This window comes from Labilibaculum manganireducens, assembly GCF_002843385.1.
In the GTDB taxonomy this organism is placed as follows: Bacteria; Bacteroidota; Bacteroidia; order Bacteroidales; family Marinifilaceae; genus Labilibaculum; species Labilibaculum manganireducens.
Genome location: NZ_MVDE01000005.1, coordinates 1 through 115,343 on the forward strand (window position 1 = coordinate 1; position 115,343 = coordinate 115,343).

Genomic DNA, 115,343 nt, shown 5'->3' on the forward strand with positions numbered 1-115,343 from the left:
TTTGTTGTTTTGGACAACAGGTTATGAGATCTCTCGGGATAAGATAACGTACTTTCGTCACGTCCTACTTGATTTACTCTTAGTGGTTACGGTTGACTTTTGGGTTTTCCCAATCCATAGCTCGGTTACCCACACTAATAAGCCTTATATCAAGTTTCTGTTCGTTAGAACGATGACTTTGCTGATGGCTTCCTTCAGATTTGGGGTCGCCCCCAACACCCTTGCCAATTGCTAGTTCTTCCTGTCAACTCGGCGAACTCAAGAACGTTTCATCTTGATAGCACGTTACCATGCCCGACATACTAAAAAAGGGACACGCCGTAACGTATCCCCCAATATGATGATGTAGTGTATTAAATTTTAGCGTTTACCATGGCCACAATCTCGTTTTCGAGAGCAATGGCTTTATCAACAATTGCCTGTCCTTTAGCGATGATATCGGCAGCCCAGGCTTTGTCCTGCAAATCGGCCGCGTTAATTTTCACATTCATGAAAGCACCCAATACACCCGAACGGGCAGCCAATGCACCAACACCTGCATCGGTTACCGAATTAGGATTTCCGATTTCGGCCATAGCTTTGGCAACATCCATCGATCCCAAACACAATTCCATAGTTTGAAAAGGAACCATGGTGGCAAATTTGGTGGCCTCTTCCATAGCTTCGGCGCGAGCAGTTTTCTCTGCATCGGTTCCCTTTGGCAAGCGAATGGCATCCATAATTTTGTTGAAGGCATTGGTATCCTCATCCACCAAATGAACCAGTTTGCTGTGGTAGGATTTTCCTTGCTCGGCCCAATCGGAAAATTCTTCCCAACGATCGTCCCATCCTGGCTTGTGAGCCGACAGGTTGGCAACCATTGAACCCAAAGCAGCACCCATAGCACCCATGTAGGCAGAAATTGATCCTCCACCCGGAGCCATCGATTCTGAAGCTGTTTCGTCAACAAACTGAGTCAGATTCAGGTCAACCAGTTTCTTCTGATCTTTATCTTCTAGAATGTATTCGATAATTTTTTTGTCGGCATCGAAAGGGTACAACTCATCCAAACCTAACGATTTAACAGCAATTTTAATGATTTCGCGATCGGCAATACCGGTTGAACGTTCCTGTATGCGAAGGTAATGCTTACCAGCATCTAACATTGCTTTTAGAGGCACAACACCTACCAACTCCGATCCGGTAACACGGATACCACGATCCTGAGCTTTGGCGCAAACCTCGTCGAAAGCCTTGTGAATTGAGGTTACTGTAAGGTCGGTCATGTTCATGGAAATTTGGGCAACGCCAAATTCTTCAATAAACCATCCGATGGCTTTAGTTGCTTTCAAAGTACCCGGAATCATTACTGGCTCCCCCTTTTCATCAGTCACTATTTTGCCCGTTGCCGGATTTCCTTCTCGAAGAGTACGTCCGCGCTCACGAACATCGAATGCGATGGCATTGGCACGACGGGTTGATGTTGTATTTAAGTTGAAGTTGTAAGCAATTAGGAAATTACGTGCTCCAACAGCAGTCACCCCACTTTTTGCAACAGCAGGTGTGAATTCAGCAGGTCCAAAATCTGGTTTCCACTGCTCGGTACCAATTCTGTCTTTAACGGCTTCGTACTCGCCGGCACGACAAACCGCCAAATTTCTACGCTCGGGTGTTTGCGCTGCATTTTCGTAGCAATAAACAGGAACGCCTGCCTCTTCGCCAATTCGTTTCGCCAATTTGTGTGCGTAGGCTACAGTTTCCTCCATAGTAATGTTGGCAACTGGTACCAACGGACAAACATCGGTAGCACCAAAACGTGGATGAGCACCAGAATGCTTACTCATGTCGATTAGTTCTGCTGCTTTTTTTACTGCGCGAAAGGCTGCTTCGCAAACCTCATCGGGCGTACCCACCATAGTAACTACAGTACGGTTGGTTGCTTTTCCTGGATCAACGTCGATTAAACGTACGCCTTCTACAGATTCAATTTCGTTGGTAATCTGTTTAATAATGTTCATGTCGTTCCCTTCAGAAAAATTAGGAACACATTCAATTAGTTTTTTCATTGTTGTGATTGATATTAGACATGAGATGTGAGAAACGAGAAAACTCAATTCTTACCCAATAAGTTCTTTACTCATAACTCTCTGTCTGGTTGTTACTGTTAGTTGTTTTTATAATTTACGAACGATACACCCCTCTGTCCTTCGGACATCTCCTCTGCAAAGGGGAGAACTTTAAAATGCCACTTATTAATTCTTTACTTCCGCCTAATCAAAGAATCTTTCCTTGCCAGTGAAAGTGCCGACAGGCAAAAGGGTGAATTATTTTCAAACTAAACACCTAATTCTATTAAGTATTTATTTGTATTTTATTTAACCACAAAGAGCACAAAGTAATTCATAAAGGGCTCAAAGTTTTCATTCTATTGTTCAGCTCCTGTAAATTTGCAACTCAACTCTCTTCACCTCATCCCCTTCTCCTAAAGGAGAAGAGAAGCTCCTCTTCATATTTTACATTAGAGACGATTTGTTGCTCTTTTCCCTCTCCAGAAGGAGAGGCTTAGGGTGAGGTATTTATTTTTATTTAAATCTGTTATATGAAATTGAGAGTATTTTTCTCCTATCTCAAATCTAATATTTTACTTCTATCCTTACAACACTTTCCCACGTAAAATCACTACGTCAATCAGGTTGCTTCCGTAGGCATAGGGCATGTACTCTACCGAAGGTATTTCTTTGGTGATGTACACATTGGCTATTTTCCCTTTGGCGATACTTCCCAATTCATCCTCAACGCCCATTGCGTAAGCCGAATTAAGGGTAGTTGCATTAATTGCTTCCTGTGGCAGCATTTTATAATTGATACAAGCCAGCGACATAATAAATTTCATATTTCCCGATGGCGACGATCCCGGATTAAAATCGGATGCCAAAGCAATTGGCAATCCGGCATCCATCATTTTACGAACAGGAGAACACACCATGTTTAGGAAGAAAGCAGCTCCTGGCAATACCGTTGGCATGGTTTCCGATCCTTTTAAAGCTTCAATTTCGGCATCGCCAACAAACTCCAAATGATCAACCGAAAGTGCATTGTACTTCACGCCTACCTGAATTCCGCCTGAATAATCCAGCTCATTGGCATGAATTTTAGCCCGCATGCCGTGTTTCATTCCTGCATTTAAAATTCGGTCGGTATCCTCAACAGTAAAGAATCCCTTGTCGCAAAACACATCAATATAATCTGCTAAATCTTCAGCAGCAACCATGGGTATCATTTCATTGATCACCATATCAACATATTCTCCTTGTCTGCCTATGTATTCAGCAGGCACAGCATGTGCTCCCAAAAAGCTGGATTTGATCGTAAGCGGTGTTGATTTTTTTAAACGCTTAATCACACGAAGCATTTTCAATTCATCGGCAACCGTTAAGCCATAACCACTTTTAATTTCGACAGCTCCGGTTCCCAAACTAATAATTTCGTGAATGCGCTCCATAGCCGATTCGAACAACTCCTCTTCCGTTGCTTCGTGCATCAGTTTGGCTGAATTCAATATTCCACCGCCCCGCTTGGCAATCTCTTCATACGATAAACCTTTAATTTTATCGGAATATTCAATTTCGCGACTTCCGGCATACACCAAATGAGTATGCGAATCGCAGAAACTAGGGAAAACCATTCTTCCCGTAGCGTCATACTCCTCAATGCAATCAAAACCTTCCTTATCATCAAAGTCAGGAATGTCTTCCATCTTACCAAAATCAGTAATTTTATCGCCTTCAATCAGCAAGTAGGCATCATCAATGCAATTCAAATTGGCCATATCGGTTCCGGCAACCCATTTACGAGCTTCCGTATCAACCTGAACTAATGTCTTTATATTACTTATTAACAACTTCATGTTATAGATATTTGATATTAGATGTGAGACATGAGAAAATCCCATTCTCTATATTTTCTTTACTCAATATTTCTTTCCGGGCGTTTCCCTCCTTGAGTCGGGTCAGGCTTTCCACTTCTACCCCTCGTTCTTCCCCGCAAAATCCAACGCAATCCGGGGTATCCGTTTCAATCCTTAACGCATTGTATCACTGATCAGTTCCTTAAGTTTTATCAATTACTTTTCTCGATCTAAAAAGCTGGGATATCACAATGCAAATATTAGGGAAAAAAGAGCAAATTGCAAACCTTTTCGGTATGCTTTTAAAATAAATTCAAAGCTTCCATTCTCTTCATATTTTTCTAAATTTACGCCTTGTTATTTAGTACAACTAATAAATACGATATCAATACTTGATAATTCGTAATTAATAATTCATAATTAATTTAAGCATGTTTAAAAAGATACCGCATACTTACGTTATTGTATTCGCCATAGTCGTTCTATCAGCCATTCTCACCTGGCTGATTCCGGGGGGCGAATTCGAACGAACCACTGTTAATGTAAATGGAACCAACCGCGAGGTTATCGTGCAGGATTCCTATCAGCAAATTGAAAGTCAGGGACAGTCGTGGGAAGTATTCTCTTCATTCTTTAAAGGTTTTGTTGATAAAGCCGACATTATCATGTTCATTCTGGTAATTGGCGGCGCATTCTGGATCATGAATGCGAGTAAGTCAATCGATATTGGAATTTACTCCTTTCTCGAATTCACCAAGAAACTGGAGAAGAATAAACTGATCCGAAGAATTGGAGTCAACAACATTATTCTTACGCTAATCATGCTCATATTTAGCATTTTCGGCGCCACCTTCGGCATGAGTGAGGAAACCATAGCATTCACGATTATATTTGTACCCATGGCCATTAAAATGGGATACGATTCAATTGTTGGTGTAGCCATCTGCTTTGTTGCAGCCGGACTTGGTTTTGCCGGAGCACTTTTAAATCCATTCACCATTGGTATAGCACAAGGCTTATCGAATCTTCCTCTTTTCTCAGGTATTGAGTACCGCCTTTTCTGTTGGGTGGTGATTAATGTAATTGGTTTTGCTTTTATCTTACGATATGCGGCCAAAGTTCGCAAAAACCCTGCAAAATCTTTGGTTTACACCGATGATGAATACTGGAGAAAGCATCACGATACCGATATGGAGGCAATTGAATATTACACGCCTAAATCTGCATGGCTGACCTATATCGTTCTGTTGATTTCCATGATTGGATTTTCCTGCTACTATCCTGTCAGCACACTAAAAATCGGAAATTCCGAAAGTACTTTTATGGTACTGCCAATTATCACAGCTCTTTTTGCCATTTCAGGAATAATGTCTTTGCGTAAATCGGTTCATTTCTATATTCTTAACCTACTTCTGTTCACAATTATCTTCCTGATTGTCGGCGTAATGGGCTATGGTTGGTACATCATGGAAATTGCCACCCTTTTCTTTGCCATGGGAATCTTCTCAGGAATTGCTTTCAATAACACAGCCAACGAAATTACCCACCTTTTTTTGGACGGTGCCCGTGATATTCTTTCTGCTGCTATGATTGTAGGATTGGCAGGCGGCATCCTTATTGTTCTGGAAGAAGGTCACATCATCGATTCCATTCTTTACTACATCTCTCAATCGATGAATGATTTTGGAAAAATGGCTTCGGTAAGCATGATGTACTTAATTCAAAACATCATCAACATCATCATTCCATCCGGTTCGGCAAAAGCAGCTCTTACCATGCCAATGATGTCGCAGTTCTCCGATTTAATTGGTGTATCGCGTCAGGCAACCGTAATGGCTTTTCAATTTGGTGACGGTTTCACCAATATGATTACACCAACCTCCGGCGTTCTTATCGGTGTATTGGGTGTTGCCAAAATTCCTTACGACAAATGGGTAAAATGGATCGGCGGTTTTATGGCTATCCTGATTTTATTGGGATTATTATTATTAATCCCGACCGTTACTATGGAGCTGAATGGATTTTAATCAAAGAATAAGCTCCGAAAAAGAACTCCACAACAACACTCTATTTCAGAATTAAACTAATAATCATCATAAAGGGACTCTTTCGAGTCCCTTTTTATTCTATTCAACCAATGAATTAATAACCTTCATTCTGAGTAAGTTTATCGTTAACATCAATTTCCCTCTTAGGGATAGGCATAACCAAAGTTGGATCATCATAAGCCAGTGTTCCTACAGATTCTTTCCAACGTTTTACATCATGAAGCCTAAATCCTTCGTATGCCAATTCAAGTTTTCTCTCTTTACGAATTGCAGCTTGAGTAAGCGCCCCTAACGGATCTAAACCTGCTCTTTCACGAATTTTATTTATGTCATCCAATGGAGTTGCACCTAAAACAGTTGCGGCCTCAAAGTTACCTTCTGCTCTTGTCAAATACATTTCGGCGAGTCTAACAAACGTTAAATTGGTTTTAAAATCCAACCATTTTGCACAAAAAGTACCACCTCTTGAATTGGAGCCAAACCCTAAGTAATAAATACTTTTCACATCACCAATTTTAGAACCATTCCCCAAATCAACCTGCACTTCTCCTCTTAAATCACCTGGCTCATACTTGTCCATCTGAACATTGGTAATTTGAAAGTCTGATCGCCCGGTAGCATCCGTACTGGCATAAAAAGTGGCCATACCTGCATTACTCTCTCCTATATTATCATCATTATTTTGTTGAAAGGTAAAAACATCTTCTATACCATTTGATTCGTTATTGTATGCCTTAAAGGGTACTTCTGCCAAATCAAATCCACTATTAATAATTACAAAATTAGCCTCAATTGCTGCCTCCTCGTACATTCCCTTTTGCAAATAGATTCTTGACAAAATAGCCGCTGCAGCATACTTATTAGCATAAAAACTATCTTCTCCCAACAAACTTTTAGCCAAGGTAAGATCAGTAATTGCTTGATCGTACACTTCATCAACAGTTGCCCGCTCAGGATATTCCACTTTACTAACGTCAAAATTAGAATGCAACACTAATGGGACTCCTGGCTGATTGTTTGCTTGCCCGGCAACATAAGGTTTCGCATAAAACCGAACCATGTCAAAATACAATAAGCCTCGTAAGAACATTGCCTGACCACTTATTTCATCCTGATCACTTTCAGCAAGTACATCTTTGTAATCAAGAACAATATTCGTTCTGTTTATAGCATCATATGCCAGATTCCATGCATCATCTGCCCAAGAAAAGTTATCTACTAAATCCTTATTAATTAAATCGCGAGGTTGAGAAAATGTGCCTCTAAAGTCAAACTCACCATTATCAGCTAACAATTCGCTAAAATGAAACATATTTTGACCATATGCATCTCTCACAATTGGATATGTTCCCACAAGAGTGAGTTCAATGTTCTCAGCATTTGTCAAAACCTTATTCGTATCAATCGATTGTTGCGGATCCAAGTCCAAAAAACTATCACATCCAGTAAAAATAAGAATGGATAAAACGATTAGTAATGATTTTATAAATTTCATATGCTTTATATTTTTTTGGTTAGAAGCTTAAATTAACTCCAAACATATATGTTTTCGCCTGTGGAGTAGAATAATAATCAATACCTTGCTGAATATTAGTTGACAACTGAGTACGATTATTTCCGGGAGCACTTACTTCAGGATCCCAACCTTTAAAATTAGTATGTGTCCATAAGTTCTGCCCAGTGAAGTAAATTCGTACTTTGTTAACATTCATCTTCTGAGTCAACCTCTTAGGTAAGGTATATCCAAAAGTCACATCTTTTAAACGAATATAAGACCCATCAGAAATCCACCTTGAAGAAGTTCGAGTTCCATTACTGTCTCCAAATCTTGCCTGAGGAATATCGGTGATATCACCTGGTTGCTGCCAACGTTTCAACTGATCGCGTGTTTGATTATCTACCCAGTCTCCGTTCGCAGACATAAAACGACCGGCATCATTATAGATATCATTTCCATATACAAACTGGAAGAAAATTCTGGCATCAAAACCTTCATACGAAAAAGTATTATCCAAACCTCCAAAAAAATCAGGATTTGGATCTCCAACAATTATATCTTTAGCAAGACTATAATCATTGGTAGTTTCATCACTTCCGTCCTCAATAAAATATAGAGCATCTCCATTATCAGGATCTACTCCCGCATACTTTTTCATATAAAATACACCAATGGGTTCCCCTACCATTACCCTATTCACATTTCGTTGAATAGGATCAATCAATTTTGTCACTTCATTTTTATTAAATGAAATATTAAAGCTGGTACTCCAGGTAAAATCACCAATCAAATTATTTGTATTTAAAGTGATCTCGACCCCTTTATTTTCCAACTCTCCAACATTCTCGGCAATGCTGGAATAACCCGATGTATATGGTAATAGTCTATCCAACAATAAATCAGTAGTTTTCTTATAATAGTAATCAAACTCCCCATTTATTCGATTATCAAAAAAGCCAAAATCAATTCCAATGTCAGTTTGAGCTGTTTTCTCCCATTGTAGTTTTGCATTAGCCAGTTGTGTTGGTTCAATAGCCGAATTACCTGCATACCGTGTTCCGCTAAATAATCCTCGTGATGGAAAATTTCCTATTTCAGAATTTCCTGTTATTCCATATGATCCACGGACTTTTAGAAAACTAACAAGAGGGTTATCCAATAAAAAATCTTCCTTGGAAATAATCCAACCAAGCGAACCTGCATAAAATCCACCATACCGATTATCATCCCCAAACTTACTTGAACCATCAACACGATAACTTAATGTTGCCAGATACTTATCCATAAATTTATAATTCATTCTGGAAAAATAAGAGAGATAAGAAAACTCTGTTCTATCACTATAAAAATCATCATTTTCAGCCGCAGAAGCAATGGTTTGGAATTCATCAGAAGGGAACCCCTTACCACCCACTCTACTTACAAATCTCTCCGCTTTTTGAATGGACATACCTAAAACAGCTTCCAAAGAATGATTTTCATTAAAAACCTTGCTGTAGGTAAAATAATTGTCAAATGAATAATTTAGCATATTTACATTTCGCAGATACGATTTACCTGCAGGTTGCCCATCGTCAGTTTTCCTACTCCAATACTGATCTTCCCGTTGAGTAAGGTTATCAACACCAAATACGGATTTAAAGGATAACTCAGGAAGAATATCACAGGTCACATATGCATTAGCAAAGGTTCTGTACACTAATGTTTCGTACGAGTTGTATCTGGAAGCCAATAAACCATTAAAATAGAATGTACCGGCAAAAGGCTCCCCAGAATCATCAAAAGCTGGAAAATAGGGTGCTTGTGCTATCAATTGGGTAGGTGTTGAAAATGCATTATCATGAGAAACACGATCCAAAACACTTCTTACTAAATTGAATTTTATTCCAAAATCGACTTTATCACTAATCTGATGATCCAAATTTAATCGAGCACTAATCCTCTTAAAATCATTATCAATTAAAATCCCTTGCTGATCAGAATATGACAATCCCGAATAGAATCGCGTTTTTTCATTTCCACCTGAGGCACTAATGTTATAATTTGATGAAACGGCTGTTCTAAACATCTCATCTTGCCAATCAGTATCTGCAGTTTCCTCAATCGAAGTAAAACCTCCCCAATCAAGAATAGATTCTTCCCCATTCATTCCGTCAGACAAAGCCCAACCAGAGTTCTCCATACCTTCACCTAGTAATTCGACATATTCCTGAGTGTTCAGCATGTCAAGCCTATTTGTCTCTTTGGCAATAGAAACCGAGTAGTTGACATTGATGACCGTTTTTTTATTTTTCCCGCCAGATTTTGTGGTAATAATCACTACCCCATTCGATGCTCTCGAACCATATATTGAAGCTGCAGATGCATCTTTAAGTATCTGAATAGAAGCAATATCATCAAAATTCAAATCCGAAATCGGATTGGTTGGCTGATTTCCTGTTCCTCCTTGATCCTGAGAAGTTACAACCACCCCATCAATAACATACAATGGTTGATTACTTGCACTTAATGAAGAAGCTCCCCGAACACGAATGTTTATTCCCTCACCAAGTTTTCCTGTACTCTGTTGAATAAAAACGCCTGAAGTTTTTCCTTGCATAGATGTCTCAAAAGAAGGTGAAGGAACTTTTTGTAATCCTTCCACATTCACTTTAGAAATAGCACCAGTCATTTCAGATTTTATCTGCTTTCCATACCCAACAACAACAACCTCATCCATTCCTATTGCTTCCGCTTCCATAGAAACATTAATTACAGATTGGTTGCCAACCGTTATTTCAAGTGGTGTCATCCCTACAAAACTGAACAACAAAATATCAGAAGATTGAACACTCAAGACATATTTTCCATCAATATCGGTACTCGTTCCAGAGGAAGTGCCTTTAATCACTACCGAAACTCCTGGCATCCCTATGCCATCATCAGCACTGGTTACAGTACCCGTAATTTGCTTTGTTTGTGCATTAACAATTTGAAAAGTTAATATGAAAACACAAACTAATAAAATCATTTTTTTCATAAAATAAATTTTAAATTAGAAATTAAATTGTGATCATAATTGATTCAAGACAAATACTATCATGCCTTTTTAGAAACATACATCTACCCAACAAATCAACTCTTAAACAATAATGCCTGGCTTTGTTTTTAATAGAAGAAAGGATTAACATCCTCCTACAACAAACTAATTGCCGAAAAATTAATAATGGTAAATAGCAAAATCACCCTTTGAACAAGGGATGGTTCTCTTTAATGGGGAAAATCGAGAATTAAAAACCTGAATACTAAGCTGATTAAAAATAAGCACTCAATTAAAACAAATTTTATATCTCAAGAGGATTAGCCATTGGGCTAGCGGGGCAAATTTTCCTGGTTATTTTAAAAGGTCAGGATCCTTAAGAAGAAAACAGAACAAATAAATACTTTCATAATTTAAGGTTTTAGGTTAGTAGGGCTATTTAAATATGAAAATTGACATCCTGAAAATCAGTTGCAAATTCAAAAATTAGATTCATCTCCATCCACTTTATTAAAATCATCAAACTACCACACTTACAAATGATTACAAAACCACTTACTCATTCAAGTTAAGACTTTTTTTTTTAATAATCCAAACAAAAAAATGGAACCCAGAAAAAGATTCCATTTTACATTGTAATTTAAACGCATTTACTCCCCCTCAGAAATTGCTTCAACCGGACATACTTCAGCACAGGCTCCGCAATCAATACAAGTATCCGGATCTATCACATAAATATCTCCTTCCGAAATTGCATCTACCGGACATTCATTTATACAAGAACCACAAGCAGTACAGTCATCTGAAATAATATAAGCCATAATTTTATTATTTAAATTAAAAGTTATTTAATCAACTCAATCTGATTTAATTAAATTTACCACTTGCCATCTCTTAAAACAAGATGTAAACATCTCAATATGTTATTTAGATACATTCCAAATAATTCACTATATTTATTCCACAATACATCAATCAAAAAAAAACAATCTATATATGGAATTTGAATTTAACAGCGTTGCAATCGCATTTGGAATGACCCTGTTTGCTGGTCTTGCTACGGGAATAGGCAGTGCAATTGCCTTTTTTGCCAAACGTACAAACACAAAATTCTTGGCACTTTCCTTAGGGTTTTCTGCCGGCGTAATGATTTACGTATCACTTGTAGAAATATTTCAAAAAGCAAAAGATGCATTAATCCTTGATCATGGTGAAGTTACCGGTACTTGGTATACTGTTATTTCATTTTTTGGAGGAATTTTATTTATTGCAATTATCGACAAAATGATACCCTCCTTCGAGAATCCTCATGAGGTGAAAAAGATAGAAGATCTTGAAGGTGAAAAACCTGTGGACAAGAAATTAATGAGAATGGGAATGTTTTCTGCGCTTGCAATTGGAATTCACAATTTCCCGGAAGGATTAGCAACATTTGCTGCCGCATTAGCAGACCCTACGATTGCAATACCAATTGCTGTTGCGATAGCGATACACAATATTCCAGAAGGAATAGCAGTGTCGGTACCTATCTATTATGCTACCGGCAGTAGAAAAAAAGCATTCTTTTACTCTTTCCTTTCCGGATTAGCAGAACCTGTTGGCGCACTAATCGGATTTGTTTTAATCTATTCGTTTTTAGGCTTAAACAATACTGTTTTTGGAGTATTATTCGGTGGAGTTGCTGGGATTATGGTTTTCATTTCGTTAGACGAGCTATTACCAACAGCTGAAGAATATGGAGAACACCATATTGCAGTTTACGGCTTAATTGCCGGCATGGCGGTTATGGCATTAAGCTTACTTCTATTCCTATAATAATATATTTAAAGCCTCAACTTGAGGCTTTCTCATTTTTCTTTTCTTCCTTCTCAAAATACTTACAATACTCTTTAATTCCGCACGCCTTACACCTTGGTTTTCTTGCTACACATACATACCTTCCGTGTAATATTAACCAGTGATGAGCTGTTGCAATATATTCCTCTGGAATAAACTTCACCAATTGTTTTTCTGTTTCCAAAGGAGTTTTAGAATTTGTTGTTAAACCAATTCTTTCTGAAACCCTAAAAACATGTGTATCTACAGCCATAGCCGGCTTATCGTAAACTACCGAAGCAATCACATTTGCCGTTTTTCTGCCAACCCCTGGTAACTTCTGCAGTTCCTTAATATCATCGGGAACAATTTCTTTATAATCAGCCACCAGCATTTTCGCCATCCCCAGCAAATGTTTCGCTTTGTTATTTGGATAAGAGCAAGAACGTATTAAATTGAAAACATCATCTTGAGTTGCGTGAGATAATTCAAAAGCAGTAGGATACTTTTCAAATAAAAAAGGAGTCATCATATTAACTCTTTTATCGGTACATTGAGCCGACAAAATAACAGCAACTAATAATTCATATGGATTTGAATAATGCAACTCTGTTTCTGCAACAGGCATATTTTCTTTAAACCATGATATTATATTCTCAAATCTTTCTTTCTTTCGCATAGCTAATTTATCCTTTCTGATTAATATTCGATCTCTAAATCCATCCTGTCTATTTTCAAGTTAAGAGTATCAAATATAATGCTCATCTTTATTTCGATCATACGAATTTAATAAAGTCAAAGAATTAAAATCCATTTGTTAATGCAAATTCTGAGATTACACAAAATTTAATGAATCTTCCTGCGAAACAAAAGAACAATAAATGAATTCAAATCACCCACCATTACAAGGCCGAACAATACCTTTCCTATGTCCAAAAAGCACTTCAAATACACAAACATTAAAAAAACTTACATTAATGTGAAATAATTCACATTCCAACAGTTATAATTAGTTTTACATATAACTATTTTATTGTAAATTCATGCCAACTGAAACTATAACAAGGTATTAGACTGATACTCTTGATATTTTTACTGTTTCAATAAAACTACAAAACCATTATTAAAAACTTTTAACAATTTACTTATGAAAAAGAATTTAATTAGAATTACCTTACTCTCTGTATTCGCATTGAGCTTCCTGTTTTTAACACCTTCCTGTACTAGCAACGACGATTCGATTGCAAATCAAGAGCAAATCCAGGATGAAAATATCATCATAAACTCGGGTTATTTGCCACTTCCAATTGAGCAATACAATAAAATTCCCAGTGCTAAACAAATCAGCACAACTAAATCATACCCACTTTCAGTAAATCTTTCCTGTCCTCCAATTCTTAATCAAGGCGGAGAAGGATCCTGCGTTTCCTGGGGAGTTGGATACGCTGGAAGAAGTATTAGCTGGCAAGCTTTATATGGTGGTTCATACAACTATAGCGTGAATATTTTCAGCCCCGAATACATTTACAATCAAATTAAAGTTACCGACTGTGCCAGTGGCTCCTACGTAACTGATGGTTTAGATTTGGTTGTAGACCAAGGAGTTTGTGTTTGGAATGATATGCCGTACACTGATATTTCCTGCGATGTATATCCGGACAATTACCAAGTATTGCAAGCTGCAAATTACAAAGCAGCAAGCTATAACACCGTGCCAAAAACAGTCGATGCATTTAAAGATCAACTTGCGGCGGGCAAACCAATTGTTGTTGGCGGACCTGTTTATCGTCAGTTTTACTATTTGGGCTATGATCAGATCCAAACCAAAACAGTTAGAAATTACGGCGGACATTGTTATTGTGTTGTGGGTTACGACGACAGTAAAGGTGCCTTTCTTGTAATGAACTCCTGGGGAACAAACTGGGGAACCAATGGATTTGGATGGGTTTCCTACAGCATCATGACCAAAGTATGGTCGGAAGCTTATGTATTAAACGAATTATAAAAATTGAAATTGTAGTCATTGAAACAAAGTCAGTTATATCCTGCTATTTATATAATAGCAGGATTTTTTTTTGCCCAATTAAGTTCTCTCTAAGAGTATAATACCAATCTATTTTGAAATTAAATTGGTATAATTCGCTCCCTCCTGCACAAGTTAATGCTAATTCAAGAACAGATTAGTAATGTATCAGTACTTATTCGTAAATTTGAGCTTCAAAAATTTAAGAACAGATTACATGATATCATATTTACAGGTTGAAAACCTTACCAAAAGTTACGGAGAACTTACACTATTTGAAAACATTAGTTTTGGCGTTGGACAAGGACAAAAAATTGCATTAATTGCAAAAAATGGTACCGGAAAAACTACACTTTTAAATATTATCTCGGGACTAGACAGTCAGGATAGTGGAGATATCAGCTTTCGCAGTGATTTAAAAATAGCATATCTGGAACAAAACCCCGACCTCAACAACAGCAATACAATTCTTAATGAAGTCTTTAACTCCACAGATCCTGTTCTTTCAGTAATTCGTGACTACGAAAGGATAATCAATGAAAATGATCAGGAAGCAATGACAGATATCATTGAAAAAATGGATCAATTCAAGGCCTGGGATTACGAAAACAAGGTGAAGCAAATCTTGTCCAAGCTAAAAATCGCCAATTTCGATCAAATTATTGGCGAACTTTCCGGGGGACAGAAAAAACGGGTTGGATTGGCTAAAGTTTTAATCACTGATGCTGATTTCTTGATTCTTGATGAGCCTACCAACCACTTGGATCTGGAAATGATAGAATGGCTTGAAGAATATCTTAACAAATCGAAAGGCACATTATTGATGGTTACTCACGACAGATATTTTCTGGATCGGGTTTGTAATGAAATCATCGAAATAGAGTCCAATACCATATTCACCTACAAAGGCAATTATTCATACTATTTAGAAAAGAGAGCTGAGAGAATTGAAAATTTAAATGCTGAAGTTGGTAAGGCTCAAAAACTAATGAAAACTGAGCAGGAATGGATACGAAGAATGCCACAAGCCCGAGGAACAAAAGCCAAGTACAGAGTTGATGCCTTTGAGGATATCAAGAAAAAAGCAAGCTCTGGATTTAAAGAAACAAAAATGGATTTAGATATTAAATCCGCAAGATTGGGAAATAAAATTCTGGAATTGGATCGTCTGTATAAAAGTTATGGTGATTTAAAAATACTGGAAAATTTCAGCTATAAATTTCAAAGGGGAGAAAAAATAGGAATTGTAGGTAAAAATGGCACGGGAAAATCAACCTTCTTAAACATGATTACCCGGAATATTGAAGCCGATTCAGGTTCAATTGAAATTGGAGAAACTGTAGTTTACGGCTACTACAAGCAAGATGGCATTACAATTAATGAGAATGAAAGAATCATTGACGTAATTAAAGAAATTGCAGAATCTATTGATTTAGGCAATGGAAAAGTGATGTCGGCCTCTCAATTTCTGGAATACTTTCTTTTTCCAACTAAAACTCAGTACAATCAGGTTGCTAAATTAAGCGGCGGTGAAAAACGACGATTGTATTTGATGACAGTCTTGATGAAAAACCCGAATTTCTTAATCCTGGATGAGCCAACCAATGATCTGGACATTATGACTTTGAATGTTCTGGAAGATTATCTGCTTAGTTTTTCTGGATGTCTGATCATTGTATCTCACGACAGATACTTTATGGATAAAGTTGTGGATCAATTATTTGTATTTGAAGGCAATGGAATTATCAGAAATTTCCCGGGAAATTACACCATTTACCGTGATTCTTTAGATCAGCAGGAAAAGGAAATCAAAAAAACAGAAAAATTATCAACACCCAAAAAGGAAAAACCAAAATCGGAACTAACAAAAAAATTATCTTTTAATGAAAAAAGAGAGTTTGAGCAACTGGAAATAGATATTGAAACGTTAACATCAGAAAAAGAAGAAATAGAAATTGCTATGAGTTCAGGCAGCCTGTCGAACGATGAATTGATGGAAAAAGCAAGTCGTATTGAAAAAGTTATTGAATTAATTGACGAAAAAGAATTCCGATGGCTGGAATTGAGCGAACGCGCTTAAATTCTCAGAACTACATAAAATCAGCAGAGCTCTACAGCTCTAACAAGAAACTTAATGAAAGATTTTACCACAGGAAATGTTACCAAACTAATACTGAATTTCACTTTACCGATGTTGTTGGGAAATGTATTCCAACAACTCTATAACATTGTGGATAGTATTATTGTTGGGAAGGTTTTGGGCAAAGAAGCTTTGGCATCCGTTGGAGCATCATTTCCAATTATTTTCACTCTAATTGCTTTACTTATTGGAATCGGATCCGGGTTTTCCATTGTAATTTCTCAATTTTACGGTGCAAAAGACATCAATAAAGTAAAAAGAGCAATTGATACCATGTACCTGTTTTTATTCGGTGCCGGCATTTTAGTTTCGGTACTCGGTATCTATTTTAGTAAAGATCTTTTTCTTTTACTGCAATTACCGGTAGAACTAATACCTCAGGCAACAAGCTATTTGAATGTATACATGGCCGGAATGATCATGTTTTTTGGTTTTAGCGGAACAAGTTCGATTCTTAGGGGATTGGGAGATTCCAAAACACCCCTTTATTTTTTAATACTGGCTTCTATCTTCAATATCATATTCGATTTGTTATTTGTAATGGTTTTTAAATGGGGAATTGCAGGAGCTGCATGGGCAACAGTATTGGCTCAAAGCGGTGCATTTATTTCCGGTATTATTTATTTAAACCGAAATCATAACATCATTAAATTTTCACTTTTCAAATTGGTTTTTGATAAGGAAATATTCATTACAAGTTTAAAGATTGGAATTCCATCTGGGATTCAGCATACTTTTGTTGCTCTTGGAATGATGGCCTTACTTGGAATTGTAAATACGTTTGGAACCGATGTAATTGCCGCCTATACAGCAGCGGGAAGAATTGACTCCCTGGCCATGATGCCGGCAATGAATTTTTCACAGGCGGTAGCTGCATTTGTGGGTCAGAATTTAGGAGCCAATAAAATTGACCGGGTTCGGCAAGGATTTAAGGTTACATTCATCATGTCGAATGTATTCTGCCTGATGATGACGGCTATAATAATCCTATTTGGCAGTCACTTAATGAAACTATTCACCACAGATGCTAACGTAATTTCTATTGGTGAAAAGTACCTGATTATAGTGAGCTCATTCTATCTTCTGTTCTCAACAATGTTCACAACCAATGGAGTTTTAAGAGGTGCCGGCGACACATTAATACCAATGTTTATCACGCTCTTTTCCCTATGGCTTATTCGTATTCCCTGCGCCTATTTTCTTTCATCACACATTGGGGAAACCGGAATTTGGTGGTCAATACCTATTGGCTGGTCAATGGGAACAATATTCTCATATCTTTACTACCGCACTGGCCGATGGAAAAAAAAATCAATTGTATCACATCAGGAATACTCATAAACAGAATCTTATCTGCGAATAATTAAATAGAATTAATAATTAATCAACTTCAAGCTTCTAAAGGATTTGATTGGTAAATCCACTTCAAACTCTTACCTTTGCCGAAATAAATAACCCATATATGTTAATATCGATGACAGGCTTTGGTAAAGCCATTCTTGAACTGGAAAACAAAAAGGTTTCAATCGAAATCAAATCCCTAAACAGTAAACAACTAGATATCAATACCCGAATACCAAACCTTTACAAAGAAAAGGATTTGGTGATAAGGAATGAGATTAAAAATAAGCTGGAACGAGGAAAAGTAGAACTTTCCATTTTCATTGAAAGTGTTGGTACTGACAAAGAAACAAAAATCAACAAACCTATTGTTGAAGCGTACTACAAGCAATTAAATGAGCTGGCTCAGGATCTTGGAATCGCTATAGACAAAGAGCCTATTTTGCAAACCATAGTGAAGTTGCCGGATGCTCTTAAAGTAGAATATCAAGAGCTTGACGAAGAAGAATGGAACCTGATTTTTGAAGGATTTAAAACTGCCCTTGCAGGAATTATGGATTTCCGTAATCAAGAAGGAAATGCACTTCAGGAAGATATTTTTGCCAGAATAGAAAATATCGAGAATCTTTTGGCTCAAGTTCCTCAATATGAAAATGACCGAATTGAAACGGTCCGTACCCGAATTAATGATAATCTTAAAGATTTTGTTGAAAAACAGAATGTAGATAAAAACCGTTTCGAACAGGAAATTATCTACTATCTTGAAAAATTAGATATTACAGAAGAAAAAGTTCGTCTGGCTAACCATTGCAAATATTTTATAGAAACATCGAATGCAGGCAACTCTGAGGGCAAAAAACTAGGTTTTATTGCTCAGGAAATTGGTCGTGAAATCAACACACTGGGTTCAAAAGCCAATGATTCCAACATCCAAAAAATTGTAATTGATATGAAGGATGAATTGGAGAAAATAAAGGAACAACTTTTAAACGTCTTGTAATTATTACAATAAATCATATTTTAGCGTAGGGTTAGTCACTCTGCGCTTTTTTATAATACTAATCTCTCTAATGCAATATCAAATGTCTGGTAAATTATTTATATTTTCCGCTCCAAGTGGATCTGGAAAAACAACAATAGTTCAACATCTGTTAAAACAGAATTTCAAGTTGGAATTCTCTATATCGGCCACCAGCAGAGCCAAAAGAGCCAATGAAATAGACGGTAAAGACTATCACTTTTTATCTGTTGAAGAATTCAAAACAAGAATCGAAAACGATGAATTTCTTGAATGGGAAGAAGTTTATGAAGGTTGCTTTTACGGAACTCTTAAAAGTGAGGTTGACAAGATTAGAAAAAAAGGTAAAAACGTAATATTTGATGTTGATGTTGTGGGCGGAACAAATATCAAGAAATTTTACAAACAGGAAGCATTGGCTATTTTTATTCAGCCTCCGTCAATCACCGAATTGGAGAATAGATTGCGAAACAGAAATACTGATTCGGATGAAGTAATTGCCAAACGAGTTGAAAAGTTTAAATTTGAATTAGCTTTCTCCGATCAGTTTGATAAAATAATTGTTAACGATAAACTGGAAGATGCTTTCGCTGAAGCTGAAACAGCTTTGCACGATTTTCTTAGTAAATAAGCGTATTACACAAAAAAGGATGAAGATAGGATTGTTTTTCGGATCATTTAATCCAATACATATTGGACATCTTGCTATTGCTAATTACATGGCAGAATACACCGATATGGAACAGATTTGGTTTGTGGTTAGTCCTCACAATCCCTTTAAAAGCAAAAACAGTCTTTTAGCCGATTACCATCGTCTTGAATTGGTAAATAGAGCCATTGAACGATACCCCAATTTAAGAGCCTCAAATATTGAATTCGGGATGCCTCAGCCTTCTTTTACCATCGACACTCTTACTTATTTAAAAGAAAAGAATCCGTCTCATCAATTTTGCCTGATTATTGGTTCTGATAATTTGAAAAACTTCACAAAATGGAAAAATCATGAGTTGATTCTAAAAAATCATGATTTATTTATTTATCCTCGTCCCAATTTCAAGAGTGAAGACGTTACTTTAAAAGGCAACATTCACACTGTAGATGCCCCCTTAATAGAAATCTCTTCAAGCTTCATCCGTAAAGCTGTAAAAGAGAAAAAAGAAGTTCCTTATTTTATGCCCGAGAAGGCATACAATTACATGAAGGAGATGCATTTTTACGAAAAATTATAAAAGAAAAAAGGCTGGTCCCCACCAGCCTTTTATCTAACCCAAAATGATTTCCAATACGAAGTTTTAACCCTAAAACCATATACTATTCATAAGGAAATTCCGATACGATCATCATGCCTAACCACTACACTCCCGAATCGGAGTGCAAAGGTAAACATTAATTTAAAATTACAAAGATATTTCAAATTAAAGTTTCAGTTATTTTCATGTATCTAAATTTGTTTTTTATTGCCAAATAGCCTGTCCCGAACTTGTTTCGGGAGAACTCGCAACTTAGTCATCCCCGTATGTGAGAAAAGTCTTCTCATGGCTCGTTTCATCACATTTTATAAAAAGAAAACAATGACTCCAAACACCTTCTTCATCAACCGGTATTTCAACCAAAACAAAGCTTTTTATATCTTGAAGAAGGGCTTCAGCAACAAGATATAAATGATCAGCCGTAGGCATCTAAGCAACTATAAACAAGAAAATTAACTCCCCCATTTACAATTATGAAATAAAAAAGGAGAATCCCGTATGGAATTCTCCTTTTACTATCCCTTATGTTAGTATTGTTGTGTTATTTTTTAAAGGGTGTGAACAGTCTCAACCGAATCACTACCTTTTTGAATTGCTTCAATATTTAAAGGTATTAATTTATGATGACGCTCCGGCAAAGACTTCTCCAAACCTTTTTTCACATTTTCCAATAATACGATTGGCTTCACTTTTAGAAAGCCTCCCATAATAATCATATTAAAAGTTTGAGGATTTCCTAATTCAGCAGCAAGAGCAGCTCCGGGAATTCTATAGATATTAATATCCTTTCTTTCCGGATGGTGCGTAATACCATTTGGATCATATAATAAAGTACCACCCGGTTTCACCTCATTCACAAACTTATCCATAGATTGCTGGTTAAGAATGATTGCAGTATCAAACTTTTTCAAAACTGGTGAACTAATTCTATCGTCGCTTAAGATTACAGTTACATTTGCAGTTCCTCCACGCATTTCCGGTCCGTAAGAAGGCATCCAAGACACTTCCTGATTTTGCATGATTCCGGAATAAGCAAGAATTTTACCCATTGAAAGTACACCTTGACCACCAAATCCTGCAATTATTATTTCTTCTGTCATTTTTTTACAGTTTAATTGATTAAAAAGGATTTTTACTCATCTTTTAATGTACCCAACGGATAGTAAGGAAACATATTTTCTTTCATCCACTCGTTAGATTTAACTGGTGAAAGTTTCCATCCGGAACTACAGGTACCAACAATTTCGATAAAAGATAATCCCTTGTTTTCCCGCGTATTTTCAAAAGCTTTCTGAGCTGCTTTCTTTAATTTTCTTACTGCTCCAGGAGTTTCTGCTGATTGTCGGGTCACAAAGCGTGTACCTGGCAACATGGCAATCATTTCAGTAATTTTCATTGGAAATCCTGTAACTTTACAATCACGTCCGTAAGGAGTAGTGGCAGTAACCTGACCTTCCAATGTAGTTGGAGCCATTTGACCACCAGTCATACCATAAATCGCATTATTCACGAAAAATACGACAATATTTTCACCTCGGTTACAAGCGTGAATAATCTCAGCACAACCAATGGATGCTAAATCACCGTCACCTTGGTAAGTAAAAACATATTTTTCCGGCATCAAACGGGAAGTTGCTGTTGCCAATGCAGGAGCACGGCCATGAGCGGCTTGCTGCCAATCGATATCAATATAGTTGTAGGCTAAAACAGAACATCCAACAGGCGAAACACCAATTGTTTTATCCTGAATCCCCATCTCGTCAATAACCTCTGCAATTACTTTATGAATTACTCCGTGAGTACATCCAGGACAGTAGTGCATTTCATTATCCAAAAGAACACTGGTTTTATTATAAACCAGATTCTCTTTGCTAATTATTTTGTTGATTTCAGTCGTTGCTGTCATAACTTATTTTCCTAAAATTTTTTGTTCCAATGCTTCAACTACTTCCTCTGGTGTAGGAATGATTCCACCATAACGTCCAAAATGCTCAACAGGCACTTTACCGTTAACGGCAAGACGAACATCCTCAACCATTTGGCCTGCGCTCATCTCAACGGATAAAATTCCTTTCACATCCTTCAACATTTCCTGAATCGCTTTGGTAGGGTATGGGAAGAGGGTAATCGGACGTAACAATCCAACCTTAATTCCTTTTTCGCGAGCTTGCTCTACTGCTTTTTGGCAGATACGGGCACTAGATCCATAAGCAACAAAAAGATATTCTGCATCATCACATGCAATCTTTTCGAATCTCACTTCATTCTCTTCCATTGCGCGATATTTCGCCTGCAATTTATGATTGAATATTTCCTGTTTAGCAGAATCCAAGTCAAGAGAAGTAGAGATATTCCGTTCGCGATCGGCAGGTTTACCAACAGTAGCCCATGATCCTGAAATTTCTTTTATTTCCTCAGCAGTCCATCGTGGTTTGAAATCTGACAATTCAACTTTTTCCATCATCTGACCAATAACACCATCAGATAAAATCATTGCCGGATTTAAATATTTAAAGGCCAATTTAAATGAAAGATCTACAAAATCGTTCATTTCCTGCACAGATGCGGGAGCTAATACAATTAATTTATAATCACCATGACCTCCACCTTTAACAGCCTGAAAATAATCTGACTGAGCCGGCTGAATAGTTCCTAAACCTGGTCCGCCCCGAACGATATTAACAATCAAAGCAGGCAATTCGGCACCTGCTAAATAGGTAATCCCTTCTGCTTTTAAACTAATACCAGGACTTGATGAAGAAGTCATTACTTTTTTTCCGCATGAAGCTCCACCATAAACCATATTGATGGCTGCAACTTCACTTTCAGCTTGTAGAACCACCATCCCAGTTTCTTCCTGAGGTCTGCGGATCATTAGGGTTTCCATTATCTCGGATTGAGGAGTAATCGGGTAACCAAAATACCCATCACATCCACAGCGAATGGCTGCTTCAGCAATAACCTCATTTCCTTTCATTAAACGAACGTCTCCCATTACAAATATTTTTATAAATTTTTCAGATTTAGAATAAGGTAGCTTAGTCTAGCTTGCTTTTACTCTGTAAACGGTAATTACAGTGTCCGGACAAACTAAACCACAACTTGAACAACCAATGCATGCATCAGCATTGGCCATATGTGCATAATGATAACCTTTGCCATTCACGTCGCGCGCAAGTTCAATAACCTTTGTAGGGCAGGCTACAACACATAAGCCACAACCCTTACATTTTTCGGTATCAACAACAATAGCGCCTTTGAATTTTGCCATAGCGTATTTAGAATTAAGAATTATATTTTATTTTACCTGATAAAGGTAACAAATCAAAAGCACTTTTCACCATTCTGCTTTCGATTCATTAGAATTTTGAGAAATTTACAATCAGTCTAAATAAATATCACAACTTAAAGTAACAATTCATTTGTATTATCCAATTGTAGCTTACAAATTGAAACCTGACATAAGTAACGTTATTGTTATCAAGATCAATTCTCTTACATATAAATATACATCAAAAAAAAAGTTTCATGAATACAAATCCATGAAACTTTAAGTGCTGTTATTTTGAAGTTTTAATCTGTACTTCGCACAAATTACTATCTGTCAAACAAATATATTCTCTTTATCATCATCATTAGCACCAATTTGTTAAGCCAATACCTGATGATGCTTATAAAACTCTTTTAAACGAGACTCCAATACCTTAAACTGTTTTCGGGAAACTTGCGAAACACAAGCCCTAAGTCCTTCTTTTAAACTACCGGTTTCATTCAAACAAATTGCTGAAATGCCATAATACAATAGTTTCTTATTTAAATCGGGCCCGGTTAAACCCGGATAAGTAACGGTAAAATAAAATCCATCAGCCAAAGGCAAATCAATATCTCCCTCATACACCAACTCAAAGCCATTTTCTAAAAATAACTTTTTCATGATTTTGGCTCTCTCTCCATACTCCTTAACCTCTTCAATAAAATTGAATTTGCCCTCGTTAGTCGCTTTTAGCATTGCTCGTAAGGCATATTGTGCAGAATGAGAAGTTCCTGATGATAAAGTATAGATAATTCTATAAATAAGAGTATAACCAAATTCATCAGCTCCAAAGCGTGGTTTTAAATTTTCGAAACGCGTGTGAAATAATTTATTTGAAATGCACAGCAATCCAATACGCTGACCGGCATAACTAAATGCTTTTGAACTGGAAATCATCAACACATAATTGTCGGTATAGTTAGCAACACTTGGCTGATAAGGAGCAACACCAGGCTGACTAAGGTCGGTTCGGAAATCCATAGCGAAGTAGGCCAAATCTTCCATAACAATTGTGTCATATTTGTTTGCCAACTCTCCTATTATTTTCAACTCATCCTCATTAAAACAAATCCATGCAGGATTGTTTGGGTTTGAATAGATAATACCCGCGATATTTCCTTTTACCAAAAACTCTTCCAGTTTTGCTTTCAACTTATCTCCCCGATAATTAAATACATCGAAAGATTCATATTTCTGATTCATTACCTCCAGCTGAGTTTTTTGAACCGGAAATCCTGGATCAATAAATAATATAGTGTCTTTTTTAGCATCACAATTACCTATGGCCATAAATGCAGCATAGCCCCCCTGCATTGAACCTACTGTCGGAATAATACCTTCAGGTGCAATGTCAACATTCATGAAATTCTTCACAAATTTTGATGCTTCCTCTTTTAATACTCTTACTCCTTCCAACATAGGGTAAGCAGAAGCAACGCCATCTTCCAAAGCTTGTTTTTCTGCTTCGATTCCAACTTTTGCCGGCTTAAGTCCCGGAACTCCCATCTCCATACGAATGAACTTCTCGCCACTTTCTTCTTCAATCATATTAACAACACGAACCACATCACGAATTGTGGCATCCTCCATTTTATGAATCTCACACAAAGCAAGTTTTTGATCAACAATTTGAGAGTTTATTGGGGTTTTCATCATTTTTGGTTTAAGTATTTTATTAAAAATTGGTGTAATTTTTGACCATTGCAATTTTACGAAAATTCATTACAATTTAAAACTTATAGTCCTAATATAATTACAATACACACAAAGTAATCGTTGTCGAAATGTCGAATCGTCACGGCTAATACAAAAAAAAGGCTGATCGGTAAACCGTCAGCCTAAGTATTTAAATTCCTCTAATTATTCAAATTCAGGAAGAATTAATTTCACCCAATTCTCTACTCTTTCTTCGGTTAAATCATCTTCAAAATCTTCATCCAAAGGTAAACCAACAAATTTGCCCTCTCTAAAAGCTCTTGAATCACCAAATTCATATCCCTCATCGCTTACCTGTCCTATAATTTCAGCTCCAGTTAATTTGATACTGTCAGCCAAATCGCCCATTGAATCGACGAAAAAATCTGCATAGGCAATGTGATCACCTAAACCAAAAAGAGCCACTTTTTTTCCTTTTAAATTCAGATCATTCAATTTAGGAAAGAAAATATCCCAATCATTTCCTGAATTATCCGAAGACCAAGTGTGTTTACCTAGAGTCGAAATCCCCATAATAATATTAGAATACTGAGTTACATCTTTAGCCTCACAATCCTTAACCTTATGAACAACAATTCTATCAGAACCTATTTTTTCAGCAAGCAGTTTAGCTACTCTTTCTACATTTCCACCTTCCGGGCCATAAAACAATCCAATTTTACTCATAGGATACAGTGTTTAGTGATATCAATTTTGTTTGTGTGTTTAACGTTCCTACAAAGTTAAAATTATTTGGAACTTTTCAAACTTGCAATGGCAAGTAAAACCCCTAAAACAATCCCCAGTAAGGCCGCAAACAAAACCTGAAAATCGGGAGGTAATAAAAAGGTAATTGTATGGGCAGGAATCCAGAAAAAAGGAATGGTTTTTTTAAAGACAAAATTCCACTGAACATCCCAATTAAGATTGATGAAAATTTTTGAAATCTGAATTGGTCTCATAAATCCTGATAATGTACCTCCATTATCAAGAATATGCGTATCGGTAATTTTATGAAGTGTCATCATAACCGGTGCATAGATTAAATTAAGACAAGCAGAAGTCGCAAATGCCACCAATAATTTCACCAGAGAAAAATCGCCTTTCATTGCATCAACAGCTCCTTCAACACCCAAATAGGATAAAAAAACTGGCGTTCCTGCTGCAAAAATCACAAAAGCTAATTTAATGGTCAACCCTAAAAATCCCCAAACTATTGCTCGTGGCAATATTCCAAATCCGGCTTGATAATAATTCCCTGTTCTTAGTCGAAGTCCTATAAGTTCACCTAATGTTGCCAAAACTGCAAATTTCACAAAACTGGTCATCATTCCATGCGCCTTATTAAAGTCGATATAGAAATCAAAAACGCTTTGAGAAATAAAAAACGGCAAAAACAAAAGAATGAAGCCAAAGGCAAAAATAATATCCTGTCTTTTCATGTATCGTTTTATTCTAAACGAATAGCATGAGAAATTCTCATGCTATCCATATTATTTATCTGTTTGTTCTGAGTATTTACTCCATCCTTTGAAAAAACCTTCCTTCACTCCATTCCATTTCACAGCAATTCCTAATAACAGGATTATCACAAAACTGATCATCAACTTCTCATTTAAACTTAGATCTTTCAACTTTCTCATCACAAAATTATAAGTTTTTATTCCGAATAAATCCGGGATTATTTTTCAATTCGAATACGTGCATCAACCGCAACTACGGCCTCTTTATTTCCTAAAAGAGGGTTTAAATCCATTTCGAAAATCTCAGGAGCAACTTTCATTAAAGCTGCTACCCTTGTAATTGCATCAGCAAATTCATCTTCATTAACGGGTTCCTGTCCTCTTACTCCTTTAATGATTCCGTAAGATTTTAATCCTTGAATCATATCATGAGCTTCTTGTTTGGCAATTGGTGCCAATGAAGCTTTCACATCCTTTAAAACTTCGATAAAGATACCTCCTAAACCACACAACACCATGTGTCCGAATTTTTCTTCACGTTTTGCTCCGATAAACACTTCAGTACCCTTTAGCATCTGTGCCAGCATAACGGCATAAGTATCTTTAATCTGCATCATTCTTCTGAATTCGGAACGAACAGTTTTCTCGTCTTTTACATTCAAAGTTACTCCACCAACATCCGATTTATGAACGGGGCCAACAACCTTCATCACTAAAGGGAAACCAATTTCTTTTGCCATGGCTGCAATTTCATCTTCAGTATCGGCAACACCTTCTTTGGCTCTGTTAATTCCTGCAGCATCCAATAAATTATGCAACTGTTCGGGACTCAAATAACCATTTTCAGCTTCATCAATAATCCTACGAATAGCAAGCTTATCAATTTCCGGCATTTCAATTTCTTCTGCCTGAGGTTTTGGCGTATTATAAACCTTAGCCAATGCATCACCAAATACCACCTCATCTGGGAAATTAATTCGTCCTTTAGCAAGAAAATGCTCAATTTCATCTTTTACATTAACTATCGAAGGTAGAATTGGATAGATTGGTTTTTTACACTGCTTCATTTTCCCGTGCAAAAGATCGTAAACATCATACACTGGAAATAACCCAGGACTGCCAAATATTACGGCCATTGCATCAACATTATCAAAGTCGTTTTCACAAGCATCAATAATATCTCCTAATTGCTGCGCGGTTCCTGTTGCCAGGAAATCGATAGGATTAGCCACCGATGATCCAGCATATAATTTTTCAAGCAAAGCATCTGCTTTTGCCCCATCGATATGAGGAACATCCAATCCATTGTTCGAAAGTGAATCTGTTAACATCACTGCTGGTCCTCCTGCGTGCGTTATTACAGCAATATTTTTCCCTTTTAACTCAGGGTGCATGAAAATTGAGGCAACCGTTGCCAACTCATCTCTCCCTTTGCAACGAACAATACCTGCTTTTTTAAACAAAGCATTAACCGCAACATCCGGACTGGCCAATGCACCGGTATGCGAAGAAGCTGCACGACTTCCAGCCTCCGAGCTACCCGATTTGATTGCTGCAATTTTACAGCCTTTACGGATTAAAGAAGAAGCATGCTTTAAAAGCATAGCAGGCTTATCGATGTTCTCGATATATAATAATTTAACCTTACTGCTTGTTTCAGGATTGAAATTCTCATCCATGTATTTAAGAATCTCTTCAACACCCATTTGTGCTGAGTTTCCTACAGAATATACACTTGAGAAAGACAATCCTTTTGGAACGCCGGATTCCATAATAAACACTGCGGTTGCTCCCGAACCTGAAATAAAGTCACATCCTTTGGAATCTAAACTTGGAATAGGCGTTGTAAAAACACCATTATAATTAGAATTTAATACGCCAACACAGTTTGGACCAATTAACGATCCGCCCACAGAATTAACGATTTCCACAATCTCTTTTTCTAGTTCCTCACCTTCTTCATTTTCTTCACTAAATCCGGCAGAAAGAATAATAAAAGCTCTCGTATTTTTTTCTTCAGCAAGAAATTTAATGGTTGAAGGACAAAATTTAGCAGCAATAGCTATAATTGCTAAATCAGCCTGTGGCAAATCTTTCAGATCTTTGTATGACACAACTCCCTGAACCTCGTTCATTTTAGGATTTGAAACATAAAGATCACCTTTAAAATTACCATCAATTAAATTTTTTAAGACCTTACCTCCTGGTTTTTGTACATCATCGGAACCTCCAACAACTACAATACTTTTAGGGTTAAGTAACTGTTCGTTTATCATTTTTTGTTGTTTAGTGTTTTGCTATTTTGCGACAAATATAATAATATTCTATTCCCAAAAGAGCGATTTACCCAACAAACTGTAAGCAAAAACAAACGTTAACGTAAAAAACTGACAATTCGCAAATTTGAGATAAGCATTTTTTTATCAATGCATTACAAAACAATTAAATTCGGAGTTTACAATGCAAATATCCATTTTATATCATAGGGTACAAAAAGCTAAAATTTTATCTGTAATTTTACTTCCGAATTAAAAGCAACTAATTCCAAATGACTAAAAGTATTGAGCAGATCTTACTGCAAGATCAATTCACCAAAGACGATATTATTCGATTATTACAGTCGAAAGATGAAGATGAAAAAGCATTATTTGTGAAATCATCAGATACAAAACTAAAATATGTTGGAAGAAATGTGCACTTCCGTGGATTGGTTGAATTCTCAAATATCTGTAAAAAAGATTGCCTTTATTGTGGAATTCGTGCGAGCAACAGCGCCGTAAACAGATACGATATTGCAGATGAAGAAATACTGAAAGCAGCAAAATTTGCTTACAAAAACAAATATGGTTCTTTAGTATTGCAATCGGGTGAAAGATCGGATCAAAAATTTATTGATCGGATTGAGAACTTATTAAAAGAGATTAAAAAAATAAGTAATGATGAACTCGGAATTACCATTTCGTTAGGAGAACAAACTAAAGAAACTTATCAAAAATGGTTTGATGCTGGTGCTCACCGTTATTTATTGCGTATTGAATCGAGCAATAAAGAGCTCTACAATAAAATCCATCCTAACAACGAAGAACATTCGCACGAAACAAGGTTGAAATGTCTAAAATATCTTCAGGAAATTGGCTATCAAACCGGAACCGGAGTGATGATTGGAATTCCTTTTCAGACTTACGATGATTTAGCCAACGATCTGCTTTTTATGCAAAAGTTTGATATCGACATGGTTGGCATGGGACCATTTATTGAACACGATCAAACTCCAATGTATCAGTACAAAGATCAATTAATGAGCCTGAATGATCGATTCAGACTTACACTAAAAATGATTGCCGTACTTAGAATCATGATGAAGGATATTAATATCGCCTCTGCTACAGCCCTGCAGGCTATTGATCCATTGGGAAGAGAAAAAGCACTGCGAATTGGAGCCAATATTATTATGCCCAATATTACACCAACCTCCGAAAGAGCAAATTATTTGCTATACCAAAACAAGCCTTGCATTGATGAAGGGGCAGATGATTGCACCAACTGTATGGAGGCCAGAATTAACATGGCCGATGGAGTAATTGGCTACGGAGAATGGGGAGATTCTCAACACTATCAAAAACGTAAAAACGAATAAAAGCGACGCAAGTCGCTTTTTTTTGCTCAAGAAACAACAACAACTTACATACTCTGTTCCCGATTTTAAGCCTTTACTACCTCAAAAAAAAATTGTATCTTAATTAAGTTTCACCATATCGAAAATAAGGATACATGAGGTACTCAATTACAATTTTAATTTCCTTTTTTCTGACTTTGATTCCTAATAATCCTAGTCAAGCTCAACAATATAGCTTTAAGAATTATTCTCTTGAAGAAGGTCTGCCTCAATCTGAGGTATTCAGTTTAATTCAGGATAAAAAAGGAAACCTATGGATGGGAACCAACGGAGGAGGAATATCCCGGTTTAATGGCAAAGAATTTTTCTCCTACAACAAAACTCATGGTCTTGCCGACAACAATATCAGATCATTACTGCAAGACACAAAAGACAATTTATGGATAGGAACCAGTATTGGCATTTCCAGTTTTAATGGTGTCTCGTTCCGTAACTACGATCAAAAAGACAGTCTTCCAAACGCAATCTACTTTCAAATACTTGAAGACAACAAAGGCAGAATATGGGCTCTTGGAGCCGATCAGAACAACAGGTTTTTAATGCAATACAACAATGGGCATTTCTCTGATTTTGGAAACAAGTACCCGGAATTAAAGAAAAACAATCAGGTTTTATCCATTTTCATGGATAATGAAAAAACTTTATTCATCACCACCAGAAATGGGCTTTACACTTACATAGATGGAAAACTTTCCAGATCTGACTATAACAATCTGCCTGAATTCAATGGTCAATTTATAGTTCCCGTACTTCAGGATGCGAACAATCAAATTTGGTTTCGAAATTTCATTCCCGGATATGGCAATAAAATTTATAGAATTATAAATGAAAAACCCGTACAAATTAAATTACTGGATGAAATACCTCCCCTAAACATTGGAAATATGATGCTAGATTCGAATCAAATATTATGGGTGAGTGTTGGCGGAACCGGTGTTGTTTTGGTTGATGGAGAGAATGTGAAAATAATAGATGGCAGTCGGGGCTTAATTAATCCATTTATCAATACTATCGTTGAAGATAATTCAGGAAATATTTGGCTTACAACCAATGGAAATGGTCTGGTAAAATATGGCGATAACAAATTTCTTTCACTCAGCTTTGTTAATGATATTGGAGGAAATATTGTCAGAGCAATTTTTCAAGATTCTAAAAAAGATTACTGGTTTGGCATTGCCGGCAAAGGAGTTGTTCAATTCAAAAAAAATTACAAAAAAACCTTTACCCCGCAAGACAATCCCGGTCTGCTAAATATTAGGGATTTTTATGAACTTCCCAACGGAAAATTACTAATGGCAGGCTTCAATGGCATATTTGAGTTTAATGATTCTTCATTTAAAGAGGTTTCAGAACGCTATGGTCTTCCGATTGGTACCGGAGTAATTGACATTTTAAGTGTTGATGATGAATTATGGTTTACAACACAAGGAATGGGTGTTATTCACATCGATAAAAATAAAAAGAGAACTCAGATTTCGAATCAGAGTCATGGATTAAAGGTCGATTTCATCACCAGTGTTTATGTAGATTCCAAAAAACGGGCCTGGTTTTGCCATTTTCAGGGCTTATCGATGTATGATGGAGAAAAAATAGTCAATTTTGATGAAACCAATGGCCTGAATTACAAATGGGTGATGCAGGTAACAGAAGATTCTTTGGGACGAATTTGGGCTGCCACATTTAGTGGTGGCATCAATATTTGGGACGGTACAAAATGGAGCTACCTTACTTCTGACGAAGGTCTAAGCTCTAACATAGTTTACTCAATTCTTACTGATAAAGAGGGATCTGTTTGGGCTGGTGTCCAAAATGGTGTCGATAAAATAAAATACACTACATCAGGAGAAATATCTTCAATAAGAAACTACAATAAATTTGATGGATTTATTGGTATTGAAAATAACGGAGGCTGCAATTACATCGATTCAAATAAAAATCTATGGTTTGGAACCATTAACGGAGCAATGATGTTTAATCCGAGTAAAGATCACATCAACCCAACTCCTCCTACCATTCAACTTACTGATATTAAACTGTTTTTCAAGCAAGTGAATTGGATGGACGAAAAATACGGTAAATACCTGTCTGGTGTAAATCCATGGTTCTCTCTACCTCAGGATTTAAAACTTACTCACGATATGAACCATCTTAGTTTTAATTTTGAAGCTCTCAGTTACAAAGCTCCTGAAAAAGTAAAATACCAATGGAAATTGGAAGGTTTGGATCAGCAATGGTCACCAATCAGCTCAAAAAATGAAGCCGTCTACTCTCGAATTCCTCCGGGAGATTACTCTTTTAAAATTAAGGCATCAAACAGTGATGGAGTATGGACTCCCAAAGCCTACGAATACAAATTCTCAATAAGTCCGCCATGGTGGAATACCTGGTGGGCAAGAAGTATTGCTCTGCTAATTATTGGATTGTCCTTTTATCTGATTGTTAGAGTCAGAATTCAAAACATTCAGCAAAAAAAGAGAGAGCTTGAAAAATTGGTTACAGAAAAAACAAAAGAGATCAGCCTTCAAAATTCAGAAATAGAATCAAAAAATAAAGTTTTACAAAAACAGAAAGATGAAATTCTGAAACAAACACAACAGCTTCAAAAATCCTACATGAATCTGATTCATTTGAACGACATAGGAAAAGCTGTTACCTCAAGTTTATCCGTAGAAAAAATAATCGACACTGTTTACGAATCGGTAAATGAATTAATGGATGCTTCAATTTTTGGCATTGGCATTTATCAAAAAGAAAATAATTGTCTTATTTTCCCTAGAATTAAAGAAGCAGGTAAAGATCTTGATTCAATTGAATTTGCTCTTGAAGATGATACCCGTCTGGCTGTTTATTGCTTTAAAAATGACAAAGAATTATTTATATCTGATCTTGAAAAGGAATACCAAAAATACATTACTAAAATTATACCTATCGAAAAAACCGGCACTCCTCAATCAGTTATTTATTTGCCTTTAAAAATAAAAAACAAAATTACAGGTGTTATTACAGTTCAAAGTTTCGCTAAAAAAGCATTCCAGGAATATCATCTTTCCTTATTACAAAATATTGCAGTCTATGCGAGCATCGCAATTGAGAATGCTCAATCGTATCGAAACATTGAAATTCAAAGCCGAAGATTGCAGAAAGCCAACAAGGAGGTTAAAATCAAAAAAGAGGAAATTGAACAAAAAAACAATGAACTAACAGAACTAAATAATGAGAAGAATCACTTGATTGGAATCATAGCTCATGACTTAAAAAATCCTTTAACATCGACCATTTCTATTACAGAATATTTAAAATCGCAGATGGAAGAAAGCAATCATCCGGAAAATTTAGAGAATGTCAATTTTATGCTAAAAGCCCTTCAACGCATGAATAGTATGATTACTAAAATACTTGATATTGGTATGATTGAATCGAAAAATATCAATTTACAATTGGAAAAAACTAATCTTAAAAAATTAATAGAAGCTGTAAATTTCAACTTTAAAGATCATCTTAAAAGAAAACAGTTAACGCTAAAGCTTGATGTTTATGATGCCTATGCCATGGTAGACCAAAACTACATGACTCAGGTTTATGAAAACTTAATTTCGAATGCGATTAAATTTTCTCCCTCTAATAAAAATATAAATATTCGAATTTGGGAAGAGGGACAAATGGTAAGATCGGTTATTAGCGATGAAGGACCGGGGATTCCAATAGAAGATCAGAAAAAACTATTTGGAAAATTCCAGATTTTAAGTGCAAAACCAACTGCAGGAGAGAAATCAACTGGCCTGGGATTATCCATTGTGAAAAAATATATTGAAGCTATGAAAGGAAAAGTTTGGTGTGAAAGTGAGACTGGCAAGGGTGCTCATTTCTATATTGATCTGGAGAAAGCGAATTAAAAAAAAAGTCCGGCATTACCGAACTTTTTTTTTAAAATCGTCACGACTCAAACATCATATGCTGAATTTCAACTCCTTCAATCATATAAATTTCTTTTTCGAATCGTTCCATTTCTTTTTCTGATCCAATCACCTGAATCAACAGCAACCCTTGAGGATGACTCTTTCGATGTTCCACATCGAATAAACCCAAGCGGGTTTTAATAGAATCTGCGTATTGAACAAGAATTTTCTGTACGCAACCATCTTCTTTTTCCTTGTCGCGGATAAGTATACCAAATATCCAAATAGCTGATGTTTCCATAAGAGCAAATTTAGAGTTATCAGACGGACTAGTAGCAAGTTACAAAAAACCTCTCATCTCGAAAAATCAAAATTCACTTTACATTGCTAATAGTAAAGATCACGCTCTCCCTGCTTTACCATCTCCAGGCGTTTGTGTAAATCCTCGGTTTTCTGGAAACCTTTCAATTCATTAATCTTCACTTCGATTAAATCATATCCCTTCTTTTTCATTTCTGGTGTGGCGTAATCCTCCAAATACTCAGCTAAAGTTAGAATCGCATTTTGAGAACAAAACCGTTTTATAAAGCCTGGAACAGAAAACTCCATAAAATGCTCACCCGTTCTACCTTTCCGGTAACAGGCCGTACAGAATGAAGGCAAATACTTTTTCTCCAGAAGCTCATCAATCACTTCCGATAAACTACGGGGATCTCCAATTTCGAATTGTTCCTGTTCTAATTTTTGCTCTTTAGCATTATCTTCGGAATATCCTCCTAATTGAATATTAGTGCCCGCATCAATCTGAGAAACCCCCAATTTAATTACCTCTTCCCGGATTTCCTTTGACTCTCTGGCCGTTAGAATCATTCCAGTATAAGGAACTGCCAATCTAAGAATCGCAACCAGCCTAATAAAATCCTTATCGCTGACTTCAAATTCCGGATCAATATTAGAATCGGAAGCTGCTTTAATTCGTGGGAAAGAGATCGTGTGTGGTCCAACATTATAACAAGCCTCGAAATGATTCACATGACGAAGCAAACCCAACACTTCATATTTCCAATCATACAAGCCAAACAATGCACCAATACCAACATCATCAATTAATGCCTCCTGTGCTCTGTCAAGACCGGTTAAGCGCCACTCAAAATCTCTCTTTTTACCACTTAAGTGATATTTAGCATATGCCTCCCTGTGGTAGGTTTCCTGAAAAATCTGATAGGTTCCAATCCCTGATTCCTTAACTATTTTAAACCCTTCAATATCAAGAGGAGCCGCATTGATGTTTACTCTCCGGATTTCACCATTACCCGATTTCACATCATAAACTGTTTTAACTGAATCAGCAATAAAATCAGCATCGTACATTGGGTGTTCACCATAAACCAAAATCAGTCTTTTTTGACCAGAATCTTCTAAGGCCTTTACTTCCGATTTAATTTGCTCGTGGGCAAGTGTTGTTCTTTTTTGTTTGATGTTTGAGGCTCTAAAACCACAGTACGTACAATTATTTACACACTTATTCCCAATATACAACGGAGCAAAAATAACGATACGGTCACCATATACCTTTTCTTTAAGCTCTCTTGCTCCGGCTTTAATTTCTTCAATTAATTTTTCATCTTCAACCTTTAATAAAACCGCAGTCTCCTGCAAGCTTAATCGATTTTTATCCAATGACTTTCGAATAATCCGACGAACATTTTCTTCGGTTGGCTGGGCTTCTTCCAAAATCTCCCAAATTTCAGATTCATCAATAAAAGGTTTCATCCTTTCATCTTTAATCCGATACTCCTGAGGTTTGTAGATCATTTTCATGTTTTGCGCTGTGTTGTCACGAAAAACGGATAGTATATACGACCCTGTATTTTCATGTATTTTGTTAGTTTCCAGATCAAAATTAAACATTATTATTCTGATTCAATAATAATTTAGAGTTTAAGATTTATTCTATTCCTTTTCTCAATTCATAAAAAAACCCAAGGTCGTTAATACCTTGGGTCATTATAGAATAACACTAAATATTCTTATTGATACTTACGCTTTAAGAACCAAGTTTCAAACAAACTCATTTCAATCGTAACCCTACCATAATCTTCTCTTACGTTATTATTATCTGCTGTTCCCATTTGTCCAAACTCAAAAGAAAGGTTAATTGCCCCTTTATTTTGTGCCATCGGAATTCCAAGCCCAAAACTCACCCCTTTTGATTTAATACGATTAATATCATTCACAATATATCCTGTATCATAAAATGCCCCAAACCTGTATGTAAGTTTCTTCAAAAATTTGGTAGCATAACCATCATTAGCTATATAATTCATTCCTACACTATATCGGTTTCGATCAGCTAATGCACTTGATTTTTCAAATATCTTTGTTTCACTCCATTTTTCGTGCAAATAATCGGCACCAAGCCACAATTGCTTATTTTTTGTAAATCCCAGACCAAAACCATAAGTCATCGGAACATCAAAAGAACCTTTATTAAGGACATCATTGTCAATTACATTTCCAGAACTAGAGTTTGAAACGTTCTCTTTCTTCTTTGCTGCAACCTGAATTTTTGGTTGAAACTTTGCTCCAATAGTAATTTCCCAATCCTTATTAAATGCATCCTGATACTGCATACCAATATTACCATATACGCCCTTTGATATCAATTTCTCTACAGTAATATTATAAGTACTACCAAGCGTAATTGTTTCATTCGCCGAATTATTTCCAAATAAGTATATTGCATTTACTCCTAAGGATAATTTATTGGTTAATGCAATACCGTTACTTATAATAAATTGATTTAAACCTCCAGAACCAGAAAGTATTCTTTGATAATAATCAGAACTGCCATTTACCTTTTCAAGTGATGAAATATTATATCCCATGCTAGTGTAAGGAACCAATGATACTGCTGATGCAATCTTAGGTGAAATTCTAAACCCCAAAGAAACATGGCTTAGATTATTATCATAAAGCACATCCGAATTTCCACTTTGATTTAAATTAGATACTTTTGAGGAAACACCAACATTAAAAATGAACTTCAAACTATCAATAGCAGTAAGTGCCGCTGGGTTGTCAACTGATAAATAACTGCGATTTCTAAATGACAGACTGGTTCCGCCAAATCCAGAAGCCTGACCAAAACCAACCTGATTCAATTCTCCAAGACCATAATAAGAATATGGGGATGAGGTATTATTTTGAGCAAAACAAACATGAACTCCACTAACTAACACCAATAATATAGATAAATATAAGTTTTTCATACTGACACTAAATAGTTTGTTATTTTTGCACTGCATAAGTTGTTTTTAATTTAATTTTAAAACGTGAATTAGGATCATTATTAATCACCATTCTATTAACAAATCCATTATCAAACTGACTTGTCAACTTAATCATGAGTCCTTCATCATCTTCCATCCCATTAGCTAATACGTTCCCAACATAATTTGTTAGATCAAAAGACAAGGGAGTATCTTCCGGATTTTCATAATTCACATAGTAAATAGATGTCAATTGACTATTTCTTGAATTCAGAATTGCAGTAACTAATCTATTCTTTCTATCAGTTTCATAAACTTCGAAATTCAATCCATTTAAAGGATACAACTCTTTTTGATCCGTTCCCTCCAAGGGATATAAAAGTAATTCTGCATTCAGCAACGAAACAGCATCACCTTGCTGACCTAACAATTCTAAATATGGAATTTTCAACTTGGTATATATCCCTGTTCCCCCTTGAATAAAGGATAAATTATTTGTTTGTTCTGAAGGTATATCAATCTCACTCTCAACCAAACCACTTAGGCCTGTACCAAGTTGGTTCGTATTTGCTCTATCTGCCTTGTAATTTGTAAAAGATAAAGTTTTACTTATCGTAAAATCCCGATGTCTCTCAACACCTCCTCCGGTACTACTTCCAACAACCCGATAATACAATCGAATATTCATACTATCCGTCTGGAAATTTAAAACTGAAGCATTATCATCTTCCCCGGGAACCAAAGCAATACCCTCAAACCTTTTTTCCCATTTTGTTGCATCCGAAGTAAATCCATCCGATTTAATTGCTTCTCCAAGAATCTCATAACCAATCTCATCATTCAATCGAATTCTAAAATCATGATAATTTGCTGAACCAACTTCTATTTTCCGCTTAGGACGAGCCTTAAATGTTCGTGTTCCCAAAACTTTCGGATCAATATTTAAACTATAAATATTGTAATACGCTGATGTGTCATTATTTATTTCAATATGATTTGTCACTCTATGCACATTAATCGTTTGTGTTTGGGTCGTATCACCCCAAAAAAGGCCCTTACTGTAAGCTACTAAAACAATTGAATCTAACTTAGCCTTGTCAGTTGTATCCAAACTAAAAACAGTTCCCAATTCAACTTTTGAATAGGCAGTTGCCTTCATGCTTCCTAAGTATTCATCAACATAACGTCCTACAGAAACACTTCCCAACGAAGAGGTCTGAATTGAATCCATAATAACTGTTGAGCTTTGTATTGTAAAAGTATCTACCATATTAATTACTGTAGAACTTTCAATTAGATTTCCACCAAGCTCATGTATTTCAAATTCCTCCGAATTACATCCTATAATAAGAACCGAAAGAATAATAATTAAGGAAAATAATTTATTCATATTTTTAAAAAATTCTGGTTAAAAAAGTTCCTCAAATTAAAACAAAATTAAGATAGTAAAGAACTTTTATAGATGTCCTATATTGATTTTCCTGACAAATGTAATTAAAATATCGACAAAGTCGATCCCTGAAAACAATAGTTAAATTTTCTAAATTATTTATCAGTTTTTAGTCATACAAAACTAATAATATTGTTTTTTGTTTATATTTGTCCTCTAGTAGAATTTAGAACAAGGATTATTTTACTTTAATTAATCCTCTCCAAATTCATATTTTAGAATGGAATTTTTAAATGCCTATTCAAGATATTAACATTGAAAAAATAAATAACAAATGAGAAAAGTACTATCATTAGGGATTATTGCTACCCTCTTTCTATTTGCAAGTTGTAGTAGTGGAGATGATCTTATGGGAAACTGGGTTAAGAAAGATGATTTCTCTGGTGTACCTCGAAGTAACGCTGTTACATTTACTATCGGAAACTATGCATACGTAGGTTGTGGATACGATGGTGAAGACAGATTAAACAGCTTCAAGAAATTTGATTTGACAAATGAAACCTGGACAAGCGTTGAATCTCCTGGAGATGCATTTTACCTGCGTCAAAATGCTGTTGCTTTTTCTGCTAATGGAAAGGGTTATGTAGGAACCGGATTTGATGGTGATTACACTCGTTATGATGATTTTTGGGAATATGACCCAGCCACTGAAACATGGTCTCAAGCTCCTACTTTCATAGGTGGTGTTAGAGAAGGTGCTGTTGCTTTTAGTACTGACACATATGGTGTTGTTGGTGCTGGTTACGGAGATCTTGATGAAGCAGACAAAAAATACCTAAATGATTATTATAAATTTGATGGTACCAGTTGGATTTCGATGGGGACCCATGGCAACAAGCTAAAGGAAGCCAGTTCTTTTGTTATTGGAGGCTATGCTTACATTTGTCTGGGGCAGGAAAATAGTAGTGCCCAACAAGACGAAATTTATAAATTTGATATTGAAGCTGAAGAATGGGCCACAGATGAAGGTCAAATTAAAAAACTTGACGAAGATAACGACAATGAAGATGTTATGAGGTCAAGCGCTGTAACCTTTGTAATTAACAACAAAGCATATATTGCAACAGGTAGTTATGGCAGCAGCCTAAAAAGAGATGTTTGGGAATACGATCCTGCAACTGACAAATGGGATGAAAAAGAAAATTTAGAACTTGAAGTATATTCACGAATAAATGCAGTTGCTTTTTCTAACGCTGAAGGAACAAAAGGATATATCGCAACAGGTAGTTCTGGAACCAGCTACCTTGATGACACTTGGGAATTTCAACCAACTGTAGAAGAAAACGAAGACGATAATTAATAGTTATTAATAACTTCGAAAAGGCTGATTCGTTATGATTCAGCCTTTTTTATTTAGATACCTTTTATGATTAAAAAAAAATACTTTTTTGTAATATTCCTACTGATTGGAATTTTATTCATTTCTATTTACCTCTTCAGTGGCAAAACGAAACCGGCATATACCATACAAACCTATCAAATTGAAGAAGGCTGGGGGTATCGTATTTTAAAGAATAATAAAGCAATCATCAACCAATACAGAATTCCTGCAATTCAAGAAAAACATACTTTCCCTTCTGAAAAATCAGCAAGAATTGTTGGTGAAAAGGTTCTCGAAAAAATACAACTTAATAAAATGCCATCCATCTCTATTGATGATCTTATGGATTTGATGGTAGTTGACTCCCTGGAGCAACCTTTAATTTTGAATGACCTTACACATTAACACTATTTAACGTATATGGTTAAATAGTGTTAAGTTCAGTCCATTCCCGTAAAAAGCTACTATATTAGCAGCTATGATAATAGAATGTATTATTCTTGACCGTGACTTACCTCATATTGAATCCCTTAAAAAATATGGAGAAAGTATTCCTTATCTAAACATAAAAGCTTGTTTTGCAGATTTAAATCAAGCTAAAGCTTATATCAACGCGAATAAAACAGATCTAATTTTTATGGATCTGGAATTTGCTCAACAGCAAAAAATTAATTGGAGTGAATTCGACATCCAAAAACCGGAGATTATTATAAGTATGAGATGTTCCTCATATAAATATAAGGATCATTATCTTAGTGCTTTTGAGTACATTATGAAACCTGTTTCATTTGAAAAATTCATTCAGATTTTAAACAATATTTACATCCAAAAACAAGGCAAAAAAGCACATCCAAAACCTGAAATTAAGAAGAATGATTTTTTCTTTGTCAAGAATAACTCGTTGATAGAGAAAGTGAAATTCAATGAGGTATTATTCTTTAAAGGAATGAAGGACTATATATGGATTCAGACTATTAACAAGAAAATTATCACTCTGCAGACAATGAAAAATCTGAGTATTTATTTACCTGCAGATAGATTTCTAAGAATTCACAAATCCTATATAGTATCATTGGAACATATCGACATCATAGATAAAAACAGAGTCGTTATTGGCCAGGAAAGAATTCCTATTGGTGATACTTTCCGTTCTTCCTTCTTCAAAAACTTAAAAGAGCAGGAACTAATTTGGGATTAATAATAAAAAAGCCTCCGACCAATGATCGGAGGCTTAAAATTATAATCCGGTTCTATTTTTGGTATTCTTTTATAATATCAGCTACGTCGCCAGCAGAAACACGTCCGTAAACGCGTTCTCCGATAGTAACAACCGGAGCTAGTCCGCAAGCTCCTACGCAACGCAAACAGCTTATTGAGAACTTGCCATCTTCGGTAGTTTCTCCAACAGGCACACTCAACTGACGTTTGAATTCTTCCAACACCTTCTCAGCACCTCTAACGTAACAAGCTGTTCCCATACAAATAGAAATTGGGAATTCACCTTTGGGTACCATCGAGAAAAATGAATAGAATGTAACTACACCATACACATGAGCAACAGAAACGTTCAATTCGCGGGCAATGATTTCCTGAACTTCAGCTGGAAGATACCCAAAGGTCTCCTGAGCTTTATGAAGCACATTAATCAACTCGCTTCCTTCATTATCAAATGATTTGCAAATCTCCACAAGTTTATCCACTTTGGATTTTGCTAATTTAATTTTTGCCATAATATTTTAAAGATTTTAGATGTGAGACTTGAGATTTGAGATTCAGGTTTTTCCTTTTCTCTCATTACTCAAATCTATAATCTCATTTCTATTTAAAACTATTCAATCTCAACATCTTTACTCTTATCGAAGTAATGAGTATGCAATAATTTATGAGATAATTCACCGCATGGCTTACCCAGGAATTCTTCATACAATTTAATAATGTATGGATTCTCGTGAGACTTACGAATAGCTTTTCCTTCATCTTCACGATAAAGAGCCGCTGCACGTTTTTTCAAGATAGAAGAATCACCATGGTGCAATGGCTGACCACCACCACCAATACAACCTCCAGGACAAGCCATGATCTCAATTGCATGATATTGCGATTTACCATCACGGATATCTTCAAGAAGTTTACGGGCATTCCCCAAACCATGAGCAATACCAATATTAACATCCAGTCCATTAAAATCTACCGTAGCACTTCTAATACCTTCCATACCACGCAATGCCTCAAAATTCACATTCTCTAATGTTTTTCCGGTATAAACTTCATAAGCTGTACGGGCAGCAGCCTCAATAACACCACCCGTGGCACCAAAAATTACACCAGCACCAGTTGATTCACCAAGTGGATTATCAAATTCTTCATCAGGAAGAGTTTTTAAATCCATATTAGCCTGCTTAATCAAGTTCGCCAACTCACGGGTTGATATCGAATAATTAACATCAGGATCGCCGTCAACTTTAAACTCATCACGCTGACATTCGTATTTCTTAGCTAAACATGGCATAATGGAAACAACAATCATGTCTTCACGTTTAATTCCCATTTCCTTTGCCAAATAATTCTTGGCTATAGGACCAAACATTTGCTGAGGAGAACGAGCTGTAGAAGGAATATCCTTCATTTCAGGAAAATGGTGCTCAAAGAAATTCACCCATCCCGGACAACAAGAAGTTAGAATTGGTAATTTAACATCTTTATCACCATCCAAATGTCTTTTTAAGCGATCCAATAATTCGGTTCCTTCTTCCATAATGGTAAGGTCGGCAGCAAAATCGGTATCGAAAACGCTGTTAAAACCTAACTGACGCAAAGCAGAAACCATTTTTCCGGTAACCAAAGTTCCCGGTTCCATTCCAAATTCTTCACCAAGAGCAGCACGCACAGCTGGAGCCGTTTGAACAACAACAGTTTTCTTAGGATCTGCAAGATCTCTGATCAGCTGATTGGTATGGTCTTTCTCGGTAAGAGCTCCTGTAGGACAAACTGCAACACACTGTCCGCAGTAAGTACAGGTTGATTTCTCTAAATCCATTTCGAATGCCGGAGCAACAACAGATTGGAAACCTCTGTTTACAGCAGAAAGAGCTCCAACCGTCTGTACATCGTTACACATGGTTTCACATCTGCGACACATAATGCATTTGTCCATATCGCGAATAATCGATGGAGAATAATCAACTTTATAGGTTGATTGCTCACCTTTATAATGCAATTCGCGAACACCTAATTGTTGAGCTGTTGACTGCAAATCACAGTTTCCTGATTTTGCACACACCAAACAATCGAATGGATGATCTGAAAGCATCAGCTCCATTACAGTTTTACGTGCATTTAGCACTCTCATGTTATGAGTATGAATTACCATACCCTGCTCACACTTCGAATTACAAGATGGTGCCAAATTACGACGCCCCTCTACTTCAACAACACAAATTCGACATCCGCCGGGTTTGTGTTCAATTCCCATATCGCCAAGGTGCATATAGCAAAGAGTTGGGATATCAACACCTATTCCTTTGGCGGCTTCCAAAATAGTAGTTCCCTGAGGTACTTCTACTTGTTTTTTATCAATGGTTAATTTGATCATTTTTTCCATATTCAAGATCCTCCTTACTGTATGCTTATTGCATTAAACTTACACTTCTCCATACACGCACCACACTTAATACATTTCGATGCATCAATGATATGAGCTTCTTTACGTTCACCTGCGATACAATCAACAGGGCAATTACGTGAGCATAGAGTACAACCTACACACAATTCAGGATCAATTACATATTGCATTAAAGCCTTACATTGTCCTGCAGCACACTTATGATCTTCTACGTGAGAAATATACTCGTCATAAAAATTCTCAAGTGTTGAAAGAACCGGATTTGGAGATGTTTGTCCCAATCCGCAAAGAGAAGTATCTTTAATTACAGTACTCAAATTTCTTAACAGATCCAGATCTTCTCTAGTTCCATTCCCTAGAGTGATTTTATCCAACAATTCGTGAAGACGCTTGTTGCCAACACGACATGGTGTACATTTACCACAAGATTCTTCAACAGTAAATTCCAAATAAAATTTAGCCATCGACACCATACAATCATCCTCATCCATAACAATCATACCACCCGATCCCATCATAGAACCTGCAGCAATCAAATTATCAAAATCGATAGGAGTATCTAAATGCTTTTCTGTTAAACATCCTCCTGAAGGACCACCTGTCTGAACAGCCTTGAATTTTTTACCATCTTTAATACCTCCGCCAATTTCGTAAATTACTTCACGAAGAGTGGTTCCCATTGGCACTTCAATTAAACCAACATTGTTGATTTTTCCGGCCAATGCGAATACTTTAGTACCTTTAGATTTCTCGCTTCCAATTTTATTGAACCAACTTGCTCCTTTGTTAATGATAACAGGAATATTTGCAAAGGTTTCAACATTATTTACGTTCGTTGGCTTTCCGTTGTACCCAGATTCAGCAGGAAACGGAGGTTTAACGGTAGGTTCACCACGAAGACCTTCCATCGAATGAATCAAAGCCGTTTCTTCACCACAAACAAATGCTCCGGCTCCGTAACGCATTTCAACATCGAAATTAAATCCGGAACCTAAAATATCGTTGCCTAACAAACCGTATTCACGAGCTTGCTTAATCGCAACTTTTAATCGGGTAATCGCCAAAGGATACTCAGCACGAATATAAATCACACCTTTATCGGCTCCCATGGTGTATCCACAAATAGCCATAGCCTCCAGAACTGAGTGCGGATCACCTTCCAGAATAGAACGATCCATAAATGCTCCGGGGTCTCCCTCGTCAGCATTACAAACTACATATTTTTGATCAGCTTCATTTTTTGCTGCAAATTCCCATTTTAAACCAGTTGGGAATCCTCCTCCTCCCCGTCCGCGTAATCCTGATTCCTTAATCTCATCGATTACCGTCTGCGGAGTCATTTCAGCCAAACACTTACCCAAGGCTGCATAACCATCTCTTGCAATGTATTCATCAACATTTTCAGGATTAATAAATCCACAATTTCGAAGCGCAATTCGAATTTGCTTTTTATAAAATCCCATGTGTTTCGAATCACTAATCGTTTCTTTATTCTCAGGATCAACATAAAGCAATCTCATTACTTTACGACCCTTAATAATATGCTCTTCAATCAGCTCTTCTGCATCTTCAGGTTTCACTTCCACATAGAAAGTATTATCCGGAAGAATTTTAACAATAGGGCCTTTTTCACAAAATCCGAAGCAACCGGTCATTACAACCTGTACTTCATCTTCAAGTCCTTTGGCTTTAATTGCATCTTGCAAATTATTTTGAATAGCCTCACTGGCAGAAGCCCGGCAGCCGGTACCTCCACAAATAAGAATATGCATTTTGTACTTTTCCATAATTGTTGTTTCGTTTAGATTTAGTCTAGAGTTTTGTAGTTTACAGGTATTATTCCGTCGACCAATTCACCATTTTTAATGTATTTTTCAACAATTTGGTCAGCTTTTTTAATATCTACATCGCCAAAAACGATGGGCTCTTTCCCAGGAATCTGAACCTCAATTGTAGGTTCTGCATAGCAATATCCCATACATCCGGTTTGGGTAACTACAGTCCGAATTCCTCTTTTTGCTGTTTCTTCGATAAGGAATTCCATTACCTCTTTAGCTCCTGAGGCAATTCCACATGTAGCCATTGCAACTTTAATCTGCACAAGGCCTTCCGGATCGTTGCTTTTCTCCCTAAGATCCATCTTCGACTGAAGCTCTTCTTTCATTCTCTTCAGATCTGCAAGGGATTTAACTTTTGCCATAATCTCAAATTATTAAAGGTTAAAATTTATATTATTGTGTTTAGGTTCTCGTTTATTAATTCCTTTAAATACTGCATAATATTTGGATCTGTTACCGAAACATCTTCCAGTATTTCTTTTACTTCTTTTGTGTCAAAAATATATTCGCCCTTTATTGTATGATGCTTATATATAAAATCCATATTTGGATTTGCACTCACCAACAACACTATAACTCCGGCAATATCCCCGATCACGGGTCTGTCAATATTTTTATGAGAAAACAAAACCTGAAGTTCTGTTCCAACTCCCTCTTTAGAATGAATTTCCAACTTACCTCCTGTTTGCTCCGCACTTTGCTTTAACAGCGATAAACCCAATCCAACTTTACGTGTGGTTCGGGTAGTGAAAAAAGGATCCAATACTTTGCTCAGAACTTCATCCGACATTCCACATCCATCATCTTTAATGAATATTGAATAAATATCTTTCTCCAAATCCTCCCGAATCTCCAATTCAACATTGGAAGCCTCAGCTCTCACCGAATTTTGAATAATATCCATTATATGTAAAGACAGATCTTTCATATTCGCTTTAGGTTAAAGCTATTAGCTAAAAGCATTATTTGCATTTCACTTTATAAATTTCAGATTTAAGTTTATTAATAAACCCACTAATCATTTTTTCTTCTTCCTAAATAATAGATAACAACAACTTAACGCTCTCCTGATTCGAGTAGTTCAATTCTTGAACTAATAATAATTGTGTCTCCAATTCGAATAATGATCCCAATGCTATTTCTAAAAATCTGACAAAATCTTTATCACTTCCTCTGCTGCAACCCTCCGCTATATTTGAAGGAACCGAAACTGCAGCTCTACACATCTGACTCTTCAGACCGTATTTTTCCTCATTGGGAAACATTGCAGTTAAATCATATGTCTTTGTTACAATCGACATACCTTTCTGCCATACAACTAAAGATCTAAAATTTCTCATCCATCAAATCTTCCTCTTTTACCTTTCACCATTTGCCTTTTGCCTTTTGCCTTTCACCTATTACCTTTTTCCAACTCAACTGTTCTTCCATCCTCTCCTTTTAAAGCCATTCTGATCTCAGAAAAACTGGCTTCTTTCATCGTTAACCTGCTGCATACATTACCTATATTATCGACATAATGCGCATCAGAACTTTGGATAAAAGTATAGCCTTTTAGATACTTATTCTTACTTAAAAACTCATCTTTCGTGATATGCATTGAAATTTCCAAAGCATCCACTTTTAAATCCGGCGGCAAAAAACCCAGTTGACTAATAATACTATTTTGCGCTTTATTGATATGAGCCGGAATAAACAAACCTTTAAGTTCATGAACTTTCTGCTCCACCTCATTGATTCCCTGATTCAAGCCTGATATCAACAAATTATCTATTTCCTGTACAATCTCTTCCTCTTCATTCACCACAACCTGATATCCAAAGTATTTTGTATCATTTGGAATCTTAGGCAAATGTTGATCAAGGTAAATTTGAAAATCAGAAAGCAAGTGTTCAGTTTCAAAAAAGCACAAACAATGAACTTCTTCTTTGGTGGTAACCTCTGCTCCCATCATCACCATAATTCCTTCTTTTTCTGCCAGCTGCCTGATTAATGCAGCATGCAAGGTTGAATTGTGATCTGTTATTCCCAAAATGTCAACACCACGTTCTTTTGCGATCCGAACGATATTCACAGGACTCATTTCTAAATCTCCGCAAGGAGACAGAACAGTATGAGTATGCAAATCAGCTCGAAAAACTTTCATTTCAATTCATTTACTTCTTCAACAGATCAAACAATTTCCCAGTTAATTCAAAAGCCTCTTCTTCCGAAGATAAAATAGGGATTCCTTCTACATTGCTTTGTTCTGCAGCATCTGCTTCCGGTTCATATCCTTTCACAAGAATTATTGCCGCCAACTCCTTTAAAGAGGCAATTGCCATGATGTTTTTATGAGTTTGCAAAGTAATCCAAACCTGATTCTCATCTGCGTTTCCCATCACATCACTTAAAAGATCAGAAGTATATCCTCCTTCAATTTCGCGATTCAAACCCGCAGATCCACTGCACACTTTTAATCCCAGCTTATCAACTATGTCTTGTACTTTCATGTGTCTAAATTGTTTTTTTTTGTCACATAGCCTGTCCCGAACTTGTTTCGGGAGAACTTACCATTATAATCATTTCCCTGTGTGTAGAAAGCTTTATACATGGACGTTTCATCATCTAATGATCGTTAATATTTTTCTTTTCAAATCTTTTTACGCCCCAGGTATTTTCTGAGATATCAAAAGACTCCTGAGGAGTAATCAGGCCTTCTTTTGTCAGCATCTTCTGTAAAAAAACACATTGTGTCATCTTGGCTTTTCCTTGTACCACATCCTCTGCTAAAGCCTGACAACGCGGGGCACCACAAGCACCACAATCGATACTTGGTAAAACTTTTAGAATGCGATTGATCTTCTCCATTTTTTTCATCGCCTCCATCATATCAGTATCCAAACTTAAGATGGAGCGGGGTTCAATACTCTTAATGGAAATGTTCTTCAACAAATATGGTCTATACTCTTCAATTTCCTTTGGCTCAAGTATTATCGGTTTATTTCGATGATACCAATCTGCTCTTTTCCGTAATCTCTCTATGGCTAAAAATCTATTTTCTGTAGTTAAAACACCACCTGCACAAGAATGGTCGCAAGCACGTAACTCCAAGAAATCAACATCCGTAATTTCCTCATTCTCTAACTTCTCAAGAACCTCAATTACATTATGAATTTCATCTATAGCCAAGCATCTGCCTGAATATTGTGATGCTTCTCCATTGGTTAATGTCCAGCCAATGCTTCTTCTGGATATGTGTTTGTTCAATTCATATTTTAGCTCTTTCGATTTGTTTTGCTTAATACTTAGCAATACTTTATTGTATATGAAATCCATATTGATAACACCATCAATAAAAGATTTATCTTCGCCAACAGGACTTTTCACTGCCGCAATTTTTGCCGCACATGGAGTCACGTAGAAAATCCCGACTTCATCATCGCTAAACCCTTCATTTTTTAGTTTTTCACGATAAAATATAGCTGAAATATCAATCACCGGCTTTAAGTGAATAATATGTTCAACCAAGGCAGGGAACTTAACCTGAATTAAGCGAACGATTGCAGGACAAAAGCTGGAAATAAACGGACGTTCCTGATGATGCTTCTGCATGTAAGTTTTAGTAACTTCCGTAAGAATATCGGCAGTTTCGTCCACCTCATATACATGAGTAAAACCTAACTCAAGGATAACGGAATAGATTTGTTTTTCGGAAATATCATCCGGAAATTGCCCTAAAAGAACGGTTGGAAGAAGAGCAACACGTTGTTTATAATGGAAAATTTGAGAAAAGTCATCCTGCTCAACGATAATCGCATTAACCGGACACGAATTTAAACACTCGCCACAATCAACACAGGCATTTTTATTAATATCAGCAATTCCATTTTTCACACGAATTGCCGAAGTTGGACACACATTCATACAATGTGTACAACCAATGCAAACTTCCTCAACCACTTTAAGAGCATGATAAAAATGAGCCTTCTCCATCTTCTTTTTATTTCAGATAGTTAACGATTTCTAGTTTTGTTCCAACATTAACTTTACTACTAATATTCATTTCATCTGAATTCTTTTTTATATTCGGTAATCCCATACCGGCACCAAAACCCATTTCACGGACTTTAGGAGTTGCCGTAGAAAATCCTTTTTCCATTGCTTTTTCGATATCAGGAATTCCTGGTCCTTTATCTTCGATTCTCACTGCTATTTTATCCGGAAATATTTCCACAATCATATCTCCTTCGAAAGCGTGTGCGACCACGTTCACTTCAGCCTCATACAATGAAACCACAGTTCGTTTAATTATCTTCGAATCAACATTTAATTGCTTCAATATTTTTTTCACTTCACTGGAAGCTGATCCTGCCTTAGAAAAATTTCCCCCCTCAATAAAAAATGCAAACTCCATCTCTTTTAATATACTGGTTCTAAACCCATTTCACACAACATAGAACATGCTTTAAACATTGAATAACCGCATTCAATCAGCGTAATATTATTCTCACAAGCCAAGTCTTTCATTTCCTGCGAGACCTTCTTATCCCGCACAAATAAAATGAAAGAAATGTCAGACATTTCAGATGTCCTAATTGTCTGAAGATTATTTAACCCCGTAATTAGTAACAGGTTATCTGTATCTAATGTTAGTACATCACTCATCAAGTCTGATGCAAAACCAAAATTTATATCCTGATTCAGATCATCTTTTCCACAAATAACACTTGCATTAAGTTTATCAACCAGATCAGCCACTTTCACCATATCGCAGTACTAACTTATGTTTATCATTTATTCTATTCCGATTGCGCTAAGATAAGTATTTGAGCAGGATTAATAAATGATATATAACGGAATAGATACAAAAAAATAAAATACATATTAAATCTAAATAACTCTATAATGACAAAACAGATCCTGATAAATTACAATTTCACACTTCAATACAATTATAAATCAGCAAACATTTTATGTCAATACAATTGTTCTAAATTCTTATAGGTTTAGAATCAAAGTGACAAGTTTTTTTTGATTATATTCGCATACAAGTGCTGAACACAAGGACTCCATTACTTATTTTTTTCTTTATTAATGAGCATTAAGAAACAACACATACTCGTTTTAATTCAAGATCCTGAATGCTCTGACGCCGCGATAAAACATGCTTTCACTTTGGCAAAACTTTTTAAAGCGGAAGCTGCCTTTGCTAATTTCCCTTCATTAAAGGGGAAAACTCGTCCCTCCATAAGTCATTATCAGATTGAAAAATTTAATCTTCAGTCAATCCCCTACAAAATAATAGAACTAAAAAATAACAAACGGGAACCCAATCTCAGCATTCAAGAATTGGATGCAGTTTTTATTGTAACACAATTCCCTATAGGATCATTAACTCATTTTCTGAAACGAAATGCCATTTTCAAATGGATACTGGAAGCAAAAATTCCCTCTGTACTGGTAACAGAGCAAACGAATCCTGATTGCGAATACAAGAATATAATCGTTCCAATAGATTACAAGAGAGAAAGTAAAGAGAAAATGATTTGGGCTAGTTATTTTGGAAGATTTAACAATGCAATCATTCATCTGATTGCTCCCAATGAAAAGTCAGAAGGATATCTTCGTACCATAAAAGCAACCCTTTTATTCACTAAAAAAATGTTTGAACAGTTTAAGTTCGAATACAAAATTGTTAAAACAGAATGCCAAAGCAAAAACATCAACAGAAAAGCAATTCAATTCTCAAAAAATCTAAATTCAGATTTAATTGTTCTTATGTCGAATCGTAATCCTGGCTGGATTGCTTCCTATTCGGGCCCAAGCCAATTAAAAAGCATTCTCAAAAAAGAAAAGAATCCAATTCTGTTTATAAATCCATTGAAAGACTACTACCTGCCTTGCAATTAATAAAATACATTGCAAATATGATCCATTATTTCATTTCTGAAGTTTGAATTCTCACTAATAAAAAAGAGGCAATTTCTAAAGTACGGTGGCGCAATTATTTTTCCCTTGCATTACGCACAAGATTTCCCTTGTACTACGCTCAAGATTTCCCTTGTACTACGCTCAAGATTTCCCTTGCACTAGGCTAAAGGTTTCCCTTACACTAGGCTAAAGGTTTCCCTTGCACTACGCTCAACCTTTTCCCAGCACAAGGGAAAGGGGCTCCCTAATGCTAGGAAACCCCTTTGTATTGTACAAGGAAATTCTTATAAATAACTAAAGAAATTCATTTTCTTGTATTCCTCAGGAAATAATTACCGTACAATATTCATCTCATCCAACAAATAGCCTGCCCCGGCAAATTTATCGACAAGAAATAATACGTAGCGAATATCCAGTGATACGTTTCGGCAGATTTCAGGATCGTACATTAAATCAGACATTACGCCTTCCCAGGCGCGGTCGAAATTTAAACCGATTAACTCACCATTGGCATTTAAAACCGGACTGCCTGAATTTCCTCCGGTGGTATGATTGGTTGCTGCAAAACAAACCGGCATTTCGCCCTTTGCATTTGCGTAATTTCCAAAATCTTTTGCATGATAAAGATCTCTTAGCTTTTGAGGAACATCATAATCAAAAATCTCAGGATTGTCTTTCTCAATAATTCCATCCAATGTGGTATAATAATCGTAAGTTACAGCGTTTCTGGCTTTGTATCCGGCTACTTTTCCATAATGAACTCTGAATGTAGAGTTAGCATCAGGATAAAAAGTTCTGTCTTTTTGCATTTCCATTAAAGCTGCCATGTAGGTACGTTGCAGCTTTGTTGTTTTTGTTATGATTTTGCTGTAAACCGGATAAATCTCCGATTCGTAAAAGAAGTATATGCTGTTTGCTAAAACAAAAATAGGATCTTTAGTCAAACGCTTACCAAATGACAACTTATAATTCCCCAGTAAATTATTCAGTTTATTCTCGTCAGTAAATACCGATTTAGACATTGCCTTCTCTGCATATGCTTCGAAATCGCCATTGTATTTCTCCCGGATATTTACGATCTCCTTAGGCAGGTACTCATCGGTCAGATTCCCGCTGTACATTTTCAGCAAAGCAGCCAAAAGCTTTTTATCTGTTGGATTATTATAATTCTTGAAAAACTCTTCACTCGACTTTTTTAATTCAGCAACAAGACCAGCAAGCTGATCCTGATCTTTTTTGGCCAGACTTGCCAGTTTCTTAAATTTAACAGCAAAAGTTACAGCTTCTGAGCCACGAATACCAGCCTCAATGGCATAATCGCGGGCCAGACTCATTGGAGTTAACTCTTTGTACAGGGCTCCCATTTCTGCAACAATTCCAGCATATTTTTTCTTCAAACCGTCACTGCTGTTTGCCCAGATTTCAAATTTTGCTTCCAATTCCTTTTTCTTTGAAATTGCATTCAATCGCTTTAGACCTGTGATTTCACCCTGCCACCTTTTCCATGAATTTGCAACACCTGCATATTTTGCAGAATACTGAATCCGAACCATTGGTGAAGCATCCATATCTGCTCTCATCAAATCCAATTTCTTTGTTCTGATTTTGATTTTATGTGGATTATCAACCTTTGTCATCAGATCCAATGCTTGAGATGTTAGGTATTCTGTTGTGGTTCCCGGATATCCAAAAACCATCGTAAAATCACCTTCATTTACACCTTTCAAAGAAATTTTGAATGACTGCTTTGGCTTCATTGGAACATTCTCCTTTGAATAAGAAGCAGGCTTATTGTCTTTGTCAGCATAAATCCGAAACATCGAAAAATCTCCTGTATGACGGGGCCACATCCAATTGTCTGTATCACCGCCAAATTTCCCAATTGCTGATGGAGGAGCACCTACCAAACGTACATCTTTATAGATTTCATATACCGATAGAAAATATTGATTCCCATTAAAAAAGGCTTTAACACTCGCACGGTAGTCCGAATCCTTTTCTGTTGCTTCCTGAATTTTCTTAATATGTTTGGCAATCATTTTCTGGCGAACTTCCTCCTTGGTATCATCTGTAATACTATCCAAAACCTGCGCAGTTACGTCTTCCATCCGAATTAAAAATGAAGCTGTTATTCCTTCATTAACTAATTCTTCTTCTTGACTCATGGCCCAAAAACCATCTTTTAAATAGTCGTGCTCTAAAGTAGAATGAGCTTGAATGGCTCCGTAACCACAGTGATGATTTGTTACAATCAGACCTTTATCTGAAATTAACTCTCCTGTACAAAAATGATGAAACGGACTTCCTTCACGTCCCAGACCCACTACTGCATCTTTCAAACATGCCTTATTAATATCATAAATATCAGCTGCAGAAAGCTTAAATCCTGCTTTTTGCATGTCTTCGATATTGTACTTTTCTAAAAGCATTGGAATCCACATCCCCTCATCTGCTTTTACCTGAGTTCCCATAAACAGTAAAACTGCCATGAGAAGTAGATTTAATTTTTTAATCATTATAAATATATTTTGTGTTGTTGTTTATTAATGACGAATTTTCAATTATGAATTACGTACCCTTATCGTTTTCTGGATGCTTCCAATTATTCTAAGCAATTCATCAGTATCACTTAGAAGACTTTGACATTCTTCTTTTGTAAGATAACCCGTATCACCAAGCAACCTGATCCAATAATGTGTTTCTCTTGCTTCTTTATACGATATTGTTAGCTTGGCAAAAAAATCTTTCTCACTTTGTCCTCCAATTGCTTCTTCAATGTTAGCTCCAATTGAAGTTCCGGATCGTAACAACTGTTTGGATAATATATATTCCTTTTTTTCTTGTTGTAAATACTTACAGGTTTTCACTATTCGAACTGCAAATTGATAACTTTTTTGTTGTACGATATTATCTTTTTTCATTCGTAATTTAAATTTCGTAATTCGTGATAGTTGTGCTGTTAAAAAGTTGACAGTTCCTGATAAAGGCGTTGAACAGGCAAACCTACTACGTTAAAATAAGATCCTTCAATACCGTCAATCCCAATAAAACCAATCCATTCCTGAATTCCATATGCTCCCGCTTTATCGAAAGGTTTGTAATTATCTATGTAATAATCAATCTCTTCATCCGACAAGGCTTTAAAATGAACATTGGTAGTTGTAGAAAAACTTATTTTCTTGTCTTTACTCATCAGACAAACACCACTTATTACCTGATGCGATCTATCAGACAATGCATTAAGCATTTTAACAGCATCATCTCTGTCTTTTGGTTTTCCAAGAATCCAATCATCAACACAAACAATTGTGTCTGCAGTTATCACCAACTCATTGGAGATAAGATCCTGCGCGAATGCTTTTGCTTTTAATTCGGCCAGGTAAACCGGAATTTGATCTGGTAGTAATCCTTCAGGATAAATCTCCTCTACTTCTTTTGTTCTTATTTCAAAAATCAAACCCAATTCCTTCAGCATTTGATGTCTTCGAGGCGATTGAGAGGCTAATATTAATTGATAATCTTTGAGATTATTCAGCATGTGAAATAAATTATGAATTAAGAGTTATGAATTATAAGTTTATCATACCTCAACAATTATTCTTCTTACTTGTTATAATGATACTGCGAATTATCTTTAACAACACAACTGCATCAGTATGCATTGATTGAAATTCATTCTCCAGCGAAAGGATTTATCTTTGATACTATTATCAACTTATAATTTATGAACGATATAATTGACCACAAAGGCATATGAGATACCTGCTAGAATAGCAAATCGTATTAGAAAAATTCCAGTCTTAAATTTGTCTCCTTCCGAAAACCGATAAACCCGATAAGCCAATAAAAATAATGGCAAGACGATCAGAACACCAAAATACCAAGGTGTAATTTGATCCATTGGAGCATTTAAAAATTGATACCAAACGCCAAAAACAGATACGGATAAAAATAGTATGAGCAGTATAATAATAATTTTAGACCACTTCAAACCAACTACAACAGGCAGACTTTTGCGGTTAATTTCCCGGTCTCCTTTTATGGAAAGTAAATCTCTTATGAATTGTGCAATTAGAACACCTACAAAGGAGAAAAAAGAAAAGGCTCCTACCCAATACAACAGATAATTAAAATTGGTTTTTGAGGCAACTAACACTTCCGCATAAGTTTCCATAAGCGGAGGAATCTCGTAAATAACAACCAAAAAAGGAATAATGGCAACAATAAAAGCAATTAAAAAGCTACCCAATAAAAAGTAATATTTGTAAGATGTTGAATAAAACCAAAGCAAGCCTCCTCCCATAAAAAAGATGAACACAAATTGCCAGTGACCAATTTTATACGACACATAGCCCCCAAGTAAAACTGATATTGCAGCAATTATCTGTTGAAGAAACAGAGCCACTCTTCGCGTAACTTTTCTACCTACAATAACATCTTTCTTATTGATTCGATCTGCTTTCGTATCAAAATAATCATTAATAACGTAGCCTGCAGCAGCCATGCAAACAGTTGCAAAAACCAATATTGCAAAATCCAAATCGGCTAACTGAAGCTTAATTCTATTAATTCCCAAAATAGGTTGAATAATAAAATACCGCATCACATATTGGGTCAGTGCAATAATAATCAGATTGGGGAACCGGATCAATTTCAGATAACTGTTCATTGGGCTGTTTGGGTTAAGGTTGCTTTTATATACTTTGGATATTCGTATCGGTTTCGAGCCATTTACTATGTGCGCGTAATACTTGTTCAATTACATCACGAACACAACCGTAACCACCCTCTTTATCTGAAATATAATTGGAAACAGCCTTTATTTGCTCCACAGCATTGCACGGACAGGTCGGCACTCCGATTCTTTTCATCACCTCATAATCAGGTAAATCATCGCCCATATACATTATATGATCAGGATTCAAATCGTATTTCGCAATAAAATCTTCAAAATCTTTCATCTTATTTTTCGATCCCATATAAATATCTTCAACACCAAGACCTTTGTAACGTTTTTCGACAGCATCGGAAACACCACCGGTTATAATTGCAACCGGATAGCCTTTTTTTACTGCATACTGAATAGCATATCCATCTTTTGTGTTTGCTGTGCGCAACATTTCTCCCGATGAATCGATAACAATACACTCATTGGAAAGAACACCATCCACATCAAAAATGAATGCAGAAACTTTCATTAAATCTTCCTTAAAAAACGCCATTTTATTTAAAATTGAGAAACAAGATATGAGATGTGAGAAAAACATTCGATTCTACTTCCCATTTTCTTCTTCCAAATACAACAAATTTATTTCCCTTTGTGCATCTTGTAGATGCTTTCACTCACAAATCTATACAATTTTTGAAACACCGGAGAATCTTTTAGCGCCTTCTCGTGCGAATTCATTATCTCCTCATCGAAACGCACTGCGGGACCTGTTTGTGCAGATACAGGATCTAATTGCAAAGCCTTTTGAGCGGTCTCAAGAATTAAAGGTTTTAACAATTCATAATCAACATTTTTTTCGGCCAGTAACTTTTGTCCGATGCTATACATATGATTGGTGAAATTACAAGTAAAAACCGCCGCCAAATGAAGTTGTTTCCGCTGTTCCGAATTAATTAGATGAACACTTTTTGATATCTGTCCGGCAAGTTCAATTAAATCTGTCCGTAATTTAAAATTGTCTGACTCCAAACAAACAGGTATGTCTGAAAAATCGACCTTACGCTCCTTCGAGAAAGTTTGCAAAGGATAAAAAACCCCATAATTTTCTGCATAATTCTCAAAAATATCCGCAGGGATACTGCCGGCAGTATGAACAGAATTTCCGATTGGAACCGACCATTTATCCAGAATTTCCTGCAATGCCCTATCGCTTACAGCAAAAACATACAAGTCAGCATTCTTTTCTATTTTCCTTACTGATGTAGTGAACGGGCAGTCCAATTTCCCGGCCAACTCTTTCGCTGATTCAGCCGTTCTGCTGTAAACCTGCAAAATTTCAATTCCATGTTCATGAAGAGCAAGAGACAGCTGAGTAGCCAAATTTCCTGCACCAATCATTACTATTTTTTGAATCATTTTTCTGATTTTATATTATGCCCAATTCCTGTGGCGATGCAGCAATACGTTTCAAAGGTACTTTTCCTCTGTCAATCATACCAAACAACTTTTCACAACCTTTCACCAAATCCTCATACATATCTTCGGCAACCAAAACCAACCTGCCGTTCAATTGCTCCAGATGTTCGGCTCCTTCGGGCTGATTTTTACGGGAACAAAGCAGTAACGATTTGCTTGGAACAAAAGAGTGTGTTAACTGATTGCGCAGCTTATCGTAGAGCCAGTGATCATTATTCACAGCACGGTAATTGTTCCCCATTAATATATTCAAAGATTTTGAAAAACGCTTGGAGGATTGAGCTTTGGCCTTTAAAGGCTTATCATCCAGAAAACATCCCAATGCCTCTATTGCCTGCCCCATCATAATAAATGAGAAGAAATAGAATCCTTCTTTTTGCAAACGACCAATTTCATCAATAAAAATCTTGCGGATAAATAACTTTTCTTCCTCAGCTTTTTCTTTGTCCATATGGCAAAGATATATAGATAATATGAAACGTCCATGACAAGGATATTTTGACATACAAAGAGAGATTATTCCAACATGGTAAGTTCTCCCGAAACAAATTCGGGACAGGCTATATAATACCAAATTAACATCAAAACATGCCTTATAAAATGTTTCTTTTCAGCTATATTTTCGTTAAAAAAGATGCATCGTAACATACCTATGCTTTACTTTTTTGCCTCGATACAGCTAAAAATTAATTCATTTTAATTAAAGTCTGTTTTGAAATTAAATTGGTATGACAACTAGAAAGCAAATAAAAAGCAAATAAAAAACATATAAAATCTTACTAAGCTTTAACCGGATGAAGAAACAAAAAAACCTGATTGTAAATCAGGCTTATACTTTTGTTCTTAAGAATTCGAAATAATTTTGTTTAAAATGAAAACTGCAGGCGAGTTTGAATCATATTAAAATTCTCTTCTCCATTCAATGCATTTTCATCTAAATCAACATTCGTAAAATTCAATTTCATCAACACATTGTGATTTACATACCAAGTACACCCCAAAGAAATATCCTTTTGGTTTCCACCTCTTATAAAAGCATGTTCGTCATTTAAATCAGTCTCATTTACTCTAGCCAGTAATTCCAATGATCCGGGTTCAGGCTTAGCCAAACGGGCAGATTTCATATTGTACTTATAATTACCACCTTTAAGTAAAAAACCGAATTGCATATACCAACCTTTGGCTTTGTAATCTTTATCAGATGAATAATCCTTTTTTACATTCACCTTGGAATTAATTAATTCGGACTGAAATGCAACAGGACCCGAAGCGGCAATCATTTCGATTCCAAATTTGAATTGAGATTCAGCATTATCCACTGTAACATCAATGAACCGACGGCCTTCAATGTGTGTTGCAGCTCTTGAACGATACCTTACTGACCTTGTTGTCTCGGTAGATGAATATCCATACCCACTGTTCGTTTCAGCAGTAACAGGATTTACAGATCTATACGTTCCAGACAAACCAAAATGCATTATATTTTCTTTATGAAAGGGAGAAACAACTAATCTTGACGTGATGCCAAAATCTTCATCTTGATTGCTTACAGTATTATTTACATCACTGCCAAACAATCCAAGAGCCCAATAATAATTTTTGCCCCATCTGTCGTAGGAAACTCCTAAATTTCGCCCCGGCCTGAATGCTTCAACAGTACTTGAAAAATTCATAAACTTAATTGTTTTGGAACTCTCTGTTTGTTCGATTCCAAATGGTTCCAAAAAATGTCCTGCTCTAAAAAAACTATTCTTGTTGACATTGTATTGCAGAAATACATCCTTAAGAGAAGCATTGCCTCCATCGAAACCAATGTTTATTTTTGCATCCCAGTTTTTCCAAACTGTAGCTTTAAAAAGCAAACGAGCATCCCGAATTTCACTTCCGCTTCCCAAATCTGTTTTATCATCAAAATAAGCTGCAGCATCCATAAATATACGACCTCCTATTCCAAATTTAAACTGTCCGTCATCAGTGGCCATTTGTATGGATCCTTTTTCGACTCTTAACTTTAAATCATTAACATCCTGCGAAAATAAACGCCCTGAAACAAGCAGCAGGCAAAAAATTAATAAATAGTGTTTTTTCATTTTGGGTATTGGTAAAGATTAGTACAGTGTTTTTTCAGAATGTAAATTTAACAAATAGATTTATTAGACTAATAATAAATAATACCTGATGAGTTTAAATCAAAAACAAAAAAGACCACCCAAAGGCAGTCTTTCAATATCATAACATCAATCTCTTCTCTTAGAATTTGAACTCCAGATTTACGTATACCATTGAGTTGTCTTCCGAAGCAGAATCCTTTTTCATAAATCCCTGATAGTTTAGAGCCATTTTAACACCTTTTACCGGTGCATACTGAACACCTGTTGTTATTGCGTTACCATTATTAGAAAGATTCCATTTTTCAGTTTCTCCCTCCAAAGTATTAGAAGTTAGGTAATCATACCTTCCAAACACTTCCCATTTCTTATCAAAAGTATAGGTTGAATAAAACGACAAGCCTTCTAAATTATGATTATCTGAAACCTTTGAATACTTAGTTCCATTGGTCAACAAGTTATATTCTGCAGCTAATCTAAATTTATCTGAAAATTTATATCCAATAAATGTTGCTAAAGCCGAAGCAGTAACATCTTTTTCTGTTCCTCCGGCAACTGTTGTTTTGGCTGAATTTACATCACCATATACTTTTGCAATCAAACCCTTATTTTGATAAATCAGACTTGCTCCCACTCTTTGTTTTCCATCATCGTCCTGCACTTTCTTATAGCCTTCACCATTAATAACAAATGCATTTGCAGAAAAAGAATCACTTAATTTAAAATTTGCTTTAATCCCCAGGTCAGCGCTCGATCCAAAACCATATTCATCGTTAAATGATTTCATGATGTAACGATATCCCCAAAAACTTTCCTGATCTGAAAACTGAACGGTACCAATCATACCTAAAGAAACTTTTACTGCTGAAGAAGCTTTCCACTCCAATTGAGCTTTCTTAAGAAATACGGTATAATCACTACCGCCGTCATTTTTATCAACATCAAGTGTAATACTTGCCTTCAATTCTTTTGCAATATTGTAATCGTATCCAAAGTAAGCTCTTTTAATTTCGAAGCTGCTTTCTTTTTCTGTTCCTTTAGTCATATCGTAATGATAGTTAAAGAACACTTTACCATTCACTTCTCCTGATGGCGTAAACTCTGCCTTATCCTGTGCTGCAGCAGTAAATCCTAAGAATAATGCTATAGCACCAATTAATAATTTTTTCCTTTTCATTTGGTTTGTTTTAGTAGTATGTAATTTTTTTGCAATTAAGTCGACACATTTTCTTAATAACTGACGGCAAAACTAATTCCTTTCTTAGAAGTCGCACTCTTAAATGTTTTAAATAAACGTTAATTCGGCTTAACGAAAAATTAACACGGTTGAAACACCTTTGTACATACGGGTAATTCTTTTACTTCGCGTAGATAAACAAAAAAAAACGGAAGCTCCCACTTAAGGAACTTCCGTTATCTATAATTTGTTTAGGTTTTATTTTTTGAAAATACCTAAGTCTTTCAAATCTGAGTTTAAAATGTAATCAAGGTGACCAGCACAAACCGACTTACCCATTTTCACATAAACTTCACATGACTCATGGTATTTATCGTCACGGGTTGTATCCAATAAAGTAAGATATCCCATTATAATATAACCAGCCATTTCAACCAAACGACGAGCATGGAAATCCATAAAATCGTTATGATCTGCTGATGCATTAATCTCACTAACCTTGGCTGCTGCCTTTTCGTACTGCTCAGTCATTCCTTTAAGCATAGTTCTGATATACTCCAATTGTGGGTTTAAATCAGAAGCTTCGTAATCTTTGATCTGAGCCAGATACTGACCAGTTGTAACCCCTCGAACAGCTGCAACAACCTGTAACTGAGATGTTCCTTCATAAATATTCGTAATACGGGCATCACGCACCAAACGCTCAATCGGGTAATCTTTCATGTAACCCGAACCAGCATGAATCTGCAATGAATCGTAAGCAATTTGATTACAATACTCCGATGCAAATAATTTCAACATTGGAGTCAGTACATCAGCAATTTTTTGGTACTTCTTCATCTCATTTCTCTCATCCTTATCCAAAGAACGATCCTGGGAGATATGGTAGTAACACTTGTAAACATCAACCATACGACATGTTTCATACAACATGGAACGGGAAGCATTCAACTTCGCCTCCATATTGGTCAACATTTCGTAAACAGCTGGAAATTTAATAATTGCCTTACCAAACTGACGACGTTCCTTAGCATATGCCAAACCTTCACGATATGCAGCTTCTGCAATACCTACCGATTGAGCACCAACACCTAAACGCGCACCATTCATTAATGACATTACGTATTTGATCAATCCCATCTTGCGGTCTCCCACCAATTCGGCAGGAGCATGAGTAAATACCAACTCACAAGTAGGAGATCCGATAATACCCATTTTGTGCTCGATACGACGAACTTTAACAGCCATGTGCTTTTTGTCGTAAATAAACATAGACAAGCCACGACCATCATTGGTTCCCTCTTCAGAACGAGCCAAAACCAATGCAACCTCACCATCACCATTGGTAATGAATCGTTTCACACCATCTAAATACCACTGATCTTCTTTGGCATTATAAGTAGCTTTTAATTGAACAGCCTGCAAATCGGAACCTGCATCCGGCTCAGTTAAATCCATAGCTGCAGTTGCTCCTTTGGCAAAACGCGGCAAGTAATTCATTTTTTGCTCTTTTGAAGCAAATTCATGAATTGTTTCAGCACAATCCTGAAGACCCCAGATATTAGCAAAACCAGCATCTGCACGAGATACCAATTCCGCAGCCATTACGTAAGGTACCAACGGGAAATTCAACCCATCATACTCACGAGGCAAGCTCATTCCGATCAAACCAGCTTTTGTTAAAGCATCATGATTCTCTTGTGTTCCTCTTGCATAAATTACACGATCGTTTTCAACTCTTGGTCCTTCCTGATCAACACTTTCAGCATTTGGATCGATAATATCTCCACAAATCTCACCTACAATTTCCAGTGTTCGATCGTAAGAATCCATTGCATCCTCAAAATCAAGAGGAGCATAATCATATGTTTCTTTATCTTCGAAGTTGCGCTCTTTAAGGGCAACAATTTTTTTCATTAAAGGATGATCCAAGTGGAACTTCAAATCATCATTATCGTTATAGAAATTAGCCATTTCTTTGGATGTTTTTTGTTAAAAATTAAAGCGATTAGCGAACACCATTACCTTAAACAGGTTTCTTACTTAGTGTTTTCTTTGTACTGCTTAATCATTTTTGGAATCACATCAGCAATATCACCGGTAATAATATAGTCAGCAAAATTGTTTATTGGTGCATTCTTATCAGTATTAATTGCAATAACCATTGAGGATTCCTCCATACCTGCAGTATGCTGAATCTGCCCCGAAATACCGCAGGCAATATATAGTTTAGGACGAACAGTAACACCTGTTTGTCCAATTTGACGCTCATGAGATGCATAACCAGCATCAACAGCAGCACGGGAAGCACCAACTTCTGCACCAATAACATCAGCTAATTCATACAATTTATCGAAGTTATCTTTGGAACCTACACCGTAACCACCTGCGATAATAATACCTGCATTTTTGATGTTTACTTTTGAAGCCTCCATATGACGCTCAATAACTTTCACTATAAAATCTTCAGCATTTACATACTTCTCAACATCGAGCTGTTTCACTTTTCCTTTGTAAGCATCCGAAAGAATCTCTTTCTTCATTACTCCTTCACGAACAGTAGCCATCTGAGGACGACAGTCAGGATTGACAATTGTAGCTACAATATTTCCTCCAAAAGCAGGACGAATCTGATACAATAAATCCTTATATACTTTGTTGTTCTTCTTGTCTTCATGATCACCAATAATCAAACTGGTACAATCAGCAGTTAAACCTGAATGAAGAGCTGAAGATACACGAGGACCTAAATCACGGCCAATGCTGGTAGCACCCATCAAGGCAATCTGCGGTTTTTCTTCCCCGAATAATTTCACAATAATTGATGTGTGAGGCAATGTAGTGTAAGGATACAAACGCTTATCACTGGCAATCCAAACGGTATCCACACCATAAGGCATAATCTGCTTCTCAACACCTTTAAGATCGGCTCCAATTACGATAGCTTCCAACTCACATTTTAAATCGTCAGCTAGTTTTCGACCTTTGGTTAAAAGTTCAAGGCTTACATCAGCAACCTGTCCCTCTTCTATTTCACAATATACAAATACGTTGTTCACGGTTTCAAATTTTTAAATTCCACTTTTACAGAGAACAGTAATCAGTAAACAGTGTACAGTGTAAAAATAACTGACGACTGGAAACCAGTAACTGTAACCTTGTTAACTGCTATCCGATGGTATGGTTAGCGATTAATTCTTTCATTAATTCACCCATATCAGCATCAGTTGGCTCAAGAACTTTAGCCTCTTTAGCTTGAAAAACTACATTTTCAATAGCTTTTACCTTTGTAGGAGATCCAGTTAAACCAAGCTCTTCTGCTTTAGTTTCGATATCGTTTACACTCCATTCGCCAATATTCAAATAAGGACGGTTGTTGTGCAACAAGATGTAATCTTCATCAGCATTCTGCATTTCAGAAACAGCCCTGGCATGCTTGTATTTCATTACATATTTAGCATTGCGCGGGCGACACTCAGGAGCTGAAGCATTTACTGTTACCACCATAGGTAAAGTTCCCTCTACAGTCTCAACACCACGCTCTAAACGGCGTTTAATTACGATTTTCCCTTTTTCTGCTGATACCACTTCTTCAGCATATGTAATTTGAGGAAATCCCAGTTTCTCGGCTACCTGAGGACCTACCTGAGCGGTATCTCCATCGATTGCCTGACGACCTGCAATAATAATATCAATTTTACCCATTTTTTTTAGGGTACAAGAAAGAGCATAAGAAGTTGCCAATGTATCAGAACCAGCAAAAGCACGATCCGATAAAAGTATTCCATTATCAGCACCACGGTAAAGACCTTCACGAATAATCTCGGCTGCTCTGCCAGGTCCCATAGTTAAAAGTGTTATTTCTGTCCCAGGGTACTTATCTTTCAAACGCAACGCTTGCTCAAGTGCATTTAAATCTTCAGGATTGAAGATAGCTGGCAATACAGCTCTATTCACGGTTCCATCAGCTTTCATCGCATCCTTCCCAACATTTCTGGTATCGGGAACCTGCTTAGCAAGAACAACAATTTTTAATCCTTTCATTGTAATATCTATTTTAACATCTGTAACTAATTCAGATTTATACAAAACTTATTTTCAAACTACCTATGCGTAATTCTCCAAGCTAAATAAATCATCAAATCACTAATTAATATTTCCTTATTCAGGTTTGCTCCAAAATGATTGAATTTCTCAAAATCAGAGATTAGCAAATATAAAGATTAGAGTACTTAAAACAAATCTAGATTGCGAGTTACACAACAGGTGTTATTCGTCAAAAAAAAACAAATTTTAGAACCACTCATCACAATTACAATATCCTAATAATCAAATAATTGACAATGCCACAAAATTATTTTTCTTAGAAATAATTCGACATTTTTGCATATTTTCCCTGTAATGACTTTAAATTCCATTACCAACTTGAACCAAAACTCTTCGAATCTAAATTTCTTTTTGTCAATCTGCCATCCGGATATACGTGAAAAAAATTTACAACTTATGACTCTTTACTATCGATGAAATAGTATTTCAATTAAAATTTTAAATTTGTTTAAATAAATAAGATTAAAAAACATGATTACATTTTTAAGCGCAATCTTGGCATTAATACTTGGGTACATTTTCTATGGTAAATTTATCGAACAAGTTTTCGGTGCTGATGACACAATTAAAACTCCAGCTGTCAGACTGGAAGACGGTGTTGATTTTATCCCCATGCCAACCTGGAAAATGTTTACCATTCAATTTCTAAACATTGCAGGTTTGGGACCCATTTTTGGAGCTATTTTAGGAGCCATGTATGGACCCATTGCATATATTTGGATTGTTTTAGGATGTATATTTATGGGAGCCAGCCATGATTATTTTTCGGGTATGCTTTCCATTCGGAGCGAAGGAGCCAGCCTTCCTGAGATCGTTGGTAAATATTTAGGCTCCGGCATTCAGAATTTTATACGGATTTTCACAATCTTACTACTCTTATTTGTTGGTGTGGCTTTCGTAACCGGTCCTGCAGGATTACTCACTGATTTTACCGGAGGTGGTCTAAACTGGTGGCTTTATGGAATATTTGCATATTATCTTCTTGCTACTCTACTGCCAATTAATAAAATTATCGGTAAAATTTATCCTCTTTTTGGATTCGCATTGTTGCTGATGGCCGTAAGTATAGCCGGTATAATGATTTTCAAAAGTGCATCAGGAGCTTTAATATTGAATGAAATATCATTTGGAGAATTAAAAAATCTCCATGTAAATCCCACACAGAATATACTATATCCAATGATGTTTATCGTAATTTCCTGTGGTGCCATTTCAGGATTTCATTCCACCCAATCACCAATGATGGCCCGCTGTATGAAAAAGGAAAGTTTTGGGCGACCTGTATTTTATGGAGCGATGATTGCTGAGGGAATCGTTGCTATTATTTGGGCTACTGCCGCCATGAACTTCTTTGGTGATACCGGTGAATTAAATTCTACAATCTCTTCCGGTCACAATCCTGCCTGGATTGTTAATGAAATATGCAATACCTGGCTGGGAAAAACGGGAGCAATATTCGCAATTATTGGAGTAATTGCTTGCCCTATTACAACGGGTGACACAGCATTTCGAAGTGCCCGGCTTACAATAGCTGATATCTTTAACTACAATCAAAAATCGATAAAAAACAGATTGTTAGTATCGATACCTCTATTCACTCTTGGATTTATACTGTCTCAACTTGAGTTTTCTACCATTTGGAAATATCTGGGTTTATCCAACCAAATCCTTTCTATGGTTATGTTATGGACAGCCGCTATGTATTTGGCTAAGAATGGCAAAAATCATTTACTCCTTAGTATTCCAGCCTTTTTTATGACTGCAATATGCTTTACCTATTTATTAGTTGCACCAAACAAAAATGGCGGCCTTGCACTAGACTCACAATTAGGAATTCTGCTAGGGATACTCATTGCAAGTTCAATATTTATCTGGTTTCTTGTTCACAGCAATAAAAAATAAAACAACTAATGTTACTACAAGCCAAATCAAATGACAAAAACCGGAAAACAGCAGCTGTTTTCCGGTTCAAATTAATTTATCACTTCTAGGCCTCACCTGTAGGACCAAATCCCATAGGCATAACAGTACCTTGTGGTCCGTGGTTTTCTTCAATTTTTATCGCTCCATGAAGCGATTCAAACTTTCGAATATTATCTTGTAAAGCCAGCATCAGTCTCTTTGCATGTTCTGGTGTAAGTATAATTCGTGATTTAACATCAGCTTTTGGAATTCCCGGCATGATTCTCACAAAATCTACAACAAATTCTGAACTGGAATGAGTTATTACGGCAAGGTTTGAATAAGTTCCCTGAGCAACATCTTCCTTCAATTGAATATCTATTTGATTAGATTGTTTTTTATCGTTCATGATTGTTTTTTATAATTAAAAAATTTGTCTTCCTGCTAAATTATGAAAATATTCCCTATTCCGATTAAATAGATAAACAAAAAGGGTGTTTTCAAATTGAAAACACCCTTTATATAGCTTAGAATAACTCTTAATATTCTCTAGACTTAGAATCTAACAGTTTTTCGTATTCAGCTTTTGCGCCAACAACTATATCCCTGTACTCTCTTAAACCAGTACCTGCAGGAATAAGGTGACCACAAATTACGTTCTCTTTCAAACCTTCAAGATTATCAATTTTACCGCTGATTGCAGCTTCATTAAGAACTTTTGTTGTTTCCTGGAAAGAAGCAGCTGAAATAAAACTCTTAGTCTGAAGAGCCGCACGGGTAATACCTTGCAGAATCTGAGTAGAGGTTGCAGGAATTGCATCACGAGCATCAACAAGTTTCAGGTCTCTTCTTCTCAATACTGAGTTAACATCTCTCAGTTTTCTAGAAGTAACAATCATTCCTGGTTTCAATTCTTCAGAATCCCCTCCATCAACAACAACTTTCTTACCGAAAATTTCATCATTTTCTTCCATGATAGCCATTTTATCGATAATTTGCTTTTCAAGGAATCTTGTATCTCCCTGGTCATCGATAATTACCTTACGCATCATCTGACGAACGATAATTTCAAAGTGCTTGTCGTTAATCTTCACACCCTGCATACGGTATACATCCTGAACTTCATTCACGATATATTCCTGTACTTTGGTTGGTCCTTTAATCGCAAGAATATCAGCAGGAGTTGTTGCACCATCAGATAATGGAGTTCCAGCTCTTACATAATCGTTTTCCTGTACAAGAATTTGTCTTGAAAGTGGTACTAAATACTTTCTAACATCTTCTCCTTTGGTTGTAACGATAACTTCACGATTACCACGCTTAATTTTTCCGAAACTAATCTCTCCGTCAACCTCTGAAACTACAGCAGGATTAGAAGGATTACGTGCCTCGAATAACTCAGTCACCCTTGGAAGTCCACCGGTGATATCACCAGCTTTACCAACAGCTCTTGGAATTTTTACCAACGACTGACCTGCCAAAACCATTTCACCTTCAGCTACAGAAACGTGGGCACCTACTGGTAAATTGTACGATTTTAAAACATCCCCTTTGGAATTTAAAATCTTAACCCCGGCATTTTTCGTTTTATCTTTTGATTCTATTACTACTTTTTCAGCAAAACCTGTTGCCTCATCAGATTCCTGACTGAAAGTAATCCCTTCAATCAAATTATCAAATGAAACTTTTCCTGAAAACTCAGTAATGATCATTGCATTGTATGGATCCCACTCACAAAGAAGATCGTCTATCTTAACATCCTGACCATCTTTAATGTACAATTTAGATCCGTACGGTATTGTATGTGTTGTTAATGTAATATTGGTATTTCTATCAACAATACGTAATTCAGCCAAACGACCGATAACAACATCGTACTTTTTATTGTCTTCATTTTTGTACTCAACAGTACGTAACTCATCAAACACAGCGTAACCATTGTATTTAGATACAACAGAATTCTCTGCAGAAGTGTTACCTGCTGTACCCCCTACGTGGAAAGTACGAAGCGTAAGCTGTGTTCCCGGCTCTCCAATAGACTGAGCTGCAATAACACCAACAGCTTCTCCTTTTTGAACAGCTATACCAGTTGCCAGATTACGTCCATAACATTTTGCACATACTCCTCGTTTCGACTCACAAGTTAATACAGAACGTATTTCCACTTTTTCAATCGGAGAATTCTCAATTTGCTGGGCAATCTCTTCTGTTATTTCCTCACCTGCTTCTACAATCAATTGACCTGAAATAGGATGGAAAATATCATGTACAGTAGTTCTACCAAGCAATCTCTCAAACAATGAAGCTACAACCTCTTCCTGATTTTTAATTGCCGCAGTCGTAAGTCCACGTAAAGTACCACAATCCTGTTCGTTGATAATAACATCTTGTGCTACATCAACCAATCGACGGGTCAGGTATCCTGCATCAGCCGTCTTAAGAGCCGTATCCGCCAAACCTTTACGAGCACCGTGAGTTGAAATAAAGTACTCAAGAACTGACAAACCTTCCTTAAAGTTAGAAAGAATTGGATTTTCAATAATCTGACCTCCTGTAGCACCGGATTTTTGTGGCTTAGCCATCAATCCCCTCATACCACCAAGCTGACGAATCTGTTCTCTAGATCCACGAGCTCCTGAGTCAAGCATCATATAAACAGAGTTGAATCCCTGATTATCATCAGCCAACTGAGTCATCAAAGTTTGAGTAAGGTTCGCATTAACATGCGTCCAAATATCAATAATCTGATTGTAACGCTCATTATTCGTAATGAAACCCATGTTGTAGTTACTCAACACCTCTTCCACCTGAGCATAACCATCAGCTACTAAAGCCTCTTTTTCTTCAGGTACCGTAACATCAGAAAGGTTAAACGATAATCCACCTTCAAAAGCTTTAAGATATCCCAGATCTTTAATATCATCAAGGAAGTTGGCACACGCATGTACACCACATTTCTTGAAAATAAATCCAATAATATCTCTTAATGCTTTTTTAGTAATCAATTGATTAATAAAACCTGCTCCAAGAGGAGTTGCTTCATTCAAAATGATTCTACCGATGGTTGTTTCAACTATTGTATCAACTAATTCATCGTTCTCATTTAGATCTTTAACTTTTACTTTAATCTGACTGTGAAGATCAACTGCTTTTTCATTGTAAGCAATCATTGCTTCTTCTGCTGAGTAAAAGCTTAATCCTTCCCCTTTACCACCTTTTCGTGCCTTGGTAATGTAATACAATCCAAGTACCATATCCTGAGAAGGAACAGTTACCGGTGCACCATTAGCAGGGTTCAAAATATTGTGAGAACACAACATCAGCATTTGGGCTTCCAAAATAGCTTCATTACCTAAAGGCAAATGAACCGCCATCTGGTCACCATCAAAATCCGCATTAAAACCTGTACATGCTAAAGGATGCAAACGAATTGCTTTTCCTTCAATCAGCTTAGGTTGAAATGATTGAATACCTAAACGGTGAAGAGTAGGAGCACGGTTAAGAAGAACCGGATGTCCTTTTAGTACATTCTCCAGAATGTCCCAAACAACAGGATCTTTACGATCAACAATCTTCTTCGCCGATTTTACTGTTTTTACGATACCGCGTTCGATCAATTTTCGAATAACAAATGGCTTATAAAGCTCAGCCGCCATATCTTTAGGCAAACCACATTCGTGCATTTTCAAATCAGGTCCAACAACAATTACCGAACGTGCAGAGTAATCAACACGCTTTCCCAATAAGTTTTGACGGAAACGACCTTGCTTACCTTTCAATGAATCTGAAAGTGATTTAAGCGGACGGTTGTTTTCAGTCTTAACTGCATTTGATTTACGGGAATTATCAAATAATGAATCAACAGCTTCCTGAAGCATACGCTTCTCATTTCGAAGGATTACTTCGGGTGCTTTGATTTCAATAAGTCTTTTTAAACGATTGTTACGGATGATAACTCTTCTGTACAAATCATTCAAATCGGAAGTTGCAAAACGACCACCATCCAATGGAACCAAAGGACGCAATTCCGGTGGAATTACAGGAACAACTTTAACAATCATCCATTCAGGACGATTTACTCCTTGTGATTCGCGGAAAGACTCAGTAACCTGAAGTCTTTTTAAAGCTTCATTTTTACGTTGCTGAGAAGTTTCAGTATTTGCTTTATGACGCAAATCATAAGAAAGAGCGTCAAGATCCAAACGGGCTAAAAGGCTAAATAAAGCGTTAGCACCCATTTGCGCGATGAATTTATTTGGATCATCATCATCAAGATGCTGCTGATCTGCAGGTAATTCATCAATAATATCAAGATATTCCTCTTCTGTAAGGAAATCAAGGTATTTAATTCCGTCAGCCGCTTTAATTCCCGCATTAATTACTACGTATCTTTCGTAGTAAATAATAGAATCAAGCTTTTTAGTAGGTAAACCTAAAAGGTAACCTATTTTATTTGGCAACGACTTAAAATACCAAATGTGGGCAACAGGTACGACCAATTGAATGTGTCCCATTCGCTCACGTCTAACCTTTTTCTCGGTTACCTCAACACCACACCGGTCACAAACAATTCCTCTGTATCGGATTCGTTTGTATTTACCACAATGGCACTCATAATCTTTTACAGGACCGAAAATTCTTTCACAGAATAACCCGTCGCGTTCTGGCTTATAAGTACGATAGTTGATGGTTTCAGGCTTTAAAACTTCACCACTGGATCTTTCTAAGATCTCTTCCGGAGAAGCGAGACTGATAGAGATTTTTGTAAAACTACTCTTTACTTTGTTATCTCTTCTGAATGCCATATGTTGAAAATTAGGAAATTAACAATTTTGTTTCAAGCAAGGCGAATGCCGGGAAACCCAGCATTCGCTTTATAATAAGGCTTATACTAATTTAACGCTCAACCCTAAACCTCTTAGTTCATGTAATAATACATTAAGAGATTCCGGTATTCCAGGACTAGGCATTGGATCACCCTTAACAATAGCTTCGTAAGCTTTCGCTCTACCCACTACATCATCCGACTTAACGGTAAGGATTTCCTGTAAGATATGAGCCGCACCAAAGGCCTCCAGAGCCCAAACCTCCATCTCTCCAAAACGCTGACCCCCAAACTGTGCCTTACCTCCTAGAGGTTGCTGGGTAATCAATGAATAAGGTCCAATAGAACGTGCATGCATCTTATCATCAACCATGTGACCAAGTTTCAGCATGTAAATAATACCTACTGTTGCCGGCTGATCAAATCTAAGTCCGGTACCACCATCGTGTAAATAAGCTTTCCCAAAGGCTGGAACTCCAGCTCTGTCAGTATATTCAGTTATCTCATCAAGAGTTGCACCGTCAAAAATAGGAGTAGCAAATTTCAATCCCAGTTCTTTACCTGCCCAACCTAGTACAGTTTCAAATACCTGACCAAGATTCATACGAGATGGCACACCAAGAGGATTCAAACAAATATCCACCGTAGTTCCGTCTTCAAGGAAAGGCATATCTTCTTCACGTACTACACGTGACACAATACCTTTATTTCCATGTCGACCTGCCATTTTATCACCAATTTGGAGTTTACGCTTCTTAGCTACATAAACTTTAGCCATCTGAATAATACCAGCAGGCATTTCATCTCCAATAGTGACATTATATTTCTTACGCTTATTAGCACCCTGAAGTTCTTTGTACTTAATGATGTAATTGTGCAGTAATTTCTTAATTGTATCGTTCTTATCTTTATCGGTAGTCCACTTACTAGGATTAATTTCCAAATAGTTGATATCCATCAAAAGCTTCTGAGTAAACTTAACTCCCTTAGTAATTACATCAACATTTAAGTAATCCTTAACCCCTTGAGATGTTTTTCCATTTACCAGAACAAACAATTTATCTACCAACCGAATCTTTAACTCATGAATCTGATTAGCAAGTTCTTCATCCAATTTAGCAATTAACGGCTTATCGGATTGCTTGGATTTACGATCACGCATTGAACGGGAGAACAACTTCTTGTTGATAATTACACCTCGCAATGAAGGAGAAGCTTTCAAGGAAGCATCTTTTACATCACCAGCCTTATCACCAAAAATAGCACGAAGTAATTTTTCTTCCGGAGAAGGGTCAGACTCACCTTTTGGAGTAATCTTACCAATTAAGATATCTCCAGGCTCAACTGTAGCTCCAATACGAATCAATCCATTCTCATCAAGATTTCGTGTTGCTTCTTCACTAACATTAGGAATATCAGAGGTTAACTCTTCCATACCCCGTTTAGTATCACGAACTTCCAGTGTGTACTCATCAACGTGAACCGAAGTAAATACATCATCCTTAACAATTCGCTCCGAAATTACAATCGCATCCTCATAGTTGTAACCTTTCCAAGGCATAAATGCCACTTTAAGATTACGACCTAAAGCAAGTTCGCCTAATTGAGTCGCATATCCCTGAGTAAGAATCTGACCAGCAACAACTCGATCGCCCTTAGCCACAATCGGCTTAAGATCCATCGTTGTTCCCTGATTGGTTTTGCCATATTTTGGAAGTAAATAAGTTTTACTATTTCCTTCAAAGCTCACAAAAACCTCTTCCTCTGAACGTTCGTAATCAATTACAATTTTTGTTGCATCAACAAATTCAATTACTCCATCCCCTTCGGCACAAATCTGAGTTCTTGAATCTCTTACAAGATTCGCCTCTAAACCTGTTCCAACAATAGGTGATTCAGGATTAATAACCGGTACAGCCTGACGCATCATATTAGATCCCATCAAAGCACGGTTAGCATCATCATGCTCAAGGAATGGGATTAAAGAAGCTGCGATAGATGCAATTTGATTAGGAGCAACGTCCATCAAATTTAGCTTATGAACTTCCTCAAAAGGGAAATCACCATCCATACGAGATTTTGCTTTTGCATTAACAAAAGATCCATCATCATTTATAGGTGCATTTGCCTGAGCAATTATTAACCCTTCTTCTTCTTCCGCCGATAAATAATTTATTCCTTCAAGAGATAAATCAACCTTTCCATCTACAACCTTACGGTATGGAGTCTCAATAAATCCAAGATTATTAATCTTTGCGTAAACACACAAAGACGAAATCAGACCAATATTTGGTCCCTCAGGAGTTTCAATAGGACATAAACGTCCATAATGAGTATAGTGTACATCCCGAACCTCAAAACCTGCTCTTTCTCGGGAAAGACCACCTGGTCCAAGTGCTGACATTCTTCTTTTGTGTGTTATCTCAGCCAATGGATTCGTTTGATCCATGAATTGAGATAAAGCATTTGTTCCAAAAAAGGAATTAATTACAGAAGATAATGTTTTTGAATTAATCAAATCGATTGGAGTAAACACCTCATTGTCACGAACATTCATTCTTTCACGAATAGTACGGGCCATACGGGCTAAACCAACACCAAACTGCGTATGAAGTTGTTCTCCAACAGTACGAACGCGACGATTACTAAGGTGATCAATATCATCAACATCAGTACGCGCATTCAGCAATTTTATCAAATACTTGATAATTTCAATAATATCCTCCTTGGTTAATACCTTAGTATCATTAGCCGTATTTAGGCCTAATTTTTTATTGATACGGTATCTACCAACGTCACCTAAATCATAACGCTTGTCAGAGAAAAATAATTTATCGATTACGTCTCGGGCTGTAGCCTCATCTGGTGGCTCAGAATTCCTTAACTGACGATAAATGTGAAGAACTGCTTCTTTTTCAGAGTTACAAGGATCTTTCTGCAAAGTATTATAAATAATTGCGTAATCGGCAAGATTTTGCTCCTCTTTATGCAATAAAATAGTCTTTGCTCCTGACTCAAGAATTTCTTCTATATGTTCTGGTTCTAGTATGGTCTCACGATCTATAATTACCTCGTTACGTTCAATAGATACAACCTCTCCTGTATCTTCATCCACAAAGTCTTCAATCCACGACTTAAGAACACGGGCGGCAAGTTTACGACCTACAATTTTTTTGAGTCCGCTTTTAGAAACTTTAATTTCATCAGCCAGATCAAAAATTTCTAAAATTTCTTTATCACTTTCATAACCAATTGCACGTAACAATGTAGTTACAGGAAGTTTTTTCTTACGATCTATGTATGCAAACATGACATTATTAATGTCTGTCGCAAACTCAATCCAAGAACCTTTAAATGGAATAATTCTGGCAGAATATAACTTGGTTCCGTTAGCGTGTACACTTTGTCCAAAGAACACACCTGGTGAACGGTGAAGTTGAGAAACAACAACACGTTCTGCTCCGTTAACCACGAAAGTACCCTTTTCTGTCATATAAGGAACTGTTCCAAGATATACATCCTGAATCACAGTATCAAAATCCTCATGTTCTGGATCGGTACAGTAAAGTTTTAGCTTTGCTTTTAGTGGAACACTATAAGTTAAGCCTCTTTCGATACATTCTTCGATTGCGTAGCGGGGTGGATCAACAAAATAGTCGAGAAACTCCAATACGAAATTATTTCTAGTATCAGTAATTGGGAAATTCTCACTAAATACCTTAAATAATCCTTCGTTCTTTCTTTTCTCCGGGGTAGTTTCCAGCTGAAAAAAGTCTTGAAAAGATTTTAATTGAACCTCCAAAAAATCAGGATATGCAAGCTGATTTTTATTTGAAGTAAAACTAATTCTTTGACTAATTGTATTTGAAGACATTTACTTAAAATTAATTGAACCTAAACGATAATAAACAACAAAAAGGCTTAGAGTCCCGGTTAGGAACTCTAAACCAAAATAACCCTATATATAGGTTTTAGCGCTTCTATTTAAGTTCAACTTCAGCTCCAGCTTCTTCTAATTGTGCTTTTAGTGCTTCAGCTTCTTCCTTAGAAACTTTTTCTTTCAATGGAGCTGGTGCAGCATCAACTGCAGCTTTAGCTTCTTTTAATCCAAGACCAGTTAATTCCTTAACCAATTTCACAACAGCTAGTTTAGAACCACCTGCTGATTTAAGAATTACATCGAATTCACTTTGTTCAGCAGTAGCTTCAGCACCACCTGCTGCAGGAGCAGCAACAGCAGCAGCAGCAGCTGGCTCAATTCCGTACTCATCTTTCAAAATAGTAGCTAACTCACTTACTTCCTTAACAGTCAAATTAACTAATTCTTCTGCAAACTTTTTTAAATCTGCCATTTTCCTTCAGTTTTTAAAATTTAATTTACTAAATATATTACTCTTTTTCTGAAAGTGTTTTCACAACACCAGCTAGGATATTCTTTCCTGATTCCAAGGAAGAAATAACATTCTTGATTGGAGATTGAAGCAATGCAACGATATCACCAATAAGTTCTTCTTTAGATTTGATTGAACAAAGAGCATTCAACTCATTGTCTCCAATATAAAGCGATTCTTCAACAAACGCCGCTTTCAGGATAGGTTTATCATGTCCCTTACGGAACTCTTTGATAAGCTTTGCAGGTAAATTTCCGGTTTCTGCCAACATAAGAGAAGTAGATCCCTTAAGTGCAACATTTAAACCTTCAAAATCACCTTCTGCTTTTTCCAAAGCAATTCGAAGAAGTGTATTCTTCACTACAACCAATTTTACTTCTTTTTCAAAACAAATTCTACGAAGAGAAGATGTTTTTTCTGCACTCATTCCTGAGATGTCAGTAAGATAAAAATGGTTTGAAGCGTTGATTTCCTCCGTCAAGCTATCAATAATCTGAATTTTTTGTTCCCTTTTCATGATTACTAAGGTCTTGATTAAAAATTAAAATTAGTCAAGAATAGACTTGACATCCACCTGAATACCAAGGCTCATTGTACTTGACAGGTATACACTCTTGATATAAGTTCCTTTGGCTGCAGAAGGCTTCAATTTATTGATCATGCCAACAAATTCTTTAGCATTCTCATGAATTTTGTCTACATCAAAAGATACTTTACCAATGGATGAGTGAATAATACCATATTTATCGACCTTAAAATCAATCTTTCCAGCTTTCACTTCGGTAACTGCCTTAGCAATATCCATTGTTACAGTACCAGATTTAGGATTTGGCATCAAACCACGTGGTCCTAAAACTCGTCCTAAAGCACCAACTTTTGCCATAACAGTTGGCATGGTGATGATAACATCAATGTCAGTCCATCCTCCTTTGATCTTGGCAACATAATCGTCAAGGCCAACATGGTCAGCACCTGCAGCTCTGGCTTCTTCTTCCTTATCAGGAGTACAAAGTACCAGAACACGAACATTTTTACCAGTACCATGAGGAAGGGTAACAACACCACGAACCATTTGGTTAGCTTTTCTTGGGTCAACTCCTAAGCGAACATCCATATCCATTGAGGCGTCAAATTTGGTGAAAGTAATCTCCTTAACCAACTTTGCTGCTTCGTCGATAGAATATAGCTTACCAGTCTCCACTTTCTCTGAAGCTAACTTACTATTTTTTGTTAGTTTACCCATTTTACTTGCAGTATTTATAATTATTGATTAAGAGGATTATCACCACTAATAGTGACACCCATACTTCTTGCTGTTCCAGCAACCATACTCATGGCGCTTTCTAATTTAAAAGCATTCAAATCTTTCATCTTTCCTTCTGCGATCTCGCGAACTTGATCCCAGGAAATAGAACCAACCTTAACACGGTTTGATTCAGCAGAACCAGATTTTAATTTAGCAGCTTCCAGAATTTGAACAGCAACGGGAGGAGTTTTCGTAATAAATTCAAAAGAACTATCAGAATAAACTGTAATCACAACTGGAATTACTTTTCCAGCCTGATCTTGAGTTCTTGCATTGAATTGCTTACAAAAATCCATAATATTAACCCCTTTAGACCCTAATGCCGGTCCAACTGGGGGTGAAGGATTTGCAGCACCACCTTTGATCTGCAATTTTATTAATCCTGCAACTTCTTTAGCCATAGCTTTCTTTTCTAAGGATTTAATTATTCTTTTTCTACTTGCATGAAACTTAATTCAAGAGGAGTCTTTCTTCCGAAGATTTTAACCATAACTTTCAGTTTCTTCTTCTCAGCATTCACCTCTTCAATCACACCAGTAAAACCATTAAACGGTCCATCCGTTACCTTAATCATTTCTCCAACAAAATAAGGAATACTAATCTCCTCATGTTTACCAGATAATTCATCAACCTTTCCAAGAATGCGGTTCACTTCTGACATTCGCATTGGTGTTGGGTCGCCGCCTTTAGTATCCCCCAGGAAGCCAATCACATTCGTGATACCACGAAGGATGTGAGGAATTTCGCCAACGAGTGCTGCTTCAATAAGAATATAGCCAGGTAAGAATATTCTTTCCTTGCTTATTTTCTTACCGTTGCGCACTTGAAATACTCTTTCGGTAGGAATTAGAACCTGTGATACATACTCCTGCAGACCTAGATTAGAAATTTCACTATCAATATATTCTTTGACTTTCTTTTCTTTTCCTCCGACAGTCCTAAGAACATACCATTTTCTATCAATTTCAACCATGTTTTCTTTCAGGAATTAGTAAAACATACTGTATATAATATCCATCAAATTCTTGAACCCAAAGTCCATAGCGAAAATCGCTGTTGCAATAATAGCGGAAGCAACCATTACAACGATCGCACTACTTTGAAGTTCAGACCATGATGGCCAAGATACTTTCTGAACTAGTTCTTTATAAACTTCTTCAAAATAAATTTTTAGTTTCATAAGGCTTGTTTGTCTTTGCACGGGTGGAGAGACTCGAACTCCCGACACCTGGTTTTGGAGACCAGTGCTCTACCAACTGAGCTACACCCGTCTATATTAAGATTGATCCGGAAAAAACCAGATCAATCTCTATATATTTATTACTCAATAATTTCAGTAATCTGACCAGCACCTACAGTTCTACCACCTTCACGCATAGCAAAACGTAAACCTATAGAACAAGCAACCGGAGTGATTAATTCAACATTAATAGTAACGTTATCACCTGGCATTACCATCTCAACTCCTTCTGGAAGTGTAATCTCACCAGTTACATCAAGAGTTCTGATATAGAACTGAGGACGGTATTTATTATGGAATGGAGTGTGACGTCCACCTTCTTCTTTCTTCAACACATAAATCTCAGCTTTGATTTTTGTATGAGGAGTAATAGTTTTAGGATGACAAATAACCATACCACGTTTGATAGAAGATTTTTCAATACCTCTCAACAACAAACCAACGTTATCTCCAGCTTGACCTTCATCCAAAATCTTACGGAACATTTCAACACCAGTACAAACTGTTTTCATACCTTCAGCACCTAAACCGATAATCTGAAGTTCTTCACCAGTTTTAACAATACCAGTTTCGATACGACCTGTTGCAACAGTACCACGACCTGTGATAGAGAATACATCCTCGATTGGCATCAAGAAAGGTTTATCTACATCACGAGGAGGAAGTGGAATCCATGAATCAACAGCAGCCATAAGTTCAAGAATTTTTTCTTCCCATTCTGGCTCACCATTCAATCCACCAAGTGCAGATCCAGCGATGATTGGAGTATTATCCCCATCAAATTCGTAAAAATCTAAAAGTTCACGAACTTCCATTTCTACTAACTCCAGCATCTCTTCATCGTCAACCATGTCAACCTTGTTCAAGAAAACAACCATTTTAGGTACGTTTACCTGACGAGCCAACAAGATGTGCTCACGAGTTTGAGGCATAGGACCATCAGTTGCAGCACAAACCAAAATAGCACCATCCATCTGAGCAGCACCAGTTACCATGTTCTTTACGTAATCCGCGTGACCAGGACAGTCAACGTGAGCGTAATGACGATTCTCAGTTGAATATTCAACGTGAGCAGTATTAATCGTAATACCTCTTTCTTTTTCTTCAGGTGCGTTATCGATAGAATCGAAAGACTTTATTTCGCAATATCCTTTTTTTGCTAACACAGTTGTGATCGCTGCAGTCAAGGTTGTTTTACCGTGATCTACGTGACCAATGGTACCGATATTTACGTGTGGTTTTGACCTGTCAAAATGTTCTTTAGCCATAACTCAAAAAGTTAATTAAAATTAGACAACAATTAAAAACAATACAATATATTTCTGAGCCATTGATGAGAATTGAACTCATGACCTCTTCCTTACCAAGGAAGCGCTCTACCCCTGAGCTACAACGGCAATCACAAAAATGTGAGCGGGAAACGAGACTCAAACTCGCGACCCTCAGCTTGGAAGGCTGATGCTCTATCAACTGAGCTATTCCCGCAAAAAAGAAACATTACTATTTCTTCTATAATTCTGTGGGGAGAGCAGGATTCGAACCTACGAAGACGATGTCAGCGGAGTTACAGTCCGCCCCAGTTGGCCACTTTGGTATCTCCCCAAAAAAATTACCGAGCCGATAGAGGGATTCGAACCCACGACCTGCTGATTACAAATCAGCTGCTCTGACCAACTGAGCTACATCGGCAACTTACAAACCATCTATTTAACAGGCATACTTTTCCCTGAAAATGGTTTGCAAATGTAAAAATATTTTAAATTTATCACAAGCTAATCGAACATTTTTTACGATTATTTTGCGCGAAGTTTTTCTTTGTGTTTCACAAGCTGACGACGAAGAGCTTCAATCACCATATCTGTAGACTCTTCAAAGCTTTGACTTTGCTTTTTCGCAAACAAATCAGCGCCTTTCAAATCTAAAATGATTTCCACAACTTTATTTTCTGCAGTAACTGACTTCTCCAAACGAAGAAAAACCTCAACCCCTACAATATCATCATCAAGCTTCATCAACTTATCCAATTTACTCTGAATAAAAGCTTCAAGCTTATTATCAGCAACAAAACCAATTGATTGAATATTTACCATACTATTACCTCCACATTTATTATGCTCTTGGATGAGCTTGTTTATATACTTTATTTAAACGCTCGAATGTAGTATGAGTATAAATTTGGGTCGCAGAAAGATTGGAATGTCCAAGTAATTCTTTAACCGCATTCAATTCAGCCCCGTTGTTTAGCAAATGTGTGGCGAACGTATGACGCAACACATGAGGACTTCGCTTGGCAAGCGTTGTAATCTTCGATAAGTGTTTTGTCACAATCCGATACAACAACTTTTCGTATACAGGCACCCCCTTTTTAGTTACAAAAAGAAAATCACTCCTCTCTTCAAAAGTTCTGCTTCTTTCTTCAAGATATTCATCAAGAAGCTTTTCAAGACCTTTGCTTACCGGAATGATCCTTTCCTTATTTCGTTTACCTAAGACCTTCACCAAAGAGGTTCCCCGATCAAAACTAGCAATTTTAAGATTCATCAATTCGGACAATCGCATGCCTGTCTGATAAAACATTTCAACAACTAATCTATCTCTAACCCCTTCAAACCCTTCGCCAAATTCAACTTCCCGCAGCAACTGCATTGCATGCTCAGCAACAAACCCAGGGAGTTTCTTCCCTTGCCGTGGCCCAACAACCCGATCCATAGGATTGGTGTCAACAACAGATTCCCGCAATAAGAATTTAAAAAAGGATTTCAAAGAAGACAATTTCCTATTTACTGTTCGTGAAGAGTTACCTTCATTCATTAAAAAAACGATCCATTTCCGCACACTTTTAAAATCCACATCTTTGACTTCCTCAACTTCATTTTTCGACATAAAATCAAAAAACTGAGTCAAATCACAATCATAAGATAGAATAGTATGTACCGAATATCGTTTTTCGAATTGTAAATAAGACAGAAAAGATTCCTTATAACTCATACATCCAGGATATTTACCCAACAGGATAATCCAAGATACAAAAAATTAAGATATCAAGGAATAAAAAGAAATTAATCTTCGTTCTGCTGCATGTTCTGAACGTAGATAGCATGAAGTTTCTCTACTCTTTTCTTCACAGAAGGTTTTGTATAAACCTGTCTTCCTCTTAGTTCTTTGATTACTCCAGTCTTTTCGAATTTTCTTTTGAATTTTTTCAAGGCTCTTTCAATGTTTTCGCCTTCTTTCATAGGAATAATAATCATAATTTTCTCCTTTAAATATTAATTTTTCTTACTGAGCCGCAAATTTATCAATTCATTCACTATAATTCAAATATATTCGAAGAAAAGTACACAAATTTACTTCAATTAAAGAAATTATAGTCCTTAGCGGGAGCACAAAGATAGCAAATAACCAATCCCTTCTCCACTTACAGACAACTTTCTAGTTTAATTCCAAATAAGGAGTCAATTTTAAAAATATTGAATCGGGGATTAATTTATGAGTTTGCAATTGATCAACAGAGGTAAAATTGCCATTTCGCTCTCGATAACGGATAATATCTTTTGCGGTTCGTTGATTGATATAAGGGTGTTTTTTTAATCGCAGCGCATCAAAAGAATTTATCATTAGCCTTCTGATAGAAATTGAATCGACACAAATACTGGATTCGATTCGAATCAATTTTTCTTTTGATATACCGTAAACTTCCAGCAATTGATCTTTCGAAACAAATCCGCCCAACAAATCCCGATACTTAACAATTCGCAATGAAAGCACAGAACCGATTCCCGGTAATTGCTTTAGTTGATTCGTATCAGAACTATTAAGTTGAACAAGTATTTTATTGGAAGGAATTTCACTATTAGATTTAACAACTATCTTCACATAAGGCAGAAGCTCCACAAACTTAACAGAATCAAAACCATAAATCTTTTTTAAATCGGTTGCCTGCCTAAAATTTCCTCCGGCTGCTATATAATTTTTAATACGAATGCTTATCCTTTTATTAACGCCTAAGCTATCCCATTCTTTCAAGGATATTACATTTGGATCAAAAGCAAATAGATTGTATTCTTTTCCAGTATTTATCCGGCTCTCTTTTTTAATATTTTCATCACCAGAAATACGAATGTAATTGCTTAATAACTCAAGGTCAGATTCATTAATTCCATAGATTTTAAGAAGATCAATTTTCGCCTTAAATTTTCCGCCTTTGTTTCTGAACTTAATTAGATTGTTGATTTGAAAAGAGGTCAAACCGAGATTGATCAGTTCTTCTTTACCCGCCTTATTGGGATCAAAGAAATCTAAATTCGCAATTTTAATTTGCTCCTTCTTATTTACTTCTTTATTTTCAATCAAAGAGATAAGACTATCAATTTGGTTTTGTTTTTTTCGATCAATTACAAATTCAGAAGCTTCGCCGGACTTAAAAAAAAAAGGTGAAAAGTACATTACCATCAACAATACAACCAGTATTATTATACCATTTCTCTCTGAAGCTGAATAAGAAAAATATTCTCTAAAAATGTGTTTAAATTTCATCGGTATTGAAGTGTGCGATTAACACTTAACAATATCGCATTATTATGACAGTTATCCAAAATTAAACAGGCCTAATCCATGTAAGAAAACTATTGCGATGGCACCTGGAGCTATAAACTTCACCAAGAAAATGAACACTGCGAGTAACCAATTTACGATACTTGCTCCTTTTGCCAACTCCTTTTCTATTTTTTTTCTTCCTAAATACCACCCTACAAATAAGGAGATAAATAGTCCTCCAAGCGGAAGAAGTATATTGGCTGAAATCCAATCCAACAAATCAAAAAAGTTCAAACCAAACATTGTGTACTCTTTTAACACTCCCATTGACAAAGAACAAAATACTCCAATAACAGAAATCATTACAGTTGCTAAAATAGTTGAAAAATTCCGTTTCAAATTAAGTTCTTCCCGAAAATACGCCACCACAACTTCGAGTATTGATATTGACGACGTTAAGGCAGCAACTGTTAGTAAGAGAAAAAACAAAATTGCAAAGAAGAAACCACCTGGCATTTGCTGAAAAACATTGGGCAAGGTAATAAATACAAGGCCTGGACCACTACTCGGCTCAATTCCAAATGCAAATACCGCAGGAAAAATTGCTATTCCTGCTAATATTGCAATCACAGTATCAGCAATAGTAACCTGAAGAGCTGTAACAGCAATATTATTCTTATCATCAATGTAAGAGCCATAAGTTACCAGTGTTCCCATCCCCAAACTCAAAGAAAAAAACGCATGCCCCAAAGCACTCAAGATTCCATCTCCTGTCAGTTTTGAAAAATCAGGGTTAAAAAGAAACCTTAACCCTTCTGAAGCACCATCAAGGGTAACCGACCTAATACAAAGAACAATGATTATCACAACAAGAAGTGGCATCAGGAACTTGGCATATTTTTCAATTCCATCTTTTACACCAATTATTACGATCGCCATTGTCATGACCATAAATAAAAGCTGATATAGAATTGGTGATACAGGACTCTCAATAAAATTCACAAACATGGACTCCATCTCATTTGGACTCTTTGCAGCGAAACTACCTGTGGCAGCCTTAACAATGTAATCGATACTCCAACCTGCAACAACCCCATAAAATGCCAAAATCATTACTGCAGCAGCAACACCAAGCATTCCTACAAGTTTCCATGGAGAATTTGGAGCTAAATACTTAAAGGCTCCGAATACATTTCGTCTGGATTTACGTCCAATTGCCAATTCAGAGAGCATAACAGGCAATCCAATAAGAGCTATAAATCCTAAATACACAAATAAAAATGCGGCTCCACCATATACTCCGGTGATGTATGGAAACTTCCAGATATTCCCCAAACCAACAGCAGAGCCAGCCGCAGCCGCAATTACACCAAATTTACTTGAAAACACATCGCGGGAAGAGAGCTTATCTTTATTCATTTGTTCTTTTTAGTTGCCTGCATTTTAATTCGAAGAATTCCAAATTTGCTAAAATTAACTTCAAATTCAAAAACACGATTGATGTTTAGAATCATTGAAAACAAAAAACCCGGAAAAAATCCGGGTTTTAAATATTTTGAGAGAAGGTAAATTTAGTTACGTCCTACCCCATTTAAATCTTCGAAAGCCTTAACCAGTCTATTTTTCATAGAAACCTCACCTGCGCGCAACCATACACGGGGATCGTAATATTTCTTATTTGGCTTATCATCTCCTTCAGGGTTTCCAATTTGACCTTGCAGGTAATCGTGATTCTTAGCTTCGAAAGCACGAATTCCGTCCCAACATGCCCACTGAGTATCAGTATCGATATTCATTTTAACAACTCCGTAAGAGATTGCTTCACGAATTTCTTCAACACTTGAACCTGATCCACCATGGAAAACAAAATCAACTGTATTTTTCGCAACTCCATATTTCTCTGAAATGAAAGATTGAGAATTCAATAGTATTTTTGGAGTTAAAACTACGTTACCTGGTTTATAAACACCATGAACATTACCAAAAGAAGCAGCAATTGTAAAACGAGAAGAAACTTTTAATAACGTTTCGTAAGCCAATGCAACATCTGCAGGTTGTGTATACAATAATGAGTTATCCATATCTGAATTATCAACACCATCTTCTTCTCCACCAGTACAGCCTAATTCAATTTCAATGGTCATACCCATTTTATCCATACGCTCTAAATACTTAGCGCAAGTACCAATATTTTCTTCCAACGGCTCTTCAGATAAATCTAACATGTGTGAGCTAAATAATGGTTTTCCTGTTTCTGCAAAAAAGGTTTCACCTGCATCCAATAAACCATCGATCCAAGGAAGTAGTTTTTTAGCCGCATGATCGGTATGCAGAATAACTGGAATACCATAATGTTCTGCTACTGCGTGAACATATTTAGCACCTGCAACAGCACCAATAACAGCTGCACCTTGTCCTTCTGCAACAATTCCTTTTCCTGCGAAAAATGAAGCACCACCATTTGAGAACTGAATAATGATTGGGGAATTAACTTCACGTGCAGCCTCAAGAGCAGCATTGATTGAGTTGGTTCCAATAACATTTACAGCAGGAATAGCAAATCCTTCTTCTTTAGCAATTTGAAATAATTTTTGCACGTCGTTACCAGTTACAACACCTGGCTTAACTACATCTAATACTCGTTTCATAATAATATTTTTTATCGGATAGTTCTAAATAAAATCGGCTGGGAAGTCAATTTGCCACGAAGTTAAAAAGAAATTATAGATTTTGCACTGTTTTGGATATAAGAAAATTACGCAAACGAATGCGATTTAAAAAGGATATCCAATTCCAATATTAAAGGTAAGTTGACTAAATTTAAACGGACGGTGAGCAATAATCCACCTTTCCCCAACTCCTAAAGAAGGATCGTGTAATTTTAAACCTAAATCAATACGGAAAAGAATAAAATTCAAATCAACACGAGTTCCAAAGCCTGTTCCTAAGGCAATTTCTTTATAAAACCTGTCAAATTTAAAATCAGCTCCAACACGATCATCTTTTTTCGAGATTGCCCAAATATTACCGGCATCTACAAATAGGGCTCCTTCCAAAACCCAGAATAATTTAAAACGATATTCCAAATTGGCTTCAAGTTTTAAATCTGCCGAATTGTTTGGATAAATTGCTGCATCATCTGAAGAATATGAGCCCGGACCTAATGAACGTACTTGCCAAGCTCTTATACCATTTGCTCCACCTGAAAAATAACTCTTCTCAAATGGTAATACCTCTAAGTTTCCATAAGGCAAACCCGCCCCAAGAAAAACCCGATAAACCATTGTATTAGCTTTATTGATGTGATGACTAAACCGATATTCAATATCACTCTTTAAATACTGGGCAAATCGAATTCCAATAAAATCATAATAGGTACCTTCTATATTCCCCGAATCGTTGTAGTCATTTTTTTCAGTTTTCCCAATCAACCTATTAATTGCTTTAAGGCTATTTCCTGCCGACTCAAAATTAAATCTGAGGTAATTATAATCCCCAGGCATATTAATGTTCTGATCATTATATATCAATGAATACCTACTGGTAGTAATTACGTGATCTGTAAATGAATTTTTAATGTATAAATTACTTATTGATCCCAGAAAATCTTCACTTAAGTTTTTAACGTCAACAAAATTCAACTCTACCAGATTAAGTGTGTGTTGTAAGTATTTTGAAGACTTCCAGACATAACCAAAACTAGCATCGGCAATAGTTCGGGTATAATCAGGTCGTTCCTGAAAATTATACGACAAAGAAAATACTGTTTTAGGATTGTAAGATTTTCTGAATTTCTCGGCAGTTAACAAAGGCAATAAAAATTTCGGAATGCTCAGTTTTGATTCAACTCCGTATTCCGACGAACTAAAATTTGTTTGCTCATTAGATTTTAAGGTTTCCTTCGCTGTTGAAAATTGCAGATCAAAAATTTCTGCCCCACCAAATAAATTTTTGTGCTGGTAATTTAAATTTCCAGCAAATCCAATATTCCCGGATGAATTAGTTCCTTCAAATTCGATGGAGTAAGACTGCTGATCGTGAGGAGTTAATTGAATAATGCAATTTAAACTGCCAAATTCCTCGTCATTAGATTCTAAATTTTCTTCAAATTTCACATTTAGAAACTTAAACTGACCTAAAGATTGCAGGCGGCTGTATGTTTGTTCTACTGATTTTAGATTGTAGAGTTCATTTTTACGAATCAATATAGAAGATAAGATTACGTCCGGCTTAATTTTAATCTTTTTCCTATAAATAAAACCAACTCCCTCATATTGAATGGTATCCAAATCCATTAAATACTTCTCATCATTCATCAACATCAACTTAGGATCGTACTCGGTAAATATTGATACTTTGTTGATTCTGTATTTTTTAACGGCTTTACTATCTTCAGGTGTTTTAACCCCAACAAAAACATCCATTTTGCTGGCTTTATTAGTACTATCCATAATAAAATGAATGTACTCTCTGGAAAAATTAAAGTACCCTTGATTCTTTAACAATTTTGAAATTCTGATCCTCTCCTTATTCAAAACGTCAGAATCCACTTTATCTCCTAACCGAACATCTGAATTACTTTTATCGGAAACAATATATTTACGAATTAGAGTGGAATCAGACATCTCTCCCTTCTCCTGAAAAGGGGAAAGAAAATTATAAGGAAGTTCGTTTATTTCCCGATAAACATTCCGATAACGATAAGGTTCATTTGATTTTATAAAGTAATATACTTTGGCTTTTTTTCTTTTAAAGCTTACAGAATCCCTAACTTCGGCATTGAAGTAGCCTTTTTTCTGCAAATAAATCTCCAATTGCCGCAGAGACCGCTTTGTTTGAAAATCCTCATAAATAACCGGCTCCTCACCAATTCTTCTTAACCATTTGTTAAATCCTTTCTCTTTATCCTTACCGGATAAATTATATAACCCCAAGTGGAATTTCCAAACACCTAAAATCTTTAAATTAGGAGTTTGCTTTACATTGCGCTTTAATTCATTTGTTGGAATAGACTTATCGTCAGAATTAACAACAACCTTATTCAATAGATATTCACCTTCACCAACATATTTTGTAGTAGAACAAGCACCTAATAATAAAAGCAGGCCTGCCAAAAAAAATAAAATAGGGAAATTATAACTACTTTTGTATTTCTCGTATGATTTCAAATATAATAACAGTATTATTCGGTTTAAAATACGACAAAGATACTTAACTTCAATGATATATTCTTGGCTTTAACAGCCTTTAAATGATAATTTTTCAAAATAAAAACCGTGCTATCCAAAAATCAAATCAAACTGATAACCAGCCTTCAACAGAAAAAATACAGGGATCAGCATCAGCTTTTCGTAGCAGAAGGAAATAAATTAGTATCAGATCTTGTTGAGGCGAAAACCGAAGTTGAATTTCTTATTTACACCAAAGAATGGAAAGAATGTAATTCTATTTACAACAAAGCAAAAATCAACAATCGTATTGAAACAGATGCGACTCAAATAAAAAAAATCAGCTCTTTAAAAACACCGTCAACGGTAGTTGCTGTTTTTAAAATCCCATCTCAACTTATAAACGAAACAGTCATTCAGGATTCATTGTCTTTGATTCTTGATGATGTTCAGGATCCCGGAAATTTGGGTACCATAATAAGAATAGCCGACTGGTTTGGTATAAAGCATATATTCTGTTCTCGCAACACCGTCGATCTTTACAATTCAAAAGTGATTCAAGCTACCATGGGAGCCATTTCAAATGTAAATATCATCTATACAGATCTTGAAAAATTAATTTTGAAATATAAAACACCTGATTTCCCTGTTTACGGTACCTTTCTTGAAGGAGAAATCATCTACAATTGTCAACTTCAGAAAAAGGGATTTATCATTATGGGAAATGAAGGAAAAGGTGTTTCTGAAACGATTCAAAAGTTAGTAACCAACAAACTCTACATTCCTGATTTCCCAAATGGACAAGCCACTTCAGAGTCTCTTAACGTATCAGTTGCGGCCTCTATTATTTGTTCAGAATTCAGGAGACAAGAATTCTAGTTATTTATTCGGATTTTGATATCTGTCGAATGCATCGGCACATTGCTCTCCGTCCATTGCTGCAGATACGATTCCTCCGGCATAACCAGCACCTTCGCCACAAGGAAACAAGCCTTCAATTCGGATGTGCTGAAAACTTTCTCTTTCTCTGGGAATTCGCACAGGTGATGATGTTCTTGACTCTACACCCAAAATTACGGCCTCATTAGTCAGAAAACCTTTGGACTTTTGCCCAAACACTTTAAATCCCTCCTGCAAACGGAATCGAATATGCTCCGGCAACCACTCATGCATGGGAGAAGATACAATTCCAGGTTGATAAGACGTTTTGGGTAAAGAACTACTCTTTTTCCCATTCACAAAATCGTTCATTCGTTGAGCAGGAGCGGTTAAATTTTCGCCACCTTCAACAAATGCTCTTTCTTCCAATTCTTCCTGAAAATACAAACCCGCCAAAGCACCATATTGCTGATACTCTTTCAAATCCCGAGTGCGAATTTCAACAGCCATACCCGAATTTGCAAAAGCTGTATTTCTATTCGAAGAAGACATTCCGTTAACAACCTGTTGTCTGTCTCCTGTTGCTGCAGGAACAATTACGCCTCCCGGACACATGCAAAATGAGTACACACCCCGGTCTTCCACCTGATGGACAAAACTGTAACTTGCTGCAGGAAGATAATCACCCCGCCCTGCAGGATTGTGATATTGAATTTGATCAATCAACTCTTGCGAATGCTCAATTCGAACGCCCATTGCAAATGATTTAGCCTCTATCTCAATTCCCCGTTTGTGGAGCTTTCGATATACATCACGGGCAGAATGGCCTGTTGCCAGTATTACTCCCTCTCCAACAATTTCCTCACCACTTTCAGTAATAACACCACAAATTCGATCGCCTTCCAAAACATAATCAACCACCTTCGTTGAAAAATGTACCTGTCCACCAGCTTTTAGAATATTTTCACGTATTCGAACAATTACCTTTGGCAGAACATCAGTACCAATGTGTGGATGTGCATCAAATAAAATGTCATCCTGAGCACCATGAAAATGTAAAACGTTCAAAATTTTCTTAAGATCTCCACGCTTCTTGGAGCGAGTATACAATTTACCGTCGGAGAATGTTCCTGCTCCTCCTTCGCCAAAACTATAATTAGAGTCCGGATTTACATTTCGAGTCCGATGTAATTCTCCCAAATCTTTCTTTCTGTCCTCAACACTTTTGCCTCTTTCCAAAACAATTGGCTGATATCCCAGTTCAATTAATCGAAGAGCGGCAAACAAACCTGCGGGTCCTGCACCAACCACAATCACTTTCTTTTCACCTGCAACATTAGAATAATCGAATGCAAATTCTTCGGATTGAGGGAATTCTCCCCCACAGGCAACACGAAACCGAAGATTAACTAAAATGTTTCTCCGACGTGCGTCAATCGATTTTCTCAGAATTTTTATTCCATGAATCTGCGAAACATTCACACCTAATTTTTTAGCTAAAATAGGTAGGTAATATTTTTTGTCTGAAGCATCCTTCGGACTTAATACTATATCTAATTCGGTAATCATTCTAAGAAAATATTATGAGATGAAAATCCCTATTCGAAATGAAAGGAAAGAGTAATGATTTTAGAATTCACTTTCCTAAAAGCATCGGTGTAAGCTTCATATCCCGGATTATCAATATCATATTCATGATTCATAATATCCTTTAATCCGATTGCAAATTTCAATTCAGTCGCAAGCTTAAAATAGGGTAAATAAAAATCGATCCCCGCTCCCAACTCTAAATACATATCTGTGTTTTTGAGCCTCACCAGCATATCGTTTTCCGGATCTAAAGCATCCTGCGATTGCACATCAATTTTAAAACTTGCACCTCCAATTAAATAAGGACGATAATTATTCAGCCGTCTGGCTCTATATTTTAGCAATAAAGGAAGATTTACTAATACAGATTCAACATTAACCTCTTCCACATCCAGATTAGAATATCTTATGGTTCGCTGTCCAAATTCCAAGCCAGGCAAAAATCGCAGAGACCAATCTTCGTGCAAACGTAAATCAGAAACAATTCCAACCGTAAAGCCCGGAGAGAAAACAACCTGTTCTGCACGGGCATCACCTTTCCCGGAATTATATATCGCAAAATCCATGCTGTTCACACCCAAAGTAAACCCAAAATGCAACCATTTCTGATCTATTTTTTGATAGTTTAAAATGCTCTCGGCTTTATATCCTCTCTGTGAAAAACAGGATAAAAAGCTAAGCAATAACAACAGTATAAATAGTATTCTTTTCAAATTTCGGAATGCTTTTAAGTATAAACCTACAAAATACTCTTTTATTGTACTGGTTTGGTTCCAATGTAAATAGAGGCAATTCCAAAACTCAACTTTATTTGCTCAACATCAACAAAACCACAGGATTTATATATTTCCAGGAAATTCTCTCCATCAGGAAAAGCTCCTACAGATTCCGGTAAGTAGGTATATGCTGAACTGTCCTTAGAAACCATTTTACCCCAGAAAGGAAGTATATTAAAAAAGTAAAAATTGTAAAATTGTTTTACCGGAAAATTTTTAGGTTTTGAAAATTCAAGAACAACCACTTTTCCTCCCGGACGCACAACACGATTCATTTCTTGTAATCCTTTTTCTAAATTCTCGAAATTACGAACACCAAAAGCTACAGTTATTGCATCGAATGAGTTATCATCAAACTTAATATTTTCTGAATCTCCTTCAAATAATTCTATTTTATCCTGAAGATTTTTCTTGGCAATCTTCTCCCGGCCTACCGCAAGCATTTCAGTTGAAATATCAATTCCTGTCACTTTATCAGGATTTAATTTCAAACAAGCCAAGGCAAAATCGCCCGTTCCTGTTGCAATATCCAAAAGTTGCCTGGGTTGAATGGATTGTAATAATTTAACAGCTTTCCTTCTCCAAAGCTTATCAATTCCCATGGATAAAAAATGATTCAAAAAATCATATTTCCTTGCAATATTATTAAACATCAGGGCAACCTGATCTTTTTTGCTTTTATCTAAATCTTTATAGGGATTTACCACGAATAAAAAAATCTAATGATTAAAATGTACAGCCCGCAGACCAATTTAATTATAAAGGCACAAATATAGTGAATGAAAAACAAAGAACCATTACTTGATTCTTTGTTAAAAAGTTAAACACTCATATTGTTCTAAAAACTCACTTAATTGCTTTTTGTTGATATCCTTTTTTATATTCGTCAATGGAACCATATGAAATATCATCAATTCTTAACTCCCCCTTGGTGACATGACCCAAAGTAGAAAACCGAACTCCACTCTCCATCATCATGTCCACAAAACGATCTTCGTTTTCCATGGAGACAGAAACGACCACCCGCCCTTGGGCTTCCCCAAACAAGAATGCATCCTGACGTATTTCAGCAGGAGAGGTAATATCAAAACCAAATCCTAATGGCATAGATGATTCTATTAAATTAAAGAAAAGGCCACCTCTTTCAACGGAATGAGCAGAGCTAATCAATTTCTTCTCAATTAAATTGGCAACAGTCCAATTAATAGCTTTCTCTTCATCAAGATTGAAGTAAGGAACACCAACATTACACTTCTTATGAATTGAGCACAAGTATTCAGAACCTGAAATATCATTTCGGGATTCCCCAACCAAAAAAATTACATCACCCTTATTTCTGTACATATACGACATGTGATTCGTCTTCGGGCTAATAACACCAAGCATACCAATTATTGGGGTTGGATTTATGGCAACCCGTTTTCCAAGCACCGAGCTTTCATTATAAAAACTCACATTTCCTCCGACAACCGGAGTGTCGAAAAATTCGCTGGCATTGGAAATTCCTTTAATGGTTTCCACAAATTGTGAAAAAACATTTTCTTCTAAAGGGCTGCCAAAATTCAAACAATCGTTAAGTGCCAAAGGCTTTCCCCCTGAACAAACAATACGTCGAACTGCTCTGGCAATATTAATTTGCGCACCCAAATTTGGATTATTGAATGAATAAACTGAATTACCTGATACTGTAAAACAAAGAGCTCTACCATTTGAATTCTTCATTGATATCTGAGCATCGGAAGGCGACTGGTTTGTTTCCTCTTCAAAATCAAGTTGCAAAGACTCCTTAATTATCAAATTTGGATTATTGACCATTTGATTAATCACCTTCCAGTAATTATCAGGTTCAGGAACAATCTCTAAAAAATCAACATCTTTTTCTTTGAGGATAGGATGATGCTTTCTATTTGATTGAGGAGCGCCATATCCCATCACTAAATCATGTGCATTTAATTCCGCTACTACATTTGAAGCCTCAGTAAACCGAATCGTTTTATCATCAGTTATTTCTCCTATTTTACCACATGGAATCCTGGCTTTCTCAAATACACTAAAAACTAAATCCTGCTTATCTTTATCAATAACCAGCATCATTCTTTCTTGCGTTCTTGATAAAAGAACTTGTTCCAAACCTAATCCTGGCTGATTAAGAGGTATTTGATTTAGATCAATATCTACACCATGTTTTGCATGTACACTTATAGACGCTACAGCATTAACGATGCCGGCCATATCTAAATTCTCGATACGAACAATTGCATTTTCATCATTCAGTTTAAGAATACTGTCAATTAATACACTTCCAATATCGGGATTCCCTTTTGGGATTGTGAAATTTTCATCCTGACCAAAAACGCCTTCTGCACCAGTCGAATTACCAACAATCAGAATCAACTGGCCCGGAATCATTTTCCTGTTAAGCAGTAATTTTTCCTTTGGAACAATTCCAGCAACCAGAATATTAACAAGAGGATTTGTATCATAGCAGGAATTAAAACAAACCTCTCCTCCCATTTTTTCCATATAAAGAACGGAGGAATAATCACGAATACCCTTCACCACCTCATCCATTAACCATTTGGTTCGATCCAAAGAAGCTTCACCAAAACGCAGTGAATTTAAAATAACTATCGGTTTTGCCCCAACGGATACGATATCACGACAAACATCACCTACACAGGTTGCTGCTCCTTGATAAGGATCTATTCCACTGGGATGATTGTGTGTTCCCATTTTAAAAACACAATATTCCCCGTTTCCAATATCAACAACCCCGGCATTGGACTGGCGAGCTCCGGAAATAATATTTGCTCCTGTATTTGGGAATGAATTTATCCAATTAAAAGAACTCTTGTAAGAAACATTTTCGGACCACATTACAGAATAAATCTGTAATTCCAATAAATTAGGTAGTCGTCCAAGATTTTTAGAAATCCTTTCAAATCCCTCTTGGTTAATTCCCAAATCTTCTGCTAATTGTATCGAAACGTCCTGATTTATCATAGTGAAAGAGTTTAGGTGATAATATTTAAAATTAAAAAAAATAAGATAGTAACACGAATAATCCCAGTAGTTTTTAACTTTACTACCTCGATAAAAATCATAAGATATTCTGAAGTGAAATCTGAATAAATTTTCAAATACAATGAACAAAATTGCATTTATAACAGGAGCGACTGCAGGCATTGGCGAAGCTTGTGCTAAAAAATTAGCCAAAATAGGATTTGACTTAATTATTTCGGGACGACGAAAAGAAAATCTGGAAAAATTAAAACAAGAAATAATTGCAGATTACCATGTAAAGATTTTAGCAATTGAATTGGATGTAAGAAATCAAAAAGAAGTTGAATCAAAGATAAACTCTCTGCCTAAGGAATGGATTAAAATTGATTTGCTGTTAAACAATGCAGGATTAGCGGTTGGTGTATCTCCTGTTCAGGAAGGAATAATTGACGATTGGGAAAGAATGATTGATACCAATTTAAAAGGCCTTCTATACGTAACAAGAACAATTAGCCCTTTAATGATTGAGAGAAAAAAAGGACAAATTATTAACATTACTTCAATAGCCGGAAAAGAAGTTTACCCGGGTGGAAATGTGTATTGCGCAACAAAACATGCGGTTGATGCCATCACAAAAGGAATGAGAATTGATTTACTGCCTCACAATATTAAGGTTTCTTCTATTGCTCCGGGAATGGTTGAAACAGAGTTTTCACTGGTGCGGTTTAAAGGTGATTCGGAAAAAGCAGAACAGGTATATAATGGATTTACACCTCTTTATGCCGAAGATATTGCCGAAACAGTTGAGTTTATTGCCACCAGACCAGCTCACGTCAACATCAATGATATTTTGATAATGCCTGCTAACCAGGCCTCTGCAAGAGATGTTAACAGAGCCTAGAGAATACAGGTTTATTATTGGGTTTTGGATATTTCTTCAGATTCAATAATCCACCTGCCTAAAATATTTTTTTTAGAATTTTGATGAATTGTCTTCGCCAGCTGATCTCCGGTAACGGCTGCAATTCTTTTCAATTTACCAACAAAAAGAAAATTCAAATTTCGGCTGATCCATGCAGCAAATGCTTCGAAAGGCCGAAATTCTTTTCTATTTCCGTAAATCACTGATGGACGATAAATAACTACTGTTTCGAAATTCAGTGAATTAATAAAACATTCAAGCTCCCCCTTCACCTTTTGATAAAAGAAAATGGATTGAGGGCTTGCCCATATTGCACTTACTAAATGAAACTCTTTTATGCAATGCATCTCACAAAGTTTTGCAAAATGCGTAATGTACTCAAAGTCTACTTTTCGAAAATTATCCTTCGATTGAGCTTTTCGAATGGTTGTTCCAAAACAACAGAAAGCAATATCGCAGCACTCAGGAATATTTTCAGATGAAAGAGCTTCAAAATCTACCTTAATTTGGATAAATTTTTCATCAACAAGGTCAATCTCACTTCGTACCAATGCACAAACCTGAGTATAATCGCTGTCCTTTACCAGAAGTTCAATTAATTTCCTTCCTGTAAAACCCGATCCTCCAATGACGAGTGCTTTCATGTGTCTGAATTTGTTTTTTATTGCCATATAGCCTGTCCCGAACTTGTTTCGGGAGAACTCGCCAGCTTAGTCATCCTCGTGTGTAAGAAAAGTCTTCTCATGGCTCGTTTCATCTGTTTATTTTTTTATTTTATGTCCATATGATCCCGAAAGTCGGGATTACCATGCTGGAATAATCATCTTCCTGTTTGTAAAATACTTTATGCATGGACATTCATAAAATGTTTTTTCAGTGGCTATAATCTCAATAATCCGTTCTGTTTCAACTCCCATAAAGGAATTTTAATCTCTGCAGGTCCACACACATAATCTCCTAGTGAGCTATCTGAAAAAGAAAATATAAAACCATCATTCTGATATGAGAAAAATTCGAAATCAGACGTAACAAAAGGAATTTCACTAAAACACTGATCGGGATTCTCAAAATATTTAACCAGCAATTTATTTAACACTTGTAATTCCTTCTTCTGTTTTAAATACAGTAAATCGTTTAATTTTAATTGTTCTGCTCGCTGCACACTAAAATTAAAACACTTGTAATAAGTTCGGCCATGAGCTCCACCTTGGTAGGAGTAAATTGTAAATCGGGCACTTATATAATCTTGGTCAAAAACATCCAGATTGTAGTCAATTTTTAATTCCCTGCCACAAGATTTTCGCTCTAATTTAAACTCACAATTCTCATTGCAATCCATTTCTTTCACAAGTGAATTTACAAAACTCTTAATATTTGAATTAATTGAATCGCATACCTTCCGGGAATTAGTACCACTGTATTTTAATTCTGGATATTTCACATTAAATAGTCCGTCTTTTATTCTCTTGGAGATTTTCCTTTCATGCACAATAAAACTAAGATCATTTCTACAGGAATGAATCTCAATGACACATATAAGTATCAACAATGCAAATAACAGGTTCCCTCTTTTTCTCAAATCCCAACTATTCAATTCATATAATTAAGGTACACCTTTTATCCTAAAAACAAAAATACAGCTCAATTACATCATCTTACGCAACATGAATAATTGTTCCAAAAAGGTATTAAAAAAGAAAAACCGTCTCTCTTGACGGTTTTTCAATTCAAAGCAACTCTAAAGAACTAGATCAATGCTTTTATTTTTTCCAGCAAAAGCTCTTTTCTTATTGGCTTTGAAATATAATCATCACAACCTTCCTCTATTGCTTTATTTTCGTCGCCGTCCATAGCATAAGCTGTTTGTGCAATTATTGGCAGGCTAGGACTAAAACCCTTAATTTTTTTGGTAGCAATTAGTCCATCCATTACAGGCATTCGTATATCCATCAGAACCAAACAGATATTAGGATTTTGCCTGCATATTTCAACAGCTTCTTCTCCATTCTCGGCTCTTACAACCTCATAACTATTTCGTTTTAATATGGCTTCTATTAGTTTGAAATTCGAAATTTCATCTTCGGCAACTAATATTAATGGTGAATTTGATGTTTGCATACCATTTGTATTATTAAATTCTTTCTTAGTATCGGTTTTAGAAATTACACAATTTAATCTTAAAGTAAAAACTGATCCTACATTAGGCTCCGATTCGACCTCTATTGAACCGCCTAACATATCCATTGTTTTTTTGCAAATAGCTAATCCCAGACCAGTTCCTCCAAAAGTTCTGGTGATGGAATCATCAGCTTGTCTAAACCGATCAAAAATCACATTTTTTTTATCTTCATTAATTCCAACGCCACTATCCTTTACATATATACATAATTCCTCACCTTCAACCTTATATCCAAACTCAACATATCCTTCGTTTGTAAATTTAAAGGCATTCTTTATTAAATTAGTTACAACCTGCAATAATCTCTGATAATCCGATTTAACCAATACTCTGGAAAAATTCTCATCTTTTTTAAATTGTAATCCCAAACGCTCTTTATTCTCCTGAACTCGTTTTTCCTCAGAAATTTTCTTAACATCCTCAATAAAATTGAACATGAAAAATTCCTCTTCGTTAATTTGAAAAGCTTCACTTTCTATAGAAGTAAAGCTTAAAATATCTTCTATAATGCCTAAAAGTTGATTGCCACTCTTATTTATTAAACCGACAAATTCAAGAATTTCAGTCATTGATAATGAATCATCACATAAACTGGAAAATCCGATCACAGCATTTAGCGGAGTTCTTAATTCATGAGACATATTTGCTAAAAACGCAGATTTTAACCGATCTGATTCTTCAGCTTTATTTTTTGATTCAAGCAATTCCTTCTCAAAATGCTTCGCATCCGTAATATCCTCTTTTACTGCAACAATATGAGTGATTGTACCAAATTCATCTTTTATGGCAGAAAGATTGGCTCTTTCCCAAAACAATTCTTTATTTTTCTTTACATTCAAAAATTCACCCTGCCACTCATCACCAGACAAAACACTATTCCACAAATCTTTATACGTTTCATCAGGAGTAATACCCGACTTAAGAATTCTGGGATTTCTGCCTACTACTTCTTTCAAACTGTAACCTGTAATATCACAAAACTTTGGATTAACATATTCTATGTCCCCTTTTAAATCAGTAATAACAATAGATGCAGGACTCTGCTGCATGGAGCGTTGCAGTATCCTTAATTTGCTATCCTTTGTTTTTTTTATTACTCCTGCAGCTAGCTGAACCGAAAGAAATTCAAGTAATTTTATGCTCTCCGAATTCATTTCTGAATCTTCAACAAAACCAACAACTCCAAAAACACCTAACATCCTCTCCTCAGCAATAAGAGGAATACCTAGCCAACTCTTTGGAGTTATTTCTAAAGATAGTCTATTTGAAATAACCGCATCATTTATTTGATTATCATTCAAATAAAGCATTCTTTTTTCTCGAATTACAGCACTGCTTAACGACTCTGAATAACGAATAGTTTTAAAGGCTTCATCATTTTCAGTAAAAGAGTTCAGAGACCGCCTGTTAGAGGCAATCAGTTCCAGAAATAATCTTCCTGCTCCAACAATCTGCACTAATTCTTCTCCTATTTTACTAATCATCTCTACAGAATTCATAGAAGAATTCAGAATTTCTGAGATATGATAGATGATCTGCTGGCTTTTTTGATTCCAAACCTGTTGAGTCAAATTTCGGTAAATTCCATAAACAGCAAGCTGATCGTTATCCAAAACAATAGGTTTTCCCATTACCTGTACATGAATCTGCTTTCCTGTTTTGGTTTGACGAATAGTTGTCATGTCAACCAGTTGCCCAACAGAAGCATCTTTTGTAGCACTGGCTCCTTCGTCTTTATACCTTTCAGGAACAATCAGATCATTTATCTTTTGGGATATAATCTCCTCCAGTGTATACTCAAACAAACGAAGAAATTCCTGATTTGCCTGAATTACCTTATCTTCATTATCTAAAATAGCGATTGCCTCCGGAGAGTTCTCAAATAAATTTTCAAAGAACGTTTTTTGAACCCGAAGTTGATTTGCTGTTTCCTGATTCTTTCTGATTTCATTCTTTAAATCATAATTCATTTCGAATTGTGAAGAAATTCCTTTTACAAAACGAATTGATTTGTAAATATTCGCTTCAATTTCTTCTCTTGATAATATTTTTAGAAGCTTCGCATCTTCTTTTTCTTCATTTGTGAGCGGAATTCCTTTTTCTATTTTTAAAGCCAAAGGATCTGTTTTTTCAATAAACTGACCATAAGCAAAATACCCTAAAACCACCTTTTTAACTTTAACAGGCACAAAAACGCCTCTGGCATGTTTCCCATAAACAAACTCAACACTCTCATCTTCTCTTACTGATTTTATTTTTTGTATATCAGCAAAAAGATTATTACTATTCTGGGTCAGTTCACGATCCAAAAGTGTAATTGCCTTACTGTTGTTACTATGAACATATCGATTCTTAAAGTCGATAAACAAACAAGGACATCCACTTAAGGACGAAAAACCATCCAAAAGAGAATCCATATTTTCAGGAATAGGAACCTCTAAAAAACAATTCAAAACACTATCAATCAATGAATTTACAGGGCAATCGAGAGAGTTAATATTCTTCAGCATAGTGAAAGTTTACATTAGTAAAATGGCAAAACACAATGCTTATACTCTGGTTTTGAAGTTTGAGTTATAAAAAACACAACTTTTTTTCACTCATTCCCGGATCATCATCTATTATTGCACAGCACTCCTAAACAATAACTAATACCTTTACAAATTATTCAATTACAGCATAAAAAAAACACGAAAATGTTATTACTCTAGAGAACAATATGTTGTCACAACACCTATTTAACTTGACAAAATTGGCGTATTTCTTTTTTTTTAATACATTTGAAATACATAATTTTCCTTCATGAAAAAGCTAGTTGGCTTCAATATAAAACGAAATAAAAAACTATTAGTTTCAGATATCATAAAATTCTATGAAGTCCGGGGCTATACTCTTGTTGATGCCAATGCGCAAGGAATGACTTTTCTCAGAGGAAGTATCGTTGGCAATCTTCTATCCCTTAATCCTATTAAATGGAAAACTATCGTTGAAATTGAGATTGTAAAAAAGGAACGTTTGGATTACAATATTTATGCTAATTACCAGTTTAGCTCTTTCTTATTTTTTATATCTCAGGAAGAAAATGATTTTTTCAACGAAGAAATCAATGCCTTTTCGAAGGCAATTGAACAATTTGAAGTTGACGTTGAGCAACTTGAAAATTTAGCCAATAAAACTTCAAAATCTAACTTTAAATACATAGCTACATCCTTTCCTATTGGAATAATAACTGCGCTAATTATTATTTTCGCAACTAATCTTTTAATGGAAGGTCAACTGCCAAACATTGCAGCTTCCTGTATTACCGGAGCTTCAATTTTAATTAGTTATTATTTATTGGTTAAAATAAACAGCAAAGCTTAAACACATACCAATTAAAAACGACTTACAAATCCAAAATGGATTTTGGCTTCCTGAAAATCAATCTTTGTATTACGTTGTTTTCCTACAGCATAATTTAAGGTGAAAATCCCCGATTTTGAAGCAAAATTTAACCCAAAGCCAATTCCCCAGGGATAATCATTAATTTTATCCTTTAAGTAATTATTACTGTAATATCCGCCATCCCAAAACAAGTAAAAACTTGAGTTTTGTTGAGGAATAAACCTCAATTCTGCAGTCATTACAGAATATTTCGAAGCTCTAAATGAATCTTCATTAAACCCTCTTAAGGAGTTTAAACCTCCCAGCTTAAAAAGATCATTCTGAAACAAATTCTTTGAATCTTTAAGCCCGCTCTTATTTCTAAGGCGGAAACTGACTTTTTCCTGAATTGGAATGTTATATTCCAAGATCCATTCTGTATCAATTAAGTTATCCGATAAATCGATATTATCGTATAGCTCACTTGGAATGCCGGAATTCTTTTTTGTTTTGTGTGTTCCTGTGGCAATAGAAAAATTAAGGTTCCATCCTTTTTTAGGATTAAAAGAATAATCCAAATTTTCAAAATGGTAAGCAAATCCATACAAACAAGACTTTACATCCGCATAATCAGGAAGCACTGAAGAGCCGGCCAAATAGTTCGTAGTTAGTAATGATGATGAATTTCTTTTAAAAAACAGCTTGCTGAAATTTTTACCCGACTGAGTAAACCGAAAACCCAAATCAATTGCAGTACTTAAATAAGCTGAATCTTTCTTTTGAATATCAAAACCTAAATCAATCCCCAAACCAGAAGAAAACAAATAGGGATAAACCATTCCTAACGACAAGTTCTGACTGCTTTCTGCAAATTTCTGCCAATTAAAGCGAATACTCTCTCCCGCTGAAAATATATTTTCCAAAGCCAACTTTACCTCTCCCGTTAACTCCAGTTTATTATTATCCTTATTTGTCTGAAAACCGATTATTCCATCAAACTGATTGGCCGGTTCCTTTTCAAGATATGTATACAGTCTTGCTTTTCCTCTCTCAAATTCAATCTCTGACGCTTTAATTTCCTTCACAAATCCTAAATTGCCAATTTTTTCAGAAATCAATTTACTGCTGCTTTCCTTATATGTTTTATTTGGATAAATACCCAAATATCTTTGTAAAAACTTAGGTTTTAATTTAGATGTTCCCTTTATTACAATACTGTCCCACCGAATAAAATCATGAGGTTCAATCTCCCATTCCCCACTTACCTTTTCATTTACAATGCTGATTTCTGATAATTTTAACTGAGCAAAAGGATATCCGTTGTCGCCTAAATGATTTAAAATTTCAGTCTGCAAAATTTCCAGATCAGAGAAACTGATAAATTTTCTTCTTTTATTTACCGACCGTAAACCCAATGCCGATAAGTCCAAATTATCAATTCCACAAAAATTAATTTCCTCCCATTCATATTTCCCCCCTTGATGAATTACTGCAATAATGGTATCTCTATTGACCGAAACAGAATCGACACTGGCTTCCAAATACCCTTTTTGTCTTAGTTTCGAAATTTTATTTTCGAGTCGTTTAAATGCCATTTCCTCAACAAAAAACTTCTCATAATTACCATGCGCGCTCTCTTGTACCCCACTATTATTAATGGATGTAACAACTTTCAACACAAAAGATTTCTCTTGGGAAAAGCCAAAAGAAATAAAATACGATGTGATAAATAAGCTTAGAAATAGTTTTTTCATTAAATAATTTCGATATTTCCCAAACAAAAATAATACAGAGAAGGTATAAAAGACAGTATAAATTTAACAAAACACAAATATTTACAATTTGTAGTTTCACAACATTTTTTTATATCTTTTCACGAATTTAGAAACGAATATACTTGACCTTTAATTTTATTACCTATGAAGAAAACACTTTACGCATTAGCAGTATTATTCCTTCTTGGAATAATTTCAACATCATGCGCAGTTGATAAAAGATGTCCTGCTTATACAAAAACAAATACAAGCTGTACGAGCAAAACGGTTTAAATCAAAAAAAAATCTCACGAAATGAGATTTTTTTTTGTCCTTAATTTTCCAATTGCAATCGTTACAACACCACATAAAGCACTCACCTACAGGTATTAAGCCTTATTTAGGTGAAAAATAAATAAATTATTTTTTTTCACTTTTTCGATACAAAATATTTTTAAAATACATACTTTTGCCGTTGAGAAACAAAGGGTTTATAAATTAAAATTTATACACAATGTCAAAGATTAAAATTGGTATCAACGGATTTGGACGTATCGGACGTTTCGTATTCCGTCAGGCAGTTGCACAAGGCAATATCGAAGTTGTTGCAATTAACGACCTTATTGATGTAGATTACATGGCTTACATGTTAAAATATGATTCTACTCATGGAAAATTCAACGGTGATGTTGAAGTGAAAAATGGTATGTTAGTAGTAAACGGAACAACTGTTCGTGTATCTGCTGAGAGAAATCCTGCTGATATTAACTGGGGTGCCGTAGGTGCTGAGTATGTAGTTGAGTCAACTGGTCTTTTCTTAACAAAAGAATCAGCTCAAGGTCACATCGATGCAGGTGCTAAAAAAGTTGTGATGTCTGCTCCTTCTAAGGATGATACTCCAATGTTCGTTATGGGTGTAAACAACAAAGAATACACTAACGATATGGCTTTCGTTTCCAATGCTTCTTGTACAACTAACTGTTTAGCTCCTGTAGCTAAAGTGTTGAATGACAAATTCGGTATTATCGAAGGTTTAATGACAACTGTTCACGCTACTACTGCAACTCAAAAAACTGTTGATGGTCCTTCTGCGAAAGACTGGAGAGGTGGACGTGGAGCCGGACAAAATATTATCCCTTCATCTACTGGAGCTGCTAAAGCTGTAGGTGTAGTGATTCCTGCTTTGAATGGTAAATTAACTGGTATGTCTTTCCGTGTTCCAACACCAGATGTATCTGTAGTTGATTTAACTGTTCGTTTGGAAAAAGAAACTACTTACGCTGCTATTTGTGCTGCTATGAAAGAAGCTTCTGAAGGCGAATTAGCTGGTGTTCTTGGTTATACTGAAGATGCAGTTGTTTCTAACGACTTCATTGGTGATACAAGAACTTCTATCTTCGATGCAACAGCAGGTATTCAATTGTCTCCTACATTCGTGAAAGTTGTTTCATGGTATGACAATGAAATGGGATATTCTACTAAAGTATGTGAATTAATTCAATACATGGATTCTGTAAAGTAATCCGTATATCGATATACAATTTAAAGCTCTCCTTTTTGGGGAGCTTTTTTTATGCTGTAATATGATATAAAACACATTTTTTTTAGGAACAACCTAATCATAAAAACCATATGTTTGCTTAGTCAATAGAGAATTAATTCTCTATTTTTTATATCATTTTTACACTTAAACTACAATTTCCAAAGACAAGATGTTAGAGAAATATCTAAAACACGAACAAGCAAGGAATGCGAAAGGAATTCCTGCTTTACCTTTAAACTCAGAACAGACAGTTGAATTGTGCAAACTGTTGGAAACTCCTCCAAAAGGAGACGAAGAGCTTCTATTACATTTATTTACTGAAAGAATTGCTCCTGGAGTTGATGATTCAACAAAAGTAAAAGCAGAGTTTCTTGGACAACTTTTAAAAGGCAAATTGAGTTCCCCAATCATCACAAAAACGGAAGCAATTCAAATTTTAGGAACTATGATGGGGGGTTACAATGTAACCGTATTGGTTGAGGCATTAAAAGATGAATCGTTAGCTGAGGAAGCTGCCGAAGCTCTAAAAGGCATAATTCTGGTATATGATTCGTTTCAAACAATAGCCGATCTTGCAAAGAACAACACAGCGGCTAAAAGTGTGCTTGAATCCTGGGCAAACGCAGAGTGGTTTACTAAGCGCGCAGAACTGCCTGAAGAAATTAAATTGAAAGTTTACAAAGTAGAAGGTGAGATTAATACTGATGATTTTTCTCCTGCATCTCAGGCATTTACCCGTCCTGATATTCCTTTGCACGCTTTAGCTATGGGAGCCGGCCGTTTCGAAGATGGAATTGAAATTATTGCCGGCTGGAGAAAAGAAGGTCATAAGGTTGCTTTTGTAGGTGATGTTGTAGGTACGGGTTCTTCTCGTAAATCTGCGGCAAACTCATTACTATGGCATATTGGAGAAGACATTCCTGCTGTACCAAACAAACGTACTGCCGGGGTGGTAATTGGTGGTGCCATTGCTCCAATTTTCTACAATACAACTCAGGATTCCGGAGGATTACCTATTATCACTGATGTTTCAGTTCTTAACACCGGTGACGAAATCATTATCAATAATAAAAAAGGTGAAATTGCCCGCAATGGAGAAGTCGTTAGCACATACTCCTTAGCCCCTGATACTTTAGCTGATGAGTACCGTGCCGGTGGCCGTATTCCTTTGATCATTGGTAAAGCATTAACTGAGAAATCGCGTGAGTTATTAGGAATGCCTGCCACAAATATTTTTGCAGTTGCCAATAACCCAGATCCAAAGGTTAATCAGGGGTATACAATGGCTCAAAAAATAGTTGGAAAAGCATGTGGCGTTGAGGGAGTATTGCCCGGAGCTTCCTGTGCACCAAAAATGACAACCGTTGGTTCTCAGGATACAACCGGCCCTATGACCCGGGATGAGATTAAAGAATTAGCCTGTTTGAGTTTTGAAGCACCAATGTTTATGCAGTCTTTCTGCCATACAGCAGCTTATCCTAAAGCAACAGACGTTACAATGCACAAAAGCTTACCTAAATTCATTTCTGAGCGTAAAGGTGTGCCTTTAAAGCAAGGTGATGGTGTTATTCACTCGTGGTTAAACCGTCTTTTGATTCCTGATACTGTTGGTACCGGTGGTGATTCTCACACACGTTTTCCATTGGGTATTTCTTTTCCTGCCGGTTCTGGTTTGGTTGCTTTTGCAGGAGCTTTAGGTTTTATGCCATTGGATATGCCTGAATCTGTATTAATCAAATTTAAAGGAAAGCTAAATCCAGGTATCACTTTGCGTGATGTGGTAAATGCAATTCCTTATTTTGCAATTCAAAACGGACAATTAACTGTTCCTAAAAAGAACAAAATCAATATATTCAATGGTAAGATCATCGAGATGGAAGGTCTTGAAGACATTACAGTTGAACAGGCCTTCGAATTGACTGATGCGACTGCTGAGCGTTCTGCAGCAGCTGGATGTATCAAGTTATCCGAAGCTCGTGTTATTGAGTACGTGAAGTCTAACGTTGCCTTGATGGAATCAATGATCAAGATGGGTTACGAAGACGCAGCAACTATTCAGAACCGTATTGATGCTTGTAACGAGTGGTTGGCGAATCCTGTATTGCTGTCAAGAGACGAAAATGCTGAATATGCTGCGACTATAGAAATTGATCTTTCTGAAATTCATGAACCGATTCTTTGTTGTCCAAATGATCCTGATGATGTAAAATTACTTTCTGATGTACAGAACACTGAAATTCAGGATGTATTCATTGGTTCTTGCATGACAAACATTGGTCACTTCCGCGCTTGTGAAAAAGTTTGGAAAGGACATACTCCAAGCGATAAAGTAAGAACATATATTGCTCCTCCTACCCGTATGGATCAGGCTGTATTGAAAGAAGAAGCAACTTTTGCAACCTTCTCTCAGTTAGGTGTTCGTATTGAAACTCCAGGATGTTCGTTGTGTATGGGAAACCAACTTCGTGTTCCTGATCAAGCAAATGTTTATTCAACATCGACCCGTAACTTCAATAATCGTATGGGTACAGGCGCACAGGTTTATTTGGGTTCTGCCGAGCTTGGTGCTGTAGTTTCTGTTTTGGGGAAATTACCAACTCCTGCCGAGTATATGGAAATTTACAAAGAGAAGATTCAAGCCAACGAAGAAGAAGTTTACAAATACATGCAGTTCGACGAAATGGATATGGAGGATGCTCTGTATCAAAGAAGAGATTTGTAAGCGTATAAAATAAATTACTAAGCCGATGTGAAAACATCGGCTTTTTTTTGCACCATTGTTTTTATAAATTAGACCATATCTTTAATCGAATGTGGCAAAACATCATCAATTGGCTCGAAAATCATCTGGCAACCTGTACTTTCCAGAAACACTTTGGAATTGCTTGTCCTGGTTGTGGTTTGCAAACTTCTCTGCTTGCCCTACTCAAAGGTGATATTTGGGAAGCCATACTCCTGTATCCCGCGCTTATTCCAATTCTAAGCATGCTCACACTTTTAATCCTGCACTTAAAATTCAAATTTTCATGGGGTGCAATAATTTTGAAATATCTCTTTTCTCTAAGCGTGTTTTTAGTACTAGCTTCTTATGCTATTAAAATAAGTTCAGTGTTTTAAAATCAATCTAAAAAATTTAAATCAAACAACAAACAAGATACTTTGATAACAATTTTTATCTTTGCGAAACAGTAAAGAAATCAAATTCTCCAGATATAACTTTTAAAGTAAAGTTAATTGGAGATTTTTTTGAATTATACCATGAACAAAACGGAAAGAATAAGGGCATTTGTTGAGTTAGGTAATTTTCTATCTCAGTTTTCATCAAAAGATGCAAAACGTGCTGAACACAAACTAAATTCAGCATATTATGACAAATTTGAAGCCTTGCTTAACAGAGTCTCAAATGAGAATTTATGGTTCACCCCACTCCATGTTCATGCATCCATAAATGGTATTTGCACTTTTTTAAAAGAGAAAGAACTGAATGAATGGTTAAACCGATACTCTGTTTCTGATAAAAATACGCAAATAAAAGTTGCGGTAATTATGGCAGGAAACATCCCAATGGTTGGCTTTCACGACATGCTGTCCGTATTAATATCCGGTCATTCTTTTATTGGGAAATTATCTTCAAAAGACAACCAATTACTCAATTTTGTTTCAAAACTATTAGTTGAAATCAATTCTGAATTCGAAGAACTAATCTCATTTCAATCTGAAAGATTAAGCGGCGAAAATAAATTTGATGCAATTATAGCTACCGGGAGCAACAATTCAGCCAGATATTTCGAAGCCTATTTCAAAAAATATGATCATATCATCCGCAGAAACAGAAATTCGGTTGCAGTGATATCAGGTAACGAAACCGAAGAAGAATTGGAAGCACTTGGAAGAGATGTATTCTTATATTTTGGATTAGGATGCCGAAATGTATCAAAAATATATATCCCTGTCGGATATAATTTGGTTCACCTTCTTGACTGCTGGAAAAATTATTCGTTTGTAAATGATCACAATAAATACGCAAACAACTACGATTATCAGCGTTCAATGTTCTTAATGAATAGAATAGAACACCTTGATACCGGTTTCGTTCTTCTAAATGAAAATACTGCAATTACCTCTCCAATAGGAGTTGTAAACTATGAATATTATTCCGAAATTAATGATCTGAAAATCAATTTAAACACAAATTCAGAACTTATCCAATGCATTGTAGGAAATGAAATCCCTGATGCAATTCCATTTGGGAAAGCGCAGGAGCCAGAACTATTTGATTATGCCGATAATGTGGATACAATGGAGTTTCTATCACAATTAAAATCAAAATAAAAACATGATATATAAATTTAAAATAACCTCTCCTGAGGTCAAAAATTTTGTTCTTGAAATCGAAATTGATCATGAACAAACTTATTTAGAGTTCCACAATGCCATTCAGGAAACGATTGGATATGATAATTCTCAAATGGCTTCTTTTTATCAGGTTGGAGCCGATGATGAAAGAGGATTGGAAATAGCTCTTTTCGAAATGAATACCGAAGACGATGACAATTTTAATGTTGTTGCAATGGATGTTGCCATGATACGTGAATTTGTTTCCTCGGAAAGACCTGAGTTAATTTATGTTTTTGATTTCTTTTCTGATCGTTTTTTCAATGTTCAGTTAATTAAAAAGGGAATATCAAATGCCAAAACAAAATATCCTAAATGCACTCTATCTGAAGGCGATGCTCCCGAACAAATTAAAATGGATGCAGAAGGTTTTGAAGGTCTTGGATTCGGCGAATTTGAATCTCAATCTGAAAAAACAAAAACTGCCGATGATTATCTGGCCGATTTCGATGACGAATTTAACGAAGGTCCTGAATTTGAAAGTCTGGATGACTACGAAGACATTCTTTAGTAGTTAGTAGTTAGTAGTTAGTAGTTAGTAGTTAGTAGTTAGTAGTTAGTAGTTAGTAGTTAGTAGTTAGTAGTTAGTGCAAAACTAAATTTTGCATTCAACATATGCAAAAACCGCAATTCATAACTCGTAATTCATAATTATCTTTTGATGTCGAAAACCCTGATTGTTTTATTGGGTCCTACAGGTGTTGGAAAAACCGATTTAAGCATTAAAATCGCGCAACATTTCAATACAGAAATCTCTTCTTCGGATAGCCGTCAGGTTTATCGGGAAATGAGCATTGGAACTGCAGTACCTGAAAAGGAGCAATTGGAGGCAGTAAAACATCATTTCATTCATACTCATTCCATTCACGACTATTTTAGTTCCTGGGAATGCGAACAACAGACCTTAGACTTACTTGATCATCTTTTTAAAGAAAAGAATGAAGTGCTTTTAGTTGGTGGCAGTATGATGTATATCGATGCTATCTGCAATGGAATTGATGAGATACCAACTATTGATCCGGATTTGCGCAATGAAGTTGTTGAGCGTGCCCAAAAAGAGGGAATTGAATCATTGCGTATGCAGTTAAAACAACTCGATCCGGTATTTTACAATCAAGTTGATTTAAAAAATGCAAAAAGAGTGATTCATGCGGTTGAGGTTTGTTTAATGACTGGTAAACCTTATTCCGAATTGAGAACAAACACAAAAAAAAAGAGAGATTTCAATATTGTTAAAGTCGGTTTAAACAGAGACAGAGCAGAATTGTATGCAAGAATCAACTTACGGGTTGATTTAATGATGAGAGAAGGTTTGCTTGAAGAAGCACAAACCTTATTTGAATTCCGTCATTACAACTCCCTAAACACAGTTGGATACAAAGAATTATTTGAATATTTAGAAGGAAATATTTCTCTTGATGAAGCCATTGAGTTGATCAAAAGAAATTCCAGAAGATATGCCAAACGTCAGCTTTCCTGGTTCAACAGAGACAAAGAAATTGAATGGTTTCATCCCGATCAGGAAGAAGAGATTATGCAATATTTAAAAAGGCAGCTTTAGTAGGAGTCAATACTAAACACGAATCATTCAGGCCTTATATCCTTAATAATTCATCATATACCCTACTCCTCTTATGTTCCTGATTTTAAGAGAAGAATTATCCTTAAATAAATCTCTTAATTTCGATAAAATATTGTTTAGACTGGCACTGTTGTTTGTTTCCAAAGAATGGTTCCATAGCTTTTCAGCCAACTGCTCTTTAGTTACTGTTTCATTGGGATGCTCCATTAGCACTGCCAAAGCACTCTTCTCAAACGGACTCAGTTTCTTAATTAACTGCTTCTTATAAAAAAATTTATTTGTTGATAAATTCAGCTGATAACCAGCCAATTCTATTATTTGCGGCAAGCTTGTTTTTAAAGCAAAACGTTGAATGTAAGATACTAGTACTGGAATAGATAAAGGTTTTGGGATATAAGCATTTCCCCCAATGTTTATTCCTTTGGTTATAAAATCATCTTCGGTATGAGAGGAAACAAACAACAGAGGAATTTGCGGGTATTTTGCGATAATATCCTGAGCTTTATCCATTCCGTTCTCTTTACCTATTTCCACATCCATAATAATAATATCCGGCATCAGAGTTTGTACAATCGTATCTATTCCCAGCAATGTATTTTGGAAATGCACTTTATAATTGTAATCGGTCTCTAGTATGGTCGTAACAAAACTTCCTAAATTGAGATCATCATCCACAAACAGTACTTTCAATTGTTCCATTTTCACTTCTTTAATAACTTAAACAATGACTTTTTCAGGAAGAACAATACAAAATATACTGCCTTCCCCAAGCTTACTTTCCAATCTGATGCGCCCTCTGTGGGCTTTTACTATCTGTTGGGTAAAAGCCAAACCAATGCCATGCCCCTTACTGTTGTTATCTGCACGGTAAAATTCCTGAAAAATTTTCCTTTGCTCTTTTTGAGGAATCCCTTTCCCCGAATCTGTAACACAGATGTGTAACTGTTTTTGTTCCCGAATCGCTTTAATTTCCAGTTTTGCACATGCATCCGAATATTTAAACGCGTTATCCAACAAATTGCGTAAGGCTGCTTCGAAATAAAGTGGATCCACATAAATATCTAAATTTTCAGGAATCGACAGCTTGAATTCAGCTTGTTTATCTTGATAGACAAGCTCCAATTCCGAGAGTAAATCCCTGCACTTTTGCGCCAGATTGAAGGGCACACACTCCAATACGATCTTCTTTTTCTTCGCTCGGAATAATGTCAGTAAGATCTCCATTTTATGAGTCAATTTGTAGACATTGCTACTTGCATTCCTGAGCTGTTGCTGCATGGCGGGCAATTGTTCTTTGCTGGCCAGATAATCCAATAATGTATAGACATAAGATAAAGGGGTTTTTAAATCGTGTACCATACCACTCACAGTTCGTTCGCGCCACTGCAGCTGTGCCATTTGCTGCTGCAATTTCCACAGCAACCACAGCAGAAAAATGGCGACTAAAACAACAGCGAGTGCCGATATGCCAATGGAATATACCATTCCTCTTAAAAAAGGAAAGGTTTTCAACTGAAAATCAGCAATAAAAACATAGCTCCCTTTTGTGCCTAAGGGAATACGAACATGTAATATTGAGGGGGAGTTTCCCCATTTCTTACCCATTTCTTTTCCCATATGCAAACTATCCATGGCCAGATCATTTTTCAGAAGCTGCATGCGGTAAGCTTGTATTTTTTCGAATTCGGGAAAATTGTTTTGCAACAATGAGTCAACAACATACAGATGAAATTTTCCTTTCCATAAACTGATATCTGTAAATGAAGCTTCTATCAATTTTCCCAGTGCGAAATCAGGAATGTAATTTTTTGTGTTGATCTCAGATTTTCCTAATGCAGGTGAAGTGTCCTTATTTGTTTGTTCATTTGTTGTTTCTTTCATTGAAATGGTAGCCACACTAGGTTTGTCTGGATTAGGTGTACTATAGCCTTGCAGAGCATGAAAATTAATCATTCCTTGTAAGGAGTTTTCAACCTCCAAGGTAAAAGCCTGTTTCTCCTGCTCCAACTGCTGCCATAACCACAATCCCTGCGAACCAATAAGTATTGCAAGTACCAGTACGGACATTACACCGAGTCTTTTGAAAAATTTGTTTTTCATAACATAAAGATATCTTTCTTTTCATAAAAGAGTAAAGTTTTCTTTATTAGAACAATTCTAAATTGTGCTTTTTTGTCAAAAATACAAAAGCTTTTCTAATCAAACACACTGATTTTTCTAATCAAATCGTAGCCAAAGTTTCATTGAATGATTAGGAAGATAGTTAGTTCTGCCAGATCCGACTAAATATTGAACTTGCTTTTCCCCACGCCCTATTTACGCTCTGTCTGTTTTCATGTGTCTAAATTGTTTTTTTATTGTCACATAGCCTGTCCCGAACTTGTTTCGGGAGAACTTACCATTATAATCATTTCCCTGTGTGTTGAACGCTTTCTACATGGACGTTTCATTTAATGATCATTATCTCACTTTTTTTGATTAGAAAACCACCTATTGTTTGATTAGTTTTCTAATTGCAAGTAGTTAGAAAACTAATCGTTTTTTTAGGTTTTATGTTCCAATTTTGAAAGAGTTTTAAATGAATACTTCACTTAAAAAAGTAAAAATCATGAAAACACGAAAGAACTATAAGGCAATTGAGGTATTGAATCAAAACGAATTGACCCTCGTGAAAGGTGGAGAGGAAGGAAATTATATTATTGTTATTATTGATGGAAAAGAGGTGAGAATATATGTGTAATAGAAAAGAATGTAATATGACAATCTACTTTTTAGGGAAAAATAATTTAGGAAAGTAGCCGCCCCGGATTACGCATGAATATAAATCCATCCTCTACCGGAGGTGGCTATAGTAGCCATAGCTACCTGTAAGCAAGGACAAAGCTACTAGAAAGAGGTGAATTTTGCAATTGTGAAAGGAATGGATAATTATAAAATAACAAATATAATATATTATGAAATTCAAAATTTTAAACCAACCTGAAACTCTTGATAATGAAGCTTTGAATCAAATAAAAGGTGGTGGTTGCGGATGCCAAACATGTAATCATTGTAACTGCAAAAAAAATAAGGGCGAAGAAGAAATATCACTATCCTAAACAATTAAGGCTACCAAGAAAAACAACATAATCTTGGTAGCCTTACAAATCACAAATATTTATAAACTTACACTCCTTATGATCTGGTCAAAATACAATTTCTCTTTTGAAAAAGAGAAAATTACCTATCTATACAATTCAAGAACAAATGCTCTGATTTCAACAAATGAAGACGAGACTAAAATATCATTGAATCAAGCAAAAGACGGAAATTTTTCAATGTTGGATCCGGACTCCTTAGATTTACTAAGAAATGGTAAATTTATTTTATCCCAAGAAGATGAGAACTCTTTTTTTTATGAAAAAAAACACAATTACTACACCTCCGTCTTCTCAAATGAAATACTAAATTTAACAATCCTAACTACCCTTAACTGTAATTTTAAATGTCCTTATTGTTATGAAAAAGATGCTTTAAACACCCAAAATCTTTCTCCTGAAATTGAAAAATCAATAATAAATTTAGCGAAGAAATTTCCAAACATTAATAAAATCAAAATAACATGGTATGGAGGGGAACCACTTTTAAATTTTGATTCTATAAAGAGACTCACCTTAGAACTTGAGAAACTAAAAAAACCTATCGAACACAACATTGTAACCAATGGTTATCTATTAGATGAAAAAATGTCTTTTTTTAACACTCGGAATTTAGAGAGTATTCAAATAACAATAGATGGTTTAGCAGAAACTCATAATAAAAAACGTATTCTAAAAAATAATAACGGAACATTTGATAAAATACTTGCAAACATTGAAAATTTCTTTAAATTAAATTCTACATGTAGAGTATTTATCAGATGTAATATTGACGAATCAAACGAAAATGAATTTAGCCAACTTTATCACTTTTTAAACAAAAAATTTAAATTTGAAAAAAGATTAATTATATACGCTGCATTTGTCCGAAATGACAACGGCACATGTAATAATATTTTTATTGACAACGATAAAGAGGCTGATTTTTTCATTCGAAATTTTGAAAAAGAAAACATTAAGAATTTAAGCTTTAAACCAAGATTAACATTAGGTGGCTGTGGAGCTAATAATCTTCTTTTCTTTGTTATCACTCCTAATGGAGATATGTATAAATGCTGGAATGACATTGGAAAATTTGATTATCGAATAGGAAATATACTTGACAATGGAACCTATCTTAATGAAATTACAGATAAATATCTTTTAGGTCCAAGTATATATACAGATGCAGAATGTAAAAACTGCTCTTTTTTCCCAATATGTAGTGGTGGTTGTTCCCATAAACGAATTCAAAACCTACTTCATAATGGAAAATACAATTTATGCACATACGCGAAAAATCATCTCGAAAAGTTTCTTGAATTAAATTACTTAATATAATAATCGATGCATCGGTATCTACTCTTCTTACTATTTACATTTCAAACACTTACCTCCCACTCCTCAAATCTGAGGGGTAAGGTTATCAATGATCAAGCTATTTCTCTTGAATACTTTACTGTTGCAATTCTACTCCCTCAGGATTCAAGTATCATAATCGGGGGAGCTTTTGTAGATGGTTATTTTGAATTTGAAGATCTTAAAGTTGACCAATGTCTTATTCAAATATCCTGCGTTGGATACCAAACCGTAACTCAAAATATTGATTTTTCAGCAATCAATTCTATCGATATTGGAACCATTCAAATGAAAAATTTAGAATTGAATGAAATCACCGTTTTTGCAAAGCGACCAACTTTTAGGCAAGTTGAAGGTCGCTTGCTTATTGATGTAAAAGGCACTGCATTGAGTGAAGCTGGTGATCTCTTTGATGCTCTGAAAAGATCACCAGGTTTAGTAGTAGATAACAACAACAACATTACCGTATCTGGGAAAGGA

97 protein-coding genes and 5 tRNA genes (1 of these 102 running past the window's edge) are annotated in these 115,343 nt (G+C 36.0%); 28 read left to right on the top strand and 74 right to left on the bottom strand.

Annotated features, from left to right (window positions below; genetic code table 11):
- Nucleotides 1–353 precede the first annotated feature (353 nt).
- Nucleotides 354–2,045 (bottom strand): glutamate formimidoyltransferase, encoded by a 1,692-nt coding sequence (ftcD, locus tag BZG01_RS04840; protein WP_180327224.1) that lies wholly within the window; start codon nt 2,043–2,045, stop codon nt 354–356.
- A 587-nt stretch (nt 2,046–2,632) separates the two neighbouring features.
- Nucleotides 2,633–3,886 carry an imidazolonepropionase gene (hutI, locus tag BZG01_RS04845; protein WP_101308715.1) on the bottom strand — a complete coding sequence of 418 codons (1,254 nt, stop codon included), beginning with the start codon at nt 3,884–3,886 and terminating at the stop codon, nt 2,633–2,635.
- Between the two features lie 431 nt (nt 3,887–4,317).
- On the opposite strand from hutI, the gene BZG01_RS04850 reads away from it, so the two are divergent.
- Nucleotides 4,318–5,913, top strand: a complete 1,596-nt coding sequence (locus BZG01_RS04850) for a YfcC family protein (RefSeq protein WP_101308716.1) — start codon at nt 4,318–4,320, stop codon at nt 5,911–5,913.
- 115 nt (nt 5,914–6,028) lie between these two features.
- Here the strand turns inward: BZG01_RS04850 and BZG01_RS04855 are convergent, their stop codons facing one another.
- The 3 genes from BZG01_RS04855 to BZG01_RS04865 form a co-directional block, all read right to left on the bottom strand.
- Nucleotides 6,029–7,429, bottom strand: coding sequence for a RagB/SusD family nutrient uptake outer membrane protein (locus BZG01_RS04855; RefSeq protein WP_101308717.1), 1,401 nt, complete (start codon nt 7,427–7,429; stop codon nt 6,029–6,031).
- A 19-nt stretch (nt 7,430–7,448) separates the two neighbouring features.
- Nucleotides 7,449–10,451: a SusC/RagA family TonB-linked outer membrane protein gene (locus tag BZG01_RS04860; protein WP_101308718.1), complete on the bottom strand. Its 3,003-nt coding sequence runs from the start codon at nt 10,449–10,451 to the stop codon at nt 7,449–7,451.
- Nucleotides 10,452–11,101: 650 nt separating this feature from the next.
- A complete protein-coding gene (locus tag BZG01_RS04865; protein WP_101308719.1) occupies nt 11,102–11,272 on the bottom strand; it encodes a DUF362 domain-containing protein in 171 nt (56 codons plus the stop codon).
- Nucleotides 11,273–11,447: 175 nt separating this feature from the next.
- Between BZG01_RS04865 and zupT the strand changes: the two genes are divergently transcribed.
- Nucleotides 11,448–12,266, top strand: a complete 819-nt coding sequence (gene zupT, locus BZG01_RS04870) for a zinc transporter ZupT (RefSeq protein ID WP_101308720.1) — start codon at nt 11,448–11,450, stop codon at nt 12,264–12,266.
- Nucleotides 12,267–12,282: 16 nt separating this feature from the next.
- Here the strand turns inward: zupT and nth are convergent, their stop codons facing one another.
- Nucleotides 12,283–12,945, bottom strand: a complete 663-nt coding sequence (nth, locus tag BZG01_RS04875) for an endonuclease III (RefSeq protein WP_101308721.1) — start codon at nt 12,943–12,945, stop codon at nt 12,283–12,285.
- Between the two features lie 468 nt (nt 12,946–13,413).
- On the opposite strand from nth, the gene BZG01_RS04880 reads away from it, so the two are divergent.
- From BZG01_RS04880 to nadD, 6 genes are all read left to right on the top strand, one after another.
- Nucleotides 13,414–14,271, top strand: a complete 858-nt coding sequence (locus BZG01_RS04880) for a C1 family peptidase (RefSeq protein WP_101308722.1) — start codon at nt 13,414–13,416, stop codon at nt 14,269–14,271.
- A gap of 235 nt (nt 14,272–14,506) precedes the next feature.
- A complete protein-coding gene (locus BZG01_RS04885) occupies nt 14,507–16,369 on the top strand; it encodes an ABC-F family ATP-binding cassette domain-containing protein (protein ID WP_101308723.1) in 1,863 nt (620 codons plus the stop codon).
- A gap of 54 nt (nt 16,370–16,423) precedes the next feature.
- Complete coding sequence (locus BZG01_RS04890; RefSeq protein ID WP_101308724.1) at nt 16,424–17,770, top strand: MATE family efflux transporter; 1,347 nt, start codon at nt 16,424–16,426, stop codon at nt 17,768–17,770.
- Nucleotides 17,771–17,891: 121 nt separating this feature from the next.
- Entirely contained in the window at nt 17,892–18,770 is an 879-nt protein-coding gene (locus BZG01_RS04895; RefSeq protein ID WP_180327225.1) for a YicC/YloC family endoribonuclease, read from the top strand.
- An 82-nt stretch (nt 18,771–18,852) separates the two neighbouring features.
- On the top strand, nt 18,853–19,419 hold the full coding sequence (gene gmk, locus BZG01_RS04900; protein WP_101308726.1) for a guanylate kinase: 567 nt from the start codon (nt 18,853–18,855) through the stop codon (nt 19,417–19,419).
- 19 nt (nt 19,420–19,438) lie between these two features.
- Nucleotides 19,439–20,017, top strand: coding sequence for a nicotinate (nicotinamide) nucleotide adenylyltransferase (nadD, locus tag BZG01_RS04905; RefSeq protein WP_101308727.1), 579 nt, complete (start codon nt 19,439–19,441; stop codon nt 20,015–20,017).
- 569 nt (nt 20,018–20,586) lie between these two features.
- Here the strand turns inward: nadD and BZG01_RS04910 are convergent.
- From BZG01_RS04910 to BZG01_RS04945, 9 genes are all read right to left on the bottom strand, one after another.
- The gene (locus tag BZG01_RS04910; protein ID WP_101308728.1) at nt 20,587–21,138 is read right to left on the bottom strand and encodes a 2-oxoacid:ferredoxin oxidoreductase subunit gamma family protein; all 552 of its coding nucleotides are present in this window, start codon (nt 21,136–21,138) and stop codon (nt 20,587–20,589) included.
- Nucleotides 21,139–21,170: 32 nt separating this feature from the next.
- The gene (locus BZG01_RS04915) at nt 21,171–21,944 is read right to left on the bottom strand and encodes a thiamine pyrophosphate-dependent enzyme (protein ID WP_101308729.1); all 774 of its coding nucleotides are present in this window, start codon (nt 21,942–21,944) and stop codon (nt 21,171–21,173) included.
- A 3-nt stretch (nt 21,945–21,947) separates the two neighbouring features.
- Nucleotides 21,948–23,033 (bottom strand): 3-methyl-2-oxobutanoate dehydrogenase subunit VorB, encoded by a 1,086-nt coding sequence (locus BZG01_RS04920; RefSeq protein ID WP_101308730.1) that lies wholly within the window; start codon nt 23,031–23,033, stop codon nt 21,948–21,950.
- A 48-nt stretch (nt 23,034–23,081) separates the two neighbouring features.
- Complete coding sequence (locus BZG01_RS04925; RefSeq protein WP_101308731.1) at nt 23,082–23,309, bottom strand: 4Fe-4S dicluster domain-containing protein; 228 nt, start codon at nt 23,307–23,309, stop codon at nt 23,082–23,084.
- Between the two features lie 378 nt (nt 23,310–23,687).
- On the bottom strand, nt 23,688–25,004 hold the full coding sequence (locus tag BZG01_RS04930) for an aminotransferase class I/II-fold pyridoxal phosphate-dependent enzyme (protein WP_218973008.1): 1,317 nt from the start codon (nt 25,002–25,004) through the stop codon (nt 23,688–23,690).
- Nucleotides 25,005–25,211: 207 nt separating this feature from the next.
- Nucleotides 25,212–25,733, bottom strand: a complete 522-nt coding sequence (locus tag BZG01_RS04935) for a flavodoxin (RefSeq protein ID WP_101308733.1) — start codon at nt 25,731–25,733, stop codon at nt 25,212–25,214.
- A gap of 62 nt (nt 25,734–25,795) precedes the next feature.
- Complete coding sequence (locus BZG01_RS04940) at nt 25,796–26,488, bottom strand: hypothetical protein (protein ID WP_101308734.1); 693 nt, start codon at nt 26,486–26,488, stop codon at nt 25,796–25,798.
- Nucleotides 26,489–26,539: 51 nt separating this feature from the next.
- Nucleotides 26,540–26,689: a hypothetical protein gene (locus BZG01_RS21530; protein WP_154675792.1), complete on the bottom strand. Its 150-nt coding sequence runs from the start codon at nt 26,687–26,689 to the stop codon at nt 26,540–26,542.
- A gap of 38 nt (nt 26,690–26,727) precedes the next feature.
- Nucleotides 26,728–28,785: an acetate--CoA ligase family protein gene (locus BZG01_RS04945; protein WP_101308735.1), complete on the bottom strand. Its 2,058-nt coding sequence runs from the start codon at nt 28,783–28,785 to the stop codon at nt 26,728–26,730.
- Between the two features lie 272 nt (nt 28,786–29,057).
- Here BZG01_RS04945 and hydE point away from each other — a divergent pair, with 272 nt between their 5' ends.
- Nucleotides 29,058–30,146 carry a [FeFe] hydrogenase H-cluster radical SAM maturase HydE gene (gene hydE, locus BZG01_RS04950; RefSeq protein WP_101308736.1) on the top strand — a complete coding sequence of 363 codons (1,089 nt, stop codon included), beginning with the start codon at nt 29,058–29,060 and terminating at the stop codon, nt 30,144–30,146.
- A 134-nt stretch (nt 30,147–30,280) separates the two neighbouring features.
- Entirely contained in the window at nt 30,281–34,078 is a 3,798-nt protein-coding gene (locus tag BZG01_RS04955) for a sensor histidine kinase (protein ID WP_101308737.1), read from the top strand.
- 40 nt (nt 34,079–34,118) lie between these two features.
- Here the strand turns inward: BZG01_RS04955 and BZG01_RS04960 are convergent, their stop codons facing one another.
- From BZG01_RS04960 to BZG01_RS04975, 4 genes are all read right to left on the bottom strand, one after another.
- Nucleotides 34,119–34,382 carry a hypothetical protein gene (locus tag BZG01_RS04960; RefSeq protein ID WP_101308738.1) on the bottom strand — a complete coding sequence of 88 codons (264 nt, stop codon included), beginning with the start codon at nt 34,380–34,382 and terminating at the stop codon, nt 34,119–34,121.
- An 86-nt stretch (nt 34,383–34,468) separates the two neighbouring features.
- The gene (gene hydG / locus BZG01_RS04965; protein ID WP_245870269.1) at nt 34,469–35,992 is read right to left on the bottom strand and encodes a [FeFe] hydrogenase H-cluster radical SAM maturase HydG; all 1,524 of its coding nucleotides are present in this window, start codon (nt 35,990–35,992) and stop codon (nt 34,469–34,471) included.
- A 119-nt stretch (nt 35,993–36,111) separates the two neighbouring features.
- Complete coding sequence (gene bamG, locus BZG01_RS04970; protein WP_143470837.1) at nt 36,112–37,353, bottom strand: BamG family beta-barrel-assembly machinery protein; 1,242 nt, start codon at nt 37,351–37,353, stop codon at nt 36,112–36,114.
- Between the two features lie 19 nt (nt 37,354–37,372).
- On the bottom strand, nt 37,373–38,743 hold the full coding sequence (locus BZG01_RS04975; protein ID WP_101308740.1) for a DUF4270 family protein: 1,371 nt from the start codon (nt 38,741–38,743) through the stop codon (nt 37,373–37,375).
- 334 nt (nt 38,744–39,077) lie between these two features.
- Between BZG01_RS04975 and BZG01_RS04980 the strand changes: the two genes are divergently transcribed.
- The 3 genes from BZG01_RS04980 to BZG01_RS04990 all read left to right on the top strand — a co-directional run bounded on the left by BZG01_RS04980 (nt 39,078) and on the right by BZG01_RS04990 (nt 41,322).
- Complete coding sequence (locus BZG01_RS04980; protein ID WP_143470838.1) at nt 39,078–40,103, top strand: Kelch repeat-containing protein; 1,026 nt, start codon at nt 39,078–39,080, stop codon at nt 40,101–40,103.
- Nucleotides 40,104–40,169: 66 nt separating this feature from the next.
- Entirely contained in the window at nt 40,170–40,529 is a 360-nt protein-coding gene (locus tag BZG01_RS04985; protein WP_101308742.1) for a DUF4907 domain-containing protein, read from the top strand.
- Nucleotides 40,530–40,602: 73 nt separating this feature from the next.
- Entirely contained in the window at nt 40,603–41,322 is a 720-nt protein-coding gene (locus tag BZG01_RS04990) for a LytR/AlgR family response regulator transcription factor (RefSeq protein ID WP_101308743.1), read from the top strand.
- Nucleotides 41,323–41,374: 52 nt separating this feature from the next.
- Here the strand turns inward: BZG01_RS04990 and BZG01_RS04995 are convergent, their stop codons facing one another.
- The 11 genes from BZG01_RS04995 to BZG01_RS05045 all read right to left on the bottom strand — a co-directional run bounded on the left by BZG01_RS04995 (nt 41,375) and on the right by BZG01_RS05045 (nt 50,333).
- Entirely contained in the window at nt 41,375–41,854 is a 480-nt protein-coding gene (locus BZG01_RS04995; RefSeq protein ID WP_101308744.1) for an NADH-quinone oxidoreductase subunit NuoE family protein, read from the bottom strand.
- A 98-nt stretch (nt 41,855–41,952) separates the two neighbouring features.
- Nucleotides 41,953–43,716: an NADH-dependent [FeFe] hydrogenase, group A6 gene (locus tag BZG01_RS05000; protein ID WP_101308866.1), complete on the bottom strand. Its 1,764-nt coding sequence runs from the start codon at nt 43,714–43,716 to the stop codon at nt 41,953–41,955.
- Nucleotides 43,717–43,739: 23 nt separating this feature from the next.
- Nucleotides 43,740–45,533: an NADH-quinone oxidoreductase subunit NuoF gene (locus BZG01_RS05005; RefSeq protein WP_101308745.1), complete on the bottom strand. Its 1,794-nt coding sequence runs from the start codon at nt 45,531–45,533 to the stop codon at nt 43,740–43,742.
- A 20-nt stretch (nt 45,534–45,553) separates the two neighbouring features.
- Nucleotides 45,554–45,946 carry a (2Fe-2S) ferredoxin domain-containing protein gene (locus BZG01_RS05010; protein WP_101308746.1) on the bottom strand — a complete coding sequence of 131 codons (393 nt, stop codon included), beginning with the start codon at nt 45,944–45,946 and terminating at the stop codon, nt 45,554–45,556.
- Nucleotides 45,947–45,972: 26 nt separating this feature from the next.
- A complete protein-coding gene (locus tag BZG01_RS05015; RefSeq protein ID WP_101308747.1) occupies nt 45,973–46,512 on the bottom strand; it encodes an ATP-binding protein in 540 nt (179 codons plus the stop codon).
- Between the two features lie 106 nt (nt 46,513–46,618).
- Nucleotides 46,619–46,924 (bottom strand): four helix bundle protein, encoded by a 306-nt coding sequence (locus tag BZG01_RS05020; RefSeq protein WP_101308748.1) that lies wholly within the window; start codon nt 46,922–46,924, stop codon nt 46,619–46,621.
- A gap of 53 nt (nt 46,925–46,977) precedes the next feature.
- The gene (locus BZG01_RS05025) at nt 46,978–47,730 is read right to left on the bottom strand and encodes a PHP domain-containing protein (protein WP_101308749.1); all 753 of its coding nucleotides are present in this window, start codon (nt 47,728–47,730) and stop codon (nt 46,978–46,980) included.
- Nucleotides 47,731–47,740: 10 nt separating this feature from the next.
- Complete coding sequence (locus BZG01_RS05030; protein ID WP_101308750.1) at nt 47,741–48,076, bottom strand: DRTGG domain-containing protein; 336 nt, start codon at nt 48,074–48,076, stop codon at nt 47,741–47,743.
- Nucleotides 48,077–48,191: 115 nt separating this feature from the next.
- A complete protein-coding gene (locus tag BZG01_RS05035) occupies nt 48,192–49,559 on the bottom strand; it encodes a [Fe-Fe] hydrogenase large subunit C-terminal domain-containing protein (RefSeq protein ID WP_101308751.1) in 1,368 nt (455 codons plus the stop codon).
- A 7-nt stretch (nt 49,560–49,566) separates the two neighbouring features.
- Nucleotides 49,567–49,980, bottom strand: a complete 414-nt coding sequence (locus BZG01_RS05040; RefSeq protein WP_101308752.1) for an ATP-binding protein — start codon at nt 49,978–49,980, stop codon at nt 49,567–49,569.
- A 5-nt stretch (nt 49,981–49,985) separates the two neighbouring features.
- The gene (locus BZG01_RS05045; RefSeq protein WP_245870271.1) at nt 49,986–50,333 is read right to left on the bottom strand and encodes a DRTGG domain-containing protein; all 348 of its coding nucleotides are present in this window, start codon (nt 50,331–50,333) and stop codon (nt 49,986–49,988) included.
- A 327-nt stretch (nt 50,334–50,660) separates the two neighbouring features.
- Between BZG01_RS05045 and BZG01_RS05050 the strand changes: the two genes are divergently transcribed.
- On the top strand, nt 50,661–51,476 hold the full coding sequence (locus BZG01_RS05050; RefSeq protein WP_101308753.1) for a hypothetical protein: 816 nt from the start codon (nt 50,661–50,663) through the stop codon (nt 51,474–51,476).
- A gap of 353 nt (nt 51,477–51,829) precedes the next feature.
- Here BZG01_RS05050 and BZG01_RS05055 read toward each other — a convergent pair whose 3' ends face one another.
- From BZG01_RS05055 to BZG01_RS05115, 12 genes are all read right to left on the bottom strand, one after another.
- Nucleotides 51,830–53,986, bottom strand: a complete 2,157-nt coding sequence (locus tag BZG01_RS05055; RefSeq protein WP_245870272.1) for a S46 family peptidase — start codon at nt 53,984–53,986, stop codon at nt 51,830–51,832.
- Between the two features lie 72 nt (nt 53,987–54,058).
- Complete coding sequence (locus BZG01_RS05060) at nt 54,059–54,418, bottom strand: four helix bundle protein (RefSeq protein ID WP_101308754.1); 360 nt, start codon at nt 54,416–54,418, stop codon at nt 54,059–54,061.
- Nucleotides 54,419–54,456: 38 nt separating this feature from the next.
- Nucleotides 54,457–55,035, bottom strand: coding sequence for a Maf-like protein (locus BZG01_RS05065; RefSeq protein ID WP_101308755.1), 579 nt, complete (start codon nt 55,033–55,035; stop codon nt 54,457–54,459).
- A 177-nt stretch (nt 55,036–55,212) separates the two neighbouring features.
- Nucleotides 55,213–56,166, bottom strand: a complete 954-nt coding sequence (locus BZG01_RS05075; RefSeq protein WP_101308756.1) for a UbiA family prenyltransferase — start codon at nt 56,164–56,166, stop codon at nt 55,213–55,215.
- Nucleotides 56,167–56,191: 25 nt separating this feature from the next.
- Nucleotides 56,192–56,719, bottom strand: coding sequence for a KdsC family phosphatase (locus BZG01_RS05080; protein WP_101308757.1), 528 nt, complete (start codon nt 56,717–56,719; stop codon nt 56,192–56,194).
- 86 nt (nt 56,720–56,805) lie between these two features.
- Nucleotides 56,806–57,582, bottom strand: coding sequence for a Rossmann-like and DUF2520 domain-containing protein (locus tag BZG01_RS05085; protein WP_101308758.1), 777 nt, complete (start codon nt 57,580–57,582; stop codon nt 56,806–56,808).
- A 10-nt stretch (nt 57,583–57,592) separates the two neighbouring features.
- The gene (locus BZG01_RS05090; protein ID WP_101308759.1) at nt 57,593–58,093 is read right to left on the bottom strand and encodes a hypothetical protein; all 501 of its coding nucleotides are present in this window, start codon (nt 58,091–58,093) and stop codon (nt 57,593–57,595) included.
- A 415-nt stretch (nt 58,094–58,508) separates the two neighbouring features.
- A complete protein-coding gene (locus BZG01_RS05095) occupies nt 58,509–59,732 on the bottom strand; it encodes an OprO/OprP family phosphate-selective porin (protein ID WP_101308760.1) in 1,224 nt (407 codons plus the stop codon).
- A gap of 160 nt (nt 59,733–59,892) precedes the next feature.
- Nucleotides 59,893–60,927, bottom strand: a complete 1,035-nt coding sequence (locus BZG01_RS05100; RefSeq protein ID WP_101308761.1) for an outer membrane beta-barrel protein — start codon at nt 60,925–60,927, stop codon at nt 59,893–59,895.
- Between the two features lie 258 nt (nt 60,928–61,185).
- Nucleotides 61,186–62,901, bottom strand: a complete 1,716-nt coding sequence (locus BZG01_RS05105; RefSeq protein ID WP_101308762.1) for an acyl-CoA dehydrogenase family protein — start codon at nt 62,899–62,901, stop codon at nt 61,186–61,188.
- Between the two features lie 65 nt (nt 62,902–62,966).
- Nucleotides 62,967–63,986, bottom strand: coding sequence for an electron transfer flavoprotein subunit alpha/FixB family protein (locus tag BZG01_RS05110; RefSeq protein ID WP_101308763.1), 1,020 nt, complete (start codon nt 63,984–63,986; stop codon nt 62,967–62,969).
- A 109-nt stretch (nt 63,987–64,095) separates the two neighbouring features.
- Nucleotides 64,096–64,971, bottom strand: a complete 876-nt coding sequence (locus BZG01_RS05115; RefSeq protein ID WP_101308764.1) for an electron transfer flavoprotein subunit beta/FixA family protein — start codon at nt 64,969–64,971, stop codon at nt 64,096–64,098.
- A 534-nt stretch (nt 64,972–65,505) separates the two neighbouring features.
- Here BZG01_RS05115 and BZG01_RS05120 point away from each other — a divergent pair.
- Nucleotides 65,506–66,936 carry a carbon starvation CstA family protein gene (locus BZG01_RS05120; protein WP_101308765.1) on the top strand — a complete coding sequence of 477 codons (1,431 nt, stop codon included), beginning with the start codon at nt 65,506–65,508 and terminating at the stop codon, nt 66,934–66,936.
- Between the two features lie 85 nt (nt 66,937–67,021).
- On the opposite strand, the gene BZG01_RS05125 is transcribed toward BZG01_RS05120, so the two are convergent.
- From BZG01_RS05125 to tamL, 22 genes are all read right to left on the bottom strand, one after another.
- The gene (locus tag BZG01_RS05125; RefSeq protein ID WP_101308766.1) at nt 67,022–67,345 is read right to left on the bottom strand and encodes a DUF3467 domain-containing protein; all 324 of its coding nucleotides are present in this window, start codon (nt 67,343–67,345) and stop codon (nt 67,022–67,024) included.
- A gap of 130 nt (nt 67,346–67,475) precedes the next feature.
- Nucleotides 67,476–71,741, bottom strand: coding sequence for a DNA-directed RNA polymerase subunit beta' (gene rpoC, locus BZG01_RS05130; protein WP_101308767.1), 4,266 nt, complete (start codon nt 71,739–71,741; stop codon nt 67,476–67,478).
- A gap of 81 nt (nt 71,742–71,822) precedes the next feature.
- A complete protein-coding gene (gene rpoB, locus BZG01_RS05135; RefSeq protein ID WP_101308768.1) occupies nt 71,823–75,635 on the bottom strand; it encodes a DNA-directed RNA polymerase subunit beta in 3,813 nt (1,270 codons plus the stop codon).
- Nucleotides 75,636–75,741: 106 nt separating this feature from the next.
- Complete coding sequence (gene rplL, locus BZG01_RS05140; protein WP_101308769.1) at nt 75,742–76,113, bottom strand: 50S ribosomal protein L7/L12; 372 nt, start codon at nt 76,111–76,113, stop codon at nt 75,742–75,744.
- A gap of 37 nt (nt 76,114–76,150) precedes the next feature.
- Complete coding sequence (rplJ, locus tag BZG01_RS05145; RefSeq protein ID WP_101308770.1) at nt 76,151–76,669, bottom strand: 50S ribosomal protein L10; 519 nt, start codon at nt 76,667–76,669, stop codon at nt 76,151–76,153.
- A 30-nt stretch (nt 76,670–76,699) separates the two neighbouring features.
- A complete protein-coding gene (gene rplA / locus BZG01_RS05150) occupies nt 76,700–77,395 on the bottom strand; it encodes a 50S ribosomal protein L1 (protein WP_101308771.1) in 696 nt (231 codons plus the stop codon).
- A 20-nt stretch (nt 77,396–77,415) separates the two neighbouring features.
- Complete coding sequence (gene rplK / locus BZG01_RS05155) at nt 77,416–77,859, bottom strand: 50S ribosomal protein L11 (protein WP_101308772.1); 444 nt, start codon at nt 77,857–77,859, stop codon at nt 77,416–77,418.
- 23 nt (nt 77,860–77,882) lie between these two features.
- Nucleotides 77,883–78,431: a transcription termination/antitermination protein NusG gene (gene nusG / locus BZG01_RS05160; protein ID WP_101308773.1), complete on the bottom strand. Its 549-nt coding sequence runs from the start codon at nt 78,429–78,431 to the stop codon at nt 77,883–77,885.
- Nucleotides 78,432–78,446: 15 nt separating this feature from the next.
- Nucleotides 78,447–78,638: a preprotein translocase subunit SecE gene (secE, locus tag BZG01_RS05165; protein ID WP_101308774.1), complete on the bottom strand. Its 192-nt coding sequence runs from the start codon at nt 78,636–78,638 to the stop codon at nt 78,447–78,449.
- Nucleotides 78,639–78,656: 18 nt separating this feature from the next.
- Nucleotides 78,657–78,729 (bottom strand) — tRNA-Trp (locus BZG01_RS05170).
- A 49-nt stretch (nt 78,730–78,778) separates the two neighbouring features.
- Nucleotides 78,779–79,966 carry an elongation factor Tu gene (gene tuf / locus BZG01_RS05175; RefSeq protein WP_101308775.1) on the bottom strand — a complete coding sequence of 396 codons (1,188 nt, stop codon included), beginning with the start codon at nt 79,964–79,966 and terminating at the stop codon, nt 78,779–78,781.
- Between the two features lie 57 nt (nt 79,967–80,023).
- Nucleotides 80,024–80,095, bottom strand: a tRNA-Thr gene (locus BZG01_RS05180).
- Between the two features lie 15 nt (nt 80,096–80,110).
- Nucleotides 80,111–80,183, bottom strand: a tRNA-Gly gene (locus tag BZG01_RS05185).
- 35 nt (nt 80,184–80,218) lie between these two features.
- Nucleotides 80,219–80,300: transfer RNA gene (locus tag BZG01_RS05190), tRNA-Tyr, on the bottom strand.
- 13 nt (nt 80,301–80,313) lie between these two features.
- A tRNA-Thr gene (locus BZG01_RS05195) sits at nt 80,314–80,387 on the bottom strand.
- Nucleotides 80,388–80,491: 104 nt separating this feature from the next.
- Nucleotides 80,492–80,788, bottom strand: a complete 297-nt coding sequence (hpf, locus tag BZG01_RS05200; RefSeq protein WP_101308776.1) for a ribosome hibernation-promoting factor, HPF/YfiA family — start codon at nt 80,786–80,788, stop codon at nt 80,492–80,494.
- Nucleotides 80,789–80,807: 19 nt separating this feature from the next.
- A complete protein-coding gene (locus BZG01_RS05205) occupies nt 80,808–81,686 on the bottom strand; it encodes a tyrosine-type recombinase/integrase (RefSeq protein WP_101308777.1) in 879 nt (292 codons plus the stop codon).
- A 71-nt stretch (nt 81,687–81,757) separates the two neighbouring features.
- A complete protein-coding gene (gene rpsU, locus BZG01_RS05210; RefSeq protein ID WP_101263213.1) occupies nt 81,758–81,949 on the bottom strand; it encodes a 30S ribosomal protein S21 in 192 nt (63 codons plus the stop codon).
- 181 nt (nt 81,950–82,130) lie between these two features.
- Nucleotides 82,131–83,234 carry a helix-hairpin-helix domain-containing protein gene (locus BZG01_RS05215; protein WP_101308778.1) on the bottom strand — a complete coding sequence of 368 codons (1,104 nt, stop codon included), beginning with the start codon at nt 83,232–83,234 and terminating at the stop codon, nt 82,131–82,133.
- 51 nt (nt 83,235–83,285) lie between these two features.
- Nucleotides 83,286–84,653, bottom strand: a complete 1,368-nt coding sequence (locus tag BZG01_RS05220) for a sodium-dependent transporter (RefSeq protein ID WP_101308779.1) — start codon at nt 84,651–84,653, stop codon at nt 83,286–83,288.
- 152 nt (nt 84,654–84,805) lie between these two features.
- Nucleotides 84,806–85,882, bottom strand: a complete 1,077-nt coding sequence (gene fbaA, locus BZG01_RS05225) for a class II fructose-bisphosphate aldolase (protein ID WP_180327227.1) — start codon at nt 85,880–85,882, stop codon at nt 84,806–84,808.
- Nucleotides 85,883–86,008: 126 nt separating this feature from the next.
- Nucleotides 86,009–88,402, bottom strand: coding sequence for a translocation and assembly module lipoprotein TamL (gene tamL, locus BZG01_RS05230; RefSeq protein WP_101308781.1), 2,394 nt, complete (start codon nt 88,400–88,402; stop codon nt 86,009–86,011).
- 108 nt (nt 88,403–88,510) lie between these two features.
- On the opposite strand from tamL, the gene BZG01_RS05235 reads away from it, so the two are divergent.
- Nucleotides 88,511–89,281, top strand: coding sequence for a TrmH family RNA methyltransferase (locus tag BZG01_RS05235; protein ID WP_101308782.1), 771 nt, complete (start codon nt 88,511–88,513; stop codon nt 89,279–89,281).
- Here BZG01_RS05235 and BZG01_RS05240 read toward each other — a convergent pair whose 3' ends face one another.
- The 4 genes from BZG01_RS05240 to purL form a co-directional block, all read right to left on the bottom strand.
- The gene (locus tag BZG01_RS05240) at nt 89,282–90,850 is read right to left on the bottom strand and encodes an NAD(P)/FAD-dependent oxidoreductase (protein ID WP_101308783.1); all 1,569 of its coding nucleotides are present in this window, start codon (nt 90,848–90,850) and stop codon (nt 89,282–89,284) included.
- A gap of 29 nt (nt 90,851–90,879) precedes the next feature.
- Nucleotides 90,880–91,584: a type IX secretion/gliding motility protein PorT/SprT gene (gene porT / locus BZG01_RS05245; protein WP_143470839.1), complete on the bottom strand. Its 705-nt coding sequence runs from the start codon at nt 91,582–91,584 to the stop codon at nt 90,880–90,882.
- 41 nt (nt 91,585–91,625) lie between these two features.
- Nucleotides 91,626–92,354, bottom strand: a complete 729-nt coding sequence (gene ubiE, locus BZG01_RS05250) for a bifunctional demethylmenaquinone methyltransferase/2-methoxy-6-polyprenyl-1,4-benzoquinol methylase UbiE (RefSeq protein ID WP_218973009.1) — start codon at nt 92,352–92,354, stop codon at nt 91,626–91,628.
- Nucleotides 92,355–92,493: 139 nt separating this feature from the next.
- Nucleotides 92,494–94,650, bottom strand: a complete 2,157-nt coding sequence (purL, locus tag BZG01_RS05255; protein ID WP_180327228.1) for a phosphoribosylformylglycinamidine synthase subunit PurL — start codon at nt 94,648–94,650, stop codon at nt 92,494–92,496.
- Between the two features lie 142 nt (nt 94,651–94,792).
- Here purL and BZG01_RS05260 point away from each other — a divergent pair, with 142 nt between their 5' ends.
- Entirely contained in the window at nt 94,793–95,551 is a 759-nt protein-coding gene (locus BZG01_RS05260) for an SDR family oxidoreductase (RefSeq protein WP_101308870.1), read from the top strand.
- A 14-nt stretch (nt 95,552–95,565) separates the two neighbouring features.
- On the opposite strand, the gene BZG01_RS05265 is transcribed toward BZG01_RS05260, so the two are convergent.
- The 3 genes from BZG01_RS05265 to BZG01_RS05275 form a co-directional block, all read right to left on the bottom strand.
- Complete coding sequence (locus BZG01_RS05265) at nt 95,566–96,216, bottom strand: Rossmann-fold NAD(P)-binding domain-containing protein (RefSeq protein WP_180327229.1); 651 nt, start codon at nt 96,214–96,216, stop codon at nt 95,566–95,568.
- Between the two features lie 236 nt (nt 96,217–96,452).
- The gene (locus BZG01_RS05270; protein ID WP_180327230.1) at nt 96,453–97,013 is read right to left on the bottom strand and encodes a PdaC/SigV domain-containing protein; all 561 of its coding nucleotides are present in this window, start codon (nt 97,011–97,013) and stop codon (nt 96,453–96,455) included.
- 305 nt (nt 97,014–97,318) lie between these two features.
- Nucleotides 97,319–100,261 carry a PAS domain S-box protein gene (locus tag BZG01_RS05275; RefSeq protein ID WP_101308788.1) on the bottom strand — a complete coding sequence of 981 codons (2,943 nt, stop codon included), beginning with the start codon at nt 100,259–100,261 and terminating at the stop codon, nt 97,319–97,321.
- A 292-nt stretch (nt 100,262–100,553) separates the two neighbouring features.
- Here BZG01_RS05275 and BZG01_RS05280 point away from each other — a divergent pair, with 292 nt between their 5' ends.
- The gene (locus tag BZG01_RS05280) at nt 100,554–101,114 is read left to right on the top strand and encodes a hypothetical protein (protein ID WP_101308789.1); all 561 of its coding nucleotides are present in this window, start codon (nt 100,554–100,556) and stop codon (nt 101,112–101,114) included.
- Between the two features lie 11 nt (nt 101,115–101,125).
- Here the strand turns inward: BZG01_RS05280 and BZG01_RS05285 are convergent, their stop codons facing one another.
- Nucleotides 101,126–102,868 (bottom strand): BamA/TamA family outer membrane protein, encoded by a 1,743-nt coding sequence (locus BZG01_RS05285; RefSeq protein WP_101308790.1) that lies wholly within the window; start codon nt 102,866–102,868, stop codon nt 101,126–101,128.
- A gap of 514 nt (nt 102,869–103,382) precedes the next feature.
- Between BZG01_RS05285 and gap the strand changes: the two genes are divergently transcribed.
- The 6 genes from gap (at nt 103,383) to miaA (ending at nt 110,367) form a co-directional block, all read left to right on the top strand.
- Complete coding sequence (gene gap / locus BZG01_RS05290) at nt 103,383–104,390, top strand: type I glyceraldehyde-3-phosphate dehydrogenase (protein ID WP_101308791.1); 1,008 nt, start codon at nt 103,383–103,385, stop codon at nt 104,388–104,390.
- A 190-nt stretch (nt 104,391–104,580) separates the two neighbouring features.
- Complete coding sequence (locus tag BZG01_RS05295; protein WP_101308792.1) at nt 104,581–107,133, top strand: bifunctional aconitate hydratase 2/2-methylisocitrate dehydratase; 2,553 nt, start codon at nt 104,581–104,583, stop codon at nt 107,131–107,133.
- Nucleotides 107,134–107,222: 89 nt separating this feature from the next.
- Entirely contained in the window at nt 107,223–107,528 is a 306-nt protein-coding gene (locus BZG01_RS22085; protein WP_101308793.1) for a DUF2752 domain-containing protein, read from the top strand.
- Nucleotides 107,529–107,645: 117 nt separating this feature from the next.
- Nucleotides 107,646–108,743, top strand: a complete 1,098-nt coding sequence (locus BZG01_RS05305; RefSeq protein WP_218973010.1) for an acyl-CoA reductase — start codon at nt 107,646–107,648, stop codon at nt 108,741–108,743.
- A 4-nt stretch (nt 108,744–108,747) separates the two neighbouring features.
- A complete protein-coding gene (locus BZG01_RS05310) occupies nt 108,748–109,317 on the top strand; it encodes an IS1096 element passenger TnpR family protein (protein ID WP_101308795.1) in 570 nt (189 codons plus the stop codon).
- A gap of 150 nt (nt 109,318–109,467) precedes the next feature.
- Nucleotides 109,468–110,367, top strand: coding sequence for a tRNA (adenosine(37)-N6)-dimethylallyltransferase MiaA (gene miaA, locus BZG01_RS05315; protein WP_101308796.1), 900 nt, complete (start codon nt 109,468–109,470; stop codon nt 110,365–110,367).
- 42 nt (nt 110,368–110,409) lie between these two features.
- Here the strand turns inward: miaA and BZG01_RS05320 are convergent, their stop codons facing one another.
- Both BZG01_RS05320 and BZG01_RS05325 read right to left on the bottom strand, forming a co-directional pair.
- Nucleotides 110,410–111,087 carry a response regulator transcription factor gene (locus tag BZG01_RS05320; protein WP_101308797.1) on the bottom strand — a complete coding sequence of 226 codons (678 nt, stop codon included), beginning with the start codon at nt 111,085–111,087 and terminating at the stop codon, nt 110,410–110,412.
- Between the two features lie 18 nt (nt 111,088–111,105).
- Entirely contained in the window at nt 111,106–112,455 is a 1,350-nt protein-coding gene (locus tag BZG01_RS05325) for a sensor histidine kinase (RefSeq protein WP_180327231.1), read from the bottom strand.
- Nucleotides 112,456–112,996: 541 nt separating this feature from the next.
- Here BZG01_RS05325 and BZG01_RS21965 point away from each other — a divergent pair.
- The 4 genes from BZG01_RS21965 to BZG01_RS05340 form a co-directional block, all read left to right on the top strand.
- Nucleotides 112,997–113,128, top strand: coding sequence for a hypothetical protein (locus tag BZG01_RS21965; RefSeq protein ID WP_281256414.1), 132 nt, complete (start codon nt 112,997–112,999; stop codon nt 113,126–113,128).
- A 214-nt stretch (nt 113,129–113,342) separates the two neighbouring features.
- Complete coding sequence (locus tag BZG01_RS05330) at nt 113,343–113,486, top strand: ComC/BlpC family leader-containing pheromone/bacteriocin (protein WP_101308799.1); 144 nt, start codon at nt 113,343–113,345, stop codon at nt 113,484–113,486.
- Nucleotides 113,487–113,564: 78 nt separating this feature from the next.
- Nucleotides 113,565–114,845 (top strand): radical SAM/SPASM domain-containing protein, encoded by a 1,281-nt coding sequence (locus tag BZG01_RS05335; RefSeq protein WP_101308800.1) that lies wholly within the window; start codon nt 113,565–113,567, stop codon nt 114,843–114,845.
- A gap of 6 nt (nt 114,846–114,851) precedes the next feature.
- Nucleotides 114,852–115,343, top strand: partial view of an outer membrane beta-barrel family protein gene (locus BZG01_RS05340; protein ID WP_101308801.1) — the 5' end (the start) only. Its footprint extends 1,845 nt past the window's final position; only the first 492 of its 2,337 coding nucleotides appear in the window; it begins with the start codon at nt 114,852–114,854; its stop codon lies beyond the right edge, outside the window.

Excerpts from the sequence above, each read along its gene's own strand:
- BZG01_RS05020 (WP_101308748.1), bottom strand. The coding sequence starts at position 46,924 with ATGAGAAATTTTAGATCTTTAGTTGTATGGCAGAAAGGTATGTCGATT.
- rplJ (WP_101308770.1), bottom strand. The coding sequence starts at position 76,669 with ATGAAAAGGGAACAAAAAATTCAGATTATTGATAGCTTGACGGAGGAA.
- BZG01_RS04985 (WP_101308742.1), top strand. The coding sequence starts at position 40,170 with ATGATTAAAAAAAAATACTTTTTTGTAATATTCCTACTGATTGGAATT.
- BZG01_RS04925 (WP_101308731.1), bottom strand. The coding sequence starts at position 23,309 with ATGGCAAAATTCAAAGGCGCTATTGTTGTTGATACCGAAAAATGTAAG.
- BZG01_RS05090 (WP_101308759.1), bottom strand. The coding sequence starts at position 58,093 with ATGGACAAAGAAAAAGCTGAGGAAGAAAAGTTATTTATCCGCAAGATT.
- BZG01_RS05295 (WP_101308792.1), top strand. The coding sequence starts at position 104,581 with ATGTTAGAGAAATATCTAAAACACGAACAAGCAAGGAATGCGAAAGGA.
- BZG01_RS05335 (WP_101308800.1), top strand. The coding sequence starts at position 113,565 with ATGATCTGGTCAAAATACAATTTCTCTTTTGAAAAAGAGAAAATTACC.
- BZG01_RS05205 (WP_101308777.1), bottom strand. The coding sequence starts at position 81,686 with ATGAGTTATAAGGAATCTTTTCTGTCTTATTTACAATTCGAAAAACGA.
- BZG01_RS04955 (WP_101308737.1), top strand. The coding sequence starts at position 30,281 with ATGAGGTACTCAATTACAATTTTAATTTCCTTTTTTCTGACTTTGATT.
- BZG01_RS05220 (WP_101308779.1), bottom strand. The coding sequence starts at position 84,653 with ATGAATAAAGATAAGCTCTCTTCCCGCGATGTGTTTTCAAGTAAATTT.
- BZG01_RS05050 (WP_101308753.1), top strand. The coding sequence starts at position 50,661 with ATGAGCATTAAGAAACAACACATACTCGTTTTAATTCAAGATCCTGAA.
- BZG01_RS04935 (WP_101308733.1), bottom strand. The coding sequence starts at position 25,733 with ATGAGTAAAATTGGATTGTTTTATGGCCCGGAAGGTGGAAATGTAGAA.
- miaA (WP_101308796.1), top strand. The coding sequence starts at position 109,468 with ATGTCGAAAACCCTGATTGTTTTATTGGGTCCTACAGGTGTTGGAAAA.
- BZG01_RS05105 (WP_101308762.1), bottom strand. The coding sequence starts at position 62,901 with ATGGCTAATTTCTATAACGATAATGATGATTTGAAGTTCCACTTGGAT.
- tuf (WP_101308775.1), bottom strand. The coding sequence starts at position 79,966 with ATGGCTAAAGAACATTTTGACAGGTCAAAACCACACGTAAATATCGGT.
- BZG01_RS21530 (WP_154675792.1), bottom strand. The coding sequence starts at position 26,689 with ATGAGAAAGTTGAAAGATCTAAGTTTAAATGAGAAGTTGATGATCAGT.
- zupT (WP_101308720.1), top strand. The coding sequence starts at position 11,448 with ATGGAATTTGAATTTAACAGCGTTGCAATCGCATTTGGAATGACCCTG.
- BZG01_RS05260 (WP_101308870.1), top strand. The coding sequence starts at position 94,793 with ATGAACAAAATTGCATTTATAACAGGAGCGACTGCAGGCATTGGCGAA.
- purL (WP_180327228.1), bottom strand. The coding sequence starts at position 94,650 with ATGATAAATCAGGACGTTTCGATACAATTAGCAGAAGATTTGGGAATT.
- BZG01_RS05025 (WP_101308749.1), bottom strand. The coding sequence starts at position 47,730 with ATGAAAGTTTTTCGAGCTGATTTGCATACTCATACTGTTCTGTCTCCT.
- BZG01_RS05275 (WP_101308788.1), bottom strand. The coding sequence starts at position 100,261 with ATGCTGAAGAATATTAACTCTCTCGATTGCCCTGTAAATTCATTGATT.
- hydG (WP_245870269.1), bottom strand. The coding sequence starts at position 35,992 with ATGTTTAATTTTGATCTGGAAACTAACAAAATACATGAAAATACAGGG.
- gap (WP_101308791.1), top strand. The coding sequence starts at position 103,383 with ATGTCAAAGATTAAAATTGGTATCAACGGATTTGGACGTATCGGACGT.
- nadD (WP_101308727.1), top strand. The coding sequence starts at position 19,439 with ATGAAGATAGGATTGTTTTTCGGATCATTTAATCCAATACATATTGGA.
- BZG01_RS05000 (WP_101308866.1), bottom strand. The coding sequence starts at position 43,716 with ATGATCAAATTAACCATTGATAAAAAACAAGTAGAAGTACCTCAGGGA.
- BZG01_RS05010 (WP_101308746.1), bottom strand. The coding sequence starts at position 45,946 with ATGGCAAAAGTTAAATCCCTTGCAGATCTGAAGAGAATGAAAGAAGAG.
- BZG01_RS05215 (WP_101308778.1), bottom strand. The coding sequence starts at position 83,234 with ATGAAATTTAAACACATTTTTAGAGAATATTTTTCTTATTCAGCTTCA.
- BZG01_RS04990 (WP_101308743.1), top strand. The coding sequence starts at position 40,603 with ATGATAATAGAATGTATTATTCTTGACCGTGACTTACCTCATATTGAA.
- BZG01_RS04980 (WP_143470838.1), top strand. The coding sequence starts at position 39,078 with ATGAGAAAAGTACTATCATTAGGGATTATTGCTACCCTCTTTCTATTT.
- BZG01_RS05240 (WP_101308783.1), bottom strand. The coding sequence starts at position 90,850 with ATGATTACCGAATTAGATATAGTATTAAGTCCGAAGGATGCTTCAGAC.
- BZG01_RS05100 (WP_101308761.1), bottom strand. The coding sequence starts at position 60,927 with ATGAAAAGGAAAAAATTATTAATTGGTGCTATAGCATTATTCTTAGGA.
- BZG01_RS05015 (WP_101308747.1), bottom strand. The coding sequence starts at position 46,512 with ATGAAAGATCTGTCTTTACATATAATGGATATTATTCAAAATTCGGTG.
- rplA (WP_101308771.1), bottom strand. The coding sequence starts at position 77,395 with ATGGGTAAACTAACAAAAAATAGTAAGTTAGCTTCAGAGAAAGTGGAG.
- rpsU (WP_101263213.1), bottom strand. The coding sequence starts at position 81,949 with ATGATTATTATTCCTATGAAAGAAGGCGAAAACATTGAAAGAGCCTTG.
- BZG01_RS05030 (WP_101308750.1), bottom strand. The coding sequence starts at position 48,076 with ATGAAAGTACAAGACATAGTTGATAAGCTGGGATTAAAAGTGTGCAGT.
- BZG01_RS05280 (WP_101308789.1), top strand. The coding sequence starts at position 100,554 with ATGAAAAAGCTAGTTGGCTTCAATATAAAACGAAATAAAAAACTATTA.
- BZG01_RS04975 (WP_101308740.1), bottom strand. The coding sequence starts at position 38,743 with ATGAATAAATTATTTTCCTTAATTATTATTCTTTCGGTTCTTATTATA.
- rplK (WP_101308772.1), bottom strand. The coding sequence starts at position 77,859 with ATGGCTAAAGAAGTTGCAGGATTAATAAAATTGCAGATCAAAGGTGGT.
- BZG01_RS04890 (WP_101308724.1), top strand. The coding sequence starts at position 16,424 with ATGAAAGATTTTACCACAGGAAATGTTACCAAACTAATACTGAATTTC.
- bamG (WP_143470837.1), bottom strand. The coding sequence starts at position 37,353 with ATGAAAAACTTATATTTATCTATATTATTGGTGTTAGTTAGTGGAGTT.
- BZG01_RS05330 (WP_101308799.1), top strand. The coding sequence starts at position 113,343 with ATGAAATTCAAAATTTTAAACCAACCTGAAACTCTTGATAATGAAGCT.
- BZG01_RS04945 (WP_101308735.1), bottom strand. The coding sequence starts at position 28,785 with ATGATAAACGAACAGTTACTTAACCCTAAAAGTATTGTAGTTGTTGGA.
- BZG01_RS04910 (WP_101308728.1), bottom strand. The coding sequence starts at position 21,138 with ATGACAGAAGAAATAATAATTGCAGGATTTGGTGGTCAAGGTGTACTT.
- BZG01_RS04920 (WP_101308730.1), bottom strand. The coding sequence starts at position 23,033 with ATGGGAGACGTTCGTTTAATGAAAGGAAATGAGGTTATTGCTGAAGCA.
- BZG01_RS05080 (WP_101308757.1), bottom strand. The coding sequence starts at position 56,719 with ATGGCGTTTTTTAAGGAAGATTTAATGAAAGTTTCTGCATTCATTTTT.
- rpoB (WP_101308768.1), bottom strand. The coding sequence starts at position 75,635 with ATGTCTTCAAATACAATTAGTCAAAGAATTAGTTTTACTTCAAATAAA.
- BZG01_RS04855 (WP_101308717.1), bottom strand. The coding sequence starts at position 7,429 with ATGAAATTTATAAAATCATTACTAATCGTTTTATCCATTCTTATTTTT.
- BZG01_RS05035 (WP_101308751.1), bottom strand. The coding sequence starts at position 49,559 with ATGGAGAAGGCTCATTTTTATCATGCTCTTAAAGTGGTTGAGGAAGTT.
- ftcD (WP_180327224.1), bottom strand. The coding sequence starts at position 2,045 with ATGAAAAAACTAATTGAATGTGTTCCTAATTTTTCTGAAGGGAACGAC.
- BZG01_RS04960 (WP_101308738.1), bottom strand. The coding sequence starts at position 34,382 with ATGGAAACATCAGCTATTTGGATATTTGGTATACTTATCCGCGACAAG.
- BZG01_RS21965 (WP_281256414.1), top strand. The coding sequence starts at position 112,997 with ATGAAAACACGAAAGAACTATAAGGCAATTGAGGTATTGAATCAAAAC.
- nusG (WP_101308773.1), bottom strand. The coding sequence starts at position 78,431 with ATGGTTGAAATTGATAGAAAATGGTATGTTCTTAGGACTGTCGGAGGA.
- BZG01_RS05060 (WP_101308754.1), bottom strand. The coding sequence starts at position 54,418 with ATGAAAAAAGATAATATCGTACAACAAAAAAGTTATCAATTTGCAGTT.
- gmk (WP_101308726.1), top strand. The coding sequence starts at position 18,853 with ATGTCTGGTAAATTATTTATATTTTCCGCTCCAAGTGGATCTGGAAAA.
- rplL (WP_101308769.1), bottom strand. The coding sequence starts at position 76,113 with ATGGCAGATTTAAAAAAGTTTGCAGAAGAATTAGTTAATTTGACTGTT.
- BZG01_RS05310 (WP_101308795.1), top strand. The coding sequence starts at position 108,748 with ATGATATATAAATTTAAAATAACCTCTCCTGAGGTCAAAAATTTTGTT.
- BZG01_RS05085 (WP_101308758.1), bottom strand. The coding sequence starts at position 57,582 with ATGATTCAAAAAATAGTAATGATTGGTGCAGGAAATTTGGCTACTCAG.
- BZG01_RS04995 (WP_101308744.1), bottom strand. The coding sequence starts at position 41,854 with ATGGCAAAAATTAAATTAGCAAAATCCAAAGTGGATAAACTTGTGGAG.
- BZG01_RS04915 (WP_101308729.1), bottom strand. The coding sequence starts at position 21,944 with ATGACAGCAACGACTGAAATCAACAAAATAATTAGCAAAGAGAATCTG.
- BZG01_RS05065 (WP_101308755.1), bottom strand. The coding sequence starts at position 55,035 with ATGCTGAATAATCTCAAAGATTATCAATTAATATTAGCCTCTCAATCG.
- secE (WP_101308774.1), bottom strand. The coding sequence starts at position 78,638 with ATGAAACTAAAAATTTATTTTGAAGAAGTTTATAAAGAACTAGTTCAG.
- BZG01_RS04940 (WP_101308734.1), bottom strand. The coding sequence starts at position 26,488 with ATGAAAAGACAGGATATTATTTTTGCCTTTGGCTTCATTCTTTTGTTT.
- BZG01_RS04930 (WP_218973008.1), bottom strand. The coding sequence starts at position 25,004 with ATGAAAACCCCAATAAACTCTCAAATTGTTGATCAAAAACTTGCTTTG.
- BZG01_RS05265 (WP_180327229.1), bottom strand. The coding sequence starts at position 96,216 with ATGAAAGCACTCGTCATTGGAGGATCGGGTTTTACAGGAAGGAAATTA.
- BZG01_RS05285 (WP_101308790.1), bottom strand. The coding sequence starts at position 102,868 with ATGAAAAAACTATTTCTAAGCTTATTTATCACATCGTATTTTATTTCT.
- hpf (WP_101308776.1), bottom strand. The coding sequence starts at position 80,788 with ATGGTAAATATTCAATCAATTGGTTTTGTTGCTGATAATAAGCTTGAA.
- rpoC (WP_101308767.1), bottom strand. The coding sequence starts at position 71,741 with ATGGCATTCAGAAGAGATAACAAAGTAAAGAGTAGTTTTACAAAAATC.
- BZG01_RS04880 (WP_101308722.1), top strand. The coding sequence starts at position 13,414 with ATGAAAAAGAATTTAATTAGAATTACCTTACTCTCTGTATTCGCATTG.
- BZG01_RS04860 (WP_101308718.1), bottom strand. The coding sequence starts at position 10,451 with ATGAAAAAAATGATTTTATTAGTTTGTGTTTTCATATTAACTTTTCAA.
- BZG01_RS05075 (WP_101308756.1), bottom strand. The coding sequence starts at position 56,166 with ATGAACAGTTATCTGAAATTGATCCGGTTCCCCAATCTGATTATTATT.
- BZG01_RS05325 (WP_180327231.1), bottom strand. The coding sequence starts at position 112,455 with ATGTCCGTACTGGTACTTGCAATACTTATTGGTTCGCAGGGATTGTGG.
- BZG01_RS05005 (WP_101308745.1), bottom strand. The coding sequence starts at position 45,533 with ATGGAAAAGTACAAAATGCATATTCTTATTTGTGGAGGTACCGGCTGC.
- BZG01_RS05120 (WP_101308765.1), top strand. The coding sequence starts at position 65,506 with ATGATTACATTTTTAAGCGCAATCTTGGCATTAATACTTGGGTACATT.
- BZG01_RS04850 (WP_101308716.1), top strand. The coding sequence starts at position 4,318 with ATGTTTAAAAAGATACCGCATACTTACGTTATTGTATTCGCCATAGTC.
- hutI (WP_101308715.1), bottom strand. The coding sequence starts at position 3,886 with ATGAAGTTGTTAATAAGTAATATAAAGACATTAGTTCAGGTTGATACG.
- BZG01_RS22085 (WP_101308793.1), top strand. The coding sequence starts at position 107,223 with ATGTGGCAAAACATCATCAATTGGCTCGAAAATCATCTGGCAACCTGT.
- hydE (WP_101308736.1), top strand. The coding sequence starts at position 29,058 with ATGACTAAAAGTATTGAGCAGATCTTACTGCAAGATCAATTCACCAAA.
- BZG01_RS05095 (WP_101308760.1), bottom strand. The coding sequence starts at position 59,732 with ATGAAAAAACACTATTTATTAATTTTTTGCCTGCTGCTTGTTTCAGGG.
- BZG01_RS04895 (WP_180327225.1), top strand. The coding sequence starts at position 17,892 with ATGTTAATATCGATGACAGGCTTTGGTAAAGCCATTCTTGAACTGGAA.
- BZG01_RS05115 (WP_101308764.1), bottom strand. The coding sequence starts at position 64,971 with ATGAAAGGATTAAAAATTGTTGTTCTTGCTAAGCAGGTTCCCGATACC.
- BZG01_RS05055 (WP_245870272.1), bottom strand. The coding sequence starts at position 53,986 with ATGGCAGTTTTACTGTTTATGGGAACTCAGGTAAAAGCAGATGAGGGG.
- BZG01_RS05040 (WP_101308752.1), bottom strand. The coding sequence starts at position 49,980 with ATGGAGTTTGCATTTTTTATTGAGGGGGGAAATTTTTCTAAGGCAGGA.
- fbaA (WP_180327227.1), bottom strand. The coding sequence starts at position 85,882 with ATGAAACGAGTATTAGATGTAGTTAAGCCAGGTGTTGTAACTGGTAAC.
- BZG01_RS04865 (WP_101308719.1), bottom strand. The coding sequence starts at position 11,272 with ATGGCTTATATTATTTCAGATGACTGTACTGCTTGTGGTTCTTGTATA.
- BZG01_RS05045 (WP_245870271.1), bottom strand. The coding sequence starts at position 50,333 with ATGGTGAAAGTGGCTGATCTGGTTGATAAACTTAATGCAAGTGTTATT.
- BZG01_RS04885 (WP_101308723.1), top strand. The coding sequence starts at position 14,507 with ATGATATCATATTTACAGGTTGAAAACCTTACCAAAAGTTACGGAGAA.
- nth (WP_101308721.1), bottom strand. The coding sequence starts at position 12,945 with ATGCGAAAGAAAGAAAGATTTGAGAATATAATATCATGGTTTAAAGAA.
- BZG01_RS05320 (WP_101308797.1), bottom strand. The coding sequence starts at position 111,087 with ATGGAACAATTGAAAGTACTGTTTGTGGATGATGATCTCAATTTAGGA.
- BZG01_RS05125 (WP_101308766.1), bottom strand. The coding sequence starts at position 67,345 with ATGAACGATAAAAAACAATCTAATCAAATAGATATTCAATTGAAGGAA.